Annotated in this window: 105 protein-coding genes and 2 pseudogenes (2 of these 107 running past the window's edge); 66 read left to right on the plus strand and 41 right to left on the minus strand. The window is 67.0% G+C overall.

The annotated features are described in order from the left end of the window. From LMJ29_RS19200 to LMJ29_RS19220, 5 genes are all read left to right on the plus strand, one after another. On the plus strand, positions 1 to 457 hold the end of the coding sequence (locus LMJ29_RS19200; protein ID WP_229607118.1) for an electron transfer flavoprotein subunit alpha/FixB family protein. It extends 473 nt beyond the left edge of the window; only the last 457 of its 930 coding nucleotides appear in the window; the start codon falls outside the window, past its left edge; it ends in the stop codon at positions 455 to 457. A gap of 126 nt (positions 458 to 583) precedes the next feature. Next, positions 584 to 1393: a substrate-binding periplasmic protein gene (locus LMJ29_RS19205; RefSeq protein WP_229607119.1), complete on the plus strand. Its 810-nt coding sequence runs from the start codon at positions 584 to 586 to the stop codon at positions 1391 to 1393. A 16-nt stretch (positions 1394 to 1409) separates the two neighbouring features. Then, positions 1410 to 1760, plus strand: a complete 351-nt coding sequence (locus LMJ29_RS19210) for a DUF4398 domain-containing protein (protein WP_229607120.1) — start codon at positions 1410 to 1412, stop codon at positions 1758 to 1760. Next, on the plus strand, positions 1757 to 2569 hold the full coding sequence (locus LMJ29_RS19215) for an OmpA family protein (RefSeq protein ID WP_229607121.1): 813 nt from the start codon (positions 1757 to 1759) through the stop codon (positions 2567 to 2569). Before LMJ29_RS19210 ends, LMJ29_RS19215 begins: the two co-directional genes overlap by 4 nt. Positions 2570 to 2638: 69 nt before the next feature. Next, positions 2639 to 3208 carry a hypothetical protein gene (locus LMJ29_RS19220; protein WP_229607122.1) on the plus strand — a complete coding sequence of 190 codons (570 nt, stop codon included), beginning with the start codon at positions 2639 to 2641 and terminating at the stop codon, positions 3206 to 3208. 10 nt (positions 3209 to 3218) lie between these two features. On the opposite strand, the gene LMJ29_RS19225 is transcribed toward LMJ29_RS19220, so the two are convergent. Continuing rightward, complete coding sequence (locus tag LMJ29_RS19225) at positions 3219 to 3398, minus strand: DUF2897 family protein (RefSeq protein WP_229607123.1); 180 nt, start codon at positions 3396 to 3398, stop codon at positions 3219 to 3221. A gap of 117 nt (positions 3399 to 3515) precedes the next feature. Between LMJ29_RS19225 and pyrF the strand changes: the two genes are divergently transcribed. Together pyrF and LMJ29_RS19235 are read left to right on the plus strand one after the other, a co-directional pair. Beyond that, positions 3516 to 4214: an orotidine-5'-phosphate decarboxylase gene (gene pyrF, locus LMJ29_RS19230; RefSeq protein ID WP_229607124.1), complete on the plus strand. Its 699-nt coding sequence runs from the start codon at positions 3516 to 3518 to the stop codon at positions 4212 to 4214. Between the two features lie 41 nt (positions 4215 to 4255). Continuing rightward, entirely contained in the window at positions 4256 to 4891 is a 636-nt protein-coding gene (locus tag LMJ29_RS19235) for a hypothetical protein (RefSeq protein ID WP_229607125.1), read from the plus strand. Between the two features lie 40 nt (positions 4892 to 4931). On the opposite strand, the gene folE is transcribed toward LMJ29_RS19235, so the two are convergent. From folE to LMJ29_RS19250, 3 genes are all read right to left on the minus strand, one after another. Beyond that, complete coding sequence (folE, locus tag LMJ29_RS19240; RefSeq protein ID WP_229607126.1) at positions 4932 to 5477, minus strand: GTP cyclohydrolase I FolE; 546 nt, start codon at positions 5475 to 5477, stop codon at positions 4932 to 4934. Positions 5478 to 5636: 159 nt separating this feature from the next. Next, positions 5637 to 6197, minus strand: coding sequence for a Smr/MutS family protein (locus LMJ29_RS19245; protein ID WP_229607127.1), 561 nt, complete (start codon positions 6195 to 6197; stop codon positions 5637 to 5639). 72 nt (positions 6198 to 6269) lie between these two features. Beyond that, a complete protein-coding gene (locus tag LMJ29_RS19250; protein WP_229607128.1) occupies positions 6270 to 6869 on the minus strand; it encodes a cysteine hydrolase family protein in 600 nt (199 codons plus the stop codon). 105 nt (positions 6870 to 6974) lie between these two features. On the opposite strand from LMJ29_RS19250, the gene LMJ29_RS19255 reads away from it, so the two are divergent. Together LMJ29_RS19255 and prmB are read left to right on the plus strand one after the other, a co-directional pair. Beyond that, a complete protein-coding gene (locus LMJ29_RS19255) occupies positions 6975 to 7946 on the plus strand; it encodes a LysR family transcriptional regulator (protein ID WP_229607129.1) in 972 nt (323 codons plus the stop codon). Beyond that, entirely contained in the window at positions 7909 to 8832 is a 924-nt protein-coding gene (gene prmB / locus LMJ29_RS19260) for a 50S ribosomal protein L3 N(5)-glutamine methyltransferase (RefSeq protein WP_229607130.1), read from the plus strand. The genes LMJ29_RS19255 and prmB overlap by 38 nt, the downstream gene beginning before the upstream one ends. A gap of 24 nt (positions 8833 to 8856) precedes the next feature. On the opposite strand, the gene LMJ29_RS19265 is transcribed toward prmB, so the two are convergent. Further along, on the minus strand, positions 8857 to 9807 hold the full coding sequence (locus tag LMJ29_RS19265; RefSeq protein ID WP_377655829.1) for an alpha/beta hydrolase: 951 nt from the start codon (positions 9805 to 9807) through the stop codon (positions 8857 to 8859). Positions 9808 to 9912: 105 nt separating this feature from the next. Between LMJ29_RS19265 and aroC the strand changes: the two genes are divergently transcribed. The 6 genes from aroC to speE all read left to right on the plus strand — a co-directional run bounded on the left by aroC (position 9913) and on the right by speE (position 15136). Further along, a complete protein-coding gene (gene aroC, locus LMJ29_RS19270; RefSeq protein ID WP_229607131.1) occupies positions 9913 to 11004 on the plus strand; it encodes a chorismate synthase in 1092 nt (363 codons plus the stop codon). Positions 11005 to 11059: 55 nt separating this feature from the next. Further along, positions 11060 to 12241 carry an MFS transporter gene (locus tag LMJ29_RS19275; protein ID WP_229607132.1) on the plus strand — a complete coding sequence of 394 codons (1182 nt, stop codon included), beginning with the start codon at positions 11060 to 11062 and terminating at the stop codon, positions 12239 to 12241. Beyond that, positions 12241 to 12861: a methylthioribulose 1-phosphate dehydratase gene (locus LMJ29_RS19280; protein ID WP_229607133.1), complete on the plus strand. Its 621-nt coding sequence runs from the start codon at positions 12241 to 12243 to the stop codon at positions 12859 to 12861. The genes LMJ29_RS19275 and LMJ29_RS19280 overlap by 1 nt, the downstream gene beginning before the upstream one ends. Before the next feature lie 29 nt (positions 12862 to 12890). Continuing rightward, the gene (locus tag LMJ29_RS19285; RefSeq protein ID WP_229607134.1) at positions 12891 to 13436 is read left to right on the plus strand and encodes a 1,2-dihydroxy-3-keto-5-methylthiopentene dioxygenase; all 546 of its coding nucleotides are present in this window, start codon (positions 12891 to 12893) and stop codon (positions 13434 to 13436) included. A gap of 2 nt (positions 13437 to 13438) precedes the next feature. Further along, on the plus strand, positions 13439 to 14122 hold the full coding sequence (mtnC, locus tag LMJ29_RS19290) for an acireductone synthase (protein WP_229607135.1): 684 nt from the start codon (positions 13439 to 13441) through the stop codon (positions 14120 to 14122). A 153-nt stretch (positions 14123 to 14275) separates the two neighbouring features. Continuing rightward, complete coding sequence (speE, locus tag LMJ29_RS19295; protein ID WP_229607136.1) at positions 14276 to 15136, plus strand: polyamine aminopropyltransferase; 861 nt, start codon at positions 14276 to 14278, stop codon at positions 15134 to 15136. 166 nt (positions 15137 to 15302) lie between these two features. On the opposite strand, the gene LMJ29_RS19300 is transcribed toward speE, so the two are convergent. From LMJ29_RS19300 to LMJ29_RS19315, 4 genes are all read right to left on the minus strand, one after another. Continuing rightward, positions 15303 to 15521 carry a DUF1059 domain-containing protein gene (locus LMJ29_RS19300; protein ID WP_229607137.1) on the minus strand — a complete coding sequence of 73 codons (219 nt, stop codon included), beginning with the start codon at positions 15519 to 15521 and terminating at the stop codon, positions 15303 to 15305. Positions 15522 to 15705: 184 nt separating this feature from the next. Next, positions 15706 to 16770, minus strand: coding sequence for an NAD(P)H-dependent flavin oxidoreductase (locus LMJ29_RS19305; RefSeq protein WP_229607138.1), 1065 nt, complete (start codon positions 16768 to 16770; stop codon positions 15706 to 15708). A gap of 201 nt (positions 16771 to 16971) precedes the next feature. Beyond that, positions 16972 to 17454, minus strand: coding sequence for a GNAT family N-acetyltransferase (locus LMJ29_RS19310; protein ID WP_229607245.1), 483 nt, complete (start codon positions 17452 to 17454; stop codon positions 16972 to 16974). 173 nt (positions 17455 to 17627) lie between these two features. Beyond that, positions 17628 to 18251, minus strand: coding sequence for a DUF922 domain-containing protein (locus tag LMJ29_RS19315; protein ID WP_229607139.1), 624 nt, complete (start codon positions 18249 to 18251; stop codon positions 17628 to 17630). Positions 18252 to 19003: 752 nt separating this feature from the next. On the opposite strand from LMJ29_RS19315, the gene LMJ29_RS19320 reads away from it, so the two are divergent. The 4 genes from LMJ29_RS19320 to LMJ29_RS19335 all read left to right on the plus strand — a co-directional run bounded on the left by LMJ29_RS19320 (position 19004) and on the right by LMJ29_RS19335 (position 22805). Continuing rightward, positions 19004 to 19342: a ribonuclease E inhibitor RraB gene (locus LMJ29_RS19320; RefSeq protein WP_229607140.1), complete on the plus strand. Its 339-nt coding sequence runs from the start codon at positions 19004 to 19006 to the stop codon at positions 19340 to 19342. Between the two features lie 262 nt (positions 19343 to 19604). Next, on the plus strand, positions 19605 to 21044 hold the full coding sequence (locus LMJ29_RS19325) for a circularly permuted type 2 ATP-grasp protein (protein ID WP_229607141.1): 1440 nt from the start codon (positions 19605 to 19607) through the stop codon (positions 21042 to 21044). Between the two features lie 13 nt (positions 21045 to 21057). Beyond that, positions 21058 to 22002, plus strand: a complete 945-nt coding sequence (locus LMJ29_RS19330) for an alpha-E domain-containing protein (RefSeq protein ID WP_229607142.1) — start codon at positions 21058 to 21060, stop codon at positions 22000 to 22002. After that, positions 21999 to 22805, plus strand: coding sequence for a transglutaminase family protein (locus tag LMJ29_RS19335; protein ID WP_229607143.1), 807 nt, complete (start codon positions 21999 to 22001; stop codon positions 22803 to 22805). The genes LMJ29_RS19330 and LMJ29_RS19335 overlap by 4 nt, the downstream gene beginning before the upstream one ends. 45 nt (positions 22806 to 22850) lie before the next feature. Here the strand turns inward: LMJ29_RS19335 and LMJ29_RS19340 are convergent, their stop codons facing one another. After that, the gene (locus tag LMJ29_RS19340; protein WP_229607144.1) at positions 22851 to 25553 is read right to left on the minus strand and encodes a cation-transporting P-type ATPase; all 2703 of its coding nucleotides are present in this window, start codon (positions 25551 to 25553) and stop codon (positions 22851 to 22853) included. 292 nt (positions 25554 to 25845) lie between these two features. Here LMJ29_RS19340 and LMJ29_RS19345 point away from each other — a divergent pair, with 292 nt between their 5' ends. The 4 genes from LMJ29_RS19345 to LMJ29_RS19360 are packed head-to-tail and all read left to right on the plus strand — an operon-like array spanning position 25846 to position 30570. Next, the gene (locus LMJ29_RS19345; RefSeq protein ID WP_229607145.1) at positions 25846 to 26763 is read left to right on the plus strand and encodes an AAA family ATPase; all 918 of its coding nucleotides are present in this window, start codon (positions 25846 to 25848) and stop codon (positions 26761 to 26763) included. Beyond that, positions 26763 to 27743, plus strand: a complete 981-nt coding sequence (locus LMJ29_RS19350; protein WP_229607146.1) for a DUF58 domain-containing protein — start codon at positions 26763 to 26765, stop codon at positions 27741 to 27743. The genes LMJ29_RS19345 and LMJ29_RS19350 overlap by 1 nt, the downstream gene beginning before the upstream one ends. Further along, entirely contained in the window at positions 27740 to 29761 is a 2022-nt protein-coding gene (locus tag LMJ29_RS19355) for a transglutaminase TgpA family protein (RefSeq protein WP_229607147.1), read from the plus strand. Before LMJ29_RS19350 ends, LMJ29_RS19355 begins: the two co-directional genes overlap by 4 nt. Positions 29762 to 29808: 47 nt before the next feature. Continuing rightward, complete coding sequence (locus tag LMJ29_RS19360; protein WP_229607148.1) at positions 29809 to 30570, plus strand: CHAD domain-containing protein; 762 nt, start codon at positions 29809 to 29811, stop codon at positions 30568 to 30570. Between the two features lie 10 nt (positions 30571 to 30580). On the opposite strand, the gene LMJ29_RS19365 is transcribed toward LMJ29_RS19360, so the two are convergent. Continuing rightward, positions 30581 to 31384: a TatD family hydrolase gene (locus LMJ29_RS19365; protein ID WP_229607149.1), complete on the minus strand. Its 804-nt coding sequence runs from the start codon at positions 31382 to 31384 to the stop codon at positions 30581 to 30583. Positions 31385 to 31470: 86 nt separating this feature from the next. Between LMJ29_RS19365 and LMJ29_RS19370 the strand changes: the two genes are divergently transcribed. The 3 genes from LMJ29_RS19370 (at position 31471) to LMJ29_RS19380 (ending at position 33933) form a co-directional block, all read left to right on the plus strand. After that, a complete protein-coding gene (locus LMJ29_RS19370) occupies positions 31471 to 32886 on the plus strand; it encodes an MltF family protein (protein ID WP_229607150.1) in 1416 nt (471 codons plus the stop codon). A gap of 96 nt (positions 32887 to 32982) precedes the next feature. Further along, positions 32983 to 33462 carry a DoxX family protein gene (locus LMJ29_RS19375; protein ID WP_229607151.1) on the plus strand — a complete coding sequence of 160 codons (480 nt, stop codon included), beginning with the start codon at positions 32983 to 32985 and terminating at the stop codon, positions 33460 to 33462. A gap of 147 nt (positions 33463 to 33609) precedes the next feature. Then, positions 33610 to 33933: a hypothetical protein gene (locus tag LMJ29_RS19380; protein ID WP_229607152.1), complete on the plus strand. Its 324-nt coding sequence runs from the start codon at positions 33610 to 33612 to the stop codon at positions 33931 to 33933. Here the strand turns inward: LMJ29_RS19380 and greB are convergent. Genes greB through LMJ29_RS19395 form a run of 3 tightly spaced genes read right to left on the minus strand, consistent with a single transcriptional unit; the run spans position 33924 to position 37623 of the window. Beyond that, complete coding sequence (gene greB / locus LMJ29_RS19385; RefSeq protein ID WP_229607153.1) at positions 33924 to 34421, minus strand: transcription elongation factor GreB; 498 nt, start codon at positions 34419 to 34421, stop codon at positions 33924 to 33926. The genes LMJ29_RS19380 and greB overlap by 10 nt on opposite strands. A gap of 27 nt (positions 34422 to 34448) precedes the next feature. Continuing rightward, positions 34449 to 36932, minus strand: a complete 2484-nt coding sequence (locus LMJ29_RS19390; RefSeq protein ID WP_264758972.1) for an ABC transporter permease — start codon at positions 36930 to 36932, stop codon at positions 34449 to 34451. 10 nt (positions 36933 to 36942) lie between these two features. Continuing rightward, complete coding sequence (locus LMJ29_RS19395; protein ID WP_229607155.1) at positions 36943 to 37623, minus strand: ABC transporter ATP-binding protein; 681 nt, start codon at positions 37621 to 37623, stop codon at positions 36943 to 36945. Between the two features lie 10 nt (positions 37624 to 37633). Between LMJ29_RS19395 and LMJ29_RS19400 the strand changes: the two genes are divergently transcribed. From LMJ29_RS19400 to LMJ29_RS19410, 3 genes are read left to right on the plus strand one after another with little or no spacing between them, the layout of a single operon-like run. Then, a complete protein-coding gene (locus LMJ29_RS19400; RefSeq protein WP_229607156.1) occupies positions 37634 to 38239 on the plus strand; it encodes an arylesterase in 606 nt (201 codons plus the stop codon). A gap of 60 nt (positions 38240 to 38299) precedes the next feature. Next, positions 38300 to 38581: a hypothetical protein gene (locus LMJ29_RS19405; RefSeq protein ID WP_229607157.1), complete on the plus strand. Its 282-nt coding sequence runs from the start codon at positions 38300 to 38302 to the stop codon at positions 38579 to 38581. 58 nt (positions 38582 to 38639) lie between these two features. After that, the gene (locus LMJ29_RS19410) at positions 38640 to 39596 is read left to right on the plus strand and encodes a L,D-transpeptidase family protein (protein WP_229607158.1); all 957 of its coding nucleotides are present in this window, start codon (positions 38640 to 38642) and stop codon (positions 39594 to 39596) included. A 157-nt stretch (positions 39597 to 39753) separates the two neighbouring features. Here LMJ29_RS19410 and LMJ29_RS19415 read toward each other — a convergent pair whose 3' ends face one another. After that, positions 39754 to 40005, minus strand: a complete 252-nt coding sequence (locus LMJ29_RS19415) for an Lpp/OprI family alanine-zipper lipoprotein (RefSeq protein WP_229607159.1) — start codon at positions 40003 to 40005, stop codon at positions 39754 to 39756. A gap of 365 nt (positions 40006 to 40370) precedes the next feature. Between LMJ29_RS19415 and LMJ29_RS19420 the strand changes: the two genes are divergently transcribed. Continuing rightward, the gene (locus LMJ29_RS19420) at positions 40371 to 40655 is read left to right on the plus strand and encodes a GNAT family N-acetyltransferase (RefSeq protein WP_229607160.1); all 285 of its coding nucleotides are present in this window, start codon (positions 40371 to 40373) and stop codon (positions 40653 to 40655) included. A gap of 66 nt (positions 40656 to 40721) precedes the next feature. Here the strand turns inward: LMJ29_RS19420 and LMJ29_RS19425 are convergent, their stop codons facing one another. Next, complete coding sequence (locus LMJ29_RS19425) at positions 40722 to 41798, minus strand: 3-deoxy-7-phosphoheptulonate synthase (RefSeq protein WP_229607161.1); 1077 nt, start codon at positions 41796 to 41798, stop codon at positions 40722 to 40724. A gap of 267 nt (positions 41799 to 42065) precedes the next feature. Between LMJ29_RS19425 and LMJ29_RS19430 the strand changes: the two genes are divergently transcribed. The 4 genes and pseudogenes from LMJ29_RS19430 (at position 42066) to cysB (ending at position 45022) form a co-directional block, all read left to right on the plus strand. Then, positions 42066 to 43016, plus strand: a complete 951-nt coding sequence (locus tag LMJ29_RS19430) for a putative 2-dehydropantoate 2-reductase (protein ID WP_229607162.1) — start codon at positions 42066 to 42068, stop codon at positions 43014 to 43016. An 18-nt stretch (positions 43017 to 43034) separates the two neighbouring features. Continuing rightward, positions 43035 to 43313, plus strand: a pseudogene (locus tag LMJ29_RS19435) (5'-nucleotidase); the annotation flags it as partial. 118 nt (positions 43314 to 43431) lie between these two features. Further along, positions 43432 to 43932 carry a universal stress protein gene (locus LMJ29_RS19440; protein ID WP_229607163.1) on the plus strand — a complete coding sequence of 167 codons (501 nt, stop codon included), beginning with the start codon at positions 43432 to 43434 and terminating at the stop codon, positions 43930 to 43932. A 115-nt stretch (positions 43933 to 44047) separates the two neighbouring features. After that, entirely contained in the window at positions 44048 to 45022 is a 975-nt protein-coding gene (gene cysB, locus LMJ29_RS19445) for an HTH-type transcriptional regulator CysB (protein ID WP_229607164.1), read from the plus strand. 94 nt (positions 45023 to 45116) lie between these two features. Here cysB and ppnP read toward each other — a convergent pair whose 3' ends face one another. Next, on the minus strand, positions 45117 to 45398 hold the full coding sequence (gene ppnP / locus LMJ29_RS19450; RefSeq protein WP_229607165.1) for a pyrimidine/purine nucleoside phosphorylase: 282 nt from the start codon (positions 45396 to 45398) through the stop codon (positions 45117 to 45119). A 65-nt stretch (positions 45399 to 45463) separates the two neighbouring features. Beyond that, positions 45464 to 46051 carry a 3'-5' exonuclease gene (locus LMJ29_RS19455; protein ID WP_229607166.1) on the minus strand — a complete coding sequence of 196 codons (588 nt, stop codon included), beginning with the start codon at positions 46049 to 46051 and terminating at the stop codon, positions 45464 to 45466. Positions 46052 to 46147: 96 nt separating this feature from the next. Between LMJ29_RS19455 and LMJ29_RS19460 the strand changes: the two genes are divergently transcribed. Further along, positions 46148 to 47026 carry an NAD(P)-dependent oxidoreductase gene (locus LMJ29_RS19460; RefSeq protein ID WP_229607167.1) on the plus strand — a complete coding sequence of 293 codons (879 nt, stop codon included), beginning with the start codon at positions 46148 to 46150 and terminating at the stop codon, positions 47024 to 47026. A 169-nt stretch (positions 47027 to 47195) separates the two neighbouring features. After that, positions 47196 to 47447 carry a YkgJ family cysteine cluster protein gene (locus LMJ29_RS19465; protein WP_229607168.1) on the plus strand — a complete coding sequence of 84 codons (252 nt, stop codon included), beginning with the start codon at positions 47196 to 47198 and terminating at the stop codon, positions 47445 to 47447. Between the two features lie 85 nt (positions 47448 to 47532). On the opposite strand, the gene gltA is transcribed toward LMJ29_RS19465, so the two are convergent. Further along, positions 47533 to 48819: a citrate synthase gene (gene gltA, locus LMJ29_RS19470; RefSeq protein ID WP_229607169.1), complete on the minus strand. Its 1287-nt coding sequence runs from the start codon at positions 48817 to 48819 to the stop codon at positions 47533 to 47535. Positions 48820 to 49183: 364 nt separating this feature from the next. Here gltA and sdhC point away from each other — a divergent pair, with 364 nt between their 5' ends. From sdhC to LMJ29_RS19525, 11 genes are all read left to right on the plus strand, one after another. Beyond that, positions 49184 to 49570: a succinate dehydrogenase, cytochrome b556 subunit gene (sdhC, locus tag LMJ29_RS19475; protein ID WP_229607170.1), complete on the plus strand. Its 387-nt coding sequence runs from the start codon at positions 49184 to 49186 to the stop codon at positions 49568 to 49570. Then, on the plus strand, positions 49564 to 49932 hold the full coding sequence (gene sdhD, locus LMJ29_RS19480) for a succinate dehydrogenase, hydrophobic membrane anchor protein (RefSeq protein WP_229607171.1): 369 nt from the start codon (positions 49564 to 49566) through the stop codon (positions 49930 to 49932). Before sdhC ends, sdhD begins: the two co-directional genes overlap by 7 nt. Positions 49933 to 49935: 3 nt before the next feature. Further along, positions 49936 to 51708 (plus strand): succinate dehydrogenase flavoprotein subunit, encoded by a 1773-nt coding sequence (gene sdhA, locus LMJ29_RS19485; protein ID WP_229607172.1) that lies wholly within the window; start codon positions 49936 to 49938, stop codon positions 51706 to 51708. An 11-nt stretch (positions 51709 to 51719) separates the two neighbouring features. Beyond that, positions 51720 to 52439 (plus strand): succinate dehydrogenase iron-sulfur subunit, encoded by a 720-nt coding sequence (locus LMJ29_RS19490; RefSeq protein ID WP_229607173.1) that lies wholly within the window; start codon positions 51720 to 51722, stop codon positions 52437 to 52439. A gap of 250 nt (positions 52440 to 52689) precedes the next feature. Continuing rightward, complete coding sequence (locus LMJ29_RS19495) at positions 52690 to 55521, plus strand: 2-oxoglutarate dehydrogenase E1 component (protein WP_229607174.1); 2832 nt, start codon at positions 52690 to 52692, stop codon at positions 55519 to 55521. 80 nt (positions 55522 to 55601) lie between these two features. Continuing rightward, positions 55602 to 56819: a 2-oxoglutarate dehydrogenase complex dihydrolipoyllysine-residue succinyltransferase gene (odhB, locus tag LMJ29_RS19500; protein WP_229607175.1), complete on the plus strand. Its 1218-nt coding sequence runs from the start codon at positions 55602 to 55604 to the stop codon at positions 56817 to 56819. 69 nt (positions 56820 to 56888) lie between these two features. Beyond that, entirely contained in the window at positions 56889 to 58325 is a 1437-nt protein-coding gene (lpdA, locus tag LMJ29_RS19505; protein ID WP_229607176.1) for a dihydrolipoyl dehydrogenase, read from the plus strand. A gap of 209 nt (positions 58326 to 58534) precedes the next feature. After that, positions 58535 to 59701 carry an ADP-forming succinate--CoA ligase subunit beta gene (sucC, locus tag LMJ29_RS19510; RefSeq protein ID WP_229607177.1) on the plus strand — a complete coding sequence of 389 codons (1167 nt, stop codon included), beginning with the start codon at positions 58535 to 58537 and terminating at the stop codon, positions 59699 to 59701. Then, complete coding sequence (sucD, locus tag LMJ29_RS19515; protein ID WP_229607178.1) at positions 59701 to 60582, plus strand: succinate--CoA ligase subunit alpha; 882 nt, start codon at positions 59701 to 59703, stop codon at positions 60580 to 60582. The genes sucC and sucD overlap by 1 nt, the downstream gene beginning before the upstream one ends. A gap of 98 nt (positions 60583 to 60680) precedes the next feature. Then, complete coding sequence (gene brnQ, locus LMJ29_RS19520) at positions 60681 to 61979, plus strand: branched-chain amino acid transport system II carrier protein (protein WP_229607179.1); 1299 nt, start codon at positions 60681 to 60683, stop codon at positions 61977 to 61979. A gap of 52 nt (positions 61980 to 62031) precedes the next feature. Beyond that, complete coding sequence (locus tag LMJ29_RS19525) at positions 62032 to 62766, plus strand: DUF599 domain-containing protein (RefSeq protein ID WP_229607180.1); 735 nt, start codon at positions 62032 to 62034, stop codon at positions 62764 to 62766. A 95-nt stretch (positions 62767 to 62861) separates the two neighbouring features. On the opposite strand, the gene LMJ29_RS19530 is transcribed toward LMJ29_RS19525, so the two are convergent. Continuing rightward, complete coding sequence (locus LMJ29_RS19530; RefSeq protein ID WP_229607181.1) at positions 62862 to 63101, minus strand: hypothetical protein; 240 nt, start codon at positions 63099 to 63101, stop codon at positions 62862 to 62864. A 387-nt stretch (positions 63102 to 63488) separates the two neighbouring features. On the opposite strand from LMJ29_RS19530, the gene LMJ29_RS19535 reads away from it, so the two are divergent. From LMJ29_RS19535 to LMJ29_RS19545, 3 genes are all read left to right on the plus strand, one after another. Next, a complete protein-coding gene (locus tag LMJ29_RS19535; RefSeq protein ID WP_229607182.1) occupies positions 63489 to 64736 on the plus strand; it encodes an MFS transporter in 1248 nt (415 codons plus the stop codon). A gap of 89 nt (positions 64737 to 64825) precedes the next feature. Beyond that, positions 64826 to 66745: a molecular chaperone HtpG gene (gene htpG, locus LMJ29_RS19540; protein WP_229607183.1), complete on the plus strand. Its 1920-nt coding sequence runs from the start codon at positions 64826 to 64828 to the stop codon at positions 66743 to 66745. A 146-nt stretch (positions 66746 to 66891) separates the two neighbouring features. After that, positions 66892 to 67356, plus strand: coding sequence for a DUF3859 domain-containing protein (locus LMJ29_RS19545; RefSeq protein WP_229607184.1), 465 nt, complete (start codon positions 66892 to 66894; stop codon positions 67354 to 67356). A 132-nt stretch (positions 67357 to 67488) separates the two neighbouring features. Here the strand turns inward: LMJ29_RS19545 and fabB are convergent, their stop codons facing one another. The 5 genes from fabB to LMJ29_RS19570 form a co-directional block, all read right to left on the minus strand. After that, positions 67489 to 68709, minus strand: coding sequence for a beta-ketoacyl-ACP synthase I (fabB, locus tag LMJ29_RS19550; protein WP_229607185.1), 1221 nt, complete (start codon positions 68707 to 68709; stop codon positions 67489 to 67491). 11 nt (positions 68710 to 68720) lie between these two features. Continuing rightward, complete coding sequence (gene fabA / locus LMJ29_RS19555; RefSeq protein WP_229607186.1) at positions 68721 to 69236, minus strand: 3-hydroxyacyl-[acyl-carrier-protein] dehydratase FabA; 516 nt, start codon at positions 69234 to 69236, stop codon at positions 68721 to 68723. A 205-nt stretch (positions 69237 to 69441) separates the two neighbouring features. Next, positions 69442 to 71346: an ATP-binding protein gene (locus tag LMJ29_RS19560; protein ID WP_377655874.1), complete on the minus strand. Its 1905-nt coding sequence runs from the start codon at positions 71344 to 71346 to the stop codon at positions 69442 to 69444. Between the two features lie 2 nt (positions 71347 to 71348). Continuing rightward, positions 71349 to 72242 carry an ABC transporter substrate binding protein gene (locus tag LMJ29_RS19565; protein ID WP_229607188.1) on the minus strand — a complete coding sequence of 298 codons (894 nt, stop codon included), beginning with the start codon at positions 72240 to 72242 and terminating at the stop codon, positions 71349 to 71351. 20 nt (positions 72243 to 72262) lie between these two features. Beyond that, positions 72263 to 74446, minus strand: coding sequence for a TonB-dependent receptor plug domain-containing protein (locus LMJ29_RS19570; protein WP_229607246.1), 2184 nt, complete (start codon positions 74444 to 74446; stop codon positions 72263 to 72265). Between the two features lie 116 nt (positions 74447 to 74562). Here LMJ29_RS19570 and LMJ29_RS19575 point away from each other — a divergent pair, with 116 nt between their 5' ends. The 7 genes and pseudogenes from LMJ29_RS19575 to LMJ29_RS19605 all read left to right on the plus strand — a co-directional run bounded on the left by LMJ29_RS19575 (position 74563) and on the right by LMJ29_RS19605 (position 81226). Next, on the plus strand, positions 74563 to 75585 hold the full coding sequence (locus LMJ29_RS19575; RefSeq protein ID WP_229607189.1) for an NAD(P)H-dependent glycerol-3-phosphate dehydrogenase: 1023 nt from the start codon (positions 74563 to 74565) through the stop codon (positions 75583 to 75585). A 12-nt stretch (positions 75586 to 75597) separates the two neighbouring features. Then, positions 75598 to 75942, plus strand: a pseudogene (locus LMJ29_RS19580) (DUF4389 domain-containing protein); the annotation flags it as partial. A gap of 236 nt (positions 75943 to 76178) precedes the next feature. Further along, positions 76179 to 76646: a phosphohistidine phosphatase SixA gene (gene sixA, locus LMJ29_RS19585; RefSeq protein WP_229607190.1), complete on the plus strand. Its 468-nt coding sequence runs from the start codon at positions 76179 to 76181 to the stop codon at positions 76644 to 76646. A 6-nt stretch (positions 76647 to 76652) separates the two neighbouring features. Beyond that, positions 76653 to 77516 carry an alpha/beta hydrolase gene (locus LMJ29_RS19590; protein ID WP_229607191.1) on the plus strand — a complete coding sequence of 288 codons (864 nt, stop codon included), beginning with the start codon at positions 76653 to 76655 and terminating at the stop codon, positions 77514 to 77516. Positions 77517 to 77637: 121 nt separating this feature from the next. Then, entirely contained in the window at positions 77638 to 78450 is an 813-nt protein-coding gene (locus LMJ29_RS19595) for a DUF4892 domain-containing protein (protein ID WP_229607192.1), read from the plus strand. Between the two features lie 64 nt (positions 78451 to 78514). After that, the gene (locus tag LMJ29_RS19600; protein ID WP_229607193.1) at positions 78515 to 79585 is read left to right on the plus strand and encodes an AI-2E family transporter; all 1071 of its coding nucleotides are present in this window, start codon (positions 78515 to 78517) and stop codon (positions 79583 to 79585) included. Positions 79586 to 79630: 45 nt separating this feature from the next. Beyond that, positions 79631 to 81226 (plus strand): YdgA family protein, encoded by a 1596-nt coding sequence (locus LMJ29_RS19605; protein WP_229607194.1) that lies wholly within the window; start codon positions 79631 to 79633, stop codon positions 81224 to 81226. A 45-nt stretch (positions 81227 to 81271) separates the two neighbouring features. Here LMJ29_RS19605 and LMJ29_RS19610 read toward each other — a convergent pair whose 3' ends face one another. Beyond that, positions 81272 to 82255: a patatin-like phospholipase family protein gene (locus tag LMJ29_RS19610; RefSeq protein ID WP_229607195.1), complete on the minus strand. Its 984-nt coding sequence runs from the start codon at positions 82253 to 82255 to the stop codon at positions 81272 to 81274. A 187-nt stretch (positions 82256 to 82442) separates the two neighbouring features. Here LMJ29_RS19610 and selD point away from each other — a divergent pair, with 187 nt between their 5' ends. Next, on the plus strand, positions 82443 to 83477 hold the full coding sequence (selD, locus tag LMJ29_RS19615; RefSeq protein ID WP_229607196.1) for a selenide, water dikinase SelD: 1035 nt from the start codon (positions 82443 to 82445) through the stop codon (positions 83475 to 83477). Beyond that, a complete protein-coding gene (mnmH, locus tag LMJ29_RS19620; protein ID WP_229607197.1) occupies positions 83477 to 84577 on the plus strand; it encodes a tRNA 2-selenouridine(34) synthase MnmH in 1101 nt (366 codons plus the stop codon). The genes selD and mnmH overlap by 1 nt, the downstream gene beginning before the upstream one ends. Positions 84578 to 84651: 74 nt before the next feature. Here the strand turns inward: mnmH and LMJ29_RS19625 are convergent, their stop codons facing one another. Next, on the minus strand, positions 84652 to 85080 hold the full coding sequence (locus LMJ29_RS19625; RefSeq protein WP_229607198.1) for a TOBE domain-containing protein: 429 nt from the start codon (positions 85078 to 85080) through the stop codon (positions 84652 to 84654). A 206-nt stretch (positions 85081 to 85286) separates the two neighbouring features. Between LMJ29_RS19625 and LMJ29_RS19630 the strand changes: the two genes are divergently transcribed. From LMJ29_RS19630 to LMJ29_RS19650, 5 genes are all read left to right on the plus strand, one after another. Further along, positions 85287 to 86099 carry a TOBE domain-containing protein gene (locus LMJ29_RS19630; protein ID WP_229607199.1) on the plus strand — a complete coding sequence of 271 codons (813 nt, stop codon included), beginning with the start codon at positions 85287 to 85289 and terminating at the stop codon, positions 86097 to 86099. A gap of 103 nt (positions 86100 to 86202) precedes the next feature. Next, a complete protein-coding gene (gene modB / locus LMJ29_RS19635) occupies positions 86203 to 86883 on the plus strand; it encodes a molybdate ABC transporter permease subunit (protein WP_229607200.1) in 681 nt (226 codons plus the stop codon). 20 nt (positions 86884 to 86903) lie between these two features. Continuing rightward, a complete protein-coding gene (modC, locus tag LMJ29_RS19640; RefSeq protein WP_229607201.1) occupies positions 86904 to 88016 on the plus strand; it encodes a molybdenum ABC transporter ATP-binding protein in 1113 nt (370 codons plus the stop codon). Positions 88017 to 88082: 66 nt separating this feature from the next. Further along, entirely contained in the window at positions 88083 to 88364 is a 282-nt protein-coding gene (locus LMJ29_RS19645; RefSeq protein ID WP_229607202.1) for a hypothetical protein, read from the plus strand. Between the two features lie 133 nt (positions 88365 to 88497). After that, complete coding sequence (locus tag LMJ29_RS19650; protein ID WP_229607203.1) at positions 88498 to 89307, plus strand: BPSS1780 family membrane protein; 810 nt, start codon at positions 88498 to 88500, stop codon at positions 89305 to 89307. Between the two features lie 40 nt (positions 89308 to 89347). Here the strand turns inward: LMJ29_RS19650 and LMJ29_RS19655 are convergent, their stop codons facing one another. Next, positions 89348 to 90157, minus strand: coding sequence for a cytochrome c (locus LMJ29_RS19655; RefSeq protein WP_229607204.1), 810 nt, complete (start codon positions 90155 to 90157; stop codon positions 89348 to 89350). Positions 90158 to 90257: 100 nt separating this feature from the next. Between LMJ29_RS19655 and LMJ29_RS19660 the strand changes: the two genes are divergently transcribed. Then, positions 90258 to 91145 carry an AEC family transporter gene (locus LMJ29_RS19660; RefSeq protein ID WP_229607205.1) on the plus strand — a complete coding sequence of 296 codons (888 nt, stop codon included), beginning with the start codon at positions 90258 to 90260 and terminating at the stop codon, positions 91143 to 91145. Between the two features lie 392 nt (positions 91146 to 91537). Here LMJ29_RS19660 and cobA read toward each other — a convergent pair whose 3' ends face one another. From cobA to alaC, 11 genes are all read right to left on the minus strand, one after another. After that, on the minus strand, positions 91538 to 92317 hold the full coding sequence (gene cobA / locus LMJ29_RS19665; protein WP_229607206.1) for a uroporphyrinogen-III C-methyltransferase: 780 nt from the start codon (positions 92315 to 92317) through the stop codon (positions 91538 to 91540). A 192-nt stretch (positions 92318 to 92509) separates the two neighbouring features. Then, positions 92510 to 95212 carry a nitrate reductase gene (locus tag LMJ29_RS19670; protein WP_229607207.1) on the minus strand — a complete coding sequence of 901 codons (2703 nt, stop codon included), beginning with the start codon at positions 95210 to 95212 and terminating at the stop codon, positions 92510 to 92512. A gap of 128 nt (positions 95213 to 95340) precedes the next feature. Further along, the gene (gene nirD / locus LMJ29_RS19675) at positions 95341 to 95667 is read right to left on the minus strand and encodes a nitrite reductase small subunit NirD (RefSeq protein ID WP_229607208.1); all 327 of its coding nucleotides are present in this window, start codon (positions 95665 to 95667) and stop codon (positions 95341 to 95343) included. Between the two features lie 114 nt (positions 95668 to 95781). After that, positions 95782 to 98232: a nitrite reductase large subunit NirB gene (gene nirB / locus LMJ29_RS19680; protein WP_229607209.1), complete on the minus strand. Its 2451-nt coding sequence runs from the start codon at positions 98230 to 98232 to the stop codon at positions 95782 to 95784. 319 nt (positions 98233 to 98551) lie between these two features. Next, a complete protein-coding gene (locus LMJ29_RS19685; RefSeq protein ID WP_229607210.1) occupies positions 98552 to 100222 on the minus strand; it encodes a bifunctional protein-serine/threonine kinase/phosphatase in 1671 nt (556 codons plus the stop codon). Positions 100223 to 100501: 279 nt separating this feature from the next. Next, positions 100502 to 101713 carry a nitrate/nitrite transporter gene (locus LMJ29_RS19690; protein ID WP_229607211.1) on the minus strand — a complete coding sequence of 404 codons (1212 nt, stop codon included), beginning with the start codon at positions 101711 to 101713 and terminating at the stop codon, positions 100502 to 100504. A gap of 432 nt (positions 101714 to 102145) precedes the next feature. Further along, on the minus strand, positions 102146 to 102637 hold the full coding sequence (locus tag LMJ29_RS19695) for a cytochrome C (RefSeq protein WP_229607212.1): 492 nt from the start codon (positions 102635 to 102637) through the stop codon (positions 102146 to 102148). A 110-nt stretch (positions 102638 to 102747) separates the two neighbouring features. Continuing rightward, positions 102748 to 103542 (minus strand): ABC transporter ATP-binding protein, encoded by a 795-nt coding sequence (locus LMJ29_RS19700; protein ID WP_229607213.1) that lies wholly within the window; start codon positions 103540 to 103542, stop codon positions 102748 to 102750. 23 nt (positions 103543 to 103565) lie between these two features. Continuing rightward, positions 103566 to 104558 (minus strand): ABC transporter permease, encoded by a 993-nt coding sequence (locus LMJ29_RS19705; protein WP_229607214.1) that lies wholly within the window; start codon positions 104556 to 104558, stop codon positions 103566 to 103568. Between the two features lie 59 nt (positions 104559 to 104617). Further along, on the minus strand, positions 104618 to 105988 hold the full coding sequence (locus LMJ29_RS19710) for a CmpA/NrtA family ABC transporter substrate-binding protein (RefSeq protein ID WP_229607215.1): 1371 nt from the start codon (positions 105986 to 105988) through the stop codon (positions 104618 to 104620). A 371-nt stretch (positions 105989 to 106359) separates the two neighbouring features. Beyond that, positions 106360 to 107583: an alanine transaminase gene (alaC, locus tag LMJ29_RS19715; RefSeq protein ID WP_229607216.1), complete on the minus strand. Its 1224-nt coding sequence runs from the start codon at positions 107581 to 107583 to the stop codon at positions 106360 to 106362. Between the two features lie 166 nt (positions 107584 to 107749). Between alaC and LMJ29_RS19720 the strand changes: the two genes are divergently transcribed. After that, positions 107750 to 108049, plus strand: a complete 300-nt coding sequence (locus LMJ29_RS19720) for a hypothetical protein (RefSeq protein WP_229607217.1) — start codon at positions 107750 to 107752, stop codon at positions 108047 to 108049. Positions 108050 to 108167: 118 nt separating this feature from the next. Here the strand turns inward: LMJ29_RS19720 and LMJ29_RS19725 are convergent, their stop codons facing one another. Continuing rightward, on the minus strand, positions 108168 to 108746 hold the full coding sequence (locus LMJ29_RS19725) for an ANTAR domain-containing response regulator (RefSeq protein ID WP_229607218.1): 579 nt from the start codon (positions 108744 to 108746) through the stop codon (positions 108168 to 108170). A gap of 15 nt (positions 108747 to 108761) precedes the next feature. Then, positions 108762 to 109210 carry the final stretch of a CmpA/NrtA family ABC transporter substrate-binding protein gene (locus LMJ29_RS19730; RefSeq protein WP_229607219.1) on the minus strand. The gene runs 763 nt beyond the window's last position, so only the last 449 of its 1212 coding nucleotides appear in the window; the start codon falls outside the window, past its right edge; the stop codon is at positions 108762 to 108764.

Genomic DNA, 109210 nt, shown 5'->3' on the forward strand with positions numbered 1-109210 from the left:
GGGTGGCAGCGCCGCCATCGAAGCGGTTGCCGCCGGTAACGACGCCGGTATCTCCGCCTTCGTCGGCGAGGAACTGGCCAAGTCCGACCGTCCGGAGCTGAGCTCGGCACGCATCGTCATCTCTGGCGGCCGCGGCATGCAGAACGGCGACAACTTCGCCCTGCTCTACAAGCTGGCCGACAAGCTCGGCGCCGCCGTGGGTGCCTCGCGCGCCGCGGTGGACGCCGGCTTCGTGCCCAACGACCTGCAGGTCGGCCAGACCGGCAAGATCGTCGCTCCCGAGCTGTATATCGCCGTGGGCATCTCCGGTGCGATCCAGCACCTGGCCGGCATGAAGGATTCCAAGGTGATCGTGGCGATCAACAAGGACGAGGAGGCGCCGATCTTCCAGGTCGCCGACTACGGCCTGGTCGCCGACCTGTTCGAAGCCGTACCCGAGCTGGAAAAGTCCCTGTAAGGACCGCTCCGCTGTCGAAAACCCGCTCCCCGGAGCGGGTTTTTTGTCGCCGTTTTTCGCCCCTGAATCAGTTACGCTGCCTGCACTCCGTCCCGGCCCTGCCGGCAACCGATTTCGAGGATTCCAATGTCTCTTCGCTCCCTTCTGCCGCGCCTGGCCCTGGCGGCCCTCTGCGCCGGCGCGCTTCCGGCCCTGGCGGCGGGCAAGTGCGAGCGCCTGGTGGCCACCGGCGCTCCGGATCAGCCACCCTATCTGTGGCAAGACCCGCAGCATCCCGAGCAGCTGGTCGGTGCCAGTGCCGACCTGCTCAAGGCTCTGGGCCAGGAGCTGGGCGTACAGGTCGAGGTGCTCTACGCCGGCAAGCGCGCCATGGCGCTGGACGACGCCCTCAATGGGCGCGTCGACGTGCTGGCGGGCAGTTACCTGACGCCGACCGCCCTGGAGCAGTTCGACTTCATCCATCCGGCCTATCTCGCGGTCCCCGTGCACGTCTGGGCGCCGCTGGACAAGGCGCCGCTGTTCGCCCGGCTGGCCGACCTGGCCAGCCATCGCGGGTTGGCGGTCGGCGCCGGAGGCTACGCCACGCCCCTGCTGGGTCAGGTCGAGACGCTCAAGCTCAAGCGTACCGCCAAGGTCGGCGAGGCCCTGCAGCAGCTGCAGCAGGGCAAGCTCGACTACCTGCTGCTCGAACGGCATGCCGGCAGGGCGGAGGTCGAGCGCCAGGGGCTGGGCGGCGAAGTGATCGCGCTGCAGCCGGCGCTCAGCGAGGAGCCGCTGTATCTGGCCCTGTCGCATAACTCGGCGTGCAACCATCCCTGGCTGCGCGGACAGCTGGCGAAAAAGATGACAGAATTCCGCGCCGCCGGCGTGCCGCAGACCCTGCTCGAGCGCAATCTGGAGCGCTGGAAGGCCCAGCGGCTCGCCGCCAAGCCCTGAACAGGATGTTGATTCCATGACCCTACGCCTGTGTGCCGTCCTGGCACTGTCGTTGCTGGCCGGTTGCGCCAGCGATCCGGCCCCCACGGCCCAGTTGCAGCTCACCGAGGAAGCCCTGCAGCAGGCCCATGCCGTGGGCGCCGATGCCGAGCAGGAGGATCTGCGTGTAGCCGAGGCCGGTCTGGCGGCCGCGCGCGAGGCCTTTGCCCGCGAGGAATACCGCGAGGCGCGCATGTTTGCCGAGCGTGCCGAACTGGACGCGCGCCTGGTCGAGGCCCGCATCCTGACCGCCAAGAGCAGTGCGCAGATCGCCGAGCTGAAGAGCCGGATCAGGCAGCTGCGCACCGAACTGGGAGGTCGACCATGAGGCTGGCGAAGATCCGTGTCCTGCTGTGGCTGGGACTGGCCGCGCTGGGAGGCTGTGCCGCTCACGGTGACGCGCGACAGGCGTTGGAGCAGGCGCGCAGCGATTATGAGCAGCTGGCGGCCGACGATGCCGTGCTGGCCAGCGCGCCCAAGGATGTCGTGCGTGCCGGCGAGTCGCTGGCCCGTGCCGAGCGGCTGAGCAGCTACTGGGGCAGCGGCGAGGATGTCGCGCACTACGCCTATCTGAGCCAGCGCTACGGCGCCATCGCCCGCGAGCACAGCCGGCAGGTCGCCCAGCAGCGCCAGCTGGAGCGCCTGCAGCAGGAGCGCGACGGGTTGGAGCAGGCCCTGCGCGAGGCCAAGCTGCTCAGCGTGCAGCAGCAGAGCAGCTGGCTGGAGGAGCAGATGGACAGCCTGGCCACCATGCCGACCGAGCGCGGCCTGGTGATGACCCTGGGCGATGTGCTGTTCGACACCGGTCGCGCCGAGCTGAAAAGCTCGGCGAACCGTATCGTGCTCAAGCTCTACCAGTTCCTCACGCTCAATCCGCAGCGTGTCGTGCGCATCGAGGGCTATACCGACAGTCGCGGTCCCGCGGCCGAGAACGTCGAGCTGTCGCGCGCCCGGGCGCAGACGGTGGCCGACGTGCTGATCGACCTGGGCATCGAGGCCAAGCGCATCGAGGTGCAGGGCTACGGCGAAGCCTTCCCCCTCGCGGCCAACGCCTCGGCGCAGGGGCGTGCGCAGAACCGCCGGGTCGAGATCGTGTTTTCCGACGATCAGGGCCAGCTCAGCCCGCCGCGTGAGTAAGCTGCGGCTATCGTGACGAAGGCGAGAGGACGGCGGCCGGAGCCGGCTGCCGGTCAGGCGAGGTCTGCGATGAGCGGCATGCGTGGGTTACTTGGCCTCGGGCTGGTGCTGGCGCTGGCCGCCTGCGATGCGGATCGCCCCGAGGCCGAGCGGCAGTCTTCGCCAGCGCCGGCGGTGCAGCAGGAGCAGCCGGCGCCATCGAGCGCGCCTGCCGTCCCGTCGGTGCCATCCGCTGCGCCCGCCAAGGTCGCGCCCGCACAGTCTGCGGTCACTCCCGTGCCGACGCGCCCGCCGGCGCCTGCTGCGCAATCGCCGCAGCCTGCCGGCGTGCCGAAGAAGCCATCGACAGCGGAGGAGCCGGCCACGGCCGTCACGCTGCCCAAGCAGCCCGAGCGGCCTCTCGATCTCAGCCTCCCCGGCGAAGACGTCGAGCCTTTCCCTTTGCCCACCGCTGCGGCCTCCGTGCTCAACGAAGGGACGGAAGGGACGGACGCGCTGCTGCCGCCGCTATTCAAGGCACACGAACAGGCGCGGCCCCCCTTCGAGCTGGGCGGACGGCTGATCACCAACGAGGGCGCCGAGGACGGCTATCTCGATACGATCGAAGGTGCGGAGCTGCAGCTGCGCTTTCGCCGCTGAGTTCCGGGCCTCATTCGTCCTCGCCGTCCTCCTGACGCGCCTTCGCCTGCAGTTCGGCCTCTCGTTCGCGCAGGCGCTGCAACTGTTCTTCGCTGAGCGGCATCTTGTCCGCGCTGTCGCGTAGCAGCAGCAGGCTGCCGACCACCAGGCCGAAGGCCAGGGCCAGGAACAACCATGCAAACCAGGGCATAACACACTCCACAGAGGTTGATGGTTCCACCATAACCCCGGTGGCGGCGGCTGTCTCGTCCGATTTCGGGGGGCAGTTGCGCTACAATGCGCGCCATTCGATTCGCGAGAGAGCCCCATGTCCTGCCAGACCCCGATCATCGTCGCCCTGGATTTTCCCACCCGTGAAGCCGCGCTGGCCCTGGCCGACCAGCTCGACCCGCAGCTGTGCCGGGTCAAGGTCGGCAAGGAGCTGTTCACCCGCTGCGGCCCGCAGATCGTCGAGACGCTGGCCGGCAAGGGCTTCGAGGTGTTCCTCGACCTGAAATTCCACGACATTCCCAACACCACCGCCATGGCGGTCAAGGCCGCCGCCGAACTGGGCGTGTGGATGGTCAACGTGCATTGCTCCGGTGGCCTGCGCATGATGGCGGCATGCCGCGAGACCCTTGATGCGCTGAGCGGCGCCAAGCCGCTGCTGATCGGCGTCACCGTGCTGACCAGCATGGAGCGTAGCGACCTCGCCGGTATCGGCCTGGATGTCGAGCCCCAGGTCCAGGTGCTGCGTCTGGCCGCTCTCGCCGCGCAGGCCGGCCTCGACGGCCTGGTCTGCTCCGCCCAGGAGGCGCCGGCCCTCAAGGCCGCCCAGCCGCAGCTGCAGCTGGTCACTCCGGGCATCCGCCCGGCCGGCAGCGCCCAGGACGACCAGCGCCGCATCCTCACCCCGCGCCAGGCGCTGGATGCCGGTTCCGACTATCTGGTGATCGGCCGACCGATCAGCCAGGCGGCTGAGCCCGCCGCCGCGCTGGCCGCGGTGGTGGCCGAGCTGCGCGGCTGATAGCCGCACCGACACGCCGGACGCCCAGGGGGCTCGGGGAGATGAGCGAAGTCGATCCCTATCGTCCGCCGCAGGCGCCGCTGCTCGACGAGCGCCTGCCCGCGTCCTTCGTCGAGCATTGGCGCCGCGACCAGCTGCTGGTGCTGGGCGGCCTCGCCCTGGGCTTCGCGTTCGGCTTGTTCGCGCTGCTGGCGTTGAGCCTGTGGCAGGTGTTGTACCCGCAGCTGCCGCCGTTGGTCATTCCCCATCTACTGCGCTTGCTGCTGGTGCCGTTGTGGGCCTATCTGTTGCTGCGCCTGCGTGCCCTGCTGGCCACCCGCTTCGGGCTGCACGACGGTCTGGACCGGGCGCTGTGGCTGCAGGTCGCGCTGGCATTCCTGGCCACCGGCTTCGCCGCGCTGCAGGAGGAGTACGGCGCGCGGTTGCCCGCCGCGCTGGAGCTGGCCAGCTTCGCGCTGTTCGTCGTCCTGGGGTTGAGCGTGCTGCGCTTCGCCCTGAGCCTGCGGCGTATCCGCCGGCCCTATCCGGCGCTGCGCCTGTTCGCCTGGCTGCTGTTGCTGGTGGGGGTCGCCTGCGCGAGCGTGCTGCTGCTGGTGCCGGCGCTGGTGCTGTGCCTGGTGGCCAGCGTCGCGCTGGCCTGGGTGTTCTTCGCCGCGGCGGACGAGCGGGCAGGGTGATGCGCCAACCAGCCCGCAGTGGCCGGTTGTGGCGCGGCGTTCAGCGGACCAGGCTGAGGAATTCGCCGCGGGTCGCCGGATTGGCGCGGAACTCGCCGAGCATCACCGAGGTGATCATCGCGGAGTTTTGCTTCTCCACGCCGCGCATCATCATGCACATGTGCTTGGCCTCGATCACCACCGCCACGCCGAGGGCGCCGGTGATCTGCTCGACCGCTTCGGCGATCTGCCGGGTGAGGTTTTCCTGGATCTGCAGGCGGCGGGCGTACATGTCGACGATGCGCGCCACCTTCGACAGGCCGAGCACCTTGCCGTTGGGGATGTAGGCCACATGGGCCTTGCCGATGAACGGCAGCAGGTGGTGCTCGCACAGCGAATACAGCTCGATGTCCTTCACCAGCACCATCTCGCTGTTGTCCGAGCCGAACAGGGCGCCGTTGGTGACTTCCTCGAGGCTCTGCTCATAGCCGCGGCAGAGGTACTGCATGGCCTTGGCCGCGCGGGCGGGAGTATCGCGCAGGCCTTCGCGCTCGACGTCCTCGCCGAGCAGGCCGAGGATCGCGGTGTAGTGCTGAGACAGGGACATGGGGTTTCCTGATAGAAGCTAAGCGGCGAAGGGTAGGGGGCTGGCGGGTGGCTGGCAAGTCCTACCGTGCAAGTCGGGTAAGTCGCAGGCCGGCTCACAGGGAGCCGAGGCGCCGCGCCTCTGGCTCGGGGCACGAGAGCAGCGCCTGGATCGCGGGGGTTATTCGTCGCGGCCGTCCAGCATGGTGCGCTTGAGCAGCACGTAGACCGCGCCGGTGCCGCCGTGCTTGGCCAGGCAGGAGGTGAAGCCGAGCACCTGCGGATGCTGGCGCAGCCAGGTGTTGACGTGGCTTTTCACCATGGGCCGGCGGCCATCGGTGCGCGCGGCCTTGCCGTGGGTGACGCGCACGCAGCGCACCTCGAAGCGCGCCGCCTCGGCGAAGAACTCCCAGAGGGTGGCGCGCGCCTTCTCCACGCTCATGCCGTGCAGGTCGATACTGCCCTCGAAGGGGATCTGCCCGGCCTTGAGCTTGCGCATCTGGCCTTCCTGCACGCCGTCGCGCGCCCAGTACAGCTCGTCCTCGGCGCCGACGTCGATCACGAACAGGTCGGAAAGACCGTCCACCGTGGTGGTCTGCTCGGTGAGGATGGCGCTCTGCTGGCGCTGGGCGACCTGCTGGCGGTCGGTCTTGGGCTTGCCGGTGTCGGCGCGTTCCTCGACCTTGATGCGCTTGACGCCGCGCATCTCGTTCTTGAACAGGGAAAAATCGTCGTCTTGCATGCTGATCTCCGCAACAGACGCCAATTCTAACGGAACTTGGCGTCCGTGCGGATGACCCGGCTGACCGAGCAGTCAGGCGCCGAGGGCGGCAGCGTCGGTCACCACCGTGGCGAACAGGTCGGCCAGCGCGGTCAGCTCGACGCGGTGCAGGGTGGCGGCGTCCACCACCACGCCGTCGATGCCCGGCAGGTCGCGGGTGGCGCAGGCGGCGGCAACCACCGTGCTGCGATAGCCGAGGTCCTTGGCGGCGCGCACCGTGGCGCTCACGCACATATGGGTCATGAAGCCGACCACCACCAGTTGCTCCCGGCCCAGCTCGCGCAGCACGCGATCCAGGTCGCTGTGGGCGAACGAGTTGGGCAGCGGCTTGCGCACCACGGCTTCGCCGGATTGCGGGGTCAGTTCCTCGAAGATCTCGCCGCGCGGGCCTTCGGGGTCGAACAGGTAGCCGGGCACGCCGACGTGCTGCACGTGCACCACCGGCGCCCCGGCGGCGCGTGCCGCTTCGAGCAAACGCAGGATCTGCGCGGCGGCCGTCTCGACGCCGGGCAGGCGCAGGTCGCCGCTGCGGTATTCGTTCTGCGCGTCGATGATCAGCAGGGTGGCCTGCTTGAGGTCGGCGGCCGGATGGCTGCTGCCGGTCAGTTCGAACAGGGTTTTGGCGTCGCTCATGCTGTACTCCGGTGGGGGATGGACGCGACCATTGTGGGCATGACGACGGCGGCGCTGAAGGTACAGGCTTGCCGACCGACAATGCATTTTTGCAGGGAGTCTGCGATGGCCTTCGACTGGAACGACATTCTCGTGCTGCTGGCGCTGGAGCAGCACGGCACCCTGGCCGCGGCGGCGCGGGCGCTGGCGGTCAACCCGACCACGGTGAGCCGGCGCCTGCAGGCGGCCGAGCGGGCGCTGCAGGTGCACCTGTTCCTGCGCGACAGCGGCCGCTACCGACCGACCCCGGCCGGCCAAGTGCTGCTGCAGCGGGCCGCGGCGCTGCAGGGCGACGTGCAGGGCATGCTGCTGGCCGCCCGCGAGGAGGCGCAGAGCGTGGCCGGCAGCGTGCGGCTGACCTCGGTGGAGTTCCTCCTCGCCCACTGGCTGATTCCGCAGTTGCCCGCGCTGGCCGAGCGCCATCCGCAGCTCGACCTGCAGCTGCTGGGCGACAACCGCGACCTGTCCTTCACCCGCCGCGAGGCCGATCTCGCCCTGCGCCTGGCTCGCCCGCAGCAGGATGCCGCGCTGGTGATGCGCAAGGTCGGCGAGTTGGGCTATGCGGTGTACGGCGCCGAGCGCTTCGCCGCGGCGCAGCCGGCCGACTGGCCGCGGCTGCCCTGGCTGGGCTACGACGACAGCCTCGGCCACCTGCCGGAGGCGCGCTGGCTACAGCGGCTGGATCCACAGGGCGGGGTGCGTCTGCGCGTCACCGCGGTGACCTCGCTGCAGCGCGCCTGCCAGGCCGGGCTGGGGCTGGCGTTGTTGCCCTGCCTGGTCGGCGAGGTGCCCGGCCTGTACCGGTTGTCCGCTGTCGAACTCAGCCGCGAGCTGTGGCTGCTGTGCCACCGCGACCTGCGCGAGACCCTGCGCTTTCGCACGCTGGCCGACTGGCTGGCGGAGCGGGCGACGGCGGACGCGGCCCGCCTGAGCGGCGGCGTGGGTCCCGGCGGCGCGCATGGGCTAGAATGCCCGCCCCATCACCAAGGACTCCCCAGCCATGAGCGCCACCCCGAGCCGTCTGCAAAGCATCCGTGACCTGATCCGCTGGGGCGTCAGCCGTTTCCACGAGGCCGAGCTGTTCTTCGGCCACGGCACCGACAACGCCTGGGACGAGGCGCGCCTGCTGGTGCTCGGCGGCCTGCACCTGTCCTGGGACACCCCGGAGAGCTGGTTCGACTGCCGCCTGGAGGACGACGAGCTGGACGCGGTGCGCGCCCTGCTGCAGCGGCGTATCGACGAGCGCGTGCCGGCCGCCTACCTGCTCGGCGAGGCCTGGTTCTGCGGCCAGCCGTACTGCGTCGACGAGCGTGTGCTGGTGCCGCGCTCGCCGATCGCCGAGCTGATCGCCCGGCAGTTCGCGCCTTGGCTCAAGGCTGCTCCGGCGCGCATCCTCGACCTGTGCACCGGCTCTGGCTGCATCGGCATCGCCTGTGCCCACGCCTTCCCTGAGGCCGAGGTGGTGCTCGGCGATCTGTCGTTCGACGCCCTGGAAGTGGCCAACCTCAACATCGAGCGCCATCAGGTGGAGGAGCGCGTCTACACCGTGCAGGGCGACGGTTTCGACGGCCTGCCGGGCCAGCGCTTCGACCTGATCGTCTCCAATCCGCCCTACGTGGACGCCGAGGACTTCGCCGACATGCCGGCCGAGTTCCATCACGAGCCGGCCATGGGCCTGGCCTGCGGCGAGGACGGCCTCGACCTGGTGCGCCGCATGCTCGCCGAGGCCGCCGACCACCTGAGCGACGACGGCCTGCTGGTGATCGAGGTGGGCAACAGCCAGGTGCACGTCGAGGCGGCCTACCCGGAAGTGGCGTTCACCTGGGTGGAGTTCGAACAAGGCGGCCACGGCGTGTTCGTGTTGAGCGCCGAGCAGTGCCGCCAGCATCAGGCGCTGTTCCGCGCGCGCCTGCAGGGCGAGTGATTTCGGGCCAGTCCCGCGTAGCGATCAGCCTGCCGGCAGGATGAAGCGCGCCAGGCCCTCGACCAGTTCGGCCGCCAGTGGCAGGCGTGGGTCGTTGTAGGAAGCCAGCGGCGGCGCGGCGGCTGGCACGATGCGCAGCACGTGGTTCATGCCCTCGATCAGCAGCAGCTGCGCCTCCGGCCGGGCCTGTTGGAGCAGCAGCGCCTCCTCGGCGTCGACCTGGAAGTCGCGGGTGCCCTGGACGATCAGCGCCGGGACCGGTACGCGGGCGAAGGCCTCGGCCGGGCGCTGGCGCAGCAGGCTGATCAGGTAGGGTTGCACACTGGGGCGCAGCAGCACCTGCAGTTTCGCCGATACCTTTGCCACCCGGTGGCCTTGCTCCAGCCGGCGCAGGATCGTCTCGGTTTCCGCCGCCAGCGCGGGCGGCAGGCGGCCCTGCAGCTGCTCGCGCAGCACCCAGCCGAGCGGGTGGGCGATGCCGGACAGGCTGACCAGCGCATCGGCGCCGGCGTCCGCGGCGGCCAGGCTGGCGATCAGCGCGCCCTCGCTGTGGCCGAGCAGGATCAGCTGTGAGAAGCGCGGATCGCTCTTCAGCAACTGGCCCCAGGCCGCCGCGTCGGCGACGTAGGCCTCGACGCTCAATTCCTCCTCGCGCGGCGCCACCGCCCGGCTGGCCGCCACGCCACGCTTGTCGTAGCGCAGGCTGGCGATGCCGCGCGCGGCCAGCTCGCGGGCCAGCAGGCGCAGGCTGTCGTTGTGGGCGCCCTCGGGATTGTTGCCGTCGCGGTCGGTCGGCCCGGAGCCGGCAATCATCAGCACCACCGGCAGCGGGCCGTCGCGGTCGGGCAGGGTCAGGGTGCCGTGCAGGGTGCCGCCGGGCACCCGCAGCGCCATCGGCCATTGCACCAGGCTGGTCGGCGCCGCGTGGGCGAGGCCCGCGCACAGCAGGAAGATCAGCAGCAACAGGCGGGACATGCGAACTCCAGACGAGGGGCAGGGCGGGGCGCCGGCGTTTCCCCAGCGGGCGGACGCTTGGGTATACTTTGCGGCCCTGAAATTTCCCGCCGCGGAGCATCCTGCATGTCTGGCAATACTTACGGCAAGCTGTTCACCGTCACCACCGCCGGTGAAAGCCATGGTCCGGCGCTGGTCGCCATCGTCGACGGCTGCCCGCCCGGGCTGGAGCTGTCGCTGGACGACCTGCAGCGCGACCTCGACCGCCGCAAGCCCGGCACCAGCCGCCACACCACCCAGCGCCAGGAAGCCGACGAGGTGGAGATCCTCTCGGGGGTGTTCGAGGGCAAGACCACCGGCTGCCCGATCGGCCTGCTGATCCGCAACACCGACCAGAAGTCCAAGGACTACTCGGCGATCAAGGACCTGTTCCGCCCGGCCCACGCCGACTACACCTACCATCACAAGTACGGCATCCGCGACTACCGCGGCGGCGGCCGCAGCTCGGCGCGCGAGACCGCGATGCGCGTGGCCGCCGGCGCCATCGCCAAGAAGTACCTGGCCAGCCTCGGGATCACCGTGCGCGGCTTCATGAGCCAGCTCGGCCCGATCGAGATCCCCTTCAAGACCTGGGACAGCGTCGAGCAGAACGCCTTCTTCAGCCCCGACCCGGACAAGGTGCCCGAGCTGGAGGCCTACATGGACCAGCTGCGCCGCGACCAGGATTCGGTCGGCGCGAAGATCACCGTGGTCGCCGAAGGCGTGCCGCCGGGCCTCGGCGAGCCGATCTTCGACCGCCTCGACGCCGAACTGGCCCACGCGCTGATGAGCATCAACGCGGTCAAGGGCGTGGAGATCGGCGCCGGCTTCGCCAGCGTCGCCCAGCGCGGCACCGAGCACCGCGACGAGCTGACTCCCGAAGGCTTCCTGTCGAACAATGCCGGCGGCATCCTCGGCGGCATTTCCAGCGGCCAGCCGATCGTCGCCCACCTGGCGCTCAAGCCGACCTCCAGCATCACCACCCCCGGCCGCTCCATCGATGTCGACGGCAACCCGGTGGAAGTGATCACCAAGGGCCGCCACGATCCCTGCGTGGGCATCCGCGCCACGCCGATCGCCGAGGCGATGATGGCCATCGTGCTGCTCGATCACCTGCTGCGCCACCGCGCGCAGAACGCCGAGGTGCGGGTGAGCACCCCGGTGCTCGGCCAGCTCTGAGACGCATCGCGGGTTGGCTGCCGGCCCTGGCCGGCTTCCAGCCTGCGGGACGAGCATGACTTCCGCCTTGCCCTACTGGCGCCTGTCCGGCTTCTACTTCAGCTACTTCGCCCTGCTCGGCGCGACGGCGCCGTTCCTCGCCCTGTACTTCCATCACCTCGGTTTCTCCGCCGCGCGTATCGGCGAGCTGGTGGCCATCCCCATGCTGATGCGCTGCGTGGCGCCCAACCTGTGGGGCTGGCTGGGCGACTATACCGGCCGCCGGCTGTTGATCGTGCGCCTCGGCGCGCTGCTGACCCTGCTCAGCTTCGCCAGCATCTTCTACCGCCGCGACTACGCCTGGCTGGCGCTGGTGATGGCCCTGCACGCCTTCTTCTGGCACGCCGTGCTGCCGCAGTTCGAGGTCATCACCCTGGCCCACCTGCGCGAGCAGGCGGCGCGCTACAGCCAGCTGCGCCTGTGGGGCTCGATCGGCTTCATCTGCACGGTGGTCGGCCTCGGCGCGCTGTTCGAGCGGGTCAGCCTGGACGCCTATCCGTGGGCGGTGGCCGCCATCATGCTGGCCATCGCACTCAGCAGCCTGTGGATTCCCAACGCCCAGCCGCAGGGCCACGCCGGCGAGGCCGAACGCGGCGGCTTCCTGCAGCAGCTGCGTCGCCCCGGCGTGCCGGCCTTCTACTGCGCGGTGGCGCTGATGCTGCTCAGCCACGGCCCGTACTACACCTTCATCACCCTGCACCTGGAGAGCCTCGACTACAGCCGCACCCAGATCGGCTGGCTGTGGGCGCTCGGCGTGGTCGCCGAGATCCTCGTGTTCCTGGTGATGGCCCGCCTGCTGGCGCGCTTTTCCGTGCGCCAGGTGCTGCTCGCCAGCCTGCTGCTGGCGGCGCTGCGCTGGCTGCTGCTCGGCAACCTGGCCGACCACTGGCCGGTGCTGCTGCTGGCGCAGACCATGCACGCGGCCACCTTCGGCAGCTTCCACGCCGCCGCCATCCACTTCGTCCGCCACAGCTTCGCCGCCCGCCAGCAGGGTCAGGGCCAGGCGCTGTACGCCGCGCTGTCCGGCGTCGGCGGGGCGCTCGGCGCGCTGTACGCCGGCTACAGCTGGACCAGCCTGGGCCCGGCCTGGACCTTCGCGCTGGCCAGCCTGGCGGCGCTGGCGGCGGCCGCTATCATTGCCCTCCGCCTGCCCGAGCCGGCGCGGCTTCCTGAATCACCGATCCTCGAGACCCCCTGATGACCGACCAGCGCGAACTCCTCACCCGCCAGATCATCGAGGCCGGCCGCTTCCTCTACGGTCGCGGCTGGTCGCCGGCCACCAGCAGCAACTACTCGGCGCGCCTGGACGCCGATCGGGCGCTGCTCACCGTGTCCGGCAAGCACAAGGGCCAGCTCACCGAGCACGACGTGCTGGCCACCGATCTCGCCGGCAACAGCCTGGAGCCGGGCAAGAAACCCTCGGCCGAGACCCTGCTGCACACCCAGCTGTACGCCTGGCGTGCCGACATCGGCGCGGTGCTGCACACCCACTCGGTGAACGCCACCGTGCTGTCTCGCCTCACCGAGGGCGACCACCTGCTGCTCGAGGACTACGAGCTGCAGAAGGCCTTCGCCGGGGTGACCACCCACGAGGGCCAGGTGCTGGTGCCGATCTTCGCCAACGACCAGGACATCGCCCGCCTGGCGGGCAAGGTGCAGCAATGGCTGGATACGCATGCGGACTGCGTGGGCTACCTGATCCGCGGCCACGGCCTTTACACTTGGGGGCCGCAGATGAGCGATGCGCTGCGGCAGATCGAGGCCTTCGAATTCCTCTTCGAATGCGAACTGAAGACCCGCCAGGTGCTGGGTCGCTGAGCGAACCGTCGACCGAACAAGGAGCTGCCATGAGCTGGCTGAGCGTCTACCACGAATCCACCCCCCAGCAGCCGCTGAAGGTGCTGACCCACGCCGAGGACATCGCCGCCACCCTGGCCGAGGCCGGCGTGCGTTTCGAGCGCTGGCAGGCCAACGCGCCCATCGCTCCCGGCGCCAGCCAGGAGGAGGTGATCGCCGCCTACCGCCACGAGATCGACAAGCTGATGACCGAGCAGGGCTACGTCACCGTCGACGTGGTCAGCCTGGACCGCACGCACCCGCAGAAGGCCGAACTGCGCGCCAAGTTCCTCGACGAGCACATCCACGGCGAGGACGAGGTGCGCTTCTTCGTCGCCGGCCGCGGTCTGTTCACCCTGCACATCGGTGACCACGTCTACGCGGTGCTGTGCGAGAAGAACGACCTGATCTCGGTGCCGGCCGGCACCAAGCACTGGTTCGACATGGGCGAGGAGCCGCACTTCGTCGCCATCCGCCTGTTCAACAACCCCGAAGGTTGGGTCGCCAAGTTCACCGGCGACCCCATCGCCAAGTCCTTCCCGCCGCTGGAGGACTGACGGTGCCGATCAAAGTCATCCTCACCGACATCGAGGGCACCACCAGCGCGGTCAGCTTCGTTTTCGACGTGCTGTTCCCCTTCGCGGTCAAGCACCTGCCGGACTTCGTGCGCGGCCATGCCGACGAGCCGGCGGTGGCCGCGCAGATCGCGGCGGTGCGCGCCGAGAGCGGCGAGGCGGGTGCCGACGTCGAGCGGGTCATCGCCATCCTGCTGGAGTGGATCGCCGCCGACCGCAAGGCCACCCCGCTCAAGGCGCTGCAGGGCATGGTCTGGGAGCAGGGCTACCGCGCCGGCCAGCTCAAGGGCCACGTCTACCCGGATGCGGTGGACGCGCTCAAGGCCTGGAAGGCCGCCGGCCTCGACCTGTACGTCTACTCCTCCGGCTCGATTCAGGCGCAGAAGCTGATCTTCGGCTGCTCCGAGGCGGGCGACCTGACGCCGCTGTTCTCCGGCTACTTCGACACCACCAGCGGCGGCAAGCGCGAAGCCGCGTCCTATGCGCGCATCGCCGCCGCCATCGGTCGTCCGGCCGGCGAGATCCTGTTCCTCTCCGACGTGGTGCAGGAACTGGACGCCGCGCGCGCCGCCGGCATGGCCACCTGCGGCCTGGCCCGCGAGGGCGGCGAGCTGGCCGGCCACCGTACCGTGGCCAGCTTCGCGGCCATCGAGCCGACGCAGTTCTGAATAGCGGCCGGCCCCTGCGCGGGCCGGCCGTTTTGCCATGCATTGGTCATCCTGCCGCCCCACACTGTCGCCAACTTTCCAGCGGGCCACGGCGGACCTTGCCATTTCTGGCTAGAATTCTTTCATCTTCAATAACTTACAAAGGAATACGGCATGAGCGATTATCAGGAAACACTCTATGACGGCTACGGTCAGCGCTTTCGCATCGACCAGATGCTGCACGAGGTGCGCACCGAGCATCAGCATCTGGTGATTTTCCAGAACGCGCGCATGGGCCGCGTGATGGCGCTGGACGGCGTGATCCAGACCACCGAAGCCGACGAGTTCATCTACCACGAGATGCTCACCCACGTGCCGATCCTCGCCCACGGCCTGGCCAAGCGCGTGCTGATCATCGGCGGCGGCGACGGCGGCATGCTGCGCGAGGTGGCCAAGCACGCCAGCGTCGAGCACATCACCATGGTCGAGATCGACGGCACCGTGGTCGACATGTGCAAGCAGTTCCTGCCCAACCACTCCAAGGGTGCCTTCGAGGATCCGCGTCTCAACCTGGTGATCGACGACGGCATGCGCTTCGTCGCCACCACCGAGGAGAAGTTCGACGTGATCATCTCCGACTCCACCGATCCCATCGGTCCGGGCGAGGTGCTGTTCTCGGAGAACTTCTACGAGGCCTGCCGCCGCTGCCTGAACGACGGCGGCATTCTGGTGACCCAGAACGGCACGCCCTTCATGCAGCTGGGCGAAGTGCAGACCACCGCTTCGCGCATGCACGGCCTGTTCGCCGACTGGCACTTCTACATGGCGGCGGTGCCGACCTACATCGGCGGCTCGATGACCTTCGCCTGGGGCAGCACCAGGGCCGAGTACCGCCAACTGCCGCTGGAGACCCTGCGCCAGCGCTTCGCCGGCAGCGGCATCGTCACCCGCTACTACAACCCGGAGATCCACCAGGGCGCCTTCGCCCTGCCGCAGTACGTGCTGCAGGCGATCCACAAGCCGAGCAACGACTGAACACCGCTTGGCGGACACGAAAAAAGAGAAGGGGCCTGATCAGGGCCCCTTCTCTTTTTTCAGACGGGATGCTGCCGTCGTTTGCTGTCTGTGCACTGACCCGCCTCGCATCGCATCGCCGAGGGTACGGGTCCGGGAGACGGCTGGCTTCCCGGTGGGTCGCTGGTCACGCCGCGCGGGCTTTTTCGGCCTCTACAGGCGGCGTGCCTTCCTTCATCCCTTGCATGACCTGGTTGCGGAACTCCGGCGTGTCTTCGTAGCCGTGCACGGAACGTCCGTGCTCGACAACAGCTGCCAGCAGCTCTTCCTTGGTGTCGGCGGCCAGTGCCACTGTGCACTTCACGTCGCCCGGGTAGTCCCGGCAATCGATGTAGTACCTGGACATGATGGCGCCCTCCAGATCGCTAAGGCTGACTCCTGCCCCCTGAATCAGGAAGCAGGGCCTTGGAGTCGATAATTCCGGGCTTCTTGTTGTTGGAGTCCAGACTCATCCGGCTCTGATTTGAGTATAGGTCGCCAGCCGGGGCCGCAAGAGCAGGGAACTTTATTTCCGCCGAGCGGTCCGGCCTTCAGCCGCGGCAGGCGGCCAGCTCCTCCATCAGCAGGCACACCAGTTCGGCGGCCGGCAGCGGACGCGCCATCGCGGCGCCCTGTCCGGCCCACAGCGACAGATATTCACTGCGTCCCTGGCGCACCGCGGCCTGGCGGATGTCGCCGGTCAGCGCGTTCTGCACCGGGTAGGCCAGCACCTGGTCCTCCATGCTGGTGAAGCGACGCATGAAGTCGTTGGTGATGCCGCGCGCATGGCGGCCGGAGAAGGCGCGGGTCAGCCGGGTGCTGTCGTCGCCGGCGGCGAGGATCGCCTCCTTCCAGATCGCTGGAATGCCCGACTCCGGGCAGCACAGGAAAGCGGTGCCGAGCTGCGCGGCCTGCGCACCGAGCAGCAGGCTGGCGGCGATGCTGCGGCCGTCCATCAGCCCGCCGGCCGCCACCACCGGAATGTTCACCGCCGCCACCATCTGCGGCAGCAGCGCCATCAGGCCGATGCACGATTGCTGCGGGTCGCCGAGGAAGCTGCCGCGGTGACCCCCGGCCTCGCAGCCTTGGGCGCACACCAGATCGGCGCCGACCGCCTGCCAGGCGCGCGCTTCGGCCACCGTGGTGGCGGTGCCCATCACCAGGCAGCCGGCGGCATGGAAGCGCGCCACCGTGGCGGCGTCGAGGATGCCGAAGGTGAAGCTGACCACCGGCGGCGCCAGCTCCAGGACGGTTTCGATCTGCGCGCGGTTGTCCTCGCAGAAGCGCGCCGGCCGCCCGCCCGGGGGCAGGCCCAGTTCGGCGCGCAGCGGGTCGAGGCGCGCCTGGGCCTGGGCGACTTCCTCCTCGCTCGGCGCCGGGTCGTCGAGGATGAACAGGTTGACGTTGAACGGCCGCTCGGTGAGTTCGCGCACCCGCGCGACGCCCTCGCGGATCGCCGCCGGGGCCAGGGTGGCGGCGGCGAAGGAGCCCAGCGCGCCGGCGTTGCTGACCGCGGCGACCAACTGCGGGGTGGTCGCGCCGCCGGCCATGGGCGCCTGGATCAACGGGTGGCGGATGCCGACGAGGCGGGTGAAGGCATTGTCTGGACGGGACATTGCGGGGCTTCCTGCACTGAACTGGGGCGGTAGTGGCCTGTTTGGTTAGTTCAGTTAGTCAATTTCGGCGCCCATAGCCCCGATACTGCGTTGCCACTCCTCGCCATAGCCCTGCTATGACTCGTCGCGGCGCCTTGTCTCGGAGCCATGGTCATCCGAACTTGAGTTAACCAACTAACCGCACAGGCCACTAGTTTGCCCTCAATGCAGGGCCTTGACCATGTACACCGCCGGCACCCCGTAGGACGCCAGGTTGCGCTGCTGGCGGTCGTCCAGCCCGGCATGCTCGGCGTAGCCCTGGCGGCTCCAGAAACCCTGCGAATCCTGCACGGAGACCAGCGCGGAGTACTGCAGGCGGCTGGCGCGTCCCTGTTCGAGCAGCCGCTGCACCAGGCCCGGCCCGATGCCGCGACCGGCGGCGCGGCCGCTCACCGCCAGATCGTGCAGGTACAGGCAGTCGGCGTCCGTCGGTTCGGCGAACGCGCCGTCCAGCGGCGTCACCTTGCCGGCGCGCGAGCGATAGCCGAACAGGTAGGCGCATACGCCCCAGGCGTCCGCGGCGACCCAGGCCAGGTCCGGGGCGGCCAGCAGGCGCTGGCGGATGATTTCGGCACTCTCCAGCAGTTCGCTGGCGTAGGACTCTTGCTGGATAGCCAGCACGGCCGGGATGTCGTGCTCGGCCATGGGGCGCAGGTGGTAGTTCATGAGCTCGGGGACAATAAATCTGGAAAGCGGAAGCGCAGCGCGAAGGGCTTCTCGGGGAGCTCCTGCGGTGCGAAGTCAAGCCGCGTCGGCAGCGAGGGCCGGCATTATCCCAGATTCGTGCGCGGCGCGGGCGCTGCCCGCGGCCGGCTCGCTCACAGATCCAGGCGAGCGCCCTGCAGGCGGCCGTGCACGGTGACCAGGTCGTAGGTGCGCTCTTCTTCGGTGTAGCGGGCGACGACCCGGTGGGCGACGCGGTTGGCGGTGTCGTTCAGGCGTTGGCAGTTGGCCATTACCGGCAGGGCGCGCAGCTCGCGATCGACGTCGAGGGCCGCCTTGCGGCTGATCTCGTAGTGCCCCAGTTCGTGCTGGTGCAAGGCTTCCAGATACTGGTCGAACTGTTCGCGTATACCGCTATCGCCGCCTTCCAGGCGTGGCAACTTGATGACGGCGTGCAGGTTGGTGACGACATTGCTGAGCCGGCAATAGCCGTTCTCTTCAATCCAGTTATAACTCCAGTTCACCGTCCAGGTGGTATTGGCATGATAGGTGAGGCCGTCATGGCGGATCGGCGAGTTGCGGTTGAGCGTCATGCCCAGCGAATTCTCATCGCTAGCCGGTACGGGATAGTCGGTGTAGTCGAGTTTTTCGCCGATCTCGGCGTGCGCTTCGGGGGCTATCAGCGCAAGAGCCAGCGTTGCCAGCACGCTCGTCCATAGAGCCTTGGCCAGTCCCATGCGCAGCGGGCGACCGCTCGAAATGCCGATGAGGTTTTCCATGCTCCCACGCCTCCTGCATGTTTTCGCCGGGCAAGCCGAACCCGCCGCAGGAACTACCGGCCTGCGGAGAACAAAAATGTTCGAGGGTTTTTTGATTGTGCGACTTGAAGTTAGCAGAGGGCGAAAGTGGCGATGGTGGGCGGGTTTATATGATGTTTGGCAATTCTTTTTCTGGTCTTTTATTGGGAATAAATTTATCGTCGATAAAGTATCGACAATAAATTGTTGTTTTTGGAGTGGTAGATATTTAGTGCTAGTAATTGTCTTGGATGGCTTGAAGTAATTTTCTCCTGCTTATTTCCCGGTCGTACTATCTGTAAGACGATTTAAGTGATCTACAAGGAATTTCACTCCGACTATGGCATTCGTGGAGTCACGCCTGGTCATGGCCCTTGGCGGTTGTCTGCGCTTTGAAGGGTGGGATCGTTCAGGAGAAATGTTTTCTTGACGCTGCAGGACGACAGCTTCCCGGCGAATTTGTGGCTCGCTGCTGCGGCGACGTGCCGATGGGCGTGCCGATTAATGCGTTTTGGCGCGAATCACGCGACGAACGGTAATCGGGAGCGAGGTGGCGGCCTGCGGAGCATCGGTGGTCACCCGGGCGGTCATGCACTGGGCGGGGTGAGGAATGTCGGCATGTCGTGGCCGGCGGTCGGGGAGGCGCTCTCGACTGCACGGTCCAGGCCATTTGCGGCTAGGCTGATCACGATGTGGATCCGCATCCGATCTAAATCAGCGGAGGAGTGCGTGCAATGGCAACTGTCGCTCCAGAAGATATCAGCAGTAGCGTGCTGCGCCGGATGAGGGAAGGGGGGTTCGATTTTGCCCGGGTCCATCCGATCGAGTTCTACGCCATCTTTCCGGACGAGGCGCGAGCGCGGCAGGCGGCGGGAAATTTTCGTGGCGAGTCGATGAACGCCCAGGTCAGTTACCGCGACGGGGCCTGGCACCTGCAGGTGAGCAAGGTGATGTACGCCACCCATGCCGGCATCGACGATTTCGAGAACGACCTGCAGGCGCTGGTCACTCCTTTGGGAGGTGTGCTCGACGGCTGGGGAGTGACCCAGGAAGTGGAGGGCAAGCGACCCTGAATGGTGCGCGCGATCCTGTGATCGCGTTCGCAATGCTCACGGTGGTATGTTCAAGCAGAAGCGATTTCGTCTCAGCTGCAAGCTGCGGAGGCCGCTTGCGTTCTTTTGATGCTCTCAACGCACGTCTCTTGGTTACGGATGCGCCGTTTTGGTGCTTCCGTGCCTTGCATTTTGCATAAGCTGCTGAACTTAAAGGAATTTATCGGTTGGCCCGGGCCTTGCATTTGCTAAGGCAAGAGGCACAAACAGGGAGCGTGCGATAATGGTTCGCAGCACTTACGATGAGATGTACGATGCCCAGGGCGGATGCCGGGCGCATTATCAAGCCTTTGCCCGCTGGCTGGCGGCCACCCCGAGCGAACTGGTCGAACAACGCCGCCGCGAGGCCGATCTGCTGTTTCACCGGGCGGGAATCACCTTCACCCTGTATGGCGACAAGCAGGGCACCGAGCGCCTGATCCCCTTCGACACCATCCCACGCAGCATCCCCGCCAGCGAATGGCAGCAGGTCGAGCGCGGCTGCATCCAGCGCGTGCGCGCGCTGAACATGTTCCTCGCCGATCTCTATCACGACCAGCGCATCGTCAAGGCCGGCATCATTCCCGCCGAGCAGGTGCTGGCCAACGAGGGCTATCAGCTGGCCATGCAGGGGCTCGATCTGCCCCACGATCTCTATGCGCACATCGCCGGTGTCGATCTGGTGCGCGACGGCGATGGCACCTACTACGTGCTGGAGGACAATCTGCGCACGCCGAGCGGCGTTTCCTACATGCTGGAAAACCGCAAGATGATGATGCGCCTGTTCCCCGAGCTGTTCGCCGGCCAACGCATCGCGCCGATCAACCACTATCCGAGCCTGCTGCTCGACACCCTGAAAAGCGCCAGCCTGGTCGACAATCCCAGCGTGGTGGTGCTCACTCCCGGGCGCTACAACAGCGCCTACTTCGAACACGCCTTCCTGGCCCGCGAGATGGGTGTCGAGCTGGTCGAAGGCGCCGACCTGTTCGTGCGCGACGATCGGGTATATATGCGCACCACCGCCGGCCCGCAGCCGGTCGACGTGATCTACCGGCGCATCGACGACGCCTTCCTCGACCCGCTGGCCTTCAATCCCGACTCCATGCTCGGCGTGCCCGGCCTGCTCTCCGCCTATCGCAGCGGCAAGGTGATCCTCGCCAACGCCATCGGCACCGGGGTGGCCGACGACAAGTCGGTGTACCCCTACGTGCCGGAGATGATCCGCTTCTATCTGGACGAGGAGCCGATCCTCGCCAACGTGCCGACCTGGCAGTGCCGCAAGCCGGCCGAGCTCTCGCACGTGCTGGCCAACCTGGAGCACCTGGTGGTCAAGGAGACCCAGGGCTCCGGTGGCTACGGCATGCTCGTCGGTCCGGCCGCGAGCAAAGCCGAGATCGAAGCCTTCCGCGCCCGCCTCAAGGCCAACCCGGCGGCCTACATCGCCCAGCCGACCCTCAGCCTGTCGACCTGTCCGACCTTCGTGGAAAGCGGCATCGCGCCGCGGCACATCGACCTGCGACCGTTCGTGCTGTCCGGCCAGCAGGTGCGCCTGGTGCCGGGCGGGCTGACCCGCGTGGCCCTGCGCGAGGGCTCCCTGGTGGTGAACTCGTCGCAGGGCGGTGGCACCAAGGACACCTGGGTGGTCGAGGATTCGACCGTAGCCTCCGAATCACGCGAAGTCTGAGCGAGAAGCCGTCATGCTGAGTCGTACTGCTGCCGATCTGTATTGGATGTCGCGCTATCTGGAGCGCGCGGAAAACATGGCGCGGATGCTGGATGTCAGCCATTCGCTGTCGCTGATGCCGCAGGGCGGTCGGGGCGATGGCCTGGAAGAGCTGGCCATGCCGCTGTTGATCACCGGTACCCTGGACGCCTACCTGGAGCGCCACCGCGAGCTGGACGCCGAGCGCATCCTGCACTTCTTCGCCCTCGACGCCGACAACCCGGCGAGCCTCTACAGCTGCCTGCGCGCGGCGCGCACCAATGCCCACGCGGTGCGCGGGCGGATCACCGCCGACATTTGGGAGAACATCAACGCCACCTGGCTGGAGATGCGCCACATCGCCGAGCAGGCGCCGGCCAACTTCAGCGCCAGCAACTTCTGCGAGTGGGTCAAGGAGCGCTCCCATCTGTTCCGCGGGGCCACCGAAGGCACCATCATGCGGGGCAACGCCTATCGCTTCATTCGTCTCGGCACCTTCATCGAACGCGCCGACAACACCCTGCGCCTGCTCGACACCCGCAACCAGCTGATGGGCGACGCGCCGCCGTGCGAATCCACCGCACGCGACTACTATCAGTGGAGCGCCCTGCTGCGCGCGCTGTCGGCCTACGAGGCGCATGCCGCCCTGTACCGCGGCTCGCCCAAGGTCTCGCAGGTGGCCGAGCTGCTCCTGCTGCGCGCCGAGGTACCGCGCTCGCTGCGCACCTGCATCGCCACGCTGAGTCAGATCCTCGCCGAGATCCCCGGCACCAACGGCCGCCCGGCCCAGCGCATGGCCGCCGAACTGGAGGCGCGCCTGCGCTTCACCGGTGTCGAGGAAGTGCTCGAGGAAGGCCTGCAGGCCTGGATCCACGACTACATCCTGCTGGTTCGCCAGTTGGCCAACGCCATCCATAGCGCCTATCTGGAGGCTGTATGAGGCTTGCCATCCATCACGACACCACCTACCGCTATGCCGAGCGGGTGCGCGCGAGCATCCAGTACCTGCGCCTCACCCCACAGAACAGCGCGCGCCAGCGCGTGCTCGACTGGCAGTTGGATCTGCCGGAAAGCGCCCGTGCCCAGCGCGACGGCCATGGCAACATCCTGCACGTGCTGACCCTCGACGAGCCGCACCAGGCCATCGTCATCGGCGCCCACGGCCAGGTGGAGATCGACGAAAGCTGCGAGAGCGAGAGCGATCCGGTCTCGCCGCTGCCCTATCTGCGCTGCACCGGGCTGACCACGGCGGATGCCGCCCTGCGCGAGTTCGCCGCCCAGGTGTGCGGCGCGCGCCGCGACCGTGCCGCGCTGATCGAGCTGATGGCGGCGCTGCACCGGCGCATGCCGTTCAGCCCCGGCGTCACCGAGGTCGAGACCACTGCGGCCGAGGCCTTCGCCCTGGGCCTGGGCGTGTGCCAGGACCACACCCACGTGTTCCTGGCCTGCGCCCGCAGCCTGGGCATCCCGGCGCGTTATGTGTCCGGCTACCTGTGCACCGCCGGCAGCCCGCAGCTGGCCAGCCACGCCTGGGCGGAGGTCTGGATCGACGGCGCCTGGTACAGCTTCGACGTTACCAACCAGCTGACCCGTCCCGAGCGGCATATCAAGCTGGCTGTCGGTCTCGACTACCTGGACGCCTGCCCGGTGCGCGGCATGCGTCGCGGCGGCCAGGAGCAGATGCACGCCCAGGTGCAGAGCGCGCCGCTGCTGCAGAACCAGCTGCCCAGCCAGGAGCAGTGATTCCCCCGCGCCCGGGCGCCGTATGCGGGCCGGGGCGAACGGCGATCAATCCGGCTGCGTTCGCCGATGCGCGCGCAGCCGGCGCAACAGCCACTTCTCCACCTCCACCAGCACCAGCACCCCCAGTCCGCAGGCGGCCACCAGGCCCCAGCCGCGCGCATCCAGCGCGGCGGTGCCGAACAGCGCCTGCAATGGCCCCCAGTGAGTGAACGCCAGCTGCAGGGGCAGCAGCAGGGCGACCATCGTCCACACCATCGGGTTGTCGCGCAGGCCGAAGCCGGCCGGTTCGAGCAGGCGGCGGGCGCAGAACAGATAGCCGATCTCCCCGGCGACCAGGGCATTGACCGCCAGGCTGCGTGCCACCTCCAGCGGCAGGCCCAGCCGCTCGGCATGCATGAACATGCCCAGGCTGGCGCCGCTCAGCAGCAGGCCGACGAACAGCAGGCGCCACAGTAGCTGACCGGACAGCAGCGGCTCGCGCGGGTCGCGTGGCGGACGGTGCATCAGGTCGCCCTCGGCCGGCTCGAAGGCCAGCGCCAGCGCCAGGGTCACCGCGGTGACCATGTTGACCCAGAGGATCTGCAGCGGGGTGATCGGCAGGGTCAGACCCAGGACGATCGCGGCCAGCAGCACCAGCGACTGGCCGGCGCTGGTCGGCAGGATGAACAGGATCGACTTGCGCAGGTTGTCGTAGACGGTGCGACCTTCGGCGACCGCGCGGGCGAGGGTGGCGAAGTTGTCGTCGGCCAGCACCATCTGCGCGGCCTCCTTGGCCGCCTCGGTGCCCTTGATGCCCATCGCGATGCCGATGTCGGCGCGCTTGAGTGCCGGGGCGTCGTTGACCCCGTCGCCGGTCATCGCCACCCGTTCGCCGCGCGCCTGCAGGCGCTCCACCAGGCGCAGCTTGTGCGCCGGGCTGGTGCGGGCGAACACCGCGGTGTGCGCCAGGCGCGCGTCCAGACCGGCGTCGTCGAGTCGGTCGATCTCCGCCCCGGTCAGCGCGGTACCGCTATCCAGGCCCAGGCGTCCGGCGATCGCCAGGGCGGTGGCGGCGTGGTCGCCGGTGATCATCTTCACCGCGATGCCGGCGCTGCGGCAGGCGGCGATCGCCGTGACGGCCTCGTCGCGCGGCGGATCGAGCATGCCGACCAGGCCGAGGAGGATGAAGTCGCCCTCCAGGTCGGCGTAGTTCAGCTCGGCCTGCGGCCTGGCCAGAGGGCGCATGGCCACGCCGAGCATGCGCAGGCCGAGGGTGGCGCCTTCCTCCAGGCGGCTGTGCCAGTGGCGCGGGTCGAGGGTTTCGGGGTTGCCGTCGCGCCACTGCCGGTTGCACAGCTCGAGCAGGCGCTCCGGAGCGCCGAACAGATAGATCAGGCCGTGACCGGCGTGATCGTGATGCAGGCTGGCAGTGCAGCGCAGTTCCGGGCTGAAGGGGATGCTGTCGACCCGCGGCAGGCGTGCCAGCTCGTGCTCGGCACGCAGGGCGAGCTTGCCGGCCAGGGTCAGCAGCGCGGCTTCGGTGGGATCGCCGCTGATCCGCCAGCCCTCGGCAGTGTGCTGCAGGCTGGCGCCGCTGGCCAGCAGCCCGGCGCGGGCGAGCTCCAGTAGGTCGTCGGCCTGCTGCGGCTCGAGCCGGCTGCCCTGGCTGCTGAGGCTGCCGCAGGGCTCGTAGCCGACACCGCCGATCTGGTAGCTGCAGCTGGTGGTGAACACCTGCTGCACGGTCATCTCGTTGCGGGTGAGGGTGCCGGTCTTGTCCGAACAGATCACCGTGACCGCGCCCAGGCTCTCCACCGCCGGCAGGCGACGGACGATGCTGCGGTGGCGGGCCATGCGCTGCACGCCGAGGGCGAGGACGATGGTCAGCACCGCCGGCAGGCCCTCGGGGATCGCCGCCACGGCCAGGCCCACCGCAGCCATCAGCATGTCGCCGGGCGCATAGGCGTGCCACAGGGTGCCGACGGCGAAGGTCAGGGCGGCGAGGCCGAGGATGGCGATGGTCAGCTGGCGGGCGAAGCGCTGCATGTCGCCGAGCAGCGGGGTCTGCAGGCTCTCCACCTGTTCGAGCAGGCCGCTGATGCGGCCGAGTTCGGTGGCGTCGCCAGTGGCGACCACCACGCCGGCGCCGTGTCCGGCGCTGACCAGGGTGCCGGAGTAGGCCATGCAGTGGCGGTCGCCGAGGCTGGCGCTGCCTTCCACCGCGCTGCAGGCCTTGTCGGCGGGCAGCGACTCGCCGGTGAGCATCGCCTCGTCGATGCGCAGGTCGCGGCACTCCAGCAGGCGCAGGTCGGCGGGCACGCGGTCGCCGGCTTCGAGCAGGACAATGTCGCCGGGCACCAGCTGCTCGGCCGGCAGCACGCAGGCCGCGCCGTTGCGGCGTATCCGGCAATCGAGGGTCAGCAGCGTGCGGATCGCGCGCATCGCCTGCTCGGCCTTGCCCTCCTGGAGGAAACCGACCAGTGCGTTGATCGCGATCACGCCGAGGATCACCAGGCAGTCCAGCCACTCGCCGAGCAGGCCGACCAGCGCCGCCGAGGCCAGCAGCACGTAGATCAGCAGGTTGTGGAATTGGCGCAGCAGACGCTGCAGCCAGCCCGGTCCGCGGGCCTCGGCCAGCCGGTTGGGGCCGTGCTCCTGCAGCCGTCGCGCCGCTTCGGCGCTGTCGAGGCCGGCGGTCCGCGCGTGCAGCCGTTCGAGACACTGCTGGGGGGGCTGTGCGTGCCAATCCTCTGGCGGTTTGCTGGACATGCGCATTCTCCCTGCGACTGGGCGAAGGTGGACCGCGGAGGAGACAGGATTGCATCGGTGAGTGGCGGCCTCATGTCACGACCTTAGCTCGCGGCTGGGGACGGGTCCATGCGCGCTGGGAGAACGCGGTCGCAGTCCCGCGCCCCGGCGCGGCACCGGCAATATCCGGCAATATCCGGCAATACTTGCAGCCGGAGGGGGATCGCCAAGTCACCGGCAATTTTGCTGCGCGGCGCTTTGCCCGACGCGGTTGGCCCAGTACGATCAATGCTTTACGCAAACGGAGCATGCGATGCGCACCCAACTGGAAAGCTGTCTGGCCGCGGTCAATCAGGTACTGCTGGGCAAGGACAGGCAGGTGCGCCTGGCCCTCGCCTGTCTGCTGGCGCGCGGCCACCTGCTGCTCGAGGATTTGCCGGGGATGGGCAAGACCACCCTCAGCCATGCCCTGGCCCGGGTCCTCGGCCTCAGCTATCAGCGCATCCAGTTCACCTCCGACTTGCTGCCGGGCGACATCCTCGGCACCTCGGTGTTCAATCGTGATAATGGGCAGTTCATCTTCCATCCGGGGCCGATCTTCGCCGAGCTGGTGCTGGCCGACGAGATCAACCGCGCCACGCCGAAGAGCCAGAGCGCGCTGCTGGAAGCGATGGAAGAGCGCCAGGTGACCATCGAGGGCGCGACCCGGCCGCTGCCGGAGCCGTTCTTCGTGATCGCCACGCAGAACCCGGTCAGCCAGGGCGGCACCTTCGCCCTGCCCGAGTCGCAGCTCGATCGCTTCCTGATGCGCATCTCCCTCGGCTATCCGGCGCGCGCGGCGGAGAAAGCCCTGCTGCTCGGCGAGGCGCGCCGCGACCTGCTGCCGCGCCTCGAACCGGTACTCGATCATGCCGCGCTGGCGCGCATCCAGGCCGAGGTGCCGGGCATCCACGCCAGCGAGGCGGTGATCGACTACGTACTGCGCCTGGTCGAGGCCACCCGCAGCCAACCGGCCTTCGCCCTCGGCCTGTCGCCGCGCGGCAGCCTGGCGCTGCTCGCCGCGGCGCGCGCCTGGGCGATGCTGGCGGGCCGCGACTACGTGATTCCCGAGGACGTGCAGGCGGTGCTGCCGGCGGTGGCCGGCCATCGCCTGCGCGATGCGGCCGATCCGGCCGGCCACGGCGGCGGCGCCCTGGTGCAGTGGCTGCTGCGCGAAGTGACGCCGTTCTGATGTCGTCCCGTCTGTTCGCCTCGCGCCGGGAGCGCTGGCTGGCCAAGCGCATCCCGCCGGCTCGCCAGGTCCGTCTCGACCAGCGGCGTATCTTCATCCTGCCGACCCGCGAGGGCCTGCTGTTCGGCGTGGCGCTGCTGGTCATGCTGCTGGCGGCGATCAACTACCAGAACAGCCTGGCCTACGGATTGACCTTCCTGCTGCTGTCGCTGGGGCTGATCACCATCCTGCACACCTGGCGCAACCTGGCCGGCCTGCAACTGGCCGCCGGCGAGGCGCCGCCGGTGTTCGCCGGCGAGCAGGCGTGTTTTCGCGTGCGCCTGCAGAGCAGTGGGCGCGCGCACAGCGGCATCGCCCTGGGCTGGCCGCCGGCGGCGCTGCAGCGCCTGGACGTCGCGGCGGATGGCAGCGGCGAGGTCGAACTGTTCCTGCCCGCCGGCCAGCGCGGCTGGCTGCGTGCGCCGCGCCTGCGCGTGGAGAGCCGCTTTCCGCTAGGTCTGCTGGTGGCCTGGAGCTGGGTCGATCTCGACCTGGCCGCGCTGGTCTACCCGCGGCCCGTTTCGGGCGAGTTGCCGCCGGCCGGTGGCGTCGGCGAGGACGATGACGAACCGGGCAGCGCGGCGCAGCGCAGCGGGGTGGACGACTTCCAGGGACTGCGACCCTGGCAGAGCGGCGACTCGCGCCGCCGCCTGCACTGGAAGGCCTGGTCGCGCGGCCAGGGGCTGCTGGTCAAGGATTTCACCGAGTTGCACAGCCACGACCTGTGGCTGGACTTCGACAGCCTGGGCGGCGACCGCGAGGCGCGGCTGTCGCTGCTTTGCCACTGGGTGGTGCACCTGACCGCTCATGGCCAGCCGTTCGGCCTGCGCCTGCCGGGCGTGAGCCGGCCGCCGGCGCTGGGCGGCGCCCAGCGTGATCTCTGCCTGCGCGATCTGGCCCTGTTCGGCTTGCCGGCCGCGGCGCAGGGGAGGCAGCCATGAAGAAGACACCTCTGCCGATTCCGCGCATCAGCCTGCTCTGGCTGCTGGTCGCGCAGGTGCTGGTGATCCTGCCGCACCTGTTCCATCTGCCGGTGTGGATCGGCGGCCTGTGGCTGGTTTGCGCCACCTGGCGTATCCAGGTGTTCCGCCAGCGCACCAACTATCCCGGCGGGCTGACCAAGGCCTTCATGCTGATCGCCGCCGCGGCGGGGGTGTACGCCTCGCGCGGCTCGCTGATGGGGCTGGATGCCGGGGTGGCGCTGCTGGTGTCCACCTTCCTGCTCAAGCTGGTGGAGCTCAAGACCCGCCGCGACGCTCTGGTCCTGGTGTTCCTCGGCTTCTTCACCGTGCTCACCAGCTACCTGTTCGACGACGGTCTGCCGGCCGCGCTGTACAGCCTGCTGCCGGTGACCGCGCTGCTCGCGGCGCTGATCGGCCTGCAGCAGAGCGGCCTGAGCGACAAGCCCTGGCCGACCTTGCGGCTGGCCGGCAGCCTGCTGTTGCAGGCCGTACCGCTGATGCTGGTGCTGTTCGTGTTGTTTCCGCGCCTCGGCCCGCTGTGGTCGGTGCCGATGCCGGGGACGGGCGGCAGCCGCGGCCTGGCCGAGAGCATGACCCCCGGCGATATCGCTGAACTCAGCCAGTCTTCCGCGCTGGCCTTCCGCGCCAGCTTCGCCGGACCGATTCCGCCCCGCCGCGACCTGTACTGGCGCGCGCTGACCTTCGAGCAGTTCGATGGCCGGCGCTGGTCGCAACTGGACGAGATGACGCGGAGTCGCCCCGACTGGCGGCCCGAAGGGCCGTCGCTGTCCTACAGCATCGTCATGCAGGCCAGCGGCCAGCCCTGGTTGTTCGCCCTGGACACCGCGACCACCGATCTGGAACACACCCGGCAGATGGGCGACTTCCGCCTGCAGCGCCGCCGTCCCGTCGACCAGAGCCTGCTTTACAGCGTCACTTCCTGGCCGCAGGCACGGCGCGAGGTGCAGGGCAGTCCGCGGCTGGACGTCGCCCTGCAGCTGCCCGATCACGGCAACCCGCGCGCCCGGCAGTGGGCGGCCGAGCTCAAGGCTCGGCATGGCGGCGACCCGCAGGGGCTGGTGGACGATCTGCTCGGCCACTTCGCCCGCGAGGAGTACTACTACACCCTCAAACCGCCGCTGGCCGGCGAAGACACGGTCGATCACTTCCTGTTCGACACCCGGCGCGGCTTCTGCGCCCACTACGCGGGAGCGATGACCTTCGTCCTGCGCGCGGCGGGCATCCCGGCGCGGGTGGTGGCCGGCTACCAGGGGGGCGAGGTCAACCCGGCCGGCAACTACGTGCAGGTGAATCAGTTCGACGCCCACGCCTGGGTGGAGTACTGGCTGCCGGGCCATGGCTGGATCAGCGCCGATCCCACCTTCCAGGTGGCGCCGACGCGCATCGAGCAGGGCCTGCAGCAGGCCCTGCCGGCCGAGGACACCTTCCTCGCCGACGCACCGCTGTCGCCGCTGCGCTACCGGCATGTCGAGTGGCTCAATCAGCTGCGCCTGTCCTGGGACAACCTCAACTACACCTGGCAGCGCAAGGTGCTCGGCTACCAGGGCGCCGAACAGCTCAAGCTGCTGGAAAGCTGGTTCGGCAATGTCGACCCGGCACGCATCGGAATGATTCTGCTGGCCTGCCTCGGGCTGCTGTTCGGCGGCCTGGCGCTCGTTCTGCTCAAGCCGTGGAAGCGCCCGCACGATCCGCTGCTGCGCCAGTACCGGCGCTTCGAGCGCCTGCTGGCCCGCCAGGGGGTGCGCCGCGGCGCCGGGGAGGGGCCGCTGGCCTTCGCCGAGCGGGCCGCCCTGGCGCTGCCCGGGCAGGCCGCGGAGATCCGCGCCTTCGCCCAGCGCTTCGCCCATCAGCGCTATGCCGATGCGGCGGCCGATCCGGCCGCCTTGCGTCGACTGCTGGGTCGCCTGCGCCGGCAGTTGCCGTGGCGGCCCTGGTGGCGCACCGGTAACGCTTCGGCCGGCGTGCGCGGCGGCTGAGGCGCGGCGGCTGCTATGCTCGCTAAGGCCCACGCTGGAAATCATCCATGCCCACCTTGTCCAGTCAGTTGATCGCCCACTTCATCGCCCTGGATGTCGAACTCCTGGCCACCCGGGCGCGCCTGCAGGCGCGTACCGACAGCGCTGCGCTGCACGACCTGCGCATCGTGGTACGTCGCCTGCGCAGTCGTCTGCGACCCCTGCGCGGCCTGCCGGGTATCGAGACCCTCGAGGAGGTGGCAGCCGAGCTGGGCCATCTGAGTACGCCGCTGCGCGATCTGGAGGTGCTGATCGCCGAGCTGGAGCGCAGGGGGCAGTCGCAGGCTGCCGCCGCACGACGTCAGGTGCTGGAGCTGGGTTGTGCGCGGCTGCTTGGCGAGACGGCGCTGGTGCGCTTGGAGCACGGCCTGGCGCAGTTGCCCGGTCTGCTGCGCGAAAGTCAGCGCCAGGGGCTGCTCAAGGGCTGGCGGCGCAAGGTGCACCACCGCCTGGTGCGGTTGCAGCATCGTCTGGAGAAAACGCTGGCCGACCCGGAGCACGACCGCCATCGTCTGCGTCTGCGGGTCAAGCGCGTGCGCTACGCCGCCGAGGTGTGGCCGGAGCAACTGGTGGTGCCGATGGCCGCGCTGAAGGCGGCGCAATCGGCGCTGGGCGACTGGCACGATCGCTTGGTGTGGTGTCAGCACGCCGCCGAGGAGCGCGACCTGCAGCCCTGCCTGGAACACTGGCAGCACGAACTGGCGGCGGCCGAGGTCGTGGCCGATGCGGCCCTGCTGGCTCTCCGCCAGGCGTTGGAGCGGATCGACTGATCCGTCCCCTTCAGATTTCCGGCAGACCGAAGAATGCCCGCGCGCTGGCGGTGCTGTGCGCGGCGAGGCACTCCGGCGTTTCGCCGCGATGGCGGGCCACTTCGTTGAGCACCTCGATCAGGAACGCCGGTTCGTTGTGGCCGTGCTTCGGTCGCGGGCGCAGGGTGCGCGGCAGCAGGTAGGGCGCATCGCTCTCCAGCATCAGGCGTCCGCGGGGGATATCCCGCACCAGCTCGTGCAGATGGCTGCCGCGGCGTTCGTCGCAGATCCAGCCGGTGATGCCGATGTGCAGGTCGAGGTCGAGGTAGGCATACAGCGCCCGCTTCTCGCCGGTGAAGCAATGCACCACGGCACCCGGCAGGCGATCGCGATAGTGGCGCAGGATCGCCAGCAGGCGCTCGCTGGCGTCGCGCTCGTGGAGGAACACCGGACGTCCCAGCTCGCAGGCCAGGACCAACTGTTCCTCCAGCGCGCGCTCCTGCGCGGGCCGCGGCGAGAAATCGCGATTGAAGTCCAGGCCGCATTCGCCCACCGCGCGCACCTGCGGTTCGGCCAGCAGCACGCGCAGCTGGCGGGCGCTGTCGCCGCTCCAATGGCTGGCTTCGTGGGGGTGCAGACCGGCGGTGGCGAACAGGCGCTGGCCGTCGTGGTCGAACTCCCGGCACAGCGCCAGGGCATCCTCGCTGTCCTCTACCGAGGTGCCGGTGAGCACCATCTGGCACACCCCGGCCTGCGCAGCGCGAGCGATGAAGCCCTCGCGGTCCTTGGCGAAGGAGCCATGAGTCAGATTGACGCCGATGTCGATCAGTTGCATGGTGCTGCACCCGTATGCTGGCCGAATGTCCCGAAGGGAATTCGAGATTGACGAAAAACTCCATATTTAACCGCAACATCGCCGACATGAGCAGCCTTGTGGCCAGGCATCGGGCCTTCGCCCTGCCGGTCCTGGTGCTGTGCTGCCTGCTCGGTCTGTTGCCGCTGCCGGCCAGTGCGCGCCTGGCCGGCCCGCCGGAGGGCTGGAGTGCGGCCGAGAGCGTTCGCGACCTGACGGCGATCCGGGCCAGCGGCCAGCTGCGCGTGCTGGTCAATCAGAGCCGGCACAGCTCCGGAGTGGTCCGCGGCGAACCGATCGGCGTGGAATACCATCGCCTGCGCGCCCTGGAGCAGTACCTCAATCGCACCACCCGCGATGGCCGCGAGGTGCACCTGCGGTTGATCCCGCTGCCCAAGGAGGAGTTGCTGGCGGCACTGCTGCGCGGCGAGGGCGATCTGGTCGCACCCGGCGAACTCCTGGCGCTGCGCAGGGACATGCCGGTGCGCGCCAGCGCGCCCATCCAGCGCGACGTGCCGCTGGTGGTGGTGTCGCGCCAGGGCAACCGACGCTACCAGCGCGTCGAGCAGCTCGCCGGCCACAGTCTGGCCCTGCCGGTGGGCAGCGCCGCCCGTGGCGCCCTGCAGCGGCTCAATGCCGGGCTGAAGGCGCCCATCGTCGCCGATTGGCAGGATCCGACCCTGGCGGTGGAGGATGTCCTGGAGATGGTGCAGGCCGGCATCCTGCCGATGACCGCGGTCGAGCTGCCGATCGCCGAGCGCTGGGCCAAGGTGATGCCCAAGCTGCGCATCGACCGCCATCTGCGCCTGGCGCAGAAGGGCGATCTCAGTTGGTACACCCGCCGCGGCGCTTCCAGCCTGAGCGCCAGCATCGACCAGTTCCTGCGCGAGTATCGGGCGCCGGAGGATGCGGACCGGGTGTTCCAGCGCGTCTATCGGCGCTCGTACAAGGTGCGTCAGCCGCTCGGTCGCGCCGAACGCCAGCGCCTGGAGCGGGTGAGGCCGGCCCTGATGCGGCATGCCAAGGCGCAGTCGCTGGACTGGCTGCTGCTGGCGGCGCTGGCGCTCAAGGAGTCCACCCTGAATCCCGATGCCCGCGGTTCGGGTGGCGCCCGCGGCCTGCTGCAGGTCACGCCGGCGGCGGCGCGCAGCGTGGGCGTCGGCAATGCCGCCAGCCTCGACGGCAACGTGCAGGCTGGCGCCAAGTACCTGGCGATGCTGCGCCGGCGTTATTTCGCCAGCTCGCAGCTCAACGAGCGCGAGCGCATGGCCTTCGTGCTGGCGGCCTACAACCTGGGCCCGCAGCGGATCCAGGGCCTGCGCGCCGAAGCGCGACGCCGCGGGCTGGATCCCAACCGCTGGTTCTTCCAGGTCGAGCGGGTGGCTGCCGAGCGCCTCGGTCTGGGGGTGGTCAGCTACGTGGGCAGCGTGAACAAGTACCATCTGGCGCTGAGCCGTGAGCGCTATCGCCTTGAGCCCAATTGATCTATTTTGTCGATTCGTTTGTCGCGCATTTTGCGCTATTGGTTTCGAATTTTTCGGCTAGATTCTCTTTATCGCTCACTTGAAGAGGACTTTCCGATGAATGCTTTCTGCGCTTCCCTGCTGTCCAGTCGTGGCGGTTACGGTTTGACCGTACTACGTGTGGTGGTCGGCCTGACTTTCATGGCCCACGGTTCCCAGAAGCTGTTCGGCTGGTTCGGCGGCTACGGTCTGGCCGGCGTCGGCCAGTGGATGGAGTCGATCGGCCTGAGCCCCGGCTACCTGATGGCGCTGCTCGCCGGCAGCGGCGAGTTCTTCGGCGGCCTGGCACTGGTGATCGGTCTGCTGGTGCGGCCGGCGGCGGTGGTGCTGGCGGTGGTTTCGCTGGTGGCGATGTTCAGCGTGCATTGGGTCAATGGCTTCTTCATCACCAACAACGGCTACGAGTACGCGCTGGCGTTGCTGACGGCGAACGTGGCGCTGCTGATCGACGGGGCGGGCAAGCTGTCGCTGGATGGCCTTCTGTGCGCTGACCGGTCGGCACGCAGCGGCTTGACAGCGGTTTCGCGCCATCCTTAGGATCCTTGCCAGGCGCCGATTTAAAACAGCAACTTGCGGGGCGCCGGTCCGGCGCCGTCGCGCGACAGACCGAAATGCCGCTAAAGCGCTGGTCCGGTGTCGCCTCCCACCGCGTCCAGTAGAGTCTGGCGAGGTGGAGAATTCGCAATGAACTGTCCGCGACCCCTGGTCCGCCTGGCGCCTATCACCACCGGATTATTGGCGCGCAATCCGCGCGTGCTGCTTGCCGGCCAGCACCAGCCCACCCTGTTGCGCTACCTCGATGGCTGGCCCAAGCGCTGGGCCTGTCCGCGCACCTTCCTGCTCCAGTTCGCCCGCAGCGAGGCCGATGATCTGCGCCGCTTCGCATCGGACAGCTTCGACTTCGCGGTGATCCATGCCCCTGCGGCCGACCAACTCGAGTCGACCATCAGCGCTTTGGTGCGGGTGGCGCGCCAGGGCCTGATCGCCCGGCGCAACCCTCAGGGATAATCGATCTCCACCACATACCAGGTGCGCTCGCCGGTGGGCGTGTGCACCCGCACCTCCGCGTCCAGCGCCTTGCCGACCAGGGCGCGCGCCAGCGGCGAGTCGATGCTGATGTGGTTCTGCTTGAGGTCGAGTTCGTCCGGGCCGACGATGCGATAGCGCGCCGTCTCGCCCTGCTCGTCCTCCAGGGTGACCCAGGCGCCGAAGTACACCCTGCCCGGATCGGCCGGCCGCTCGTGGATCACCTTGAGGGCTTCCAGACGCTTGCGCAGAAAGCGCACGCGACTGTCGATCTCGCGCAGCATCTTCTTGCCGTAGGTGTACTCGGCGTTTTCCGAACGATCACCCTGGGCAGCCGCTTCGCTGACCGCCTGGGTGACCTGCGGGCGGCGCACGTTCCACAGTTCGTGCAGCTCGGCGCGCAGGCGGGCTTCACCTTCGGGAGTGATCAGCGGGGTGCCGGCGGTGCGCGGTGGGCGGTAACGACTCATTTCGATCTCGCGTCCGTTGGAGGGGGCTCAGGCTTCGCGCAATACGGCGAGCGGGCTGATGTTCAGCGCGCGGCGGGTGCCATACAGGCCGGCGGCGCCGATCAGCAGGGCGCCGACCAGCGGCAGCAGCAGCAATTGTGGGTGGGGTTGCCAGGGGAGGTCGAACACCAGACGGTAGAGCAGGGCGCTGACCACTTCGCAGCCGAGGGCGGCGAGCAGTCCGCTGCCGGCGCCGAGCACGGCGAACTCGCTGCGCCTGGCGCGTACCAGCAATTGGCGATTGGCGCCGATCGCGCGCAGCAGGGCGCCCTGGCGGATACGCTCGTCCAGCGTGGCCTGCAGGCCGGCGAACAGCACCACCAGGCCGGCGGCGAGGACGAACAGCAGCACGTATTCGACGGCCAGGCTGACCTGGGCGAGGATATCGCGCAGCTGGGCCAGCACGGCGTCGACCTGCAGCAGGGTGACGGTGGGGAAGGCGCGGGCCAGTTCGACCAGGGGGCGTTCGGAGCCAGGCGGCAGATAGAAGCTGGTCAGATAGGTGGCCGGCAATCCGGCGAGGCTCTGCGGCTCGAAGATCATGAAGAAGTTGGGCTGGAAGTTGTCCCAGTTGACGCTGCGCAGGCTGCTCACCTGCGCCTCCAGCGGCTGGCCGCCGATATCGAAGCCCAGGCGGTCGCCGGGTTTGACCCCCAGGCTTTTCGCCAGCTCGGCCTCCACCGATACCGCAGGGCCGTGGCCGGCCGGCAGGGCATCCCACCAGTGGCCGGCCACCACCTGGTTGTCCGCCGGCAGGTGGGTGGACCAGGTCAGGTTGAGGTCGCGGCGCACCCGTGACTCCCTTTCCACCTCCGCTGCTGCCGGCGCGCCATTGATGCTGACCAGTCGCCCGTGAATCACCGGGTAGAGGGTGGCCGGTCGCGGCGACAGCTCGGCGATGCGTGCGGCGAAGCTCTCGCGCTCGTCCGGCAGGATATTCAGGGCGAAGTGGTTGGGCGCCTGCGCGGGCAACTGCTGTTGCCAGTCGTCCAGCAGCTCGCTGCGCAGCAGCACGACCAGTGCCATGGCCAGCAGGATCAGGCCGAAGGCCAGCGACTGGCCGGCGGCGGCCAGCGGGTGACGCAGCAACTGGCCGAGGCCGAGGCGCCAGGTCAGGCCGGCGTCGGCCAGTAGCCGGCGCAGACCGCGCAGCGCCAGCAGCCACAGACCTCCGAGCAGCAGCGCGGCGATCAGGCCGCCGCCGAGCAGAGCGAGGGTCAGCAGGAGGTCGAGGCTCAGCCACCACATGATCAGGCCGAGGGCGAGCAGGGCGATGACGTAGATCAGCCAGGTGGCCAGCGGTGGTGGCAGCAGGTCGCGGCGCAGTACGCGCAGCGGCGGTACCTGGCCCAGCGCGGCCAGCGGTGGCAGGGCGAAGCCGCTCAGCGCCACCAGTCCGGTGGCCATGCCGACCAGCGCGGGTTGCAGGCCGCTGGCAGGGATCTCGCCGGGCAGCAAACCGGCGAGCAAATGGAACAGCCCCAGTTGCGCCAGCCAGCCGAGCAGGGCGCCGGCCAGACTGGCGAGCAGGCCGAGAATGAGCAATTGCACGCCGAACAGCAGCAGCGTCTCGCGGCGCGACAGGCCGAGGCAGCGCAACATGGCGCTGAAGTCGTAACGGCGCTGGGCGAAGCGCGCCGCCGAGAGGGCGACGGCGACCCCGGCCAGCAGCACGGCGGCCAGGCTGGCCAGGTTGAGGTAGCGGGCGGCACGGTCCAGCGCGTTGCCGAGCTGACGGTTGCCGTCGTGGGCATCCTGCAGGCGCTGGTGGGCGGCCAGGGTCGGCTTGACGGCATCGCGGTAGTCGGCCAGGCGCGCCGGCTCGCCACGCCAGAGTTCGCGATAGCGAACCCGGCTGCCCGGCTGGACCACTCCGGTGGCCTCGAGATCGGTCAGGTTGATCAGCACGTGCGGGGTCAGGCTGTAGAAGTCGCCGCCACGATCCGGCTCGTAGGTCAGCACGCGGGTCAGGCGCAGCGGCTGGCGGCCGATCTCGATGAGGTCGCCAAGCTGCAGGTTGAGCGCCACCAGCAGGCGGGCCTCGGCCCACACCTCGCCGGGGGCCGGACGGCCGCCGGGCTCCTCGGCACCATATAGTCGCGCCGCACTCCGCAACTGGCCGCGCAGGGGATAGTTTTCATCCACCGCCTTGACGCTGGTCAGCTGCACACCGCTGTCGGTGGCGACCACGCTGGCGAACTCGACGGTGCGTGCGTGAGTCAGGCCGAGCTGCTGGCCGGCGGCGATTTGGCCGGCTTCGGCCGGCGCGGTGCCACGCAGCACCAGATCGGCGCCGAGGAATTCGCTGGCGCGCAGCAGCATCGCTGCATTCAGGCGGCCGCTGAAGTGGCCGATGGTGCTGCTGGCCGTCACCGCGATGAGCAGGGCGGAGAACAGCACACGCAACTCGCCGGGGCGGGCGTCGCGCAGCAGCTGGCGCAGACCGAGTTGCAGCAGGCGGAGCAGGGGCAGCTTGCGCACCTCAGGCCTCCATGGCGACACGGCGCCCCGCCTCCAGACGCAGTTGCCGCTGGCAGCGTCCGGCCAGACGGGCGTCGTGGGTGACCAGCACCAGGGTAGTGCCGCGCTCGCGGTTGAGTTCGAACAACAGCTCGGTGATGCGCTCGCCGGTCTGGCTGTCGAGGTTGCCGGTGGGTTCGTCGGCGAACAGGATGTCGGGCTCGCCGGCGAACGCGCGGGCGATGGCTACCCGTTGCTGCTCGCCGCCGGAGAGTTGGCGCGGGTAGTGACTCGTGCGCTGGCCGAGGCCGACGCGTTCGAGCAGCGCGCTGGCGCGCTGGCGGGCATCGCTGCGTCCGTCGAGTTCCAGCGGCAGCATGACGTTCTCCAAGGCGGTGAGACTGTCGAGCAGCTGGAAGGACTGGAACACGAAGCCGACATGCTCGGCACGCACGCGGGCGCGTTGGTCCTCGTCGAGTCGGGAGAGCGCGTGGCCGGCCAGCTGCACCTCGCCGGCGCTGGGCTGGTCGAGGCCGGCGAGCAGACCGAGCAGGGTAGACTTGCCCGATCCGGAGCGGCCGAGAATGGCCAGGCTGTCGCCCTTGGCGAGCTCCAGATCGAGATCGTCGAGGATGGTCAGCTCGCCTTCCGCGCTGCTGACCACTTTGCTAAGGTTTCGCGCATTGAGAATACTGGTACTCATGGAGAATCCGATGCGTACATGGTTGTTGCCCGGCTGTCTGGGGCTGCTGTTGCTGGCCCAGAATGCGGCCGCGGGGACCTTGCTGGTCGTCGGCGATAGTATCAGCGCGGCTTTTGGCCTGGAAACCCGCCAGGGCTGGGTCAGCTTGCTGGCCGAACGACTGCGCAGCGCGGCTCCGCAGTGGCAGGTGGTGAACGCCTCGGTGAGCGGCGACACCAGTGCCGGCGGGCTCTCCAGGCTGCCGGCACTGCTCGATACGCATCGGCCCGAACTGGTGGTGATCGAGCTCGGTGGCAACGATGGGCTTCGTGGACAGCCTCCCGCGCAATTGCAACAGAATCTTGCCGCGATGATCGCCCGCAGCCGCAAAGCCGGTGCCGAGGTCTTGTTGCTGGGCATGCGGCTTCCGCCCAACTACGGCGCACGCTATACCCAGGCCTTCGAGCAGGTGTATGTCGAGGTGGCACGCCAGGAGCAGGTGGCGCTGGTTCCCTTCTTTCTCGATGGCGTCGGCGGCGTGCGCAGCCTGATGCAGGCCGACGGGGTTCATCCCACTGCCGCCGCCCAGCCGATTCTGCTCGAAAACCTGTGGCCGACTCTCCAGCCGCTTCTCTAGGCCCTTTCCCCGTTCGAGGCTTTCGGCTAAGGTTGCGCGCCGCGCCACCCGGAGCCCTCGATGCCGCGCCAATCCTGGTCCCTGTATGCCTATCGGCTGCTCATTCCTGCCGAGCAGCTGGACCTGTTCGCCTGCCAGGAAGTGCGCCTGCATCTGGTCGCCCGGCAGCTGGAGCTGGATGACGCGGGCGATCATACGTTGTGTGGCAGCCTGTTGCCGGCGCAGCCGCTCTGGCAGGTGCTGGACCCGGGTACGCTCAAGGATGGCCGATTGTGTTCGCTGTGCCTGCAGCGCCTGCGTGCCGATCGGCGTGGCTTGCCGCGTGACTGGCCGTTGCGTTGAGGCTCCCCCTGCCAGCAGGGTACAATCGACGGTCTTTCAAATTTCTCGGGTATTTGTGATGTTCACGCGTGTTGTTGCCGTTCGCCCGCTGCTGGCCAGCCTGGGTGCACTGATGCTGGCCGCACCCGCCAGTGCTCTGGAGTTGCCCCTGCCGCCGCCGGGCGAAGACGTCGTCGGCCAGGTGCAGGTGATCAAGGCCAAGTACGAGGACACCTTTGCCGATATCGCCACGGCCAACGACCTTGGCTACCTGGAGATGGTGGCCGCCAACCCCGGGGTGGATCCCTGGCTGCCGGGTGTCGGCACCGAGATCATTCTGCCCACCCGCTACATCCTGCCGCCCGGCCCGCGCGAAGGCATCGTGATCAACCTGGCCGAGTACCGCATGTACTACTTCCCGAAAGGGCAGAACGTGGTGCACACCTATCCGCTGGGAATCGGCCGCGAAGGTTGGGGCTCGCCAATCGCCTCTACCACCATCACCGCCAAGACGCCGAACCCGACCTGGACTCCGCCGGCATCGATCCGCAAGGAGCATGCCGCCGAGGGTGACATTCTCCCCGCGGTGGTTCCGGCCGGTCCGGACAATCCGCTCGGTCCGTTCAAATTCACCCTGGGTACTCCCGGTTACCTGATTCACGGCTCGAACAAGAAGTTCGGCATCGGCATGCGCGTGAGCCATGGCTGTTTCCGCATGCTCAACAACAACGTGCTGGAGTTGGCCAAGATGGCTCCGGTCGGCACCTCGGTGCGGATCATCAACCAGCCGTACAAGTTCGGTGCGGCCGGTGGCAAGGTCTACCTCGAAGCGCATACTCCGCTGAATGACACTGGCGAGCCGTCCGTGGTCGACAAGCACACCGAGGTGATCAATGCCTTGCTCAAGCGCGAGGATCTCAGCCAGGGCCTGCGCCTGGATTGGGAGGTGGTGCGTGAGGTGGTCGCCGCCGAAGATGGCCTGCCGATCGAGATCGCCAAATCGGGGGAGGAGGTAGCCAGCGCGGCGATGCAGTGAGCCGTGGCTGGTAGGGAAGAAAGCCCGTTGCAGTGCCGCTGCAGCGGGTTTTTTCTTGCCCGCAGGAAATCTCGGTGGCGGCAGGCGCCGCCGCGGAGCAATAAAAAAGCCGGCCCCGCAAGGGGCCGGCTTTTGCAAATGCTAGGTCGGAAACCTATTACTTGCGGCTGGCTTTTTCCAGCATGCGCAGGGCGCGCTCGTTGGCTTCGTCAGCGGTCTGCTGAGCCTTCTGAGCGGCGGCCAGGGCTTCGTCGGCCTTGCGGTAGGCTTCGTCAGCGCGGGCTTGAGCGCGAGCAGCAGCGTCTTCGGTAGCGGTCAGACGAGCTTCGGTTTCTTTGGAGACGCTGCTGCAGCCGGTAGCCAGGATGGCGGCCAGGGTCAGAGCGGAAATTTTCAGAACGTTGTTCATCGTGTTCCCCTTAAGGTGGACTTTCCGTGATGCAATTTCCCACACGGGAAATCGACTGGCATATATAGTACGCATAACTTTTAGTAAGTAAATGTGCATAAAGCAAGTCGTGCCGAATTTTTTGGCGCGGTCTGCATTTGATTGCAGGTTTGTCTAAAAAATAAACAATTCCATGTTGTATTGGCTGATTCGACACTTCTCCAGGCTGTATGGGTCTGAGTCCTGCACCTGACTCGCCTTCACTGGAAGGCAAGAGCTTGGACAGGAACTGGCCAGCTTTGCTAATGTCAATGGCTCAGACAGACAATCAACGGTCGCCACCGACGAGCATGAGGGTGGGAGCGCAGCGCGAGGGGAGAACCGTCATGACCGAGTCATTGACCATCCGGCATGATCAGATTGGCAAGCAGTTCGAGGTGTTGGTGGAGGGCAGTCGGGCCTATCTGTCCTATATGGACCTCGGCAAGCAGACCATCGATATCTATCGTACCTTCGTGCCCGATGCGTTGCGGGGCCGCGGTCTTGCGGCGGCGCTCACCGAGCAGGCGTTGCGCTTCGCCGAGGACAGTGGCTATACGGTGATTCCGTCATGCTCCTACGTGGAGCGCTATATGGAGCGCCGCCAGCGCGACGCGGCAACGAAAGACTGACCCACCGCTGGGGTCGCATCCAGAAAAAAAGCCGGGCTCGATGCCCGGCTTTTTTCTGTCTGCCGATCAGCCGCGTTTGCGGTGAGGCAGCACTTCCTTGAGCTTGGCATGCATGCTGCGCAGGGTTTTCTCGGTGCTATCCCAGTCGACGCAGGCATCGGTGATGGAAACGCCGTACTTGAGATCGCAGAGATCCTTCGGGATCGACTGGCTGCCCCAGCCCAGGTTGCTTTCCACCATCAGGCCGATGATCGAGTTGTTACCTTCGAGGATCTGGTTGGCAACGTTCTCCATCACCAGAGGCTGCAGGGCCGGGTCCTTGTTGGAGTTGGCGTGGCTGCAGTCGACCATGATGTTCGGGCGGATGCCGGACTTGTTCAGCTCCTGCTCGCAGAGGGCGACGCTGACCGAGTCGTAGTTCGGCTTGCCGTTGCCGCCGCGCAGCACCACGTGGCCGTAGCGATTGCCCTTGGTGGTGACGATGGAAACCTGACCCTGCTGGTTGAGGCCGAGGAAGCGGTGGGGGCTGGACACCGACTGCAGGGCGTTGATCGCCACGGTCAGGCTGCCGTCGGTGCCGTTCTTGAAACCGACGGCCGAGGACAGGCCGGAAGCCATCTCGCGATGGGTTTGCGACTCGGTGGTGCGTGCGCCGATGGCCGACCAGCTGATCAGGTCCTGCAGGTATTGCGGGGAGATCGGATCGAGGGCTTCGGTGGCGGTCGGCAGGCCCATCTCGGCCAGGTCGCAGAGCAGCTTGCGACCGATGTGCAGGCCGTCCTGGATCTTGAACGAGTCGTCGAGGTACGGATCGTTGATCAGGCCCTTCCAGCCGATGGTGGTGCGCGGCTTCTCGAAGTACACGCGCATGATCAGGTAAAGGGTATCGGATACCTCGGCGGCCAGCACTTTCAGACGTTCGGCATATTCGTGGGCGGCCTTGATGTCATGGATCGAGCAGGGGCCGACCACCACGAACAGGCGATGGTCCTTGCCATCGAGGATGTCGCGCACCACTTGACGGCCCGCGCTGACGGTGCGGCGCGCGGTTTCGGTGAGGGGCAATTCCTTCTTGAGCTGTTCGGGGGTGATCAGTGCCTCGTTGGAGGCGATGTTAAGGTCGTCGATCGGTAAATCAGCCATCGTGTTACTCATCGGTCACGGATGCCATCCGCCAGCTAGGCCCGTGGCGGAGTTCGGCAAGTGGGGCAACGGGATGCAAGCACATTAACGCTTTAGGCGGCCGATTCACAATAAGACGTGCGGGTTTTCCGGGTCCGTTTCCGCCATTTTGCGCCCCGGCACGCGCTGGGACAGCGTGCGATCAGCGGACATTTCCTGTGGCGGCGACTTGCCGTGATGGCAGCGCCCGTCGATAGTGCGCAGTCCATCTTGTTGAGGAGCATTGCTATGAGCGCATCGGTTCGCCCGCGCATCGGTATCATCGGCACCGGTGCCATCGGCGGCTACTACGGGCTGATGCTGGCGCGCGCCGGCTTCGAGGTCCATTTCCTGTTGCGCAGCGAGTATGAGGCGGTGGTCCGCGCCGGCCTGCACGTGCAGCACGCCCAGTTGGGCGAACTGCATCTGGCGCAGGTCAACGCCTGGCGCGACCCTGCGGACATGCCTGCCTGCGACTGGTTGCTGGTCGGCGCCAAGACCACCAGCAATATCGAGCTCGCGCCTGTGATCGCCAGGGTTGCGGCTCCGGGCGCCAAAGTGGTGCTGCTGCAGAACGGACTGGGGGTGGAGGACGAGCTGCGTCCATTGCTGCCGGACTCCCTGCATCTGCTGGGCGGCCTGTGTTTCATCTGTGCTCATCGCGAGGCGCCTGGGGTGGTGGTGCATCAGTCGCAGGGCGTCTGCAACCTGGGCTATCACAGTGGGCCGGCGACCGCCGAGGAGCGGCAGTCCTTGCTGGAGCAGGGAGTGGCCTGGCTGCGCGAGGCGGGCATCGAGTCCAGCGTGATCGCCGACCTGGTCCAGGCGCGTTGGCAAAAGCTGGTATGGAACGTGCCCTTCAACGGTGTCTCGGTATTGCTGGCTAGCTCCACCCGCCCGCTGATGACCAGCCCGGACAGTCGGGCGCTGCTCGAGGCGCTGATGCAGGAGGTGGTGGACGCTGCCCAGGCCTGTGGCTATCGCCTGCCCGACAACTATGCGCAGAAGTTGCTCGCCTATACCGATCGCATGCCGGACTACCTGCCCAGCATGTACCACGATTTCGCCCAGCGGCGCCCGGCCGAACTGCCGGCCATCTATGCCGCGCCGCTGGCTGCCGCCGAGGCCGCTGGTCAGCTCATGCCACGGGTGCGCATGCTGTATCAGACGCTCTCTTTCCTCCAGGGCAGGGATCAATAACTACCAAAGAGGAGGGGCATGGCGGGCACGCCGGTGGTGGCGATTTCCTCGTGGGCGCTGTTCGATCTCGACGACAGCTGCTGCCTCTGTGAAGCAGAAGGCATCGCCGCCTATCGCCAACATCAGATCGAGCGTGAGGAGGAGGTGCTTGCCCAAGGCGAGGCCTACCCATTCGTGGAGAAGACGCTGCTGGCGTTCCAGGCACGCCTGGGCCAAGCCCGAGTCGAGGTAGGGCTGGTCTCCCGCAACAGCGCCAATATCGGTTTGTGGGTGTTCAACTCGATCCAGTACTCCGGACATCCGAGCGGGTGCGCAGCGTGGTGCGTCCTGCGCACGTGTCGCATGGCATTGCCAATGAATGAGCCGTCGGGGCTGCTACGCTAGAGAACGATAGAGCTGCCGTGATGGAGGCTCGATGATCCGTTCCATCCTCTATGCCACCGATCTCGGCCTGTTGGCGCCCTACGTGTTGCAGCATGCGCTGGTGCTGGCGCGTACCCATGCTGCCGATCTGCACGTTCTGCACGTAGTGGAGCCCATGGGCGTGTTCGCCGAGTCGGTACTGCGGGCCTACCTCGACGAGACGACCCTTGTGACCCTGCGCGCGGGAGGGTTGGACAGCGTGATGGCCAACATCGAGCGGCAAGTCTTCGAGGTCTTCTCTGACGAGTTGCGGGAAAACGATGAAGAGATTGCATTGCTGCGCGGAGTACGGGTGCTGCTTGGCGATCCGCCGCTGGTGATCCTGCAGCAGGCCGAGGAGCTGGCAGTGGAGCTGATCGTCATTGGCTCCCATAGCCACAGCATGCTGAACAACGCGAGAGGAGTGGGGCGGACCTGTCAGCGGCTGCTTCAGGAGGTGCAAGTCCCCATCTATGTAGTGCCAATCCGGCCGGACATGACCTTTGTGCGTTGACATAGCACATGCAAAAAAAAATATTTCGTCTAAAATTCCATGAAGTACCGCTTGGTCGGTTATAAAAACGGCAGCCATAGGCAGCCCTTGGCCTATCCCCGCTTGAGGACCCTCCATGAAGCTTCAGCAACTGCGTTACATCTGGGAAGTGGCGCACCATGACCTGAACGTTTCGGCCACCGCGCAGAGCCTCTATACCTCGCAACCGGGGATCAGCAAGCAGATACGTCTGCTCGAAGATGAGCTGGGCGTCGAGGTATTCGCCCGCAGTGGCAAGCACTTGACTCGCGTGACGCCCGCCGGCGAGCGGATCATCACCACCGCCGGCGAGATCCTGCGCAAGGTGGAAAGCATCAAGCAGATCGCCCAGGAGTTCTCCAACGAGAAGAAGGGCACCCTGTCGATCGCTACTACGCATACCCAAGCGCGCTACGCCCTTCCGGATGTGATCAGCGCGTTCATCAAGCAATACCCGGAAGTGGCCTTGCACATGCATCAGGGGACGCCGACGCAGATCGCTGAAATGGCGGCAGACGGCACCGTCGACTTCGCCATCGCGACCGAAGCTCTGGAGCAATTCGGCGATCTGGTAATGATGCCCTGCTATCGCTGGAACCGTTGCGTGATCGTTCCGCAGAACCACCCGTTGGCCCGTCTGCCCAAGCTGACCCTGGAGGCGCTGGCCGAGCACCCTATCGTTACCTACGTGTTCGGCTTCACCGGTCGTTCCAAGCTGGACGAGGCGTTCGCCCATCACGGCCTGGAGCCCAAGGTGGTGTTTACCGCCGCCGACGCGGACGTGATCAAGACCTACGTCCGGTTGGGCTTGGGCGTGGGGATCGTCGCGCGCATGGCGGTCGATCCGGTCCTCGATCAGGATCTGGTGGTGCTCGATGCCAGCGAGTTGTTCGAGTCCAGCGTGACCAAGATCGGATTCCGTCGCGGCACCTTCCTGCGCGGTTTCATGCTCGACTTCATCGAGCGCTTTGCCCCCCATCTGAGCCGCGAGCGGGTCGCCGAGGCGGTGCAGTGCCGCAACAAGGCCGAGCTGGACGAGCTGTTCAGCGACGTGCAGCTACCCACCTACTGAGCAACTGCCCGCCGTCCAGAAACCAAAAAGCCCGACCGCTACCGGTCGGGCTTTTTTGCTTTGGCGGCCAACTCGCAGCGGCCGCCGCGGGCAATCAGCGGTATTCGCAGAGGTAGGCGGTATCCTGGGCGACCTTCAGCTGGAACTTGCTGTCGGCCGGCACGTTGAACTTGCTGCCGGCAGCGAAGGTTTCCCAGGTGTCGCTGCCCGGCAGCTTGACGGTCAGAGCGCCGGCGACGACGTGCATGACCTCGGCCTTGGCGGTGCCGAACTCGTATTCGCCGGGGGCCATCACGCCGACGGTGGCCGGACCTTCGGTCATTTCAAACGCGATGGATTTGACGGTGCCGTCGAAGTACTCGTTGACCTTGAACATGCGGGCCTCGCAGAAAGGGGAAGAAAAAGGGCGCGCCAGTATGCCCAAGACGGGCAGACGCGTCACTACGCGTTCGGGGGTATTTCCAGACGCGCGGCGGCCAGTACCGGCAGGGTGTGGGGTAACAGGCGGGCGATGTTGCGCGCATCGTCGAGGCCTCGGTGCTGGGTGCCGCGAAACTCCAGTCCACAAAGTGCCAGGGCGCGGTTCAGGCCGATCCGCTTGGGTCCGGTCAGGGCCTTGAACTGACGATGGAACAGCTTCTTCAGGTTGAAGTGGGGTAGGTGGGCGAGGCAGCTGTCCACTCGCTGTTGGCGCCACTCGATTTCGAACTGCTGGCGATCATAGTCGCCCCAGCTCAACCAGCCTTGCAGGTCGGAGAGGTGGGGGTGTAGCCAGTTATCGAAGCGCGGTTGCAGCTGCTGGAGAGTAGGGGCGTCGTCCACGTCGGCCTGGCTGATATGGGTAAGCTCGCGGCAGAAGGCGGTGAGCTGCGGCCTGCGTGTCGGCTGCACGAAACGCTGGAAGCTGCTCAATTCGTGGCCCTGCTCGTCGACGATCACTGCGCCGATCTCGATGATCTCCATCTCCTCCGTAGGCCAGCCGCCGAGGTCGGTGGTCGCTTCCAGGTCGATTACCAGCCAGTGTCTCATGAGCCGCTCCTTGTCCATGTGTGGCCAGTATGGAAGCAGCCTGTCGCGGCGGCAAATGCATGCTAGGCTCGGACTCTCGTTCAATGGAGGTGAAAAATGGCGAAAGTCGCGTTTCTCGGGCTGGGCGTGATGGGCTATCCGATGGCCCGGCATCTGGCGGCGAGCGGCCATGAGGTATGCGTCTACAACCGCAGCGCGGAGAAGGCGCAGCGTTGGGTGGCCGAGCATGGCGGTCGCTGTGCTGCCACGCCGCGCGAGGCGGCGTCCGGCGCCGCGTTCGTGATGACCTGTGTGGGCAACGACGACGACTTGCGCTCTGTGGTGCTCGGCCCGGACGGCGCTTTCGCCGGAATGGCGCCAGGCAGCGTACTGGTCGACCATACCACCACCTCGGCTTCTGTGGCTCGCGAACTTGCCGTGCTGGCCGCCGAGCGCGAGCTGGAGTTCCTCGATGCGCCGGTGTCGGGCGGGCAGGCGGGTGCCGAGAATGGGGTGCTGACCGTGATGGTCGGCGGTGAGGCAGCGGTGTTCGCGCGTGCCGAGCCGGTGATCGGCTGCTATGCGCGCATGGTGAGGCTCATGGGGCATGCCGGTAGCGGTCAGTTGACCAAGATGGTCAACCAGATTTGCATCGGTGGTCTGCTGCAGGGGCTTTCCGAGGCGCTGCATTTTGCCCAGTGCGCCGGCCTCGACGGCAAGGCGGCGATGGAGGTGATCAGCAAGGGCGCCGCGCAGTCGTGGCAGCTGGAGAACCGTCACGCCAGCATGCTGGAGGGGCGCTTCGACTTCGGCTTCGCCGTGGACTGGATGCGCAAGGATCTCGGCATTCTGCTGGAGGAGGCGCGGCGCAACGGAGCGCAGCTTCCCGTCACCGCGCTGGTCGACCAGTTCTATGCCGACGTGCAGGCGAATGGTGGTGGTCGCTGGGATACTTCGAGCCTGATCTCCCGCCTCAAGTCGCCAGCGAAGGAGTGAATGGCCGCCTAAGGTGCTGCGGAAGATGAAGTACGCGGCGCCAACGAGGTACAGGCCGGCCCATGGATAGGTAGTCGAGCTCCAGCGGCTGTTGCATGTACACTCGTGTGCCGTGCGCCCAAAGTCACGCGGCGCTTTCTGTGTTACGTCGTTTCGAGTGTCTACCGTCATGCAATGTCGAGCCGGCTGTGGGGCCTGCTGCATCGCCCCGTCGATTTCCTCGCCAATCCCCGGCATGCCCCTGGGCAAGCCGGCCGGAGTCCGTTGTGTGCAACTGGATGAGCGCAACCTGTGCCGCCTGTTTGGTCTCGCGCAGCGGCCTGCGGTGTGCGGACAGTTTTCCGCCGATCCGCTGGTGTGTGGCGAGACGGACGAGCAAGCCGTCCGACTGCTCACCGAGTGGGAGCAGCTGACCGCCTGAGGCACGGGGCGTGTGAGGGGCTGCGATGGAGTAGGGCGGAAATGCAAAGGGGCTGCCGAAGCAGCCCCTTGCGGTGACGCGAAGCTTACTTACGCTGATCCAGCGGCAGGTAGTCGCGGGTCGGATGGCCAGTGTAGATCTGGCGCGGACGACCGATCTTGTAGCCGCCGGCGTACATTTCCTTCCACTGCGAGATCCAGCCGGCGGTACGCGCCAGGGCGAAGATCACGGTGAACATGCTGGTCGGGATACCGATGGCCTTCAGGATGATACCCGAGTAGAAGTCCACGTTCGGGTACAGGTTGCGCTCCTTGAAGTACGGATCGTTGCGGGCGATCTCTTCCAGCTTCATGGCCAGCTCGAGCTTCGGATCGTTGATGCCCAGCTCGGACAGCACTTCGTCGCAGGTCTGCTTCATGACCTTGGCGCGCGGGTCGAAGTTCTTGTAGACGCGGTGACCGAAGCCCATCAGCTTGAACGAGTCGTTCTTGTCCTTGGCCTTGGCGACGAACTTCTCGATGTTCTCGACGCTGCCGATTTCGTCCAGCATGGTCAGCACGGCTTCGTTGGCGCCACCGTGGGCCGGCCCCCACAGTGCGGCGATGCCGGCGGCGATACAGGCGAACGGGTTGGCACCGGTGGAGCCGGTCAGGCGCACGGTGGAGGTGGATGCGTTCTGCTCATGGTCGGCGTGCAGGATGAAGATGCGGTCCATGGCCTTGGCCAGTACCGGGTTCACCTTCTTCTCCTCGCACGGGGTGTTGAACATCATGTGCAGGAAGTTTTCCGCGTAGCTCAGGTCGTTGCGCGGGTACATGATCGGCTGGCCGACCGAGTACTTGTAGGCCATGGCGGCCATGGTCGGCATCTTGGCGATCAGGCGGATCGCGGAGATTTCGCGGTGCTTCGGATTGTTGTTGTCCAGCGAGTCGTGGTAGAACGCGGACAGCGCACCTACCAGGCCGCACATCACCGCCATCGGGTGGGCGTCGCGGCGGAAACCGTTGAGGAACGATTTCATCTGCTCGTGAACCATGGTGTGGTTCTTCACCAGACCGGTGAACTCGGCCTTCTGCTCGGCGGTCGGCAGCTCGCCGTAGAGCAGGGCGTAGCAGGTTTCAAGGTAGTCGGACTTCTCGGCCAACTGCTCGATGGGGTAGCCGCGGTGCAGCAGGATGCCCTTGTCGCCGTCGATGAAGGTGATCTTGGACTCGCAAGCGGCGGTCGACATGAAGCCAGGATCATAGGTGAACACGCCCTGGCTGGTCAGGCTGCGAACATCGATGACATCCGGACCCATGGTGCCGGAGAGAATGGGCAGCTCGACGGGGGCGGCGCCCTCGATGATCAACTGTGCTTTCTTGTCAGCCATAACCGGCCTCCTAAAAATTGTGCTTGGCTTGAAATCATCTTTCTATACACGGCCCCCCAGGCAGGGCCCGTGCCACTATAGAGCTATAAAGCTGAAAGTCAATTTGTCCGAAAGTCGGCTGGCACGCCTTCTCCCTGAGCATGTTCGGCCAAGTTGGGCGCTATTTACTCCTTTTAAGGGGGTGCGACAATCAGTCCTTTAGGCTAAGCCAGCGCGTTGTCAGGCCTGGCCTAACTGTCTATACTGCGTGGCCGACCGCCAGAGGCTATGCCAGGCCTAGGTTCTGGCTGTTGTCACTACCTGGTGATGGGTACCTGACAAGTGCACTTCCCGACAACTTGCCCTGCTGGTTGGGGCTCTCAGTGTGAAAAAAGCCGTGAATAGCAAACGACCCGTAAACCTAGACCTTAGGACCATTCAACTCCCAGTCACTGCTTACACGTCCATCGCTCACCGTATTTCCGGCGTCATTCTTTTCCTGGGCATTGCTGTGCTGCTTTATGCACTCGATCTGTCCTTGGCGTCGGAAGATGGTTTCGAGCAGGTGAAGGCGTTTCTGGCCAGCCCGCTGGCCAAGCTCGTGAGCTGGGGTCTGCTGTCCGCACTCCTGTACCACCTGGTGGCCGGCGTTCGCCACCTGATCATGGATATGGGCATTGGCGAAACGCTGGAAGGCGGCAAGCTGGGCTCCAAAATCGTCATCGCCGTCTCCGCGGTGCTGATCGTTCTCGCGGGGGTGTGGGTATGGTAACCAACGTCACTAACTTTTCGCGTTCGGGTCTGTATGACTGGATGGCCCAGCGGGTTTCCGCTGTGGTTCTCGCGGCTTACTTCCTCTTCCTGCTGGGCTATCTGGCAGCTACCCCTGAACTGACCTACGCCGACTGGCATGGTCTGTTTGCCCAAGGTTGGATGCGCATCTTCAGCCTGCTGGCCATCGTCGCCCTGAGCGTGCACGCCTGGGTCGGCATGTGGACCATTTCCACTGACTACCTGACGCCCATGGCGCTGGGCAAGTCGGCCACCGCTGTGCGTTTCCTGTTCCAGGCAGTCTGCGGCATCGCCATGTTCGCGTTCTTCGTCTGGGGTGTGCAGATTCTTTGGGGTATCTGATCCATGGCTAGCATTCCTACTCTTTCCTTCGACGCCATCATCATCGGTGGCGGCGGCGCTGGCATGCGTGCCGCGCTGCAGCTGTCCCAGTCGGGTCACAAGACCGCCTGCGTGACCAAGGTCTTCCCGACCCGCTCCCACACCGTATCCGCCCAGGGTGGCATCACCTGCGCCATCGCGTCGGCCGACCCGAACGACGACTGGCGCTGGCACATGTACGATACCGTCAAGGGTTCCGACTACATCGGTGACCAGGACGCTATCGAATACATGTGCTCCGTGGGCCCGGAAGCCGTGTTTGAACTCGAACACATGGGTCTCCCGTTCTCCCGTACCGAGCAGGGCCGCATCTATCAGCGTCCGTTCGGCGGCCAGTCCAAGGACTACGGCAACGGCGGTCAGGCTGCCCGTACCTGTGCCGCGGCCGACCGTACCGGTCACGCCCTGCTGCACACCCTGTATCAGGCCAACCTGAAGAACGGCACCACCTTCCTCAACGAGTGGTTCGCCGTTGACCTGGTGAAGAACCAGGACGGCGCCATCGTCGGCATCATCGCCATCCGCATCGAGACCGGCGAGACCGTCTACATCCGTTCCAAGGCCACCGTGCTGGCCACCGGCGGTGCCGGTCGTATCTACGCCTCCACCACCAACGCCCTGATCAACACCGGCGACGGCGTAGGCATGGCCCTGCGTGCCGGCGTGCCGGTGCAGGACATCGAGATGTGGCAGTTCCACCCGACCGGCATCGCCGGTGCCGGCGTGCTGGTGACCGAAGGTTGCCGCGGCGAGGGTGGCTACCTGATCAACGCCCATGGCGAGCGCTTCATGGAGCGTTACGCTCCGAACGCCAAGGACCTAGCCGGCCGCGACGTGGTCGCCCGCTCCATGGTCAAGGAAGTGATCGCCGGCAACGGCTGTGGCCCGGACAAGGACCATGTGCTGCTGAAGCTGGATCACCTGGGCGAGGAAGTGCTGCACAGCCGCCTGCCGGGCATCTGCGAACTGTCGAAGACCTTCGCGCACGTCGATCCGGTGGTTGCTCCTGTTCCGGTCATCCCGACCTGCCACTACATGATGGGCGGCGTGGCCACCAACATTCATGGTCAGGCCATCACCCAGGACGCCAACGGCAACGACAAGATCATCGAAGGCCTGTTCGCCGTGGGCGAAGTGGCTTGCGTATCCGTACACGGTGCCAACCGTCTGGGCGGCAATTCGCTGCTCGACCTGGTGGTGTTCGGTCGTGCCGCTGGCCTGCACCTGGAAAAAGCCCTCAAGGAAGGCATCGAGCACCGCGGTGCCACCGAGTCCGACCTCGAGGGCTCCCTCAAGCGCCTGTCCGGTGTCAACGAGCGTACCACTGGCGAAGACGTTGCCCCGCTGCGCAAAGAGCTGCAGCAGTGCATGCAGAACTACTTCGGCGTGTTCCGTACCGGCGAATACATGCAGAAGGGCATTGCCCAGCTGGCCGAACTGCGTGAGCGCATCGCCAACGTCAAGATCGCCGACAAGAGCCAGGCGTTCAACACTGCACGTACCGAAGCGCTGGAGCTGCAGAACCTCCTCGAAGTGGCCGAAGCTACTGCGATCGCTGCCGAGGTCCGCAAGGAGTCCCGTGGCGCGCATGCTCGCGAAGACTTCGAAGAGCGCGACGACGAGAACTGGCTGTGCCACACCCTGTACTTCCCGGGTGAGAAGCGCGTGGCCAAGCGTGGCGTGAACTTCTCGCCGAAGACCGTTCCGGCATTCGAGCCGAAAGTGCGTACTTATTAAGGGAGGCTGATATGTCGCTTGGTAAAACTCTGCAAGTCAGCGTCTATCGCTACAACCCGGAAAAAGACGCTGCTCCGTTCATGCAGGACTTCAACGTCGAGATCGACGGCAAGGACCTGATGGTTCTGGACGTCCTCGCGCTGATCAAGGAGCAAGACGAGGGTTTCTCCTATCGTCGCTCCTGCCGCGAAGGCGTGTGCGGTTCCGACGGCATGAACATCAGCGGCAAGAACGGCCTGGCCTGCATCACGCCGATCTCCGCTGTGATCAAGAACGGTAAGCTGGTGATTCGCCCGCTGCCGGGTCTGCCGGTCATCCGTGACCTGGTGGTCGACATGAGCATCTTCTACAAGCAGTACGAGAAGGTGCAGCCGTACCTGCAGAACGACACTCCGGCTCCGGCCATCGAGCGTCTGCAGTCCCCGGAACAGCGCGAGAAACTGGATGGTCTGTACGAGTGCATCCTGTGCGCCTGCTGCTCGACCTCCTGCCCGTCGTTCTGGTGGAACCCGGATAAGTTCCTCGGTCCGGCTGCGCTGTTGCAGGCCTATCGCTTCCTGGCCGACAGCCGCGACACCAAGACCGAAGAGCGTCTGACTTCGCTGGACGATCCGTTCAGCGTATTCCGTTGCCGTGGGATCATGAACTGCGTGAACGTCTGCCCGAAGGGTCTGAACCCGACCAAGGCAATCGGCCACGTGCGTAACATGCTGCTGCAAAGCGGTACCTGATGATCCGCGCCGTGCGGTGAGTCAGCCAAATCGGCCGGAGCGACGGCAATGCCGCCGCTCCGGCCGATGCAGAACCAGCCGTGGCCCACAAAGCTGCGGTTCTTGATTAAAAAACGACCAGCAGGGGCAACCGGGCTGGAACCCGGACATCTGCGGGATCCGAGGTGGCTTTACCCAAGTCGCTGCTCTGGACTTTTGGGCCACGCGGTCTCCACGACAGATGGTGTCCCCTTACCGAGGGTGACCTAGCATGCATGAAAGCGTAATGCAGCGGATGTGGAACAGTGCCCACCTGTCCGGTGGAAACGCTGCCTACGTCGAAGAGCTCTACGAGCTCTTCCTGCACGATCCCAACGCTGTGCCCGAAGAGTGGCGCACCTACTTCCAGAAGTTGCCGGCCGACGGCAACCAGTCTCCCGACGTTTCCCATGCCACGGTTCGCGATCACTTCGTGCTGCTGGCCAAGAACCAGCGTCGCGCCCAGCCGGTGTCCGCCGGTACCGTCAGCAGCGAACACGAGAAGAAGCAGGTCGAAGTACTGCGTCTGATTCAGGCCTTCCGCATGCGTGGCCACCAGGCGTCCAAGCTCGACCCGCTCGGCCTCTGGCAGCGCAAGGCTCCGGCCGATCTGTCGATTCATCACTACGGCCTCACCGACGCCGACCTGGATACCGTGTTCCAGACCGGCGAACTGTTCATCGGCAAGCCGGAAGCTACCCTGCGCGAAATCCGTGACGCGCTGGAAAGCACCTACTGCGGCACCATCGGCGCCGAGTTCACCCACATCGTCGATTCCGAGCAGCGCAAGTGGTTCCAGCAGCGTCTGGAAAGCGTGCGCGGTCGCCCGCAGTTCTCCGCCGAAGCCAAGTGCCACCTGCTCGAGCGCCTGACCGCCGGCGAAGGCCTGGAAAAGTACCTGGGCACCAAGTACCCGGGCACCAAGCGTTTCGGTCTGGAAGGCGGCGAGAGCCTGGTGCCGATGGTCGACGAGATCATCCAGCGCTCCGGCTCCTACGGCGCCAAGGAAATCGTCATCGGCATGGCCCACCGCGGCCGTCTGAACCTGCTGGTCAATGCCCTTGGCAAGAACCCGCGCGACCTGTTCGACGAGTTCGAAGGCAAGAAGCTGGTCGAGCTGGGCTCCGGTGACGTGAAGTACCACCAGGGCTTCTCCTCCAACGTCATGACCCCGGGCGGCGAAGTGCACCTGGCCATGGCGTTCAACCCGTCCCACCTGGAAATCGTCTCCCCGGTGGTCGAGGGCTCCGTGCGCGCCCGCCAGGACCGCCGTGGCGACACCACGGGCGAGAAGGTGGTGCCGATCTCCCTCCACGGCGACGCGGCCTTCGCCGGTCAGGGCGTGGTGATGGAAACCTTCCAGATGTCGCAGATCCGCGGCTTCAAGACGGGCGGTACCATCCACATCGTCATCAACAACCAGGTTGGCTTCACCATCAGCAACCCGGAAGACTCGCGTTCCACCGAGTACTGCACCGATCCGGCGAAGATGATCCAGGCGCCGATCCTGCACGTGAATGGCGACGATCCGGAAGCTGTGCTGTTCGTCACCCAGCTGGCCGTCGACTACCGCATGCAGTTCAAGCGCGACGTGGTCATCGACCTGGTCTGCTACCGTCGCCGTGGCCACAACGAGGCCGACGAGCCGAGCGGCACCCAGCCGCTGATGTACCAGCAGATCGCCAAGCAGCGCACCACCCGCGAGCTGTACGCCGATGCGCTGGTCAAGGCCGGCACCCTGAGCGCCGAGCAGGTCCAGGCCAAGGTGGACGAATACCGTACCGCCCTGGACAACGGCCAGCACGTGGTCAAGAGCCTGGTCAAGGAGCCGAACACCGAGCTGTTCGTCGACTGGGCCCCGTACCTCGGCCACAAGTGGACCGCCAAGCATGACACCAGCTTCGACCTGAAGACCCTGCAGGAACTGAACAGCAAGCTGCTGCAGATTCCCGAAGGCTTCGTGGTCCAGCGCCAGGTCGCCAAGATCCTCGAGGATCGCGGCCGCATGGGCGTCGGCGCCATGCCGATCAACTGGGGCTTCGCCGAAACGCTGGCCTACGCCACCCTGCTGAAGGAAGGCCATCCGGTGCGGATCACCGGCCAGGACGTCGGTCGCGGTACGTTCTCGCACCGCCACGCCGCCCTGCACAGCCAGAAGGACGCCAGCCGCTACATCCCGCTGCAGCACCTGTTCGACGGGCAGCCGGAGTTCGAACTGTACGACTCCTTCCTCTCCGAGGAAGCGGTGCTGGCCTTCGAATACGGCTACGCCACCACCACGCCGAACGCGCTGGTGATCTGGGAAGCCCAGTTCGGTGACTTCGCCAACGGTGCCCAGGTGGTGATCGACCAGTTCATCACCAGCGGCGAGCACAAGTGGGGTCGCCTGTGCGGCCTGACCATGCTGCTGCCGCACGGCTACGAAGGCCAGGGTCCGGAGCACTCTTCCGCCCGCCTGGAGCGTTACCTGCAGCTGTGCGCCGAGCAGAACATCCAGGTTTGCGTGCCGACTACCCCGGCACAGGTCTACCACATGCTGCGCCGCCAGGTGATCCGCCCGCTGCGCAAGCCGCTGGTGGCCCTGACGCCGAAGTCGCTGTTGCGTCACAAGCTGGCCATCTCCACCCTGGAGGAACTGGCTCAAGGCTCGTTCCACCCGGTCCTGCCGGAAATCGACAGCCTCGATCCGAAGAAGGTCGAGCGTCTGGTCCTGTGCAGCGGCAAGGTCTACTACGACCTGCTGGAGAAGCGTCGTGCCGAGGGTCGCGAGGACACCGCCATCGTCCGTATCGAACAGCTCTATCCGTTCCCGGAAGAGGAGCTGGCCGAGGTCATGGCGCCCTACAAGAACCTCAAGCACGTGGTCTGGTGCCAGGACGAGCCGATGAACCAAGGCGCCTGGTACTGCAGCCAGCATCACATGCGCCGCGTGATCAGCGCGCACAAGAAGACCCTCGGCCTGGCCTACGCCGGTCGAGAGGCTTCCGCTGCGCCGGCTTGCGGTTACGCATCGATGCACGCCGAACAGCAGGAGAAGCTGCTGCAGGACGCTTTCACCGTTTAATGCCTTCACCAGTGCGCTGCCGGACCCCGGGTCCGGCAGCCGCATGCCTGAAGAACCCGAATCCATAGGAAATGCACAGAATGGCTATTGAGATCAAAGCCCCGACTTTCCCGGAATCCGTCGCCGACGGCACCGTGGCTACCTGGCACAAGAAGCCCGGCGATGCCGTCAAGCGTGACGAGTTGATCGTCGACATCGAAACCGACAAGGTGGTGATGGAAGTTCTGGCCGAAGCCGATGGCGTCCTGGCCGAAATCGTCAAGAACGAGGGTGACACCGTACTCAGCAGCGAACTGCTGGGCACCCTGAGCGAAGGCGGCGCCGCTGTTGCCGCTCCGGCAGCTGCTGCTGCCCCGGCCCCGGCTGCCGCTGCTGCAGCCCTGGCCGCCGCTGCCGAAGAAGCCATCCTGTCGCCGGCTGCGCGCAAGATCGCTGCCGAGAACGACCTGGATCGCAACGCCATTCCGGGTACCGGCAAGGGCGGTCGCGTCACCAAGGAAGACGCCGTCGCTGCCGTCGAGGCCAAGAAAGCTCCGGCTCCGGCTGCCAAGCCGGTTGCCCCGGCTGCCGAGGCGCCGATCTTCGCCGTGGGCGATCGCGTCGAGAAGCGCGTGCCGATGACCCGCCTGCGCGCCAAGATCGCCGAGCGCCTGGTCGAGGCCCAGTCCTCGATGGCCATGCTGACTACCTACAACGAAGTCAACATGAAGCCGATCATGGACCTGCGCAACAAGTACAAGGACCTGTTCGAGAAGAAGCACAACGGCGTGCGTCTGGGCTTCATGTCCTTCTTCGTCAAGGCCGCCACCGAGGCGCTGAAGCGCTTCCCGGGCGTGAACGCTTCGATCGACGGCAACGACATCGTCTACCACGGCTACTCGGATGTCGGCGTGGCCGTGTCCAGCGACCGTGGCCTGGTGGTTCCGGTACTGCGCAACGCCGAGCTGATGAGTCTGGCCGAGATCGAAGGCACCATCGCCAGCTACGGCCGCAAGGCGAAGGAAGGCAAGCTGACCATCGAAGAGATGACCGGCGGCACCTTCACCATTTCCAACGGCGGCGTGTTCGGCTCGCTGCTGTCCAGCCCGATCGTCAACCCGCCGCAGACCGCGATCCTCGGCATGCACAAGATCCAGGAGCGCCCGATGGCGGTCAACGGCCAGGTGGTCATCCTGCCGATGATGTACCTGGCGCTGTCCTACGATCACCGTCTGATCGACGGCAAGGAAGCGGTGAGCTTCCTGGTTGCCATCAAGGACCTGCTGGAAGATCCGGCTCGTCTGCTGCTGGACGTCTGATCCGGCTGTTCTCCCACGACGGCCCCTGACACGGGGGCCGTCCGGTTCATCCCAAAAGGATCGAGAGTTATGACCCAGAAATTCGACGTGGTTGTGATCGGCGGTGGCCCCGGCGGTTACGTTGCGGCCATTCGTGCGGCCCAGCTCGGCTTCAAGACTGCCTGCATCGAGAAATACAAGGGCAAGGATGGCAAGGTCGCCCTGGGTGGTACCTGCCTGAACGTCGGCTGCATCCCGTCCAAGGCGCTGCTGGACAGCTCCTGGAAGTACCACGAGGCCAAGGAAAGCTTCGGCATTCACGGTATCGAGGTGAAGGGCGTCAACATGGACGTCCCGGCGATGATCGAGCGCAAGGCGAACATCGTGAAGAACCTGACCGGTGGTATCGCCGGCCTGTTCAAGATGAACGGCGTCACCATGATCGAAGGCCACGGCAAGCTGCTGGCTGGCAAGCAGGTCGAAGTCACCGCTGAAGACGGCAAGGTCGAAGTGCTGGAAGCCGCCAACGTGATCATCGCTTCCGGCTCCAAGCCGATCGACATTCCGCCGGCGCTCGTCAACCAGGACACCATCGTCGACTCCACCGGCGCCCTGGAATTCCAGAGCGTGCCGAAGAAGCTGGGCGTGATCGGTGCCGGTGTCATCGGCCTGGAACTGGGTTCGGTGTGGGCCCGCCTGGGTGCCGAAGTCACCGTGATCGAGGCTCAGGACAAGTTCCTGCCGGCGGTCGACGAGCAGGTCGCCAAGGAAGCCCAGAAGCTGCTGACCAAGCAGGGTCTGGACATCCGCCTGAACGCCCGCGTCACCGGTTCGGAAGTCAAGAAGAAGCAGGTCACCGTCTTCTTCACCGATGCCAACGGCGAGCAGCAGCTGACCTTCGACAAGCTGATCGTCTCCGTCGGCCGTCGCCCGGTGACCCAGGATGTCCTGGCTGCCGACAGTGGCGTGACTCTCGACGAGCGCGGCTTCATCTTCGTCGACGACCAGTGCGCCACCAGTGTGCCGGGCGTCTACGCCATCGGCGACGTGGTTCGCGGTCCGATGCTGGCCCACAAGGCCTCGGAAGAGGGCGTGATGGTTGCCGAGCGCATCGCCGGTCACAAGGCTCAGGTCAACTACGATCTGATCCCGTCGGTCATCTACACCCACCCGGAAATCGCCGCGGTCGGCAAGACCGAGCAGCAGCTGAAGGCCGAAGGCGTTGCCGTCAACGTCGGCGTGTTCCCCTTCGCCGCCAGCGGTCGCGCCATGGCGGCCAACGACACCCACGGTCTGATCAAGGTCATCGCCGATGCCAAGACCGACCGTGTGCTCGGTGTGCACGTGATCGGCCCGAGCGCGGCCGAGCTGGTGCAGCAGGGCGCCATCGCCATGGAATTCGGCTCCAGCGCCGAGGATCTGGGCATGATGGTGTTCTCGCACCCGACCCTGTCGGAAGGCCTGCACGAGGCAGCCCTGGCAGTGAATGGCCACGCCATCCACATCGCCAATCGCAAGAAGCGCTAAGGCGCCCGGAGCCGGATGACCAGTTGCGTCGTCCGGCCACCCCTACAGCGGCCCCTGCCGGCTGGAGTCAAGTGCTCCGGCTGTCAGGGGCCGTTGTCGTTCCAGATAGGCTGGCGCTTGGAAGTTGGCGTCTTACGCTCTAGTCACTGCAGCGTTTTCCCGGTTAGGATTTCGGTCGCCAATACTTACAACTAAAGTGGTATGGAAACATGAATCTTCACGAATATCAGGGTAAGCAGTTGTTTGCCGAGTATGGGTTGCCGGTGTCCCGGGGCTACGCAGTCGATACTCCGAAGGAAGCCGCTGAGGCCTGCGACAAGATTGGCGGCAGCGCCTGGGTGGTCAAGGCCCAAGTGCACGCTGGCGGTCGCGGCAAGGCCGGTGGCGTCAAGCTGGTTCGTAGCAAGGAGGAAGCCAAGGCCTTCGCCCAACAGTGGCTGGACCAGCGCCTGGTGACCTATCAGACCGATGCCAACGGGCAGCCGGTCAGCAAGATTCTGGTCGAATCCTGCACCGATATCGCCAAGGAGCTGTATCTGGGCGCGGTGGTCGACCGTTCCTCGCGGCGCATCGTGTTCATGGCCTCCACCGAGGGCGGCGTGGACATCGAGAAGGTCGCTCACGAAACCCCGGAAAAGATCCTCAAGACCACCATCGACCCGCTGGTCGGCGCGCAGCCGTTCCAGGGTCGCGAGTTGGCCTTCAAGCTCGGCCTCAAGGGCGACCAGATCAAGCAGTTCGCGCAGATCTTCGTGTCCCTCGCCCAACTGTTCCAGGACTACGACTTGGCCCTCCTCGAGGTCAACCCGTTGGTGATCACCAAGGACGGCCATCTGCACTGCCTCGATGCCAAGCTCAACATCGACGGCAACGCGATCTTCCGCCAGCCCAAGCTGCGCGAGATGCACGACCCGTCGCAGGACGATCCGCGCGAGGCCCACGCCGCCAAGTGGGAACTCAACTACGTGGCGCTGGATGGCAACATCGGCTGCATGGTCAACGGCGCCGGTCTGGCCATGGGCACCATGGACATCGTCAACCTGCACGGCGGCAAACCGGCCAACTTCCTCGACGTCGGCGGTGGCGCGACCAAGGAGCGGGTGGTCGAGGCGTTCAAGATCATCCTTTCCGATGCCAACGTGAAGGCGGTGCTGATCAACATCTTCGGCGGCATCGTGCGCTGCGACATGATCGCCGAGGGCGTGATCGGCGCGGTGAAGGAGGTGGGCGTCAAGGTGCCGGTAGTGGTCCGTCTGGAAGGCAACAACGCCGAACTGGGCGCCAAGGTGCTGGCAGAAAGCGGTCTGAACATCATTGCGGCGACCAGTCTGACCGATGCCGCGCAGCAGGTCGTCAAGGCCGCGGAGGGCAAGTAATGAGCATCCTGATCGACAAGGATACCAAGGTCATCTGCCAGGGCTTCACCGGCAGTCAGGGCACCTTCCATTCGGTCCAGGCCATCGAGTATGGCACCCACATGGTTGGTGGCGTGACGCCCGGCAAGGGAGGCACGACCCACGTCGGCCTGCCGGTGTTCGATACCGTCAAGGATGCCGTGGCCGCCACCGGCGCCACCGCGTCGGTGATCTACGTCCCGGCGCCGTTCTGCAAGGATTCGATCCTCGAGGCCGCATTCGGCGGCATCAAGCTGATCATCTGCATCACCGAAGGCATTCCGACCCTCGACATGCTCGAGGTCAAGGTCAAGTGCGACGAGTTGGGCGTTCGTCTGATCGGGCCGAATTGCCCCGGCGTGATTACCCCGGGGGCGTGCAAGATCGGTATCATGCCCGGCCACATCCACCTGCCCGGCAAGGTCGGCATCGTGTCGCGCTCCGGCACCCTGACCTACGAGGCGGTGAAGCAGACCACCGACGCCGGCTTCGGCCAGTCCACCTGCGTGGGCATCGGCGGTGACCCGATCCCGGGTTCGAGCTTCATTGATATTCTCAAGCTGTTCGAACAGGACCCGCAGACCGAAGCCATCGTCATGATCGGCGAGATCGGCGGCAGCGCCGAAGAAGAGGCGGCGGCCTTCATCAAGGCCAACGTGAGCAAGCCGGTGGTGTCCTACATCGCCGGCGTCACCGCGCCGCCCGGCAAGCGCATGGGCCATGCCGGGGCCATCATCTCCGGCGGCAAGGGCACGGCAGACGAGAAGTTCGCCGCCCTGCAGGATGCCGGGGTGACCACGGTTCGTTCGCTGGCCGATATCGGCAAGGCGCTGGCCGAGGCCACTGGGTGGTCCATGAAATAACCCCCGGGGTTCGTCCATCACGGAAAGAGCCACCATTATGGTGGCTCTTTGCTTTTGGGGCGTGCACCGGATTTCGACATTCTTTTCTGGTTGGATGCATGACTCGATTGAAAACCGCCGATGTACTGGGCCTCGGCTTCATGACCTTTGCTTTGTTTCTCGGTGCCGGGAACATCATCTTCCCGCCGAGTGCCGGTATGGCGGCGGGCGAGGCCGTCTGGAGCGCGGCGCTGGGGTTCCTGTTGACCGGTGTTGGCCTGCCGCTGCTCACCGTGGTGGCTCTGGCCAGGGTCGGTGGCGGCATGGAGCAGCTCACCGCACCGCTCGGCAGAAGTGCGGGGCTGCTGTTTGCCGTGCTGGTGTACCTGGCCATCGGTCCCCTGTTCGCCACGCCGCGGACCGCGGTGGTGTCCTTCGAGATGGGAGTGGCGCCCTTCACGGGTGAGGGGCCTTTGCCGCTGGCGATCTACTCGCTGGGATATTTCCTTGCTGTGTTGTTCCTCTCCCTCAATCCCGGTCGCCTGCTCGAGCGGGTCGGCAAGCTGATCACCCCGGTGCTCATCGGCGGGCTGCTGGTGCTGGGTGGCGCCGCCATCTTCGCCCCGGCCGGCGGGGTTGGGGTCACTGCTCCCGAGTATCGCGAGGCGCCGCTGATGCAGGGCTTCCTGCAGGGCTATCTGACCATGGATACCCTGGGCGCTCTGGTATTCGGTATCGTTATCGCCACTGCCATCCGTGACCGTGGGGTGGACAAGGCGCACCGGGTTACCCGCTATTCGATCATCGCCGCGCTGATCGCGGGCAGTGGTCTGGCTCTGGTCTATCTGGCCCTGTTCCGTTTAGGCGCTACCAGCCAGGGCATCGCCGGCGACGCACAGAATGGCGTGCAAATCCTTACGGCCTATGTGCAGCATACCTTCGGTGCCCTCGGCAGCCTGCTGCTGGCGCTGGTTATCGGTCTGGCCTGCCTGACCACGGCGGTAGGCCTGATTGCGGCGTGTGGCGAGTTCTTCAGCAGCCAGTTCCCGGTGTCGTATCGCAGCGTGGTAATTCTCTGCAGCCTGTTCAGCCTGCTGGTTTCCAATCTTGGACTGACCCAGCTGATCAGTATTTCCGTGCCGGTTTTGGTCGGGCTGTATCCGTTGGCCATTGTACTGGTCGCACTGAGCCTGGTGGACGGGATGTGGCTGCAACCATCGCGCGTGTTCGTGCCGGTGATGGCGGTGACCCTGGTGTTCGGTCTGTGCGCCGGGTTGGCGACGGCGGGTCTGGTCGACCTGGTGCCGGACAGTCTCGAGGCGCTGCCGTTGGCCGAGCACAACCTGGGATGGCTGCTGCCGGTGCTGGCGACCCTGTTGCTGGCGGCGGGCTACGACCGTTTGCGCGGAGTCCGCTGAGCCGGGCGGGCCAGCAGGCGATAAATTGCCCGGGTTTCTACAAGGAGTTGCCATGTCGTACGATCAACAGTACCTGCCGCATATTCTCGCGCTCGGCTGGTTTGTTTTCTGCTGGCTGGGTTACACCGGCTACGCGATCCGGAAGGGGAAGGATACCCCCTGTTTGGCCAGTGTCCTGCACCTGTACCGCGAGGACTGGATGCGTCGACTGTTGATGCGCGAGAACCGCATCGCCGACGCCAATGTGATCGGCAATCTGGAGCGCAATGCCTCCTTCTTCGCCTCCAGCACGCTGATCATTCTCGCCGGTATCCTCACCGTGCTTGGCTCTACCGAACGGGCGGTGTCGGTGTTGGCCGAGCTGCCCTTCGTTCAGCCGGCGAGCCAGGAAATCTCCGAGATCAAGCTGATCTGCGTGGCGCTGGTGTTCATCTACTCCTTCTTCACCTTCAGCTGGTGCATGCGGCAGTACAACTTCTCGGCGGTGCTGGTCGGCGCCGCGCCGATGATCGGTGAGCGGCATGTCACCGAGCAGGAGCGCCGCGCCTATGCCGAGCGCACGGCACGGGTGCTCTCGATGGCGGCCAACCAGTTCAACCTGGGCCTGCGTTCCTACTATTTCGGTCTGGCTGCCCTGGCCTGGTTCATCAACCCATGGCTGTACATGCTGGCCACCACTGGCGTGGTACTGGTGCTATATCGCCGCGAGTTCCACTCGGACGTGCTCAAGGTGATGGTCTACAGCCCGACCCCACTGGTCGAGCCGTCCAGAGACAAGGCGGAGTAGGGGCGCGAGCCGCACGGGAGAAAAGCAAAAACCCGCCCGGCATCCTCCGGAAGGTTCCGGGCGGAGCGGGGCGGGCTCTGGTGCTTTGCGCAGGCTTACTGCTGCTTCTGTTCTTCGATGGGCTTGTCAGCTTCCCCGGGAGTCGGCTGCGGCTGCGGCTGCGGCGCGGGGGGCGGAGTGACGGCCGGCGGCTGGGACGGAGTGTCCATCGGTTGGGTGGAGGGGGCGGGAGTTCCGCTCGCTGGTGCGGTCTTCTCCTCCTCCCTCTTGTCGCCACAGGCCGTCAGGCCGAGGGTGGCGGCCAGCAGGAGGGCGTAGGTCAGCGATTTTTGCATTTTGGAACTCCTTGGGGTGTCCATATAACAGAAGATGGCCAATTCCAGGGACGTCAGGGGATGTTTCCCTGAGGCTGGAATTTTGCCGGCTGGGGCTCGCCGCTCCATCAGCTGCGAAACGCGGCGAACACCCTGAATGTTTTAGTCAAAAAATTGGAGTGGTGCTGCGCAGTAAAGTTCCTTGCGTTGAGGGAATTGTGCGGGCTGCAACTTTGGCCGGGCGATGGCTGCGGATATGATTGCCCGCCCCGAGCCGATACTTCGCCTAAAGGTCTTGTGCATGAGTCACTTGTCGCAGGAGCGCATCGGTCGCTCCCCTGACGCACCGCTCTTCCGGCAGCCGACCGGCAGCCGGCGGATATCTTTCACCCACTGGAGTTCTGTCGAATGGATGCCCTGCTGATCGTCGGCGGCCTGCTGCTGATACTTTGTGGCCTGGTCTGGCTGGTGGCGCGAGCCTTTTCGACGAGTCTGTTGTGGGGTTACGGCAGCTTGTTGCCGCCGCTGACGTTGGCATTCGTCGTGGCGCACTGGCGCCGGGCTGCCAGTCCCGTGCTGTTGCTCGGGATGGGTTTCATTCCCCTGGTGGTTGGCGTGACCATGCTGGCCAACCACAACCCCGAGCGTCTGGCGGCTATCCTCAGTCTGGACTGGCTGGAGCCCCAGCCGAAGATCGACAGCGGGCTGAACATTCAGCTGCTCGGCGAACTCAATGGCGAGCCCTTCGCGCCCAGTCTGGGCGAACTGATCGACGGCACCCTGCTGCTCCGTGAGGGGGACACCTTCACTCATCGCGAACTGACCATCCGCTTGCCAGGCGGCTATCGTGGCGGCGATCTCAGCATCGATGTCCTCCCCGAGGATGTCGCCGACCTGCCGCAAATCGAACTCAAATGGCTGCTGGCCGAGCAGGATCTCCCCGTGACGCGGCTGGTCTCTGGCGGCTACACCCTGCATCTGGATCTGCATGAGGAGGCGCCCAACCTGTTGCGCGGCGATCTCCACCTGGTTTTACCGGCCGGCTACCGCACTTCGCTGACCGGCTCGGTGGAACTGTTCACCAATCGTCTGCGCTATCGCGGCGAGCGCGTCGATACCCGCTACCACTCCCAGGAAACCCTCGCCTGGGTGGTCAGGGACTACCTGCAGCGTAAGCACCGTACCCGGGCGGTCGAACTGCAAGCCATCCCGCCGCTGGATCTCGATGCCCTGCAGCTTGATTTCGAGACGGACGCGCGGATCGCTGGCGTATCCCGGCGCATACCCATCAGTCTGACGCGCAGCGAGGTGCATGGTTGGCGCGTCAAGGGCGACGACGCGCCTGAGTTGCCGCCGCCCAGCGAAGCGGAAGAGGAGCGTACCGTGCCGGTGCCGACCACCATCGTGCGCGGCGAGGAGCGCCCGGTGGATCGGCGCATCGGCTTCTCGCTGCAGCGTCTACTGGATTCGCCCAGCCGCTTCCTCGGCGCCTTGGTGCGTGTGCAGACCGAACGCGGCCGCAGCGCCGAGGGCCGTTTCTCCGGGGTCAATCCAGAGGGGCGTCTGGTGATCCAGCATTCGCTGGGCGGGCAGGGCGAGGCGAATTTCCTCCTGCGCCCCAGTGAAGTGGTGGAGATTCAGCTGCTCGAGCCTTGAGGCCAAGCCCTTGAAATCGCGGAGGAAGTCTCCATATCCATGGCGTTCGCCGCCTAGCGGCCCTGTCATCATCCGTGGAGTTCGCATTCATGAGCGTGGAGACTCGCAAAGAGACCCTGGGTTTTCAGACCGAAGTGAAGCAGTTGCTTCACCTGATGATCCATTCCCTGTATTCGAACAAGGAGATCTTCCTGCGCGAGCTGATCTCCAACGCCTCGGACGCCGCCGACAAGCTGCGTTTCGAGGCGCTGGCCAAGCCAGAGTTGTTCGAGGGCGGTGACCCGCTGAAGATCCGCGTCAGCTTCGACCAGGCAGCGCGTACCGTCACCCTCGAGGACAACGGCATCGGCATGAGCCGCGACGAGGTGATCGCCCACCTCGGCACCATCGCCAAGTCGGGCACCGCCGAATTCCTCAAGAATCTCTCCGGCGATCAGAAGAAGGACTCCCAGCTGATCGGCCAGTTCGGTGTGGGCTTCTACTCGGCGTTCATCGTCGCCGACCAGGTCGACGTCTATACCCGCCGCGCCGGCAGCCCGGCCAACGAGGGTGTGCACTGGAGCTCGAAGGGCGAAGGCGAATTCGACATCGCCACTATCGACAAGGCCGAGCGCGGCACCCGCATCGTCCTGCACTTGAAGAGCGACGAGGCGGAATTCGCCGACGGCTGGCGCCTGCGCAACATCGTCAAGAAGTACTCCGATCATATCGGCCTGCCCATCGAGCTGCCCAAGGAGTCCCTGTCTTCTCTGGAAGGCGATGAGGAGAAGGACAAGCCTGCAGAGATCGAGTGGGAAACCGTCAATCGCGCCAGCGCGCTCTGGACCCGTCCGCGCGGTGAGGTGAAGGACGAGGAGTACCAGGAGTTCTACAAGCACGTCGCCCACGACTTCGAAAACCCGCTGACCTGGAGCCACAACAAGGTCGAGGGCAAGCTCGAGTACACCTCGCTGCTCTACGTGCCTGGCAAGGCGCCGTTCGACCTGTACCATCGCGAGGCGCCCAAGGGCCTCAAGCTTTACGTGCAGCGCGTGTTCATCATGGATCAGGCCGATCAGTTCCTGCCCCTGTATCTGCGCTTCATCAAGGGTGTGGTCGACTCCAACGATCTGTCGCTGAACGTTTCCCGCGAGATACTGCAGAAGGATCCGGTGATCGACTCCATGAAGTCGGCGCTGACCAAGCGTGTCCTCGACACCCTGGAGAAACTGGCCAAGGACAAGCCGGAAGATTACCAGAGCTTCTGGAAGGCCTTCGGTCAGGTACTCAAGGAGGGGCCGGCCGAGGACTTCGCCAATCGCGAGAAGATCGCCGGTCTGCTGCGCTTCGCCTCGACCAACGACGCGTCCGGCGAGCAGAGCGTGTCTCTGGCCGACTACCTCGGCCGCCTGAAGGAAGGGCAGGACAAGATCTACTACCTGACCGGCGAGAGTTACCTGCAGGTCAAGAACAGCCCCCACCTCGAGGTGTTCCGCAAGAAGGGCATCGAGGTATTGCTGCTCACCGACCGCATCGACGAGTGGCTGATGAGCTACCTGCCGGAGTTCGACGGCAAGCAGTTCGTCGATGTCGCCCGTGGCGATCTCGACCTTGGCAAGCTGGACTCCGAGGAGGACAAGAAGGCCCAGGAGGAGGTTGCTAAGGCCAAGGAGGGGTTGCTCGAACGTCTCAAGTCCGCACTCGGCGAGCAGGTCGCCGAGGTGCGTGTGTCGCACCGCCTGACCGATTCGCCGGCGATCCTCGCCATCGGCGAACAGGACCTCGGCCTGCAGATGCGCCAGATACTCGAGGCCAGCGGGCAGAAGGTGCCGGAGTCCAAGCCGGTCTTCGAGATCAATCCGCAGCATCCGCTGATCGAGAAGCTGGATGCCGAGGCCGACGAGCAGCGCTTCGCCGATCTGTCGCACATCCTCTTCGATCAGGCGGCGCTGGCCGCCGGCGACAGCCTCAAGGATCCGGCCGCCTACGTGCAGCGCCTGAACAAGCTGCTGGTCGAACTGTCGGCCTGAGCGGTCGACCTTTAGCCGCAGTGGTTTCGAAGATGCCGCTCGCCCTCCGGGGCGAGCGGCATTTTTGTTGGTCGACGTCGTCCGATCGTCATCGCTTCGTCATGCAAAAGTCATAGGCTCGCGCCATCGCAAACGAGGAGAGCGACATGCGACTGTTCAAGATGGGAGCGCTGGCGGCGCTGGGTCTGGCGTCCGGTCTGGCCGTGGCCGAGGTGCGCGTCGAGGGGCCGGTCGAGTACGGGGTGTTCGAGACGCCGCAGCGCGATGTGCAGCCGGGCGAGCGGGTCTTGCTGCGCAGCAATCAGCAGATCCAGACCGCCACCGAGATTCCGGCCAAGCTGGGTACCAAGTTCGGCCTGCGCTTGAGCCTGAGCGGCAAGCAGGCGGACGACGTGCCGCTGACCCTGTTGTATCTCACGCCCGGGGTGGTTACTCCGGACGGTGAGCGCCACGACCGTTTCGAGGTGATCCAGAAGCTGGCGCCGGATGCGGTCCAGGACGTGATGGCATTCGAATTCAGCGAGCCGCACGAGGTGGTGCCGGGAGAATGGCGCTTCCTGGTGTTCCAGGGCGACCGCAAGCTGGCCGAGCAACGCTTTCAGGTGCGCTGAGCGGCTCCGGGACGATGCCCGGCGTGGGTGCGCCGGGGCTTCGCCTCTCCGGGTGCCCACGGTTGGCAGCGGCGCCGGGCGCAGAAACGACAACGGCACCCGAAGGTGCCGTTGCGGAGGAGCGGGAGCGGCTTACTTGCCGGTCCAGCGCTTCAGTACCAGGGTGGCATTGGTGCCACCGAAGCCGAAGCTGTTGCTCATCACCGTGTTGAGGGTGACGTCCTCGCGGGTCTGGGTGACGATCGGCAGATCGGCCACTTCCGGGTCCAGTTCTTCGACGTTGGCCGAGCCGGCGATGAAGTTGCCTTCCATCATCAGCAGGGTGTAGATCGCTTCCTGCACGCCGGCGGCGCCCAGCGAGTGGCCGGACAGGCTCTTAGTCGAGCTGATGGCCGGAGCCTTGTCGCCGAACACGGTGCGCACGGCCTTGGCTTCGGCGACGTCGCCGACCGGGGTCGAGGTGCCGTGGGTGTTCAGGTAGTCGATCGGGGTGTCGACGGTGGCCAGGGCCTGCTGCATGCAGCGCACCGCGCCTTCGCCGCTCGGCGCGACCATGTCGTAGCCATCGGAGGTGGCACCGTAGCCGACGATCTCGGCGTAGATCTTGGCGCCGCGCTTCAGCGCGTGCTCCAGCTCCTCGACCACCACCATGCCGCCGCCGCCGGCGATCACGAAGCCGTCACGCTTGGCGTCGTAGGCCCGCGAGGCCTGCTCCGGGGTGGCGTTGTACTGGGTGGAGAGGGCGCCCATGGCGTCGAACAGGAAGCTCTGGCTCCAGTGTTCTTCTTCACCGCCACCGGCGAACACGATGTCCTGCTTGCCCAGCTGGATCTGCTCCATGGCATTGCCGATGCAATGGGCGCTGGTGGCGCAGGCCGAGGAGATCGAGTAGTTGACGCCCTTGATCTTGAACGGGGTGGCCAAGCAGGCCGACACGGTGCTGCCCATGGTGCGCGGCACGCGGTACGGGCCGACGCGCTTGACGCCCTTCTCGCGCAGGGTATCCAGGGCTTCCATCTGGTTGAAGGTGGAAGCGCCGCCGGAGCCGGCGATCAGGCCGACGCGCGGGTTGGAGATCTCTTCCTCGGTCAGGCCGGCATCCTTGATCGCCTGCTGCATGGACAGGTAGGCGAAGGCGGCGGCGTCACCCATGAAGCGGTAGACCTTGCGGTCGATCAATGCTTCGAGGTCGAGGTTGACCGAGCCGGAAACCTGGCTGCGCAGACCCATGTCGGCATACGACTGGTTGAAGCGAATGCCGGATTTGCTGGCGCGCAGGTTGGCGGAAACGGTCTCTTTGTCAGTGCCGAGGCAGGACACGATGCCCATCCCGGTGATTACGACGCGACGCATGCGGGTAACCCTTAGAAGCTGTCAGTGGAAGTGAACAGGCCGACGCGCAGGCCTTCGGCACTGTAGATCTCGCGGCCATCGACACTGACGGTGCCGTCGGCGATGCCGAGGATCAGCGTGCGGTTAATGGTACGCTTGATGTGGATGTTGTAGGTAACTTTCTTGGCGGTCGGCAGGACCTGGCCGAAGAATTTCACCTCGCCCGAACCCAGGGCACGGCCGCGGCCGGGATTGCCCTGCCAGCCGAGATAGAAGCCGACCAGCTGCCACATGGCGTCCAGGCCCAGGCAGCCCGGCATCACCGGATCGCCCTCGAAGTGGCAGCCGAAGAACCACAGGTCGGGGTGGATGTCGAGCTCGGCCACGATTTCGCCTTTGCCGTACTTGCCGCCGGTTTCGCTGATGTGAGCGATGCGATCGATCATCAGCATATTGGGGGCGGGCAGTTGCGCGTTACCCGGGCCGAACAGTTCACCGCGGCTGCAGCTGAGCAGTTCTTCCCGAGTGAAGGCGTTTTGTTTGGTCATGCGAGCTCCTCGACGGTCCCTGAGCGCAGGGGGCAGATCTTTTCTGGCCTCGCCCCTCCCGGTGGGAGCGCGGCAATGGTCTGGTTATAGACTATGGCCAGTTGATGAAAGTCACAGACCGACGGGGCGCACCCGGCAACGAATGCCGCCAGCCACGACTGTGCGGATGCAAGGGTGCCGTATTTCGCGCTTTTGCGCCAGCCGTCTATGGTCGGTTCTGTACCCAGCGCTGCAGGATCGCCCTCAGATCCGAGCGTTTGAAGGGCTTGGCCAGATAGTCGTTCATGCCGGCCGCGAGACATGCCTCGCGGTCACCCTGCAGGGCGTTGGCGGTCAGGGCGATGATCGGCACATGACGGTTCGGTCCGCTGCCGCCGCGGATTTGCCGGGTGGCGCTGAGACCGTCGAGGTCGGGCAACCGGCAGTCCATCAACACGGCCGCGAAGGGCTGCTCGTCCAGCGCCTGCAGCGCCTTCAGGGCGTTGCTGACCAACTGGACGTTGAAGCCCAGGCTGCGCAGGATCGCCTCGATTACCGTCTGGTTGACCGGATTGTCCTCCACCAGCAGCACCGTATGGCCGCCGCCTTGCTCCAGCTCGTCGAGCAGCAGGGCCTGTTCGCCCTCCTGGCAGTAGCGCCAGGGTAGCGGCAGCTCGAGGGAGAAGGTCGAGCCACTGCCCACGACGCTCTCGACATGCAGGCCGCCGCCCATGCGTTCGGCCAGGGTGCGGGCGATCGACAGGCCCAGGCCGGTGCCCCCGTAGCGCCGCGAGGTGGAAGTGTCGGCCTGCTCGAAGGCATCGAACATGTGCTGCAGGCGCTCGGAAGGGATGCCGATGCCGGTGTCCTGCACGGCGATGGTCAGCCAGAGCATCTGCTGCTGGTCGAGCACCTTCCAGCGGGTGGTCACGCTGACGTGGCCTTCCTCGGTGAATTTCAGTGCGTTGCCGATCAGGTTGACCAGGATCTGCCGCAGGCGGGTGGGGTCGCCGCGCACCTCGAGGTTCTCCAGCCCCGCCTGGGTGTCGAGCAGCAGCTGCAGACCGCGCTGCTGGGCGCCGGGACGGAAGACCTGCACCGAGCTGGCGATCAACTCGTGGATGCGGAACGGAATGTTCTCCAGCTCCAGCGAACCGCGCTCGATGCGCGAGAAATCGAGGATGTCGTTGATCACCTTGAGCAGGTGCTCGGTGGATTCGGTGGCCAGGGCCGTGTACTCGGACTGCTCGCTGGTCTGCTCGGTGGTTTCCAGCAGCTGCAGCATGCCCAGTACGCCATTCATCGGGGTACGCAACTCATGGCTCATCATCGCCAGGAAGTCCGACTTGGCGCGGTTGGCTTTCTCGGCTTCCTCGCGGGCCGCCACCAACTGGGCGATGCTGCGCTGCTGGTCGGCCTGGGCCTGTTCGAGGCCCGCGGCCAGGTGGTTGATGTGGCGCGCCAGATCGCCGATCTCGCTGCTGTCGTTGACCGGCAGCTTGGTGTGGTAGTCGCCGCCCTGGATGGCTTCCACCGCCTTGCCCATCTTGCGGATCGGCTGCGACAGGCTGCGCGCCAGGCGGTAGGCGAGCAGCAGGGTGAAGGCCAGCGCGATTAATACCAGCGTGGCGGCGCGCAGCAGGATCTGCGTCTGGCGCTGGCGGAAGGCCTCGTCGCTCATGCCGACCACCACCTGGCCGATCTCGTCCTCGGCATCGCCGACCTGCACTTGCGGCGGGTTGAGCAGGAAGGTGGTATCGAGCTTGATCCGCTGGCGCAGGATGGGGGCCACGAACACCTCGACCTGGGCATCGCCGCCGCTGTGCGGGCGCTCGACATAGGCCAGGGTCAGCCGCTCGCGGTCGCGCACCTCGATGAAGCGCACGTGCGGGTTGTTCAGGCTGGCGCGCAGCAGACCATCGAGGATCGGGGTGTTACCGGCAATCACCCCGTACTCGGCGGCCGGTGCCAGCTGGTTGGCGATCAGTTGGCCGGTCTGGGTCAGCTCCTTGTGCAGGTCCTGCAGGCGGGCATAGGTAAGGTAGCCAGTGAGCAGCAGGGTCAGCAGCAGGGCCGGGCCGAGGCTCATGGCCAGGGTCCGGGTGCGGATGTCGCTATGGCGCCAGCGCAGCATCATCGGCGTTGCTCCCATTCGAGAAGACTGCGGGCCTGATCGCGGTCGTCGCCGGCCTCGATGCCCAGCGAGCGGGCGACCTGCGGGTTGCCGAGCACCTTGAAGGCGCTCGGGTAGGCCTCGCGTGGCCACTCTTGTGGCGGCCGCGACAGCAGCCGGTCGAGCTCGTCGAGCCAGTCCTGCTGGTCGCTGAAGGTGCTGCTCAGACTGCCGGCGCGGATGAAGGCGGCCGTCGGGCCGATCAGTGCAAGGCGACGGCTATAGCTGGCCAGCAGCACGCCTTTGATGGTGGCGGAGTTGTATAGCGCAGGATCGTCGAGGCCGAGCACCACGTCGCTTTCCTCGAGCATGCGGTTGAGCGTCCGGCTGTCCTGGGGATCGGGCCAGTACCAGGCCCTCAGCGCCAGCCCCTGGGCAGCGGCCTGCTGGCGGATTTCCCGGACCAGGAAGCGGCTGGCGTTGCTGTAGACCAGGCCGACGCGGCGGGCCTGCGGCAGCAGTTGGCGGATCAGCTGCAGCTGGCGGGCCGGCGGCGGATCGCTCCACAGCAGGGTGAGGCGCGGCGGGTGATGGCCACTCAGGCGGCGATAAGCCTGCACCCGGCTGATCTGCAGGACCAGGGTCGGCGGGCCGCCTGCGCTGGTGAGGCGCCAGGGGAGGGTATCGGCGCCGAGCAGAATCAGCCGACTGTCGGCGGGCAGGGCGGTCGGCGCAGGCAACTGGGCGACCGTCAGGAAGCGCACCTGGTCCTGCGGGCGCCGTCCGGCCAGTTCGGCGACGAAGCGCTGGAGGGCCGGGCTGTCCTGGCTGGCGGCGACCAGGACCTCCGTTGCATGGGCGTGCGGGCTGGCGGCCAGCATGCAGAGCAGCAGGCGTACGGCCAGATTTCTCATCCTTGAGAGAGTCGGCATGATCAGAATTCGAGCTCGGCGGTAACCCAGAAAACCTGGCGCTCATCGTAGTTGTTGTCAGACCAGCCCAGCGGCTCGTCGTCCAGACGTTGCTGCAGGACGCCCGCCAGTTCCATCTGGCTGCTGCCGAGCGGTAGACGCTTGGCCAGGCGCAGGTCGAGGCGCTCGAAGCGGTAGCTGTTGAGCGCATCGGCACCGTAGTAGATCAGCGAACTCGACCAGTCCCGTCCCCAGTCGCGCAGCCAGGCGGCGGAGCCGCTATGGCGCGGGCTCACCCTCTCATCCTTGGGATGCGAGGCATCCAGCTGGATGTAGGCGTAGCTCAGGCGCAGGCGATCCGTGGCGCTCAGCTGCCAGTCCGCTTCGCCTTCCGCACCCCGCAGGTGCAGGCTATTGTCGTTGGTTGGCATGAACTCTTCGAGGGTGAGCGTCTCGCTGATCAGGTCATTGATCTTGTCATCGAACAGTTTGACGTCCAGGCGCAGGCCCAGTTCGGCGAAGTGGCCGTTGTAGCCCAGTTCGCGGGAGCGGATATGCTCCTGTTCGAGATCGTCGCTGCCCTGGGCGTGGGCGAAATACCAGGCCTCGCTGCGGCCCAGGGCGGCGGGGCGCAGGTCGCGCACCCGGTAGCTCCATTGCGCATCGTTTTCGAACATGTCCGGCGAGCGTACGGCCTCGGAATACACGGCACGCAGGCTGTGTGCCGGGGTGAACAGGTAGTTGAGGGCCAGGCGCGGCGACAGCGATTCGCCGGCGCTGCTGTCGTGCTCGAGCATGGCACCGCCCTGCAGCAGCCAATGGCGGTCGAGGTGCCATTCGAACTGGCCGAAGGCGCGGCCGATGTCCTTGTCCAGCGTGCCGCCGAGGTGGGTTTCGCTGTCACCCTCGTCGTGGCGATAGCTCAGGCCGCTGACCAGGCGCAGGCCGTCGGACAGGCTGATGGTGTCCTGCAGCTCCAGGTCGAAGCGGTTTTCGCGGGTGTCCTCGTTGATCAGGCCGCAGCTGTGGGCGAGTGTGCCGGTGGCCGGGTCGACGGTGGCCAGGACCTGGCCGATCACCTGGCCGGCCAGGGCCTCCTGTTCCGCGCTGCCTTCGGGCGCCGTGAGGATACCTTGGCGCAGGTTGCGCCCCAGCAACTGCACGTAGCGGGGCGACAGCGACCAGAGCTGATACAGCTGCGGACTGAAGGCGATCTGCCCTTCGCAGGCGCGCCATTCGCGCAGCCGTTCCCAGTGCTGCAGCGAGCCTTGCACATAGAGGCGGTGATCGGGATTGCGTTCCAGGTTCCAGCGCAGGCTGGTGGCATAGTCGCGGGCGCGGACGTCCGCCTCGTCGTCCTGCTCCCAGGGCTCGAAGCTGATCGGGAAGGCCGCGCGCTCGTAGCTGGTGGGCGCCTGGTTGGTGCCTTCCTTGAGGGCCAGTTGCCAGTCCAGCGACTGACTGGGGTCCAGCTCCTGCTGCACGCGCAGGTTGAGACGGTTGAGGCGGCGATCGTCGCGGGCGTCCCGGCCCTCACTGTCGTGATCGAAGCCGTCGTCCTCCCAGCCGGACAGCGACAGGCGCAGGTCCCCGCTGCTCCAGCCCTCGCCCTGGCTGGCGTACCAGTCGGCGATGCCGCGCTCGCCGCGGGTGACCTTGAGGCGGGTGCCGGGGGTGTCGTGCGGCAGGCGGGTGATGATGTTGATCACCGCCATCAGCGCATTGGCGCCATAGCTGACCGTGTTCGGGCCACGGAATACCTCGATGCGCTCGATATCCTCGATGGCGACCGGGATGTCGCTCCAGTCGACCCGCGCGAAGCCCGGGTGGTAGACCGAACGGCCGTCCACCAGCACCTGCAGGCGGCGGGCCTGGGCGGCGTTGCTGCCATGGTAGTTGACCGTGGTCAGGTTGCCATCGGACACCACCAGCATGCCCGGCACCAGGCGCAGCAGTTCGGCGAGGTCGCGGGCGCCGCTGGCGCGGATCAGCGCGCGGTCGAGCACGCTGACGCTGCCCGGCACCTCGGCGGGCGACTGTTGCAGGCGCGTGGCGGTGAGAACCTGGGGCAGGTCGGCCGCATCGACGAACAGGTCGTCGGCCGGTACTTCCGTGGTGGCCAGCAGGCCGAGATAGAGCGCCAGCGAGGCGCGCAAGGGGGGGGACACGAGCTCCGTCTCCAATCCAGCGTATTTGCCGGCGCGCATGTTACCCGAGAGCAGGCGTTCCGCCAGCACGAACGGATCACACCAGGCTGGCCGACCGCCGGTCGCCTCGTATAATGCGAGGATTGCCGCAAGAAGCGGCGCGCTATGGACTCATCATGACTGAGCAGCAACCCATTGCCGTGCTCGGCGGCGGCAGCTTCGGTACCGCCCTGGCCAACCTGCTGGCGGAGAACGGCCAGCGCGTGTTCCTGTGGATGCGTGATGCGGCGCAGGCCGAGGCCATCCGTACCAACCGCGAGAACCCGCGCTACCTGAAGGGCATCAAGGTCCACCCGGCGGTCGAGCCGGTCACCGACCTGGCCGCCACCCTGCAGGCCTGCGAGCTGGTGTTCGTGGTCCTGCCGTCCTCGGCCCTGCGCGCCGCCCTGCAACCGGTGGCGGGCCTGCTCGCCGGCAAGCTGCTGGTCAGCACCACCAAGGGTATCGAGGCGGACAGCTTCAAGCTGATGAGCCAGATCCTCGAGGAAATCGCCCCGCAGGCGCGTATCGGCGTGCTGTCCGGGCCGAACCTGGCGCGCGAGATCGCCGAGCACGCACTGACCGCCACGGTGATCGCCAGCGAGGACGAGGAGCTCTGCCAGCGCGTGCAGCAGGCCCTGCACGGGCGCACCTTCCGCGTCTACGCCAGCCGCGACCGCTTCGGCGTCGAACTGGGCGGTGCGCTGAAGAACGTCTACGCCATCATGTCCGGCATGGCCGCGGCGCTGGGCATGGGCGAGAACACCAAGAGCATGCTGATCACCCGCGCGCTGGCCGAGATGACCCGCTTCGCCGTGAAGATGGGCGCCAATCCGATGACCTTCCTCGGTCTGGCCGGGGTCGGCGACCTGATCGTCACCTGTTCGTCGCCGAAGAGTCGCAACTATCAGGTCGGCTTCGCCCTGGGCCAGGGTCTGAGCCTGGAAACCGCGGTCGAGCGCCTGGGCGAGGTGGCCGAAGGGGTCAACACCATTCGCGTACTCAAGGCCCGTGCCGATCAGCTCGGTGTTTACATGCCGCTGGTCGCCGGTCTGCATGCCATACTTTTCGAAGGCCGTACCCTCGAGCAGGTGATCGGCCTGTTGATGTCGGGGGAGCCGAAGACCGATGTCGATTTCATTGCTGCCGGCGACTTCTAGGGAGAGCGTTGCATGTCCGAGAACAAACAGAGCTGTGAGAACCTGGCCTTGCGAGTGCTGTGGATGGCGCTCTTCGTGCTCGTCTGGAGGGTCGCCGAGCTGGTGTTGTTGGCGGTGGTGGTGGTGCAGCTGATCTATCGACTGTTCAAGGGGCGGCCGCACCTGGATGTGATGAATTTCGGCGATAGCCTGAGCCAGTACCTGGCGCAGATCGGCCGCTTCGGCAGCTTCCACAGCGACGAGAAACCCTGGCCGTTCGCCGACTGGCCGACGCCGCGCGAACCGCAAGGGGAGTGCGTGATAGTGGTGACCCCCGCCGACGTGCGCATGCCGGAGCCGGAAGCGCCCCGTGACGAGTCAGCGGTAGCCGAGGCGTCGTCCGCGCCGCGCAGCCAAAGCGCACCCGCGACGCCGGCCGATGTGGATGTGCAGCCCGCCGGCGAAGTGTCGCCCGAGGTCGCCCAGCCCCCGCAGGTCGAGCCTCGACCCGAAACTGGCCCGGACGACATTCTTCCCACGGAGCCCACCGAGCCCACCGAACCTACGAAGCCCACAGAGCCAACGGAGCCCAAGGAGCCCAAGGAGCCCAAGGCGTGAGGCTGTGGCTGCTGCGCCATGGCCAGGCCGGCCCCTACGTGCGCAGCGGTGACCATCTGCGCGAACTGACCGAGCACGGCCGGCGGGAGGCTCTGCATGCCGCCGGCCATCTGCTCGGCGAGGATCTGGATGCCATCCTGGTCAGTCCCTACGTACGCGCCCGACAAACCGCCGACCTGGTGCACGAGGCGCTGGGCGGCGGCGCGAAGCTGATCACCGTGGATGGCGTCACTCCCGACGACGACCCGCGCGAGGCCCTGCGCATGCTGGCCGGACGTCGCGAGGGCAAGCTGCTGGTGGTCAGCCACCAGCCGTTGATCGGCATGCTGGCGGGCCTTCTGGTGTATGGCCATCTGCAGACCCCGCTGCCGTTCAATACCGCGACCCTGGCTTTGCTCGAGGGCGAAATGCCGCTCGCCGGGCTGATGGATCTGCGCGCCCTGCACCATCCTCCGGCGCACTGATCCGCGATGACGGTCGAGATCGAGGAAGTCCGTTTCAATCTGCCGCACATCGAACTGGCCGCCCACCTCTATGGCCCCGCGGACGGCCAGCCGGTGCTCGCGCTGCACGGCTGGCTGGACAATTCGATGAGCTTCGCCCGCCTGGCCCCCCGCTTGCCCGGCCTGCGCATCGTCGCCCTCGACTTCGCCGGCCATGGCCACTCCGGCCATCGCCCGGCGGGTGCCGCTTACCAACTGTGGGACTACGCGCTGGATACCCTGCTGGTGGCCGAGGAGCTGGGCTGGCAGCGCTTCGCCCTGCTCGGTCACTCGCTCGGGGCCATCGTCGCCATGCTGCTGGCGGCTGCGCTGCCCGAGCGGGTGAGCCGGCTGGCGCTGATCGACGGCCTGTTCCCGCTGACCCACGAGCCCGAGCTGGCCCCGGCCAAGCTGGGCGAGGCGCTGACCGCGCAGCTCGGCCTGCGCAACAAGCGCAAGCCGATCTACGCCAGCGTCGAGCGGGCGGTGGAAGCGCGCCTGCGCGGCGGCTATCCGCTCAGTCGCGAGGCGGCCGAGCTGCTCGCCCGTCGCGGTCTGGTGCCCCACGCCGGCGGCTACACCTGGCGTAGCGACCCACGCCTGACCCTGCCTTCGCCGCTGCGCCTGAGTCCGGCCCAGGCCGAGGCCTTCGTCCGCGCGCTGCGCTGCCCGGCCAGCCTGGTGCTGGCCGAGGAGGGCCTGCCGCTGCGCCATCCGCAGTGGATGGCCCTGCTGGAGACTCTGCCGATCACCCTCCATCGCCTGCCCGGCGGCCATCACCTGCACCTGGACGACGAGGCTGGGGCCGCCGCGGTTGCCGATTGCTTCAAAGCCCTGTTCGCTGCGCCTTGACTTGCCTCCGACAACTGCCGAGGCTGGACGCCAATGCACGGAGATTTTGCATGACCGAGTTGTCCCGCGCGCCAGCCCGCACGTTGCATCCCCCCGCTATCCGCCTGACGAAGCGCGCTTCATGAAGCGCATCGCGCCCCTGTTGGCGGGCCTGCTCGCCGTCGTCCTGGTGCCGGTGCGCGCCGAGGTGGCCGGCAGCCAAGACCTCGACATCCTGCCGCGCTTTCCCCGCGCCGAGATCGTCGACTATCGCGTCCAGGACAACGCCGAGCGCCTTTATCCGCAGAGCGCCCTGCGGCGCATCAGTGGCCGCCTGCGGGTGGACGCCGAGATCGACGCGGTCGGTCGCCTGACCGCGCTGACCTACGAACTGCCGGAAGGCCATGGCAGCGGCGAGGCCTTCGCCCAGGCGCGCGTCGCCCTGCTCGGCCAAGGCGCCCAGCCGCTGCACTGGTGCGAGGGGCGCGAATGCGGCGCCAGCAGCCTTTGGGCCAACGAGGTATTCGGCAATTCTCGTCTGTACGGGCCGGACGAGCAGCAGGCCTACCTGCTGCTGCAGCTCGCCGCGCCGCGCCAGAACAGCCTGCTGGCCCTCTATGCGGTCACCCGCGGCACGCGTCGCGCCTATCTGCACGTCGAACTGCTGGACGCCGGTGCTCCGCTGGGCGAGCACCTGCCCAATGCCGAAACCCTGCTGCATCAGCTCAAGCAGGTCGGTGAGCTGCAGCTCGCGCAGCTGCCGGCCGCGCCCGGCGATCCCTGGCTGGCGCTGCTGGCCAAGCTGCTGCGCCTGGATACCGGCCTGCGCCTGCAGCTCAGCGGCGCGGCGGCGCCCGCCTGGCGCGAGGCGTTGATCGACCGCGGCACCCGCGCCGCCCGCCTGGAAAGCACCGCCGACACGGCGCCGGGCCTGCGCGTGGAGTGGCTGCGCTGATGTCCGTGAAGAAGATTTCAGTGGCGGCGGTAGCGACCGCCGCCTGGTTGCAAGGAATGATCCGATGATCGAGCACGACCGTTTGCTGGTGCAGATTCTGATGCTGGGCTTGCTCGGTGCCTGTCTGTGGGTGTTGGCGCCGTTCTGGTCGGCGCTGTTCTGGGCGGCGGTGCTGGCATTCGCCAGCTGGCCGCTGATGCGTGGCCTGACCCACCTGCTGGGCGGCCGGGTGGCCACGGCGGCCGGCATCCTCACCCTCGGCTGGATGCTGCTGGTGGCGGTGCCGCTGACCTGGCTCGGCTTCAACCTGGCCGACCGCGTTCGCAACGCCATGGCCCTGCTGCGCGACCTGCAGGTCGAAGGCCTGCCGCCGCCGCCGGACTGGCTGGGCCAGGTGCCGGTGTTCGGCGCGCAACTGAAGCAGCTGTGGACTGCCGTGGATGTGCAGGGCGCCGCGCTGTTCGCCACCCTCAAGCCGTACATGGGCGAGGTCGGCAACTGGCTCTTGGCGCGCAGCGCGCAGATCGGTGGCGGGGTGCTCGAACTGGTGCTGAGCCTAGTGCTGGTGTTCTTCTTCTACCGCGATGGCCCGCGTCTGGCCGAATATGCGCACCGCCTGCTGGAGCGCCTGATGGAAGGGCGTGCCGACCACTATCTCGAATTGATCGCCGGCACCGTGCAGCGCGTGGTCAACGGCGTGATCGGCACCGCGGCGGCGCAGGCGGTGCTGGCGCTGATCGGCTTCCTCATCGCCGGCGTGCCGGGCGCGCTGGTGCTGGGCATCCTCACCTTCGTCCTCAGCCTGATTCCCATGGGGCCGCCGCTGGCATGGATTCCCGCCAGCGCCTGGCTGTTCTGGCAGGGCCACTACGGCATGGGCCTGTTCCTCGCCGTCTGGGGCCTGGTGGTCATCAGCGGCGTGGACAACGTGCTCAAGCCCTACCTGATCAGCCGCGGTGGCAACCTGCCCCTGGTGGTGGTTCTGCTCGGCGTGTTCGGCGGTATCCTGGCCTTCGGTTTCATGGGCCTGTTCCTCGGCCCGACCCTGCTGGCGGTGGCCTACAACCTGATCGGCGACTGGATGGCCAACCAGCCGCGGCGGCATTCGTCGCCGCCGCCGGCGGACGCGGGCTGAATTTCCGGCCGGCGCCTTTCCCTCTCACTCAACGGAAGAGTTCATATGCACAAGACAGGAATTGCCCTGGGTCTGCTGGTTGCCGCCGGAGCGGCGGCCACCCTCGCGCCCTGGTATACCGGCACCCAGCTGGAGGGCACGTTGCAGGCCGCGATCAGCCGCGGCAACGAGCAGTTGCGCAACGCGCTGCCCGGAGCCAACGCCCGCCTGGAGCTGGTGTCCCTGGAGCGGGGCGTCTTCTCCAGCACCGCCCGTTACCGGGTCGACCTCGGCCAGGCGTTGGGCGAGGAGGTCGGGCCGGTCGAGCTGCTGTTCACCGATCGCATCGAACATGGCCCGCTGCCGCTGTCGCGCCTGAAAGCGCTCGACCTGCAGCCGGTGATGGCGCTGAGCACCTTCAACCTCGAGCGTAGCGACAGCGTCCTGCCCTGGTTCGCCGGCGCGGGCGAGACGGCGCCGCTGAGCGGTGCCCTGGCCATCGGCTACGACAACCGCGTCAACGGCCGCGTCAGCCTGCATCCCCTCGAATTCGCCTCCGACGAAGGTCGTCTGCGCTTCTCGGGCATCGACCTGAACCTGACGCTCGGCGCGCAGGCCGAGTCCGTGCACGTCGCCGGCGGCATGGACAACCTGAGCCTCGACTTCACCGGCGACGCGGGGGCGGTGCAGGTCCGCCTCGACAAGCTGGACCTCACCAGCGACTACCGCCTCGGCCCCTCGGGCTACTACGTCGGCGGCAGCCGCTCGGAGCTGCGCGAGGCGCGGGTGGAGGCCGTCGGCAAGCCGCCGCTGCTCATGCAGCAGTTGGTGCTGACCGACCGGGTCGACGAGCAGGGCGGACGGCTTTCCGGCAGCTTCGACTACGACGTCGGCAGCCTCAGTTATGACGGCAAGCCGCTGGGTTCGGCCGGTTTCGGGATGACCTTGGGCAACCTGGACGTGGCCGCGGTGCAGCAGCTGGAAGGCTGGTACCGCGAATTCATGGCCCGCCTGGAGGCGCCGCAGACGACCGAGTTCGCGCTGACCGCCGACGATGAGGAGCGTCTGCGCCAGGGGCTCGAAGCGCTGCTCGCCGGCAAGCCCAGTGTGTCGCTGGACCGTCTGTCGCTGAAGACCGCTGGCGGCGAGAGCCGCTTCAACCTCAAGCTCGATTTCGCCAAGCCCGCGTCCTACGAGCTGCCGCCGGCCGAGCTGGCCCGTCAGCTCGTCGCCAGGCTGGACGCGCGTCTGGTGCTGGCCAAGCCGACGATCCGCGACCTGATCAGCTATCAGGCCTCCCTCGAGCCGGCTGCCGATCCGGCGGCGGTCGCCCAGCAGGCCTCGGAGGCCGCGGAAATGGCCGGGATGATGGCGACCTCCATGCAGGTGGGGCGCGTGGAAGGCGACAACATCGTCACCAGCCTGAGCTATGCCGACGGCAAGGTCGACTTCAACGGCCAGGTCATGCCGGCCGAGGAGTTCGCCGGTCTGCTGATGGCCATGGTGCCGCCCGAGGCGCTGGGCATGCTGTCGGGGGCGGCCGCGGCGGGCGAAATGTCCGGCCTTGGCGAGGCGCCGGCCGACCTGGGCGAGCTCGTCGAGCCGGTGGACGAGTCCGCCAGCGAGATGGAGCAGGCGCTGGAAAGCACCACCGAGGAGTGACGCGGGCGGCGGCGGGGGGCGGTGCGAGCCTCCCGCCGCCTTGCCTCAGTCGTGGTGCCGTTCGTACTTGTCCAGCGAGTCGCCGGTGATCTGCCGGCCGAGGGCGATCAGCTCCGGTGCCTTGTAGAACTCGAAGAAGCGGCACACCCGCTTCGGCACGTTGATCAGGATGTCCGGCGGATAGCCGGCGATCTTGTACTGGCCCAGCGAGTTCTGCATCACCTCGATGCTCTGGTTGATCATCTCCAGCACGCTGGCCGGCGCCTCGTTCTCCACCACGTGCAGGTGGCTGGCCTTGGTCGCGACGACGCCGCGGGTCGAGCCGGCCGCTTCCAGATCCACAGAGCCATCGAGCAGGGCGGGCAGCTCGCTGTCCTCGCGGTGGCGGAACGGCAGGCGCGAGCCCAGCGCGCCGATCAACTGGTCGAGGCGGCTCTTCAGCGCCTGCGGCCGCTCGATCACCGGCAGCTCGTACTGCACCTGGTTGCTGGAGTTGACGTTGACCGCGACGATCAGGTCGCAACGGCTGGCCACCACCGGGACGATCGGGATCGGGTTGAGCAACCCGCCGTCGACCAGCACCCGCGAGCCCTGCACCACCGGGGTGAACAGGCTGGGGATCGCCGCCGAGGCGCGCATCGCCTGGTGCAGGCAGCCCTCCTGGAACCAGACTTCCTGCTGGTTGGTCAGGTCGGTGGCCACCGCGGTGTAGGGGATCGGCAGGTCCTCGATGTTGATCTCGCCGAGAAACCTGCGAATCCGCCCGAATACCCGCTCGCCGCGGATCGCGCCCAGCGAGAAGCTGACGTCGAGCAGGCGCAGCAGGTCCAGGTAGTCCAGGGTTTCCACCCAATCGCGGTATTCGGGCAGCTTGCCTGCCGCGTAGATGCCTCCGATCACCGCGCCCATCGAGCTGCCGGCGATGCAGCCGATCTCGTAGCCGCGCGCTTCCAGCTCCTCGATCACACCGATATGCGCATAACCACGGGCGCCGCCCGAGCCCAGTACCAGCGCGACAGTTTTGCCCATGATGGATTCCCCCTGCAAAAGTGGCCGAAGTGTCCGCTACAGGCTCCCCGGCCGGGTATCGCGGCTGTGTATGTGCGTATCCTCCACGGCCATGGATTGAGTATGGACCCCGCCGGCCGGGCCGTGGGTGTTACCCCATGCCCTTTGCTAGAATCGGCGGCTTCGAGAATGACCCCGGAGTGCCTCCATGAGCGAACCGATCCGCCTCACCCAGTACAGCCACGGCGCCGGCTGTGGCTGCAAGATTTCCCCCAAGGTGCTGGAAGTGATCCTCGCCGGCAGCGGTGCGCAGAACCTCGATCCGAAACTGTGGGTCGGCAACGCCTCGCGCGACGACGCGGCGGTGTACGCCATCGACGAGGAGCGCGGGGTGGTTTCCACCACCGACTTTTTCATGCCTATCGTCGACGATCCCTTCGACTTTGGCCGCATCGCCGCCACCAACGCGATCAGCGACATCTACGCCATGGGCGGCGACCCGCTGATGGCCATCGCCATCCTCGGCTGGCCGGTCAACGTGCTGGCGCCGGAGGTGGCCCGTGAGGTGATCCGGGGTGGCCGTTCGGTGTGCGACGAGGCGGGTATCCCGCTGGCCGGCGGCCACTCCATCGACGCGCCCGAGCCGATCTTCGGCCTGGCGGTCACCGGCATCGTCGCCAAGCGCTTCATGAAGCGCAACGACACCGCCACCGCGGGCTGCAAGCTGTACCTGTCCAAGCCGCTGGGCATCGGCATCCTCACCACCGCCGAGAAGAAGGGCAAGCTGCGCGCCGAGGACGTGGGCGTGGCCCGTGACTGGATGTGTACCCTGAACAAGCCCGGCGCGCGCTTCGGCAAGCTGGAGCAGGTTCGGGCGATGACCGACGTCACCGGCTTCGGCCTGCTCGGCCACCTGGTGGAGATGGCCGACGGCAGCGGCCTGACCGCGCGCATCGACTATGCCGCGGTGCCGCGCATCGAAGGCGTCGATCACTACCTGGACCAGGGCTGCGTGCCTGGCGGCACCCTGCGCAACTTCGACAGCTACGGCGACAAGATCGCCCCGCTGCCGGAGGTGCAGAAGCTGCTGCTCTGCGACCCGCAGACCAGCGGCGGCCTGCTGCTCGCCGTGGAGCCCGAGGGCGAGGCCGAGTTCCTCGCCGTCGCCGCCGAACTGGGCCTCGCGCTGGCGCCGATCGGCGAACTGGTGGCCCGACAGAGCTACGCGGTAGAGGTGCTCTGATGCGTCCCAACAGTGCCCATTACCGCGACATCTTCCTCGCCGACGTGCCGATGATGGACGTGCGCGCCCCGGTGGAATACACCAAGGGTGCCTTCCCCAACACGGTCAACCTGCCGCTGATGAACGACATCGAGCGCCAGAAGGTCGGCACCAGCTACAAGCAGCACGGCCAGGCGGCCGCCATCGAACTGGGCCACCAGCTGGTGCGCGGCCCGCTCAAGGCCGAGCGCATCGAGGCCTGGGCCGCCTTCGCCCGCGCCAACCCCGACGGCTACCTGTATTGCTTCCGCGGCGGCCTGCGCTCGCAGATCACCCAGCAGTGGCTCAAGGACGAGGCCGGCATCGACTACCCGCGGGTGATCGGCGGCTACAAGGCGCTGCGCAACTTCCTGATCGACACCACCGACGCCGCGGTCGCCGAGTGCGACTTCGTGATCGTCGGCGGCATGACAGGCACCGGCAAGACCGAGGTGCTCGCCCAGCTCGACAACGCCGTCGACCTGGAAAGGCACGCCAACCATCGCGGTTCCAGCTTCGGCAAGCACGCCACCGGCCAGCCCGGGCAGATCGACTTCGAGAACCTGCTGGCCATCGACCTGCTGAAGAAGCGCGCTGCCGGCATGCAGTCCTTCGTCCTCGAGGACGAGAGCCGGCTGATCGGCAGCTGCTCGCTGCCGCTGCCGCTGCACCAGGGCATGCAGGAGTACCCGCTGGTGTGGCTGGAGGACAGCCTGGAAGGGCGCGTCGAGCGCATCCTCGGCGACTACGTGATCGACCTGTCCGCCGAGTTCGTCGCCCTGCACGGCGAGGAGCAGGGCCTGGCGGCCTTCGCCGAACGTCTGCAGCAGAGCCTCAGGAACATCGTCAGACGCCTGGGCGGCGAGCGCTACCAGCGCCTGGCGGCGATCATGGACGCGGCGCTGGCCGAACAGCAGCGCAGCGGTGCGGTCGACCTGCACCGCGGCTGGATCGAGGGCCTGCTCGGCGAATACTACGACCCGATGTACGCCTACCAACGCGAGAGCAAGGCGGTGCGCATCGAGTTCAGCGGCGACCAGCGGGCGGTGGTCGAGTACCTGCGCCAGCGCGCGCGGCGCTGAGGTTTCCCCGGCGCAACGCAGAAGGGGACGTGCCCGGCCAGGCACGTCCCCTTGTCATTTGCGCTGCGGCCGGATCAGGCCGGCACGCCGAGGATCACGTTGGATGCCTTGATCAGCGCGGTGGCGGCGGAGCCGGGCTTGAGGCCCAGCTCGCTCACCGCTTCGCGGGTGACGATGGAGGTGACCTCGGTGCCGCCGGCCAGGGTCAGGACCACCTCCGTGTTGACCGAGCCCGGCTCGATGCTCTTCACCGTGCCGCGCAGCTGGTTGCGTGCCGACAGGCGCACGCCGCTGTCGTCCGTCATCAGCAGCACCCAGGGCGCCTTGACGATGGCCAGCACTTCGGCGCCCTCGGCCAGTTCCAGCGACTTCACGCTTTCCATGGTCACCACGGCGACCAGCTGGTCGCTGCCGCCCAGGTCGACGGCGACTTCCGCATTCACCGCACCCGGCTGCAGGGCGCTGATGGTTCCCTTGAAGACGTTGCGCGCGCTGATTTTCATGACGAGTTCCTTTTGCAAATCCTGGAGGGTTTGGTACATCCGCTATGTGTGCGACGACATAGGCGTGTCGGAAAGCCCACCACCGCGTCATGGACAACAGCTTAAGGATGCCGTTTATAGCGTTTCAACCATCGGAAATGGCCTTTGGTATGAAGCTTGCCTCCTATAAAGTCATCGCTATAGATAAGTCAGCAGGACCAGGGCAAATGACCTCCACCCGCTTTCTCGCGCGCATGTCGCTGGACACCGACGTCGGCACCGCGCTTTCCGATACCCGCATCCGCCTGCTCGAGGCGATCGAGCGCGAGGGGTCGATCAACCGTGCTGCCAAAACCGTGCCGCTGTCCTACAAGGCGGCCTGGGATGCCATCGACACCATCAACAACCTGGCGCCGGAGCCGCTGGTGACGCGGGTTTCCGGCGGACGGCAGGGCGGCGGGACGCAGCTCACCGAATACGGCCGGCGCATCGTGGCGATGTACCGAGCGCTGGAAATCGAATACCAGGCCGCCCTCGACCGCCTGTCCGCGCGTCTCGACGAGGTCAGCGGCGGCGACATCCAGGCCTTCCAGCGCCTGATGCACTCGATGAGCATGAAGACCAGCGCGCGCAACCAGTTCGCCGGCACCGTCACCGGCCTGCGTGTCGGCGGAGTCGACTACGAAGTGCGCATCCGCCTCGACGAGCACACCGAGATCGCCGCCATCATCACCAACGCCAGCGCGGAAAACCTCGGCCTGGCCATCGGCAAGGAGGTGTTCGCGCTGGTCAAGTCCTCCTCGGTGATGCTCACCACCGAGCGCGGCGTGAAGCTCACCGCGCGCAACCAGCTGTGGGGCGAGGTCGCCCAGGTCTACGAGGGGCCGGTGAACAGTGAGGTGACCCTGGTGCTGCCGTCCGGGCGCAGCGTGACCTGCGTGGTCACCGCCGACAGCTGCGCGGCGCTGGGCCTCGCGCCGGGCGTCGAGGCCTGCGCGTTCTTCAAGTCGTCCAGCGTGATCCTCGCGGCCTACGACTGAGCAGAGCGGAGTCGTCCATGAGCCATTCGCCGTTGTGCTGCATCGCCAATCCGCAGGGCCTGATTGAGGCGTGGCTGACAGATCGCCGACGGGAGCCCGGCCGATGCCGCTGACCGACCAGGATTTCGCCGCCCTGCGCCTGACGCTGGAGCTGGCCTCGTTGACCACCGTGTTGCTGCTGCTGATCGGCACGCCGATCGCCTGGTGGCTGGCGCACACCCGTTCGCCGCTCAAGGGGCCGGTGGGCGCGCTGGTGGCGCTGCCGCTGGTGCTGCCGCCGACCGTGCTCGGCTTCTACCTGCTGGTGACGATGGGCCCGCACGGCCCGGTCGGCCAGCTGACCCAGACGCTTGGCCTGGGCACGCTGCCGTTCACCTTCGCCGGCCTGGTGGTCGGCTCGGTGTTCTACTCGATGCCCTTCGTCGTGCAGCCGCTGCAGAACGCCTTCGAGGCGATCGGCGAGCGGCCGCTGGAGGTGGCCGCGACCCTGCGCGCCAGCCCGTGGGACACCTTCTTCAGCGTGGTGCTGCCGCTGGCCCGTCCCGGCTTCGTCACCGCCTCCATCCTCGGCTTCGCCCACACCGTCGGCGAGTTCGGCGTGGTGCTGATGATCGGTGGCAACATCCCCGAGCGTACCCGCACCGTCTCGGTGCAGATCTTCGACCATGTCGAGTCGATGAAATACGCCGAGGCGCACTGGCTGGCCGGTGGCATGGTGGTGTTTTCCTTCCTGGTGCTGCTCGCACTCTATTCCAGCCGGCGCGGCAAGCCGGGTCTGGGCTGATCGGACGGGAGTCCCTGTACATGAACGCCGCACTCGAACCCGCCCTGGCCGACCGCATCCACGCCCGTTTCCGTCTGGGCTGGGGCGGTTTCGCCCTGGATGTCGACCTGCAGTTGCCCGGTCGCGGCGTCACCGCGCTGTTCGGCCATTCGGGCTCGGGCAAGACCACCTGTCTGCGCTGCTTCGCCGGCCTGGAGCGGGCCGCCGAGGGCTACCTGGCGGTCAACGGCGAGCTGTGGCAGGACAGCGCCGCCGGCGTCTTCGTGCCCACCCACCAGCGCCCGCTGGGTTACGTGTTCCAGGAGGCCAGTCTGTTCCCGCACCTAAACGTGCGACGCAACCTGGAGTACGGCCTGAAGCGGGTCGACGCATCCAGCCGGCGGGTGTCCTGGGAGCACGTCATGGAGCTGCTCGGTATCGGCCATCTGCTCGAGCGCATGCCCGGCCACCTGTCCGGCGGCGAGCGGCAGCGGGTCGGCATCGCCCGCGCGCTGCTCACCAGCCCGCGTCTGCTGCTGATGGACGAGCCGCTGGCGGCGCTGGACCTGAAGCGCAAGAACGAGATCCTGCCCTACCTCGAGCGCCTGCACGACGAGCTGGATATCCCGGTGCTCTACGTCAGCCATGCCCCGGACGAGGTGGCGCGCCTGGCCGACCATCTGGTGCTGCTCGACCAGGGCCGGGTGGTCGCCCAGGGACCGCTGCAGCAGACCCTGGCGCGCCTCGACCTGCCCACTGCCTTGGGCGAGGACGCCGGCGTGGTGATCGAGGCGTACGTGGCCGACCACGACCAGGCCTATCATCTGACCCGCCTGGCCTTTACCGGCGGCTCCGTGCTGGTTGCCCGCCGGCCCGAGGCGGTCGGCCAGCGCCTGCGCTTTCGCGTGCATGCCCGCGACGTCAGCCTGGCGCTGTCGCGCTGCGAGGACACCAGCATCACCAACGTGATCGCCGCCACGGTCTGCGAGCTGGCCGCGGCGGACACCCCGGCCCACCTGCTGGTGCGCCTGGAGGCGGACGGCACGCCGCTGCTGGCGCGCATCACCCGCCGCTCCAGCGACCACCTCGGCCTGGCGCCGGGCTTGCGGTTGTGGGCGCAGATCAAGGCGGTGGCCCTGCTCGGCGAGAGTTGAGGGCGGACTAACCACTTCCCGCGCCGCTCACTAGACTGGGGAAAGTCCCTGCACGGAGATGCGACGATGAGGAAGAGCTGGATGGTGTTGCCGCTGATCGCCCTGACCCTGGCCGGCTGTGCGGGCAAGACGCAGAACCGCGACGGCTGCGCCTACTCGCTGGACACCGCCTGGAAGGAACTGGACATCGCCAAGGCCGAAGGTTTCGCCGGCACCGTCAGTTACTCCAAGGCCCTGTCGCTGCTCACCGCGGCCAAGACCCAGCAGCAGTTCGAGGCCTACGACGGCTGCGTGCAGAAGGCCGAGCGGGCGCGTTTCTACATCCTCGAGTCGCGCGCCGGGCGGTGAAGGGGCGGCCGTCCGAAAGGCAGAAGGCCGGCGCCGGCGCGAGCCGGGACGCGCTTCTGCTGGCAAGCACCCTCTCAGGCGCTATCGTCTGTGTATCCATCATCCAAGCCATCACGCGAAAGGAAGCGCCATCATGTCCAATCCCTATCAGACCCCGGCTGCCGAGTTGACCATGCCCGCGTCCTCCTCACGTCGCCAATTGGGCGATCCCGCCCGCCTCAACGCCAGTCGCGGGATCGACTGGCTCAGCGAAGGCTGGCGGCTGTTCATGCGGGCGCCGGGGATGCTGTTGGGCATCTCCGTGCTCATGGTGATCCTCTATGCATTGATGGCATTGGTCCCGCTGCTGGGCAACCTGGCGCTGCTGCTGCTGTGGCCGATGTTCACCGCCGGCCTCTTTCTCGCCCTCAGGCATGCCGATGAGGGGCAGCCGGTCACCTTCGCCGATCTGTTCGCGCCCTTCGCCGTCTGGCGCAGCCTGATGGGATTGGGCTGGCTCAGTCTGCTGGCGGGCGTGGTGGTGAGCATGATCGCGGCGGCGGCACTCTTCGCCTTCGGTGTGCTGACCACGATCACCAGCCAGGGCTTCGACCCGGCCGCAGGCTGGGGGCAGGCCGGAATGGGGATGATGCTCGTTCCTCTGCTGGTGGTGGCGCTGATGGCCGCTCTGAGCATGGGCTTCATCTTCTCGCCCATCCTGGTGTACCAGCACCAGGTGCCGGCCATGGAGGCGGTCCGCCTGAGTTTCGTGGCCTGCCTGCGCAACGTGCTGCCCTTCCTGCTGTGGGGGCTGGCCTTCCTGGCCGGAAGTTTCGTGGCGGGACTGCTGGGGGCGCTCATCCCGCTGCTCGGCGGCCTGGTGATGCTGGCGTTCTGCCTGCTGCTGGTGCCGCTGTCGGCCGCTTCGCTGTACTGCGCCTATCGCGACATCTTCTGGCATTGAGCAGTCGAACGCCCGACGCTCGTTGGTCGCGACGCCGCCGTCATTCGACGGCGGTCACTTTGCGTCCGGCCATGTGGCGCAGGTAGGCGATCAGCTGGTCGAGCTGGGCCTCGCTCAGCGCCGCCTCGGCAAAGCCCGGCATGCGCGCCTGCGGCCAGTGGCGCAGCGACTGCGGATCGCGAATGTAGCGGCGCAGCAGATCGGCGCGCAGGTACTCGGTGGGGTTGTAGGGCACGTTGAGGTCGGGGCCGAAGGCGGCGTCGCCCTGTTTGTTCAGGCGGTGGCAGGCCAGGCAATGCTTCTGGAACTGGGCGAAGCCCAGATTGGCCGGATCGTCCGCCGCCAGCGCCGGGTCGGGACGCAGCGCCGGAAAGCGCTCGGCCACCGAAGCCAGCACACGTAGCCGCACCATGCGGTAGGGCCACTGCTCGGGGCCGATCTGCTCGGCCTCGGGATCGGTCCACACCAGATAGAAGGGCCCGGCGCTCTTGCCGGCCTTGCCGAGCGCCGGCCAGGGCGCGGCCGGGTCCTCGACGGCCAGCCAGGCGCGCGCGCCGGGAGCGTCGAGCAGGGAAGCGGCGGGCAGCTCGGCGGCGAAGCCGTCGTCGGCCACCGCCTGCAGATGGGCCTGCGCCGTCACCCCCTTGAGCAGCTCGGCCAGCGGCAGGGCGCGATAGCGCATCGGTCGCTTGTAGGACACGTCGGCGGGAATCGTCACCTCGCGGCTGGCCGGATGGGCGAGCAGCTCGGCGCTGCTGTAACGGTGGCTGCCGTCGGCCAGTTCCACCAGCAGTTCGCCGGCGCTGGCGAGGGGGGCGAGCAGGGCGAGCAGGAGCGGCAGAACGCGCATGGCAGAGGCTTCCGGGCAAGGGGCTGGCGCGCAGCCTAGCAAACTTGGCAGGGCGCGTCCCGGCCGCGTAGCATCGTCTTCTTTGCCGCAAGGAAAGGTAATGTTCGCCGAGTTGTTCGCCGTGATGGCGCCGGTGTTGATCGTCGCCGGCATCGGCTACGCCTGGGTGCGTTCCGGTCAGGCCTATCCCACCGATTTCGTCGCCCGCCTGGTGCTGAACATCGCCACTCCGTGCCTGGTGCTGTCCAGCCTGAGCCGCACCCAGCTGGACATGCAGGCCTTCGGCCAGATGGCGCTGGCCTGCGTGGCGGTGTCGGTGCTGATGGGCGCGGTCGGCCTGCTGCTCAGCCGGGCCATGGCGCAGGACTGGAAGGTGCTGGTGCCGGCCTACCTGTTCCCCAATACCGGCAACATGGGCCTGCCGATCAGCCTGTACGCCTTCGGCGAGCATGGCCTGGCGCTGGCGGTGGCCTTCTTCCTGATGCTCTCGGTGGGGCATTTCACCTTGGGGATGATCCTTTCCGGCGCCGAGCGCTCGTGGCGCAAGCTGCTGGTCAACCCGATCATCCTCAGCCTGGCGGTGGCCCTGCTGGTCCGCCTGTTCGACCTCGAGCTGCCGCGCTGGCTGGCCAATACCACCAGCCTGCTCGGCGGCATGGCCATCCCGATGATGCTGATCACCCTGGGCGTGTCGCTGGCGAGCATTCGCGTGCAGCACCTCGGCCAGGGCATGCTGCTGGGCGGCCTGCGCATCCTTTGCGGCGCGGCGGTCGGCTGGCTGATCGCCGTGGCGCTCGGCCTGTCGCCGCTCGCGCAGGGCGTGCTGGTGCTGCAGTCGTCGATGCCGGTGGCGGTCTTCAACTACCTGTTCGCCGTGCGCGCCAACCGCTCGCCGGAAGCGGTGGCGAGCCTGGTGATGTGCTCGACGTTGTTGTCGTTCGCCCTGGTGCCGCTGCTGCTGGCCTGGTGGATTCCGGCGGTGCGCTGAAACCTCAGCTGACCAGGCGCGTCAGGTTGGGCAGGACCAGGAGGAGGGTGACGGCCAGTACGGCCAGGACGGCTTGCCGCCATTTCGGATTTTGCGAGGATTTGATCATTGTCGTACGCCTTCTTGTTGTTGTTGGCGACCGCGGAAGGCTCGGCTTCCCGCGGCTGCTGGCGTTCCAGCCGTTGTTCGCTTTGGGGCGGGTACGGCCGGCTGTTTGACTAATGTAGAAGGCGTGGCGGCAAAGGGTTAGTTGTTTTTCGTCCGAAAAAGTGTCGGCAGGGCATCAGCGGGCCGGGCCGTCGCCGCGAAGGCCCGCGCCAGAGGGGCTACGCGATGTCGGTCCGGCTGTCGGGGAATGGCGACCGTTCGTCCATCCCCCGTCCTGCGCTCGTTCAGTAGCGGCCGGCCACGGCGCGCAGGGCCGGCGCCGCGAGGTCCGCGGTCGCCGGCAGGTGCCGGACAGCCGATTGCGCCGCCACTTCGCCGATCACCAGGATCGCCGGGCTCTTCAGGCGGAAGGCGGCGGCGTCCTGCTGCATGGCGCCCAGCGTGCTGCGGCACTCGCGCTGCTGCGGCAGCGAGGCGTTCTCGATCATCGCCACCGGCAGGTCGTCGCGCATGCCGCCGGCCAGCAGGCCCTCGCGGATGTCGGCCAGCTTGGCCACGCCCATGTACACCACCAGGGTGGTGCCGGTCTGCGCCAGCGCCGGCCAGTTGAGGCTGCTGTCGTCCTGGGTGTGGGCGGTGACCAGGGTCACGCCACGGGCCACGCCGCGCAGGGTCAGCGGGATGCCGCAGTTGGTGGCGCCGGCCAGGCCCGCGGTGATGCCGTTGACGATCTCGGTGGCGACGCCATGCTCGGCCAGCCAGTCGGCCTCCTCGCTGCCGCGGCCGAAGATGCACGGGTCGCCGCCCTTCAGGCGCGCCACGCATTTGCCCTGGCGGGCGTAGCGCAGCATCAGGCGGTGGATGAACTCCTGCGGCGTGGAGCGGCAGCCGCCGCGCTTGCCGACGCCGATGACGCGGGCCTTGGGGCAGTGCTCGAGGACCGCCGGGTTGACCAGGTCGTCGATCAGCACCACCTCGGCCTCGCCCAGGGCGCGCACGGCCTTGAGGGTCAGCAGTTCCGGATCGCCGGGGCCCGCACCGATCAGCCAGACTTTTGCGCTCATGTTCACCACCTCTCTCGTGTCGCTTGCCGGCGCTGTCACGCCGGCGGGGGCATTCGTCGATCTGCGTAGGGTGGGTTAGCCGCTTGCGGCGTAACCCACCGACGATGCCGCCAGGCATCGTGATTGCCGGCCTTGCGGCCGGTTGGTGGGTTACGACCTGCGGTCTAACCCACCCTACGGTTCATCACCGGTTCAGGCCGGGGCCTTGGCCAGCATCCGCTTGATCTCCGGTACGCAGGAGCCGCAGCTGGTGCCGCACTTGAGTTCCTGCTTGAGGCCGTCGAGGTCGAGGCCGCGCTCGATGCCGGCGCGGATCGCCGTCTCGCCGACATTCATGCAGCTGCAAATCGTCTTGCTCTTGCAGGCCCCGACGTTGCCCGGCGGGGTGCTCAGCGGGGCGAGCAGCCAGCGGCGCAGCTCCACGTCGGCCTTGCCTTCCTCCCACAGCGCCTTCAGCCAGTCGCGCGCGGCGGTCTCGCCGGCCAGGCGGATGGCGGTGATGCGGTCGTCCTCGATGCGCACGCGCTTGCCGACGGTGCGCCGCGGGTCGTCGTAGGCCAGCACCGGGCCCTGGTCGAGGCCGAGCAGGGCGTCGATCTTCGCCAGCAGTTCGGCGTCCGGGGCGACGGCGCTGGCGGCCTTGACCAGCAGGGCCGGGCGCTCGCGGCCGGCCAGGGTCAGGCTGGCGTAGGGGAACTCCTCCAGCAGCGGGCGCAGGGCGGTGAAATTCTGCTGCACGTCGCCCTCGACCAGGGCGTACAGCTGCCAGGGCAGCTCGACCTTGTCCACCTCGACGCCGGCGTGCTTGAGTTCCGGCTGCTTGGACAGCGGGTCGTAGGCCGGCAGGGTCAGCACGTTGGTGCCCAGGCCCTTGAGGAAGCGGTCGCCCCAGTGCATCGGCAGGAAGGCCTGGCCGGGACGCACGGCCTCGTCGGCCTGCACCGGCACGATCAGCGCGCCGCGGCGGCTGCGCAGCTTGACCAGGTCGCCGCCGACCAGGCGCCGGCGGCGCAGCTCGTCCGGATGCAGCGACAGTACGGCTTCCTCGACGTGGCCGAACAGCCGGGCGACGGTGCCGGTGCGGCTCATGCCGTGCCACTGGTCGCGCAGGCGGCCGGTGTTGAGGGTCAGCGAATAGCGCGCCTCGCGCTGCTCCTGCGGCGCGCGGTAGGGATCGGCCAGGAAGCGCGCGCGACCGCTGGTGGTGGGGAACACGCCGTCGGCGTACAGGCGCGGCGTGCCGGCGATGGCGCCGGCCGGGAACGGCCACTGCTGCGGGCCGAGGTCGTCGATCAGCGCATGGCTGAGGCCGGACAGGTCCAGATCGCGGCCGGCGGTGAGCAGCTTGTATTCCTCGAACAGCGCGGCCGGGCTGGCGAAGTCGAACAGGCTCGGCTGGCCGGGACGCAGGCGCTGCTCCAGGCGGCGGGCGAAGTCGCAGGTGATCGCCCAGTCGGCGCGCGCCTCGCCCGGTGCCGGCACGGCGCGGCGCACGTGGCTGACGCGGCGCTCGGAGTTGGTCACCGAGCCTTCCTTCTCGCCCCAGCCGGCGGCGGGCAGCAGCAGGTCGGCGTAGCGGCAGGTCTCGGTGGTGGCGTAGGCCTCCTGGACCACCACGAACGGGCAGTTGGACAGCGCCTCGTGGATCTTCTGCTGGTCGGGCATCGACTGCGCCGGGTTGGTGCAGGCGATCCACAGTGCCTTGACCTTGCCCACGCGCACGGCCTCGAACAGCTCGACGGCGGACAGACCGGTGGTTTCCGGCAGGCTGTCGACGCCCCAGTAGCCGGCGACCTCGGCGCGGTGCTCGGCGTTGCCGGCCTCGCGGTGGCCGGGCAGCAGGTTGCTCAGGCTGCCGGTCTCGCGGCCGCCCATGGCGTTGGGCTGGCCGGTCAGCGAGAAGGGGCCGGCGCCGCGCTTGCCGATCTGCCCGGTGGCCAGGTGCAGGTTGATCAGCGCGCTGTTCTTGGCGCTGCCGGCGGCGGACTGATTCAGGCCCATGCACCACAGCGACAGGAAGGACGGCGCCTGCCCGATCAGTTCAGCGCAGTTCTGCAGGTCGTCGACGGAGATGCCGCAGATGTCGGCCACCGCCGCCGGGGTGTAGTCGCGCACCAGCTTCTTCAGGGCGTCGAAGCCTTCGGTGTGGGCGTCGATGTAGGCGCGGTCGATCCAGCCTTCCCACAGCAGGATGTGCAGGATGCCGTGGAACAGCGCCACGTCGGTGCCGGGCAGGATCGCCAGGTGCAGGTCGGCCAGCTCGCAGGTGTCGGTGCGCCGCGGGTCGACGACGATGATCTTCATCTCCGGGCGGGCCGCCTTGGCCGCTTCCAGGCGGCGGAACAGCACCGGATGGGCGTAGGCCATGTTGCTGCCGGCGATCAGCAGGCAGTCGCTGCTCTCGATGTCCTCGTAGGAGCAGGGTGGGGCGTCGGCGCCCAGGCTGCGCTTGTAGCCGACCACCGCCGAGGACATGCACAGCCGCGAGTTGCTGTCGATGTTGTTGGTGCCGACCAGGGCGCGGGACAGCTTGTTGAAGGCGTAGTAGTCCTCGGTGAGCAGCTGGCCGGAGATGTAGAAGGCCACGCTGTCCGGGCCGTGCTCGCGGATGGTCTCGGCGAACACGTTGGCGGCGTGCTCCAGTGCGCTGTCCCAGTCGGTGCGGGCGCGAGCGAGCTCCTTGCCCAGGCGCAGTTCGGGATGCAGGGCGCGGGCGGCCAGGTCGCCGGTGAGGTGCAGGGTCGAACCCTTGCTGCACAGGCGGCCGTAGTTGGCCGGATGCGCCGGATCGCCCTGTACGCCGGTAATGTGCTCGCCGTCGTGCTCGATCAGCACGCCGCAGCCGACGCCGCAGTAGCAGCAGGTGGAGGCGGTGGTCTGGGTCGGCCGGGTCATGGCAGTCGCTCCGTGTCGTTCTAGGGCATTGGGTGGACAACGCTTGGCTTGCCCACCGGATCATCTGTTGCCGGGGCAAACGCTGCGCGTTTCACCCCTCTGGTTCGTACTTCGGTGTCGCGGGTGGCTCAGGCGCCGCCTTGCATGCCATCGAGAGCCAGCAGCACGCGGCCGCCCTCGACCTTGACCGGATACTTGTGCGCGCAGCCGACGTCCGGCTCCAGGGCCTCGCCGCTTTCCAGGTCGATCTGCCAGTTGTGCAGCGGGCAGGCGACGCGCTTGCCGTAGATCAGGCCCTGGGACAGCGGGCCACCCTTGTGCGGGCAGCGGTCGTCGAGGGCGAACACTTCGTCTGCGGAAGTTCTAAACAGGGCGATGTCGCCCTTGGGGCCGGCGACGATGCGTGCGCCGAGCACGTTGATCTCTTCCAGGGCGCAGATATCCAGCCAGTTCATGTCGTTTCTCCTCGGTCTCGTTCGGTCGCTCGCGGTGTCGGGTGGCAGGGGCCGGCCCTGGCGGTGGCGTTTTCCTGGACGCCTCCGCCAGGACCCGCCCCTGGCAGGGCGGAGTCAGGCGGAGGTCGCCAGCCTGACCGGAATGCGCTCGAACTGCTTCTTCAGGGCCGGCTCCTCGATCTGCTGCTGCCACGGGTCCTGCTCGAAGCTCAGGGCGAACAGCAGGCGCTGGTGCAGTTCCTTGCGCTGCTGCTCGTCCTCGAGGACGATCTTCTTGATGTGTTCGAGGCCGACGCGCTGCATGTAGTGCACGGTGCGCTCGAGGTAGAAGGCTTCCTCGCGATACAGCTGCAGGAAGGCCAGGCTGTACTCCATGACTTCCTCGGCGCTCTTGACCTTGACGAAGAACTCGCCGGCCTCGGTCTTGATGCCGCCGTTGCCGCCGACGTAGATCTCCCAGCCCGAATCCACGCCGATGATGCCGACGTCCTTGATGCCCGACTCGGCGCAGTTGCGCGGGCAGCCGGAGACCGCCAGCTTGACCTTGTGCGGCGACCACATGGCGAACAGCGCGTGCTCCAGGTCGATGCCCATCTGCGTCGAGTTCTGCGTGCCGAAGCGGCAGAACTCGCTGCCCACGCAGGTCTTTACGGTGCGGATGGACTTGCCGTAGGCGTGGCCGCAGGGCATGTCGAGGTCCTTCCACATGCCGGGCAGGTCCTCCTTCTTCACGCCGAGCAGGTCGATGCGCTGGCCGCCGGTGACCTTGACCATCGGCACGTTGTACTTCTCGGCCACGTCGGCGATGCGGCGCAGCTCGGCCGGGCTGGTCACCCCGCCCCACATGCGCGGCACCACCGAGTAGGTGCCGTCCTTCTGGATGTTGGCGTGGGCGCGCTCGTTGATCAGGCGCGACTGCGGGTCGTCCTTGGCCTCGCCCGGCCAGGTGGAGATCAGGTAGTAGTTGAGCGCCGGGCGGCAGGTGGCGCAGCCGTTGGGGGTGCGCCACTCCATGAAGGCCATGGTGTCGGCCATCGAGGTCAGGTGGCGCTCGCGGATCGCCTTGCGCACCTGGCCGTGGTTGTAGTCGGTGCAGCCGCACACCGGCTTCTCGCTCTTGGGCTTGACGTCGGCGGCGCCGCCGACGGTGTTGATCAGGATCTGCTCGACCAGGCCGGTGCACGAGCCGCAGGAGCTGGCGGCCTTGGTGTGCTTCTTCACCTCGTCGAGGCTGAACAGGCCGTGTTCCTGGATGACCTTGACGATGCTGCCCTTGCACACGCCGTTGCAGCCGCACACTTCCATGTCGTCGGGCATGCTGGCGGCCTTGTCCTGGCCCTGGTGGCCGGCGTCGCCCAGGGCGTTCTCGCCGAACATCAGGTGATCGCGGATCTGGGCGACGTTGGCGTCCTCGCGGATCTGCCGGAAGTACCAGCTGCCGTCGGCGGTGTCGCCGTACAGGCAGGCGCCGACCAGCACGTCGTCCTTGATCACCAGCTTCTTGTACACGCCGCCGATCGGGTCGGAGAGGGTGATGGTCTCGGTGCCGTCCTCGCCCATGAAGTCGCCGGCGGAGAACAGGTCGATGCCGGTGACCTTGAGCTTGGTGGAGGTCACCGAGCCGCGGTAGCTGGCGAAGCCGAGCTGCGCCAGGTGGTTGGCGCACACCTTGGCCTGCTCGAACAGCGGGGCGACCAGGCCGTAGGCGATGCCGCGGTGGTTGGCGCATTCGCCGACCGAGTAGACGCGCGGATCGTAGGTCTGCATGGTGTCGTTGACCAGGATGCCGCGGTTGCACGGCAGGCCGGCGCGTTCGGCCAGTTCGGTGTTGGGACGGATGCCGGCGGCCATCACCACCAGGTCGGCGGAGATCACGTCGCCGTTGCCGAACTGGGCGGCGCACACGCGGCCCTCGCCGTTGTCCATCAGGCAGCTGGTCTGGGTGTTCAGGCGGAACTTGATGCCGCGCGCCTCCAGGGCGGTCTGCAGCAGCTTGCCGGCGGTCTTGTCGAGCTGGCGCTCGAGCAGCCAGTCGCCCAGGTGCACCACGGTGACGTCCATGCCGCGCAGCTTGAGGCCGTTGGCCGCTTCCAGGCCGAGCAGGCCGCCGCCGATGACCACCGCGTGGCGGTGGGTCTTGGCGGTTTCCATCATCATCTCGGTGTCGGCGATGTCGCGGTAGCCGATCACGCCCTCCAGGTTGTTGCCCGGGACCGGCAGGATGAACGGGTTGGAACCGGTGGCGATGAGCAGGCGGTCGTAGTGGAGCTGGCCGCCGTGCTGGTCGATCACCTTGCGGTTGCGGCGATCGATCTCCACCACCTTGCAGCCCAGGCGCAGGTCGATGCCGTTGGCCTTGTACCAGTCGAGGTCGTTGAGCACGATCTCCTCGAAGGTCTGCTCCCCAGCCAGCACCGGCGACAGCAGGATGCGGTTGTAGTTGGGGTGCGGCTCGGCGCCGAACACGGTGATGTCGTACATGTCGGGCGCGAGCTTGAGCAGCTCCTCGAGGGTGCGCACCCCGGCCATGCCATTGCCGACCATCACCAGCTTGAGCTTGTTCATGGTTTCTCTCCCATCGCGGAAACCGACCTGCGAAAACAAAAAAAGGCGTCCTGCTGTTGCCAGCAGGACGCCTTTGTCCGGATCCCGAGTCGCTCGGGGAGCGCGCCCCTCGCCGTTGAGGGTTACGCTCGATGTATTGTTGAAGGGGATAAAGCAGATTACGTGCCAGGTTTGCCGGAGCGGCTATTTACGGGGCCTGTGCGGCGGTGGCGGGGCGCCGGAGTGGCGGGCGGCGGGCTGCGCGGCACCGCTTTGAGGCGGATTGCATCGTTGTGGTGCATTGCCGGCCGCGGGGGAGCCGGCCGGCGGGTGCCGCGACTTACGGCTTGAGGGCCAGCACCAGCAGCATCAGGTTGGCCAGCAGCGAAACCAGGGCCAGGCCGCGCCAGAACTTCAGCGGCTCGCGTTCCAGCAGCGGGCGGGCCGGCAGGTCGCGGGCGCGGCGCTCGCCCTGGTCGAGAGCGAGCAGCCATTCCTCGGCGGTCTCGAAGCGCTGCGCCGGATTGGCGGCCACGGCCTTGAGCAGCAGTTCGTCGAGCCAGGTCGGCAGGTCCGGGCGGTAGCGGCTGGCCGCGGTCGGCGCCTTGTTCGGCGGCTGCTGGAAGGGTTCCAGTTCGCCGTAGGGATAGTGGCCGGTGAGCAGGCGATACAGGCAGACGCCGGCGGCGAACAGGTCCTGGCGCGGCTCCGGCGCCGTGCCGGCGAAGGCCTCCGGGGCGATGTAGCTGGGCGTGCCGGGCAGGCTGTGCGCCTCGTCGCGGGACAGGCCGGGGCAGTAGGCCAGGCCGAAGTCGAGCAGCAGCAGGTCGCCGCCGTCGCCGACCAGCAGATTCTCCGGCTTGATGTCGCGGTGCAGGATATTGCGCCGGTGCAGCTGGCTCAGGGCCCGCAGCAGGCCGCGCGCATGCTGCAGCCAGTCGGCCAGCGGCAGCGGGCCCTGCTGGTCCAGGCGCGCGGCCAGGGTCTGGCCGGCGTACTCGCGCATCACGAAGTACAGGTGCTGGCGCTGCGGCAGGCCGTGCACCTCGGGGAAGCCGAGGCCGGCGACCCGGCGCAGAAACCATTCCTCCTGGAGCAGCGCCTGCTGGGCGCCGGCCTCGTCGGCGCGACCGGTGGGCAGGGTCTTGAGCAGCCAGGGGCGCTGCTGGCCGTCGCGCACCCGGTAGAGCAGCGACTGGCGGCTCTCGGCGAGCAGCCCTTCGACCTGCCAACCCTCGAAGCTCTGGCCCTCGCGCAGGCGCGGCGGCAGCGGCCACTCGGGCAGGCTGGCGAGGGCGTCGGCCAGGCTGGCCTCGGGCAGCTCGTCGACGCGCACCACCACGGCGCTGGCGTTGTCCTGGCTGCCGGCGTGGTGGGCGGTGGCGACCAGGGCGGCGGCGACCGCCTGCGGCTCGCGCTCGGCGTCGAGGATGTCGCGGATCACGCCGTCGTCGAGTACCGCCCAGATGCCGTCGCAGAGCAGCAGGAAGGTTTCGCCGGCCTGCAGGTCGCCGTCCAGGTAGTCCATTACCAAGTGCTGGTCGAGGCCGAGGGCGCGCTTGAGCACGTGCTGCATGCCTTCCTGTTCCCAGACGTGCTCGCTGGTCAGGCGCTGCAGCTTGCCGGCGTGCCAGCGATAGGCCCGGCAGTCGCCGACGTGGGCGAGGGTGAAGCGGCGGCCGCGCAGCACCAGGGCGGTGAGGGTGGTGAGCAGCGGCTGGCCGCCGCCGGCGCTCTGCAGCCAGCGGTTGTGGGCGACCAGCAGGCGGTCCAGCGATTGCGCCACCGGCCAGGTTTCCGGGGTGGCGTAGTAGTCCAGGGCCAGCGCCTGCAGGGTGGCGCGCGCGGCCAGGCCGCCGTCGGCGCACTGGCTGACGCCGTCGGCCAGGGCCAGCAGATGGCCCTTGCTGGCGGCCAGCGCCGGCGCCGGAGTCACCACGCGGATGGCGTCCTGGTTCTCGTCCCGCGGGCCGGTGGCGGTGGCTTCGCCGATGGTCAGTTGCAGGGGCATGGGGTGGTCCCAGGTTGTTGTCGAAGGCTCCCACGCCCGGTTCGAGCAGCAATGGGTGTCGGTGCGGCACGCGGCGGCTTTATCAAGCGTAGGGTGGAGAACTCGCGAAGCGATTTTCCACCGGGAGACCTCGAGTCCCCGCTGGTGGACAAGGCTGCGCCGTTGTTCACCCTACGGTTTCGCTGGCTCCCACGCTGCTGCGTGGAAGTCCGGAGGCTGGACGCCTCATGCGCCGTGCCCACGACGGAGCGTGGGCACGGTCATACGCTTCCTGGAGTTTTAGACCCGCGCGGCCGTCACCGCAGCCGAACCCCAGGTGGTGCGCCAGCGCAGCTTGACGCTGTGCAGGCCGATCCAGGCGACCACGCCCAGCGAAGCGAACAGCCACAGGCCGATCTGGTAGTCGCCGGTGGACTGCTTGATGGCGCCCAGGCCCGCGGTCAGGCAGAAGCCGCCGATGCCGCCGGCCATGCCGATCAGGCCGGTCATCACGCCGATGGTCTGGCGGAAGCGCTGCGGTACCAGCTGGAACACCGCGCCGTTGCCGGCACCCAGGCTGAGCATGGCGACCACGAACAGGGCCAGCGCGGCGGTCGAGCTGGGCAGGTTGAAGCCGACCACGGTGATGCACAGCGAGGCGACGGTGTACATCACCAGCAGAGTGCGGATGCCGCCGATGCGGTCGGCCAGGGCGCCGCCGAGCGGGCGCAGCAGGCTGCCGGCGAACACGCAGGCGGCGGTGTAGTAGCCGGCCTTGACCGGGTCGAAGCCGTACTGGTCGTGGAAGTAGCCGGGCAGGGTGCTGGCAAGGCCCAGGAAGCCGCCGAAGGTGACGCTGTAGAACAGCATGAACCACCAGGTGTCACGGTCGGCCAGCGCCTTGAGGTAGTCGCCGACGGCCTTGGGCTTCGGGCGCTCCGGGGCGTTCTTGGCGGCGACGGCGAAGATCGCCAGGGTCAGCACCAGCGGGATCAGCGCCAGGCCGAACACGTTGCTCCAGCCGAAGGCGCTGGCCAGGCCCGGGGCGAACAGCGCGGCGAGAACGGTGCCGGAGTTGCCGGCGCCGGCGATGCCCATGGCCTTGCCCTGGTGCTGCGCTGGATACCACTGCGAGGCCAGCGGCAGGGCGACGGCGAAGGAGGCGCCGGCGAAGCCGAGGAACAGGCCGAGCAGCAGGGCCTGCTCGTAGCTGTGCACGCCCAGCGTCCAGGCCACCGCCAGGGCGGCGATAACGATCACCTGGCCGACCAGGCCGGCGGTCTTCGGCGAGGTGCGGTCGGCGAACATGCCCATCAAAAAGCGCAGCACGGCGCCGGCGAGAATGGGGGTGGCGACCATCATGGCGCGCTGCTGGGTGGTCAGCCCCAGGTCGGTGGCGATCTGCACGCCCAGCGGGCCGAGCACGTACCAGACCATGAAGCTCAGGTCGAAATAGAGGAATGCGGCGAACAGGGTCGGGGTGTGGCCGGCTTTCCAGAAACTCGTGTTCATCTTGTGGCACCTCTAAGCAAGGTTCGCGAAAAAAGACCGGGGAACGGGTGGCGGCTTGGCTGCTCCACCCGCATCCCCGGAAACACCCGGCTTGTGGCTGGGCGTTGGTGGCAAAGCCACCTAGGGACAGGACACCTGAGCGCCGGGCGGATCGCGCCGCGGCGTTCGACCCCGTTCGTTGGGGCAAACAAAAAAGGCGTCGCAACACTGCAGCCGGAGCTGGGTGGTGCGACGCCTTTGTCGTGGTGGAGCAGCCGCCGTTGGCTGCCTTTGCCAGAGATAGAGCAAGAGCTGTGCCAGGGTTGCGAAAAGCCCGAAATCAGGCTTCCGGGCGCTTCACGGCCGGCGCTGGTGATTCAAAACGGGGCGTCGCGGCGCGTCGTGCGCCGCGAAGGGGCGTTGGCCTGGCTCTTTGGCTACTTGCCTGCTGGGCTACTTGTTGGCGGCCGGTGGCATGGGGAACATCACCACCGGGCCTTCGGGCAGGTCGCCGGGCGGCAGGGCCATGGGTGCCGGCGCGCCGGCCGGGCCGAGATGCTTGACCAGCTGGTAGATGGCGCGCAGGTCGTCGTCTGTCATGCGGTGCAGGGTCTGGTTGGGCATCGGCGGGCGGAAGTTGGCGCCGCGCGCCAGGGCCAGCCACTGGCTTTCGCTGAGGTCGCTCAGCGCCAGGCGCAGGTTGCTCGGGTAGGTGGTGCCCCAGGGGCCGTACCAGCCGAGGCTGTCGCCCTTCAGCCAGTCGCTTTCCGGCACCTTGTCCGGGCCCATCAGGTAGCCGGAGGTGTGGCAGTCGTTGCAGCCGGAAATCTGCACCAGATAGCGGCCGCGGGCGAGCAGGGCGTCGTCGGCCGCCTGGGCCGGCGGGAGGGCGGCCAGCAAGGCGAGCGAGACGGCGGGGAGCAGGGTGCGGGTAGGGGATGGCATCGGTGACGCTCCTGTCGGGATGGCGAGTCTCCACAGGTATAGCCCAGGTTGCCGGGGCGGACGCTCCGCCTCCCGGCTGCCCGGCCCTGGCGGGACCGGGCGCGGGGCACTCAGGCCGCCGGCCGGCGCTGACGCTGGTAGAGGAACTCCAGCACCGCGGCGCGGTACTCGTGGTAGCGCGGATCGTGGGCCAGCGCCATGCGCTCGCGCGGCCGGGCGAGGCGGACGTCGAGGATGTCGCCCACGGTGGCCGACGGGCCGTTGCTCATCATCACGATGCGGTCGGAGAGCAACACGGCCTCGTCGACGTCGTGGGTGATCATGATCACCGTGTTGCCGAGCTCGGCGTGGATCTCCATCAGCGAGTCCTGCAGGTGGGCGCGGGTCAGCGCGTCGAGGGCGCCGAACGGCTCGTCCATCAGCAGCACCTTGGGCTGCATGGCCAGCGCGCGGCCGATGCCGATGCGCTGCTTCATGCCGCCGGAGATCTCGCTGGGGCGCTTGTCGCGGGCGTGGGTCATGTGCACCAGCTCGAGGTTGTGCTCGATCCACTCGCGCATCTCGGCCTTGCTCTTCTTGCCCTTGAACACCTGCTGCACGGCCAGTTCGATGTTCTGGTAGCAGGTCAGCCAGGGCAACAGGCTGTGGTTCTGGAACACCACCGCGCGCTCGGCGCCGGGGGAGTTGACCTCCTTGCCGTCGAGGATCACCCCGCCGGTGCTGGCCTGGTAGAGGCCGGCGACGATATTGAGCACGGTGGACTTGCCGCAGCCGGAGTGGCCGATCAGCGAAACGAACTCGCCCTTGGCGATCTTCAGGTTGACGTTCGAGAGGGCGCAGAACAGGCCCTTGTCGGTGGGGAAGCTGATGCCGACGCCGGTCAGTTCGAGGTGTGCGTTGTTCATGGCAGACTCCTGATTGAGGGCGCTTAGCGCAGGTCGGCGTTCTTGTCCCAGCTGACGCGGCGCTGGAGCAGGAGCATGAGGCGGTCGAGGACGAAGCCGATCAGGCCGATGGTCAGCACGGCGACCATGATGCGGCCGAGGGAGTTGGAGCTGCCGTTCTGGAACTCGTCCCAGATGAATTTGCCGAGGCCCGGGTTCTGCGCCAGCATCTCGGCGGCGATCAGCACCATCCAGCCGGTGGCCAGCGACAGGCGCAGGCCGGTGAAGATCATCGGGATGGCGGCGGGCAGCACGATGCGGCGCACGTGGTCGAGCGGCGACAGGCTGAGCACGCGGCTGACGTTGAGCAGGTCCTTGTCGAGGGCGGCGACGCCGACCGTGGTGTTGATCACCGTCGGCCACAGGCAGCACAGCGCCACGGTGAACGCCGAGGTGACGAAGGACTTGGCCAGCAGCGGATCGGCGCTGGTGTAGACGGCGCTGACCACCATGGTCACCAGCGGCAGCCAGGCCAGCGGCGAAACCGGCTTGAACACCTGGATCAGCGGGTTGATGGCGGTGTAGATCGGCTTGCTCAGTCCGCAGACGATGCCCAGCGGGATGGCCAGCAGCGAGGCGATGGCGAAGCCGCTCATCACCGTGTACAGGCTGGTGAGGATCTGCTTGAAGAAGGTCGGCTTGCCGGTATAGGGACGCACGGTGACCTTGGCGTCGGGATCCTTGGCCAGGCGTTCGGCGTTGCGCACTTCCTGGCGCTCGTAGAACTCGTCGGCCTTGCGCTGCTCGGCGAAGTGCTCCTCGACCAGGCTGGAGAACTGGCTGGCCACCTGCACCGGGCCGGGGAACTTGCCCAGGCTGGTATCGATGCTGCCGGCGACGACCTGCCAGAACATCAGGAAAACCAGGATGCCGGCGGCGGGCAGCAGCAGGATGGGTGTCCAGCGCTGGACCAGCGCGGCCTTCTGGGCGGACTTGATGGTGTCCTTGATCGGTTGGGCGACGGCGGGGTTGCTCATCGTCTGTTCCTCTGTGCAGTGGGGAGCCGGCGTGGCCGGCTCCCGGGACGGGTCGGGCATCACAGGCTGGAGTCGGACTTCAGGCCGATCTTGAAGCTCTGGATGTACGCATTCGGCTGGCGCCCGTCGTAGGTGATGCCGTCGATGAACTCGTTGGTCGGTGCGCGGAAGCCTTCCTCGCTGGCCGGCGGGAAGTCGGCGGCCTGCGCCTTGCCCTCGGCGACCAGCTCGGCGGCGGCGCTCTGGTAGGTTTGCGGCTGGTAGACCTTTTTGGCGGTCTCGAAGTACCAGCTGTCCGGCTTGGTCTCGCCGATCTGCCCCCAGCGGCGCATCTGGGTCAGGTACCAGATGGCGTCGGAGTAGTAGGGGTAGGTCGCGTTGTGACGGAAGAACACGTTGAAGTCCGGTACGTCACGCTTGTCGCCCTTCTCGTACTCGAAGGTGCCGGTCATCGAGTTGGCGATCACCTTGGCGTCGGCGCCGACGTACTCGGGACGCGAGAGGATCTCCACCGCTTCGGCGCGGTTGGCGTTGTTGTTCTCGTCCAGCCACTTGGCGGCGCGGATCAGCGCCTTGACCAGGCGCTTGTGGGTTTCCGGGTTGGCGTCGGCCCAGGCCTTGGAAACGCCGAACACCTTGTCCGGGTTGTTCTTCCAGATGTGCACGTCGGCCACCACCGGCACGCCGATGCCCTTGAACACCGCCTGCTGGTTCCACGGCTCGCCCACGCAGTAGCCGCTGATGGTGCCGGCCTCCATGGTCGCCGGCATCTGCGGCGGCGGGGTCACCGAGAGCAGGGCGTCGGCGTTGATCTGGCCGCTGGTGTCGCCTTTTTCCGGGGCGTACAGGCCCGGGTTGATGCCGCCGGCGGCCAGCCAGTAGCGCAGCACGTAGTTGTGGGTGGAGACCGGGAACACCATGCCCAGGTTGAACGGCTTGCCCTGGGCCTTGTACTTGTCGATCACCGGCTTGAGCGCGTCGGCCTTGATCGGGTGGACCGGCTTGCCGTTTTCCATCGGCACGTGCTTCTTCATTTCCTCCCAGACGGCGTTGGACACGGTGATGCCCTTGCCGTTGAGGTCCATGGAGAAGGCGGTGACCACCTCGGCCTTGGTGCCGAAGCCGATGGTGGCGCCCAGCGGCTGGCCGGCCAGCATGTGCGCGCCGTCCAGTTCGCCGGTGATCACCCGGTCGAGCAGCACCTTCCAGTTGGCCTGCGCCTCGAGGGTGACGTAGAGGCCTTCGTCCTCGAAGAAGCCCTTCTCGTAGGCGATGGCCAGCGGGGCCATGTCGGTGAGCTTGATGAAGCCGAGCTTGAGTTGTTCCTTTTCCGGATCGGCGGCCAGGGCAATGGCGCTGCCAAGAAGCAGGCTGGCGGCGCAGGTCAGCTTGGCCAGGGTGTTTTTGATGGAGCGACGGCGATCGTGCATGGTGATTTCCCTAAGGTCAGAAACGAAAAAAGACGTCGCAAACGAGCCGATCATGCTGGGATCAGCTGGCTTTTGACGTCTTTGTCAGTTCGTCCCGATCACCGCCGTTGGCGATCCGAAGACGGATGTACGGTGACTGTTGCAAGTGGCTTGCCAGGTTTTTCGTCGATGGCCGGATTATCTGAGTCGCATGGAAAAATGTTCGGAAAATCAGCGACTTGTAGTTTGTTGCGAAGAAGCGGGAGGGCGCGGTCAGGGGCGTTCGGAGAGGGGGTGGGGCGGCGGTGCGCGTGTTGCGGGCGGCTCGTGCGCTATTGGTGCGCGTCAGGCGGGGGCACCGACGCCCGCTTTGCGGGCGTCGGTGGTCAACTTCAGGGCTCCTTGCGGGCCTTGGCCTCGAGCAGGCCGTCGGCGCGGAACATCGCCTTGATGCCGCGGATCGCCTGGCGGGTGCGGTCCTGGTTCTCGATCAGCGCGAAGCGCACGTGGTCGTCGCCGTAGTCGCCGAAGCCGATGCCCGGCGAGACGCACACCTTGGCCTCGGCCAGCAGCTTCTTGGAGAACTCCAGCGAGCCGAGATGGGCGTAGGCCTCCGGGATCTTCGCCCAGATGTACATGGATGCCTTGGGCTTCTCGACCATCCAGCCGATCTCGTGCAGCCCCTTGACCAGCACGTTGCGGCGTTCGCGGTACTGCTCGGCGATGTCGCGCACGCACTGCTGGTCGCCTTCCAGCGCAGCGATGGCAGCCACCTGCAGCGGGGTGAAGGTGCCGTAGTCGTGGTAGCTCTTGATCCGCGCCAGGGCGCTCACCAGTTCCTGGTTGCCGACCATGAAGCCGATCCGCCAGCCGGCCATGTTGTAGCTCTTCGACAGGGTGAAGAACTCCACGGCGACGTCCTTGGCGCCCGGCACCTGCATGATCGACGGCGCTTTCCAGCCGTCGTAGACGATGTCGGCGTAGGCCAGGTCGTGCACCACGAGGATGCCGTGCTGCTTGGCCAGCGCTACCACACGCTCGAAGAAGTCCAGCTCCACGCACTGCGCAGTGGGGTTGGAGGGGAAGCCGATGATCATCATCTTCGGCTTGGGGATCGCCTCGCGGATCGCCCGTTCCAGCTCGGCGAAGAAGTCCACGCCGGGCACCAGCGGCACCGAGCGCACCTGGGCGCCGGCGATCACCGCGCCATAGATGTGGATCGGGTAGCTGGGATTGGGCACCAGCACGGTGTCGCCATGGTCGAGGGTGGCCAGCATCAGGTGCGCCAGGCCTTCCTTGGAGCCGATGGTGACGATGGCTTCGCTGTCCGGATCGATCTCCACGTCGTAGCGATCCTTGTACCAGCGCGAGATGGCGCGGCGCAGGCGCGGGATGCCGCGGGAGGTGGAGTAGCCGTGGGTGTCTTCGCGCTGGGCGACCTGCACCATCTTCTCGACGATGTGCGGCGGCGTGGCGCCGTCGGGATTGCCCATGCTGAAGTCGATGATGTCCTCGCCACGGCGGCGGGCGGCCATCTTCAGCTCGGCGGTGATATTGAAGACGTAGGGGGGGAGACGATCGATGCGCGCAAAACGGCGCTTGGCTTGTTCGGCCATGATTTCCTCAGAAGACGTAAGCGCCCGGAACCGTCCGAGCGACGTTGGCCAGTGCGCTGGCCTGCCGGAGCACCATACGCTGGCCGACCAGCGGCTGCAAGCGTCTGGCGAGAAGCTGGCGCGGTTAGTGCTGGGAGTTCGTCCTTCCAGTCACAGAGTGCAGTTCATGAAAGCAGTCAGTCTCAGGATAGGCACGCAACGCTCGGTTGGCAGCGAGTTTCTCGACACCCAGTTCGGTAGCAAGAAATTCAGCATCACGGTGACCAGGAGCCCCGACCAGCTGGTCGCCGACCGCGCCCTGCCGGAGGGCGCCGACGTGCAGGTGGCGGTGCTGGACAATCCGTTCCGCCTGACCCGCGACCTGACCAATATCCTCGGCTCGGCGCGTTCGGGCGACTCGCTGGTGCTGGTCTGCGGGGGCGACAAGCTGTACCGGGCGACGCTGAAGTTTCTCGGTCTGGCTTGAAGCGGCGGGAGCCTGGCGGCTGTAGCGATCGCGCCATGCTGGCGGGCGATGTCGGGGTTGCGACAGATGCGGTGCCCACGCGGCAGCGTGGACACCCTCGGGGAGAGCGGGTGGGGTGTCAGTTGCCCAGCATCTCGTGCATCGAGATGATCTGCTCGGCCACCTGGATCAGCTTCTGCTGCTTGCTCATCGCCTGGCGGCGCATCAGGGTGTAGGCGTCTTCCTCGTTGCACTGGCGCATCTTCATCAACAGGCCCTTGGCCAGTTCGATGCGCTTGCGCTCGGCGAGCTGCTGGTCGCGGGCGTTGAGCTGGGCGCGCAGGGCCTGGTCGCTCTCGAAGCGGGCCATGGCCACGTCGAGGATCGGTTGCAGGCGCTGGGCGTGGATGCCTTCGACGATGTAGGCGCTGACCCCGGACTGGATGGCCTGGCGCATCACGCCGGGGTCGTGCTCGTCGGTGAACATGACGATGGGGTGCGGCTGGTCGCGGCTGAGCAGGCAGACCTGCTCCATCATGTCGCGGCCGGGCGATTCGCTGTCGATGAGGATGACGTCCGGACGCACGGCGGCCACCCGCGCCGGCAGGTCGACGGTCAGGCCGGACTCGTCGATCACCTCGAAGCCGGCCTCGTTCAGCGCGGTCTTCAGGCGGCCGACCTTCTTCGCGGTGTCGTTGATCAGGAGGATGCGCAGCATAGGCAGGCTCCGGGGTCAAAGGGCCAGCGACTGGCGTTCGGCCAGCGCGTGCAGGGCGAAGCTGTGGGCATAGGCGACCGGATCGCTGCCGTCCCAGACCTTGCCGTCTTCCAGTATGGAGCGACGCATCGGCTGCGGCACGGCGATGCCCAAGGCGCTGGCGGCCTCGCGGTACAGCTCGAGTTGATGCACCTGGCTGGCCAGCTCATGGTACTGCGGATCGTCGCGCAGGAAACCCCAGCGGCGGAACTGGGTCAGGAACCAGATGCCATCGGACAGGTAGGGCATGTTCACCGCGCCGTCGGCGAAGAAGCGCAGCGGGTGGGCGTCCAGCCAGGCATGGCCGAGGCCGTCCTGGTAGTGGCCGAGGAAGCGCGGCTCGAGGGTACTCACCGGTGCGTTGACGAACTCGGCGGCGCTGAGCAGCTGGGCGGTGCTGCGGCGGTTCTCCACGCTCTCGTCGA

The sequence above is a fragment of the Pseudomonas oryzagri genome (genome assembly GCF_020831405.1).
GTDB classification, from domain to species: domain Bacteria; phylum Pseudomonadota; class Gammaproteobacteria; order Pseudomonadales; family Pseudomonadaceae; genus Geopseudomonas; species Geopseudomonas oryzagri.

What these genes read in the sequence shown, in the direction of transcription:
- LMJ29_RS19205 (WP_229607119.1), top strand. Translation starts at nt 584, where the DNA reads ATGTCTCTTCGCTCCCTTCTGCCGCGCCTGGCCCTGGCGGCCCTCTGC.
- LMJ29_RS19210 (WP_229607120.1), top strand. Translation starts at nt 1,410, where the DNA reads ATGACCCTACGCCTGTGTGCCGTCCTGGCACTGTCGTTGCTGGCCGGT.
- LMJ29_RS19215 (WP_229607121.1), top strand. Translation starts at nt 1,757, where the DNA reads ATGAGGCTGGCGAAGATCCGTGTCCTGCTGTGGCTGGGACTGGCCGCG.
- LMJ29_RS19220 (WP_229607122.1), top strand. Translation starts at nt 2,639, where the DNA reads ATGAGCGGCATGCGTGGGTTACTTGGCCTCGGGCTGGTGCTGGCGCTG.
- LMJ29_RS19225 (WP_229607123.1), bottom strand. Translation starts at nt 3,398, where the DNA reads ATGCCCTGGTTTGCATGGTTGTTCCTGGCCCTGGCCTTCGGCCTGGTG.
- pyrF (WP_229607124.1), top strand. Translation starts at nt 3,516, where the DNA reads ATGTCCTGCCAGACCCCGATCATCGTCGCCCTGGATTTTCCCACCCGT.
- LMJ29_RS19235 (WP_229607125.1), top strand. Translation starts at nt 4,256, where the DNA reads ATGAGCGAAGTCGATCCCTATCGTCCGCCGCAGGCGCCGCTGCTCGAC.
- folE (WP_229607126.1), bottom strand. Translation starts at nt 5,477, where the DNA reads ATGTCCCTGTCTCAGCACTACACCGCGATCCTCGGCCTGCTCGGCGAG.
- LMJ29_RS19245 (WP_229607127.1), bottom strand. Translation starts at nt 6,197, where the DNA reads ATGCAAGACGACGATTTTTCCCTGTTCAAGAACGAGATGCGCGGCGTC.
- LMJ29_RS19250 (WP_229607128.1), bottom strand. Translation starts at nt 6,869, where the DNA reads ATGAGCGACGCCAAAACCCTGTTCGAACTGACCGGCAGCAGCCATCCG.
- LMJ29_RS19255 (WP_229607129.1), top strand. Translation starts at nt 6,975, where the DNA reads ATGGCCTTCGACTGGAACGACATTCTCGTGCTGCTGGCGCTGGAGCAG.
- prmB (WP_229607130.1), top strand. Translation starts at nt 7,909, where the DNA reads ATGAGCGCCACCCCGAGCCGTCTGCAAAGCATCCGTGACCTGATCCGC.
- LMJ29_RS19265 (WP_377655829.1), bottom strand. Translation starts at nt 9,807, where the DNA reads ATGTCCCGCCTGTTGCTGCTGATCTTCCTGCTGTGCGCGGGCCTCGCC.
- aroC (WP_229607131.1), top strand. Translation starts at nt 9,913, where the DNA reads ATGTCTGGCAATACTTACGGCAAGCTGTTCACCGTCACCACCGCCGGT.
- LMJ29_RS19275 (WP_229607132.1), top strand. Translation starts at nt 11,060, where the DNA reads ATGACTTCCGCCTTGCCCTACTGGCGCCTGTCCGGCTTCTACTTCAGC.
- LMJ29_RS19280 (WP_229607133.1), top strand. Translation starts at nt 12,241, where the DNA reads ATGACCGACCAGCGCGAACTCCTCACCCGCCAGATCATCGAGGCCGGC.
- LMJ29_RS19285 (WP_229607134.1), top strand. Translation starts at nt 12,891, where the DNA reads ATGAGCTGGCTGAGCGTCTACCACGAATCCACCCCCCAGCAGCCGCTG.
- speE (WP_229607136.1), top strand. Translation starts at nt 14,276, where the DNA reads ATGAGCGATTATCAGGAAACACTCTATGACGGCTACGGTCAGCGCTTT.
- LMJ29_RS19300 (WP_229607137.1), bottom strand. Translation starts at nt 15,521, where the DNA reads ATGTCCAGGTACTACATCGATTGCCGGGACTACCCGGGCGACGTGAAG.
- LMJ29_RS19305 (WP_229607138.1), bottom strand. Translation starts at nt 16,770, where the DNA reads ATGTCCCGTCCAGACAATGCCTTCACCCGCCTCGTCGGCATCCGCCAC.
- LMJ29_RS19310 (WP_229607245.1), bottom strand. Translation starts at nt 17,454, where the DNA reads ATGGCCGAGCACGACATCCCGGCCGTGCTGGCTATCCAGCAAGAGTCC.
- LMJ29_RS19315 (WP_229607139.1), bottom strand. Translation starts at nt 18,251, where the DNA reads ATGGAAAACCTCATCGGCATTTCGAGCGGTCGCCCGCTGCGCATGGGA.
- LMJ29_RS19320 (WP_229607140.1), top strand. Translation starts at nt 19,004, where the DNA reads ATGGCAACTGTCGCTCCAGAAGATATCAGCAGTAGCGTGCTGCGCCGG.
- LMJ29_RS19325 (WP_229607141.1), top strand. Translation starts at nt 19,605, where the DNA reads ATGGTTCGCAGCACTTACGATGAGATGTACGATGCCCAGGGCGGATGC.
- LMJ29_RS19330 (WP_229607142.1), top strand. Translation starts at nt 21,058, where the DNA reads ATGCTGAGTCGTACTGCTGCCGATCTGTATTGGATGTCGCGCTATCTG.
- LMJ29_RS19335 (WP_229607143.1), top strand. Translation starts at nt 21,999, where the DNA reads ATGAGGCTTGCCATCCATCACGACACCACCTACCGCTATGCCGAGCGG.
- LMJ29_RS19340 (WP_229607144.1), bottom strand. Translation starts at nt 25,553, where the DNA reads ATGTCCAGCAAACCGCCAGAGGATTGGCACGCACAGCCCCCCCAGCAG.
- LMJ29_RS19345 (WP_229607145.1), top strand. Translation starts at nt 25,846, where the DNA reads ATGCGCACCCAACTGGAAAGCTGTCTGGCCGCGGTCAATCAGGTACTG.
- LMJ29_RS19350 (WP_229607146.1), top strand. Translation starts at nt 26,763, where the DNA reads ATGTCGTCCCGTCTGTTCGCCTCGCGCCGGGAGCGCTGGCTGGCCAAG.
- LMJ29_RS19355 (WP_229607147.1), top strand. Translation starts at nt 27,740, where the DNA reads ATGAAGAAGACACCTCTGCCGATTCCGCGCATCAGCCTGCTCTGGCTG.
- LMJ29_RS19360 (WP_229607148.1), top strand. Translation starts at nt 29,809, where the DNA reads ATGCCCACCTTGTCCAGTCAGTTGATCGCCCACTTCATCGCCCTGGAT.
- LMJ29_RS19365 (WP_229607149.1), bottom strand. Translation starts at nt 31,384, where the DNA reads ATGCAACTGATCGACATCGGCGTCAATCTGACTCATGGCTCCTTCGCC.
- LMJ29_RS19370 (WP_229607150.1), top strand. Translation starts at nt 31,471, where the DNA reads ATGAGCAGCCTTGTGGCCAGGCATCGGGCCTTCGCCCTGCCGGTCCTG.
- LMJ29_RS19375 (WP_229607151.1), top strand. Translation starts at nt 32,983, where the DNA reads ATGAATGCTTTCTGCGCTTCCCTGCTGTCCAGTCGTGGCGGTTACGGT.
- LMJ29_RS19380 (WP_229607152.1), top strand. Translation starts at nt 33,610, where the DNA reads ATGAACTGTCCGCGACCCCTGGTCCGCCTGGCGCCTATCACCACCGGA.
- greB (WP_229607153.1), bottom strand. Translation starts at nt 34,421, where the DNA reads ATGAGTCGTTACCGCCCACCGCGCACCGCCGGCACCCCGCTGATCACT.
- LMJ29_RS19395 (WP_229607155.1), bottom strand. Translation starts at nt 37,623, where the DNA reads ATGAGTACCAGTATTCTCAATGCGCGAAACCTTAGCAAAGTGGTCAGC.
- LMJ29_RS19400 (WP_229607156.1), top strand. Translation starts at nt 37,634, where the DNA reads ATGCGTACATGGTTGTTGCCCGGCTGTCTGGGGCTGCTGTTGCTGGCC.
- LMJ29_RS19405 (WP_229607157.1), top strand. Translation starts at nt 38,300, where the DNA reads ATGCCGCGCCAATCCTGGTCCCTGTATGCCTATCGGCTGCTCATTCCT.
- LMJ29_RS19410 (WP_229607158.1), top strand. Translation starts at nt 38,640, where the DNA reads ATGTTCACGCGTGTTGTTGCCGTTCGCCCGCTGCTGGCCAGCCTGGGT.
- LMJ29_RS19415 (WP_229607159.1), bottom strand. Translation starts at nt 40,005, where the DNA reads ATGAACAACGTTCTGAAAATTTCCGCTCTGACCCTGGCCGCCATCCTG.
- LMJ29_RS19420 (WP_229607160.1), top strand. Translation starts at nt 40,371, where the DNA reads ATGACCGAGTCATTGACCATCCGGCATGATCAGATTGGCAAGCAGTTC.
- LMJ29_RS19425 (WP_229607161.1), bottom strand. Translation starts at nt 41,798, where the DNA reads ATGGCTGATTTACCGATCGACGACCTTAACATCGCCTCCAACGAGGCA.
- LMJ29_RS19430 (WP_229607162.1), top strand. Translation starts at nt 42,066, where the DNA reads ATGAGCGCATCGGTTCGCCCGCGCATCGGTATCATCGGCACCGGTGCC.
- LMJ29_RS19440 (WP_229607163.1), top strand. Translation starts at nt 43,432, where the DNA reads ATGATCCGTTCCATCCTCTATGCCACCGATCTCGGCCTGTTGGCGCCC.
- cysB (WP_229607164.1), top strand. Translation starts at nt 44,048, where the DNA reads ATGAAGCTTCAGCAACTGCGTTACATCTGGGAAGTGGCGCACCATGAC.
- ppnP (WP_229607165.1), bottom strand. Translation starts at nt 45,398, where the DNA reads ATGTTCAAGGTCAACGAGTACTTCGACGGCACCGTCAAATCCATCGCG.
- LMJ29_RS19455 (WP_229607166.1), bottom strand. Translation starts at nt 46,051, where the DNA reads ATGAGACACTGGCTGGTAATCGACCTGGAAGCGACCACCGACCTCGGC.
- LMJ29_RS19460 (WP_229607167.1), top strand. Translation starts at nt 46,148, where the DNA reads ATGGCGAAAGTCGCGTTTCTCGGGCTGGGCGTGATGGGCTATCCGATG.
- LMJ29_RS19465 (WP_229607168.1), top strand. Translation starts at nt 47,196, where the DNA reads ATGCAATGTCGAGCCGGCTGTGGGGCCTGCTGCATCGCCCCGTCGATT.
- gltA (WP_229607169.1), bottom strand. Translation starts at nt 48,819, where the DNA reads ATGGCTGACAAGAAAGCACAGTTGATCATCGAGGGCGCCGCCCCCGTC.
- sdhD (WP_229607171.1), top strand. Translation starts at nt 49,564, where the DNA reads ATGGTAACCAACGTCACTAACTTTTCGCGTTCGGGTCTGTATGACTGG.
- sdhA (WP_229607172.1), top strand. Translation starts at nt 49,936, where the DNA reads ATGGCTAGCATTCCTACTCTTTCCTTCGACGCCATCATCATCGGTGGC.
- LMJ29_RS19490 (WP_229607173.1), top strand. Translation starts at nt 51,720, where the DNA reads ATGTCGCTTGGTAAAACTCTGCAAGTCAGCGTCTATCGCTACAACCCG.
- LMJ29_RS19495 (WP_229607174.1), top strand. Translation starts at nt 52,690, where the DNA reads ATGCATGAAAGCGTAATGCAGCGGATGTGGAACAGTGCCCACCTGTCC.
- odhB (WP_229607175.1), top strand. Translation starts at nt 55,602, where the DNA reads ATGGCTATTGAGATCAAAGCCCCGACTTTCCCGGAATCCGTCGCCGAC.
- lpdA (WP_229607176.1), top strand. Translation starts at nt 56,889, where the DNA reads ATGACCCAGAAATTCGACGTGGTTGTGATCGGCGGTGGCCCCGGCGGT.
- sucC (WP_229607177.1), top strand. Translation starts at nt 58,535, where the DNA reads ATGAATCTTCACGAATATCAGGGTAAGCAGTTGTTTGCCGAGTATGGG.
- sucD (WP_229607178.1), top strand. Translation starts at nt 59,701, where the DNA reads ATGAGCATCCTGATCGACAAGGATACCAAGGTCATCTGCCAGGGCTTC.
- brnQ (WP_229607179.1), top strand. Translation starts at nt 60,681, where the DNA reads ATGACTCGATTGAAAACCGCCGATGTACTGGGCCTCGGCTTCATGACC.
- LMJ29_RS19525 (WP_229607180.1), top strand. Translation starts at nt 62,032, where the DNA reads ATGTCGTACGATCAACAGTACCTGCCGCATATTCTCGCGCTCGGCTGG.
- LMJ29_RS19530 (WP_229607181.1), bottom strand. Translation starts at nt 63,101, where the DNA reads ATGCAAAAATCGCTGACCTACGCCCTCCTGCTGGCCGCCACCCTCGGC.
- LMJ29_RS19535 (WP_229607182.1), top strand. Translation starts at nt 63,489, where the DNA reads ATGGATGCCCTGCTGATCGTCGGCGGCCTGCTGCTGATACTTTGTGGC.
- htpG (WP_229607183.1), top strand. Translation starts at nt 64,826, where the DNA reads ATGAGCGTGGAGACTCGCAAAGAGACCCTGGGTTTTCAGACCGAAGTG.
- LMJ29_RS19545 (WP_229607184.1), top strand. Translation starts at nt 66,892, where the DNA reads ATGCGACTGTTCAAGATGGGAGCGCTGGCGGCGCTGGGTCTGGCGTCC.
- fabB (WP_229607185.1), bottom strand. Translation starts at nt 68,709, where the DNA reads ATGCGTCGCGTCGTAATCACCGGGATGGGCATCGTGTCCTGCCTCGGC.
- fabA (WP_229607186.1), bottom strand. Translation starts at nt 69,236, where the DNA reads ATGACCAAACAAAACGCCTTCACTCGGGAAGAACTGCTCAGCTGCAGC.
- LMJ29_RS19565 (WP_229607188.1), bottom strand. Translation starts at nt 72,242, where the DNA reads ATGAGAAATCTGGCCGTACGCCTGCTGCTCTGCATGCTGGCCGCCAGC.
- LMJ29_RS19570 (WP_229607246.1), bottom strand. Translation starts at nt 74,446, where the DNA reads ATGCGCGCCGGCAAATACGCTGGATTGGAGACGGAGCTCGTGTCCCCC.
- LMJ29_RS19575 (WP_229607189.1), top strand. Translation starts at nt 74,563, where the DNA reads ATGACTGAGCAGCAACCCATTGCCGTGCTCGGCGGCGGCAGCTTCGGT.
- LMJ29_RS19590 (WP_229607191.1), top strand. Translation starts at nt 76,653, where the DNA reads ATGACGGTCGAGATCGAGGAAGTCCGTTTCAATCTGCCGCACATCGAA.
- LMJ29_RS19595 (WP_229607192.1), top strand. Translation starts at nt 77,638, where the DNA reads ATGAAGCGCATCGCGCCCCTGTTGGCGGGCCTGCTCGCCGTCGTCCTG.
- LMJ29_RS19600 (WP_229607193.1), top strand. Translation starts at nt 78,515, where the DNA reads ATGATCGAGCACGACCGTTTGCTGGTGCAGATTCTGATGCTGGGCTTG.
- LMJ29_RS19605 (WP_229607194.1), top strand. Translation starts at nt 79,631, where the DNA reads ATGCACAAGACAGGAATTGCCCTGGGTCTGCTGGTTGCCGCCGGAGCG.
- LMJ29_RS19610 (WP_229607195.1), bottom strand. Translation starts at nt 82,255, where the DNA reads ATGGGCAAAACTGTCGCGCTGGTACTGGGCTCGGGCGGCGCCCGTGGT.
- selD (WP_229607196.1), top strand. Translation starts at nt 82,443, where the DNA reads ATGAGCGAACCGATCCGCCTCACCCAGTACAGCCACGGCGCCGGCTGT.
- mnmH (WP_229607197.1), top strand. Translation starts at nt 83,477, where the DNA reads ATGCGTCCCAACAGTGCCCATTACCGCGACATCTTCCTCGCCGACGTG.
- LMJ29_RS19625 (WP_229607198.1), bottom strand. Translation starts at nt 85,080, where the DNA reads ATGAAAATCAGCGCGCGCAACGTCTTCAAGGGAACCATCAGCGCCCTG.
- LMJ29_RS19630 (WP_229607199.1), top strand. Translation starts at nt 85,287, where the DNA reads ATGACCTCCACCCGCTTTCTCGCGCGCATGTCGCTGGACACCGACGTC.
- modB (WP_229607200.1), top strand. Translation starts at nt 86,203, where the DNA reads ATGCCGCTGACCGACCAGGATTTCGCCGCCCTGCGCCTGACGCTGGAG.
- modC (WP_229607201.1), top strand. Translation starts at nt 86,904, where the DNA reads ATGAACGCCGCACTCGAACCCGCCCTGGCCGACCGCATCCACGCCCGT.
- LMJ29_RS19645 (WP_229607202.1), top strand. Translation starts at nt 88,083, where the DNA reads ATGAGGAAGAGCTGGATGGTGTTGCCGCTGATCGCCCTGACCCTGGCC.
- LMJ29_RS19650 (WP_229607203.1), top strand. Translation starts at nt 88,498, where the DNA reads ATGTCCAATCCCTATCAGACCCCGGCTGCCGAGTTGACCATGCCCGCG.
- LMJ29_RS19655 (WP_229607204.1), bottom strand. Translation starts at nt 90,157, where the DNA reads ATGCGCGTTCTGCCGCTCCTGCTCGCCCTGCTCGCCCCCCTCGCCAGC.
- LMJ29_RS19660 (WP_229607205.1), top strand. Translation starts at nt 90,258, where the DNA reads ATGTTCGCCGAGTTGTTCGCCGTGATGGCGCCGGTGTTGATCGTCGCC.
- cobA (WP_229607206.1), bottom strand. Translation starts at nt 92,317, where the DNA reads ATGAGCGCAAAAGTCTGGCTGATCGGTGCGGGCCCCGGCGATCCGGAA.
- LMJ29_RS19670 (WP_229607207.1), bottom strand. Translation starts at nt 95,212, where the DNA reads ATGACCCGGCCGACCCAGACCACCGCCTCCACCTGCTGCTACTGCGGC.
- nirD (WP_229607208.1), bottom strand. Translation starts at nt 95,667, where the DNA reads ATGAACTGGCTGGATATCTGCGCCCTGGAAGAGATCAACGTGCTCGGC.
- nirB (WP_229607209.1), bottom strand. Translation starts at nt 98,232, where the DNA reads ATGAACAAGCTCAAGCTGGTGATGGTCGGCAATGGCATGGCCGGGGTG.
- LMJ29_RS19685 (WP_229607210.1), bottom strand. Translation starts at nt 100,222, where the DNA reads ATGCCCCTGCAACTGACCATCGGCGAAGCCACCGCCACCGGCCCGCGG.
- LMJ29_RS19690 (WP_229607211.1), bottom strand. Translation starts at nt 101,713, where the DNA reads ATGAACACGAGTTTCTGGAAAGCCGGCCACACCCCGACCCTGTTCGCC.
- LMJ29_RS19695 (WP_229607212.1), bottom strand. Translation starts at nt 102,637, where the DNA reads ATGCCATCCCCTACCCGCACCCTGCTCCCCGCCGTCTCGCTCGCCTTG.
- LMJ29_RS19700 (WP_229607213.1), bottom strand. Translation starts at nt 103,542, where the DNA reads ATGAACAACGCACACCTCGAACTGACCGGCGTCGGCATCAGCTTCCCC.
- LMJ29_RS19705 (WP_229607214.1), bottom strand. Translation starts at nt 104,558, where the DNA reads ATGAGCAACCCCGCCGTCGCCCAACCGATCAAGGACACCATCAAGTCC.
- LMJ29_RS19710 (WP_229607215.1), bottom strand. Translation starts at nt 105,988, where the DNA reads ATGCACGATCGCCGTCGCTCCATCAAAAACACCCTGGCCAAGCTGACC.
- alaC (WP_229607216.1), bottom strand. Translation starts at nt 107,583, where the DNA reads ATGGCCGAACAAGCCAAGCGCCGTTTTGCGCGCATCGATCGTCTCCCC.
- LMJ29_RS19720 (WP_229607217.1), top strand. Translation starts at nt 107,750, where the DNA reads ATGAAAGCAGTCAGTCTCAGGATAGGCACGCAACGCTCGGTTGGCAGC.
- LMJ29_RS19725 (WP_229607218.1), bottom strand. Translation starts at nt 108,746, where the DNA reads ATGCTGCGCATCCTCCTGATCAACGACACCGCGAAGAAGGTCGGCCGC.